Source organism: Micromonospora sp. CNZ280 (assembly GCF_011759515.1).
Map to the genome: position 1 here is coordinate 509,594 of NZ_JAAOYP010000001.1, position 113,139 is coordinate 622,732.

Annotated in this window: 109 protein-coding genes, 3 pseudogenes and 1 riboswitch (2 of these 113 only partly in view); of the genes and pseudogenes, 31 read left to right on the forward strand and 81 right to left on the reverse strand. The window is 73.5% G+C overall.

The window, feature by feature from the left end; all coding sequences use genetic code 11:
- The 22 genes from FHX32_RS02375 to FHX32_RS02480 all read right to left on the reverse strand — a co-directional run.
- Positions 1-2,017: the 5' portion of a lectin gene (locus tag FHX32_RS02375; protein ID WP_167179058.1), read on the reverse strand. It extends 92 nt beyond the left edge of the window; 2,017 of the gene's 2,109 nt are visible here — the first part of the coding sequence; it begins with the start codon at positions 2,015-2,017; its stop codon lies off the left edge, out of view.
- Positions 2,018-2,093: 76 nt separating this feature from the next.
- The gene (locus FHX32_RS02380; RefSeq protein WP_167179060.1) at positions 2,094-4,964 is read right to left on the reverse strand and encodes a PQQ-dependent sugar dehydrogenase; all 2,871 of its coding nucleotides are present in this window, start codon (positions 4,962-4,964) and stop codon (positions 2,094-2,096) included.
- Between the two features lie 325 nt (positions 4,965-5,289).
- On the reverse strand, positions 5,290-6,357 hold the full coding sequence (locus FHX32_RS02385) for a polyprenyl synthetase family protein (protein WP_167179062.1): 1,068 nt from the start codon (positions 6,355-6,357) through the stop codon (positions 5,290-5,292).
- Positions 6,354-7,808: an alkaline phosphatase family protein gene (locus FHX32_RS02390; protein ID WP_486480879.1), complete on the reverse strand. Its 1,455-nt coding sequence runs from the start codon at positions 7,806-7,808 to the stop codon at positions 6,354-6,356. Before FHX32_RS02390 ends, FHX32_RS02385 begins: the two co-directional genes overlap by 4 nt.
- Positions 7,805-9,058 carry a metabolite traffic protein EboE gene (gene eboE, locus FHX32_RS02395; protein ID WP_167179064.1) on the reverse strand — a complete coding sequence of 418 codons (1,254 nt, stop codon included), beginning with the start codon at positions 9,056-9,058 and terminating at the stop codon, positions 7,805-7,807. The genes FHX32_RS02390 and eboE overlap by 4 nt, the downstream gene beginning before the upstream one ends.
- Positions 9,058-9,924 (reverse strand): TatD family hydrolase, encoded by an 867-nt coding sequence (locus FHX32_RS02400; protein WP_167179066.1) that lies wholly within the window; start codon positions 9,922-9,924, stop codon positions 9,058-9,060. Before FHX32_RS02400 ends, eboE begins: the two co-directional genes overlap by 1 nt.
- Positions 9,924-10,544, reverse strand: coding sequence for an EboA domain-containing protein (locus tag FHX32_RS02405; RefSeq protein WP_167179068.1), 621 nt, complete (start codon positions 10,542-10,544; stop codon positions 9,924-9,926). The genes FHX32_RS02400 and FHX32_RS02405 overlap by 1 nt, the downstream gene beginning before the upstream one ends.
- A 121-nt stretch (positions 10,545-10,665) precedes the next feature.
- Positions 10,666-11,673, reverse strand: a complete 1,008-nt coding sequence (locus FHX32_RS02410) for a sugar phosphate isomerase/epimerase family protein (protein ID WP_167179070.1) — start codon at positions 11,671-11,673, stop codon at positions 10,666-10,668.
- On the reverse strand, positions 11,670-12,578 hold the full coding sequence (locus FHX32_RS02415) for an SCO3242 family prenyltransferase (RefSeq protein ID WP_167179072.1): 909 nt from the start codon (positions 12,576-12,578) through the stop codon (positions 11,670-11,672). The genes FHX32_RS02410 and FHX32_RS02415 overlap by 4 nt, the downstream gene beginning before the upstream one ends.
- A complete protein-coding gene (locus FHX32_RS02420) occupies positions 12,562-13,722 on the reverse strand; it encodes an inositol-3-phosphate synthase (RefSeq protein ID WP_167179074.1) in 1,161 nt (386 codons plus the stop codon). The genes FHX32_RS02415 and FHX32_RS02420 overlap by 17 nt, the downstream gene beginning before the upstream one ends.
- 577 nt (positions 13,723-14,299) lie before the next feature.
- Entirely contained in the window at positions 14,300-15,511 is a 1,212-nt protein-coding gene (locus FHX32_RS02425; RefSeq protein WP_486481068.1) for a Gfo/Idh/MocA family protein, read from the reverse strand.
- A 53-nt stretch (positions 15,512-15,564) separates the two neighbouring features.
- Positions 15,565-16,620: a substrate-binding domain-containing protein gene (locus FHX32_RS02430; RefSeq protein WP_167179078.1), complete on the reverse strand. Its 1,056-nt coding sequence runs from the start codon at positions 16,618-16,620 to the stop codon at positions 15,565-15,567.
- A gap of 120 nt (positions 16,621-16,740) precedes the next feature.
- Positions 16,741-17,862 carry an ABC transporter permease gene (locus FHX32_RS02435; RefSeq protein ID WP_167179080.1) on the reverse strand — a complete coding sequence of 374 codons (1,122 nt, stop codon included), beginning with the start codon at positions 17,860-17,862 and terminating at the stop codon, positions 16,741-16,743.
- Positions 17,859-19,448: a sugar ABC transporter ATP-binding protein gene (locus tag FHX32_RS02440; protein ID WP_167179082.1), complete on the reverse strand. Its 1,590-nt coding sequence runs from the start codon at positions 19,446-19,448 to the stop codon at positions 17,859-17,861. The genes FHX32_RS02435 and FHX32_RS02440 overlap by 4 nt, the downstream gene beginning before the upstream one ends.
- Positions 19,445-20,623 (reverse strand): ROK family protein, encoded by a 1,179-nt coding sequence (locus tag FHX32_RS02445; protein WP_167179084.1) that lies wholly within the window; start codon positions 20,621-20,623, stop codon positions 19,445-19,447. The genes FHX32_RS02440 and FHX32_RS02445 overlap by 4 nt, the downstream gene beginning before the upstream one ends.
- Positions 20,624-20,888: 265 nt before the next feature.
- Complete coding sequence (locus tag FHX32_RS02450) at positions 20,889-21,902, reverse strand: YihY/virulence factor BrkB family protein (protein ID WP_167179086.1); 1,014 nt, start codon at positions 21,900-21,902, stop codon at positions 20,889-20,891.
- 224 nt (positions 21,903-22,126) lie between these two features.
- Positions 22,127-22,858 carry an NADPH-dependent F420 reductase gene (locus FHX32_RS02455; RefSeq protein WP_486481069.1) on the reverse strand — a complete coding sequence of 244 codons (732 nt, stop codon included), beginning with the start codon at positions 22,856-22,858 and terminating at the stop codon, positions 22,127-22,129.
- A 27-nt stretch (positions 22,859-22,885) separates the two neighbouring features.
- Positions 22,886-23,917 (reverse strand): LLM class flavin-dependent oxidoreductase, encoded by a 1,032-nt coding sequence (locus FHX32_RS02460; protein ID WP_167179090.1) that lies wholly within the window; start codon positions 23,915-23,917, stop codon positions 22,886-22,888.
- A 187-nt stretch (positions 23,918-24,104) separates the two neighbouring features.
- Positions 24,105-24,914 (reverse strand): ABC transporter permease, encoded by an 810-nt coding sequence (locus tag FHX32_RS02465; RefSeq protein ID WP_167179092.1) that lies wholly within the window; start codon positions 24,912-24,914, stop codon positions 24,105-24,107.
- Between the two features lie 11 nt (positions 24,915-24,925).
- Positions 24,926-25,720 carry an ABC transporter permease gene (locus tag FHX32_RS02470; protein WP_167182107.1) on the reverse strand — a complete coding sequence of 265 codons (795 nt, stop codon included), beginning with the start codon at positions 25,718-25,720 and terminating at the stop codon, positions 24,926-24,928.
- 277 nt (positions 25,721-25,997) lie between these two features.
- Positions 25,998-26,411, reverse strand: coding sequence for an SRPBCC family protein (locus tag FHX32_RS02475; RefSeq protein WP_167179093.1), 414 nt, complete (start codon positions 26,409-26,411; stop codon positions 25,998-26,000).
- The gene (locus FHX32_RS02480) at positions 26,408-26,719 is read right to left on the reverse strand and encodes a metalloregulator ArsR/SmtB family transcription factor (protein ID WP_167179095.1); all 312 of its coding nucleotides are present in this window, start codon (positions 26,717-26,719) and stop codon (positions 26,408-26,410) included. Before FHX32_RS02480 ends, FHX32_RS02475 begins: the two co-directional genes overlap by 4 nt.
- A 259-nt stretch (positions 26,720-26,978) precedes the next feature.
- Here FHX32_RS02480 and FHX32_RS02485 point away from each other — a divergent pair, with 259 nt between their 5' ends.
- A complete protein-coding gene (locus FHX32_RS02485; protein WP_167179097.1) occupies positions 26,979-27,515 on the forward strand; it encodes an RNA polymerase sigma factor in 537 nt (178 codons plus the stop codon).
- Positions 27,502-28,722 carry a hypothetical protein gene (locus FHX32_RS02490; RefSeq protein WP_167179099.1) on the forward strand — a complete coding sequence of 407 codons (1,221 nt, stop codon included), beginning with the start codon at positions 27,502-27,504 and terminating at the stop codon, positions 28,720-28,722. Before FHX32_RS02485 ends, FHX32_RS02490 begins: the two co-directional genes overlap by 14 nt.
- 341 nt (positions 28,723-29,063) lie before the next feature.
- Here the strand turns inward: FHX32_RS02490 and FHX32_RS02500 are convergent, their stop codons facing one another.
- The gene (locus tag FHX32_RS02500) at positions 29,064-29,252 is read right to left on the reverse strand and encodes a DUF397 domain-containing protein (protein WP_167179101.1); all 189 of its coding nucleotides are present in this window, start codon (positions 29,250-29,252) and stop codon (positions 29,064-29,066) included.
- Positions 29,243-30,046 (reverse strand): Scr1 family TA system antitoxin-like transcriptional regulator, encoded by an 804-nt coding sequence (locus tag FHX32_RS02505; protein ID WP_167179103.1) that lies wholly within the window; start codon positions 30,044-30,046, stop codon positions 29,243-29,245. Before FHX32_RS02505 ends, FHX32_RS02500 begins: the two co-directional genes overlap by 10 nt.
- A 431-nt stretch (positions 30,047-30,477) precedes the next feature.
- Between FHX32_RS02505 and FHX32_RS02510 the strand changes: the two genes are divergently transcribed.
- Positions 30,478-30,723 carry a flavin reductase gene (locus FHX32_RS02510; RefSeq protein WP_167179104.1) on the forward strand — a complete coding sequence of 82 codons (246 nt, stop codon included), beginning with the start codon at positions 30,478-30,480 and terminating at the stop codon, positions 30,721-30,723.
- An 83-nt stretch (positions 30,724-30,806) separates the two neighbouring features.
- On the opposite strand, the gene FHX32_RS02515 is transcribed toward FHX32_RS02510, so the two are convergent.
- A complete protein-coding gene (locus FHX32_RS02515) occupies positions 30,807-31,739 on the reverse strand; it encodes an ABC transporter ATP-binding protein (RefSeq protein ID WP_088992467.1) in 933 nt (310 codons plus the stop codon).
- A 260-nt stretch (positions 31,740-31,999) separates the two neighbouring features.
- Here FHX32_RS02515 and FHX32_RS02520 point away from each other — a divergent pair, with 260 nt between their 5' ends.
- Together FHX32_RS02520 and FHX32_RS02525 are read left to right on the forward strand one after the other, a co-directional pair.
- Complete coding sequence (locus FHX32_RS02520) at positions 32,000-34,222, forward strand: TRAP transporter fused permease subunit (RefSeq protein ID WP_167179106.1); 2,223 nt, start codon at positions 32,000-32,002, stop codon at positions 34,220-34,222.
- Positions 34,223-34,224: 2 nt separating this feature from the next.
- The gene (locus FHX32_RS02525) at positions 34,225-35,244 is read left to right on the forward strand and encodes a TAXI family TRAP transporter solute-binding subunit (RefSeq protein ID WP_486480880.1); all 1,020 of its coding nucleotides are present in this window, start codon (positions 34,225-34,227) and stop codon (positions 35,242-35,244) included.
- Positions 35,245-35,367: 123 nt separating this feature from the next.
- On the opposite strand, the gene FHX32_RS02530 is transcribed toward FHX32_RS02525, so the two are convergent.
- The 5 genes from FHX32_RS02530 to FHX32_RS02550 form a co-directional block, all read right to left on the reverse strand.
- A complete protein-coding gene (locus tag FHX32_RS02530; RefSeq protein WP_167179109.1) occupies positions 35,368-35,907 on the reverse strand; it encodes a hypothetical protein in 540 nt (179 codons plus the stop codon).
- Positions 35,907-37,805: a DNA primase gene (dnaG, locus tag FHX32_RS02535; protein WP_167179111.1), complete on the reverse strand. Its 1,899-nt coding sequence runs from the start codon at positions 37,803-37,805 to the stop codon at positions 35,907-35,909. Before dnaG ends, FHX32_RS02530 begins: the two co-directional genes overlap by 1 nt.
- 186 nt (positions 37,806-37,991) lie before the next feature.
- Entirely contained in the window at positions 37,992-38,828 is an 837-nt protein-coding gene (locus tag FHX32_RS02540; RefSeq protein ID WP_167179113.1) for a siderophore-interacting protein, read from the reverse strand.
- A 10-nt stretch (positions 38,829-38,838) separates the two neighbouring features.
- Complete coding sequence (locus tag FHX32_RS02545) at positions 38,839-40,134, reverse strand: deoxyguanosinetriphosphate triphosphohydrolase (protein WP_167179115.1); 1,296 nt, start codon at positions 40,132-40,134, stop codon at positions 38,839-38,841.
- A gap of 67 nt (positions 40,135-40,201) precedes the next feature.
- Positions 40,202-40,555 (reverse strand): VOC family protein, encoded by a 354-nt coding sequence (locus FHX32_RS02550; protein WP_167179117.1) that lies wholly within the window; start codon positions 40,553-40,555, stop codon positions 40,202-40,204.
- 195 nt (positions 40,556-40,750) lie between these two features.
- On the opposite strand from FHX32_RS02550, the gene FHX32_RS02555 reads away from it, so the two are divergent.
- Positions 40,751-41,248 carry a roadblock/LC7 domain-containing protein gene (locus FHX32_RS02555; RefSeq protein ID WP_167179119.1) on the forward strand — a complete coding sequence of 166 codons (498 nt, stop codon included), beginning with the start codon at positions 40,751-40,753 and terminating at the stop codon, positions 41,246-41,248.
- A gap of 99 nt (positions 41,249-41,347) precedes the next feature.
- Here FHX32_RS02555 and ppdK read toward each other — a convergent pair whose 3' ends face one another.
- On the reverse strand, positions 41,348-44,056 hold the full coding sequence (gene ppdK / locus FHX32_RS02560) for a pyruvate, phosphate dikinase (protein ID WP_167179121.1): 2,709 nt from the start codon (positions 44,054-44,056) through the stop codon (positions 41,348-41,350).
- 311 nt (positions 44,057-44,367) lie between these two features.
- Here ppdK and FHX32_RS02565 point away from each other — a divergent pair, with 311 nt between their 5' ends.
- The gene (locus FHX32_RS02565) at positions 44,368-46,107 is read left to right on the forward strand and encodes a beta-N-acetylhexosaminidase (protein WP_486480881.1); all 1,740 of its coding nucleotides are present in this window, start codon (positions 44,368-44,370) and stop codon (positions 46,105-46,107) included.
- Positions 46,108-46,521: 414 nt separating this feature from the next.
- Complete coding sequence (locus FHX32_RS02570; protein WP_167179123.1) at positions 46,522-47,172, forward strand: C39 family peptidase; 651 nt, start codon at positions 46,522-46,524, stop codon at positions 47,170-47,172.
- Positions 47,173-47,300: 128 nt separating this feature from the next.
- Here the strand turns inward: FHX32_RS02570 and dusB are convergent, their stop codons facing one another.
- The 7 genes from dusB to FHX32_RS02605 all read right to left on the reverse strand — a co-directional run bounded on the left by dusB (position 47,301) and on the right by FHX32_RS02605 (position 53,821).
- Positions 47,301-48,473: a tRNA dihydrouridine synthase DusB gene (dusB, locus tag FHX32_RS02575; protein ID WP_167179125.1), complete on the reverse strand. Its 1,173-nt coding sequence runs from the start codon at positions 48,471-48,473 to the stop codon at positions 47,301-47,303.
- A 104-nt stretch (positions 48,474-48,577) separates the two neighbouring features.
- On the reverse strand, positions 48,578-49,372 hold the full coding sequence (locus FHX32_RS02580) for a hypothetical protein (RefSeq protein WP_167179127.1): 795 nt from the start codon (positions 49,370-49,372) through the stop codon (positions 48,578-48,580).
- A gap of 22 nt (positions 49,373-49,394) precedes the next feature.
- Complete coding sequence (locus tag FHX32_RS02585; protein WP_167179129.1) at positions 49,395-50,309, reverse strand: hypothetical protein; 915 nt, start codon at positions 50,307-50,309, stop codon at positions 49,395-49,397.
- Positions 50,310-50,374: 65 nt separating this feature from the next.
- Positions 50,375-51,196 (reverse strand): hypothetical protein, encoded by an 822-nt coding sequence (locus FHX32_RS02590; protein ID WP_167179131.1) that lies wholly within the window; start codon positions 51,194-51,196, stop codon positions 50,375-50,377.
- Positions 51,197-51,385: 189 nt separating this feature from the next.
- Positions 51,386-52,765, reverse strand: coding sequence for a glycine--tRNA ligase (locus FHX32_RS02595; protein ID WP_167179133.1), 1,380 nt, complete (start codon positions 52,763-52,765; stop codon positions 51,386-51,388).
- 114 nt (positions 52,766-52,879) lie between these two features.
- Positions 52,880-53,455 carry an Rv0361 family membrane protein gene (locus FHX32_RS02600; protein ID WP_208417916.1) on the reverse strand — a complete coding sequence of 192 codons (576 nt, stop codon included), beginning with the start codon at positions 53,453-53,455 and terminating at the stop codon, positions 52,880-52,882.
- A 24-nt stretch (positions 53,456-53,479) separates the two neighbouring features.
- Complete coding sequence (locus FHX32_RS02605) at positions 53,480-53,821, reverse strand: antibiotic biosynthesis monooxygenase (RefSeq protein WP_167179135.1); 342 nt, start codon at positions 53,819-53,821, stop codon at positions 53,480-53,482.
- Between the two features lie 27 nt (positions 53,822-53,848).
- On the opposite strand from FHX32_RS02605, the gene FHX32_RS02610 reads away from it, so the two are divergent.
- The 8 genes from FHX32_RS02610 (at position 53,849) to FHX32_RS02645 (ending at position 58,317) form a co-directional block, all read left to right on the forward strand.
- Positions 53,849-54,106, forward strand: a complete 258-nt coding sequence (locus tag FHX32_RS02610; protein WP_167179137.1) for a hypothetical protein — start codon at positions 53,849-53,851, stop codon at positions 54,104-54,106.
- A gap of 54 nt (positions 54,107-54,160) precedes the next feature.
- Entirely contained in the window at positions 54,161-55,111 is a 951-nt protein-coding gene (locus tag FHX32_RS02615) for a metal ABC transporter substrate-binding protein (RefSeq protein ID WP_167179138.1), read from the forward strand.
- Complete coding sequence (locus FHX32_RS02620; protein ID WP_167179140.1) at positions 55,108-55,869, forward strand: metal ABC transporter ATP-binding protein; 762 nt, start codon at positions 55,108-55,110, stop codon at positions 55,867-55,869. Before FHX32_RS02615 ends, FHX32_RS02620 begins: the two co-directional genes overlap by 4 nt.
- Positions 55,870-55,871: 2 nt before the next feature.
- Positions 55,872-56,738 carry a metal ABC transporter permease gene (locus FHX32_RS02625; protein WP_167179142.1) on the forward strand — a complete coding sequence of 289 codons (867 nt, stop codon included), beginning with the start codon at positions 55,872-55,874 and terminating at the stop codon, positions 56,736-56,738.
- Between the two features lie 43 nt (positions 56,739-56,781).
- Entirely contained in the window at positions 56,782-57,081 is a 300-nt protein-coding gene (locus tag FHX32_RS02630) for an ArsR/SmtB family transcription factor (protein ID WP_088992447.1), read from the forward strand.
- Entirely contained in the window at positions 57,078-57,473 is a 396-nt protein-coding gene (locus FHX32_RS02635) for a Fur family transcriptional regulator (protein WP_167179144.1), read from the forward strand. Before FHX32_RS02630 ends, FHX32_RS02635 begins: the two co-directional genes overlap by 4 nt.
- 61 nt (positions 57,474-57,534) lie before the next feature.
- Positions 57,535-58,140, forward strand: a complete 606-nt coding sequence (locus FHX32_RS02640) for a hypothetical protein (protein ID WP_167179146.1) — start codon at positions 57,535-57,537, stop codon at positions 58,138-58,140.
- 9 nt (positions 58,141-58,149) lie between these two features.
- Positions 58,150-58,317 carry a hypothetical protein gene (locus tag FHX32_RS02645; protein WP_167179148.1) on the forward strand — a complete coding sequence of 56 codons (168 nt, stop codon included), beginning with the start codon at positions 58,150-58,152 and terminating at the stop codon, positions 58,315-58,317.
- A gap of 524 nt (positions 58,318-58,841) precedes the next feature.
- Here the strand turns inward: FHX32_RS02645 and FHX32_RS02650 are convergent.
- The 4 genes from FHX32_RS02650 to FHX32_RS02665 all read right to left on the reverse strand — a co-directional run bounded on the left by FHX32_RS02650 (position 58,842) and on the right by FHX32_RS02665 (position 63,254).
- Complete coding sequence (locus FHX32_RS02650) at positions 58,842-60,863, reverse strand: acyl-CoA dehydrogenase family protein (RefSeq protein WP_167179151.1); 2,022 nt, start codon at positions 60,861-60,863, stop codon at positions 58,842-58,844.
- A gap of 115 nt (positions 60,864-60,978) precedes the next feature.
- Positions 60,979-61,482 carry a DUF6328 family protein gene (locus FHX32_RS02655; protein ID WP_167179153.1) on the reverse strand — a complete coding sequence of 168 codons (504 nt, stop codon included), beginning with the start codon at positions 61,480-61,482 and terminating at the stop codon, positions 60,979-60,981.
- A gap of 148 nt (positions 61,483-61,630) precedes the next feature.
- On the reverse strand, positions 61,631-62,380 hold the full coding sequence (locus FHX32_RS02660) for an SIS domain-containing protein (protein ID WP_167179155.1): 750 nt from the start codon (positions 62,378-62,380) through the stop codon (positions 61,631-61,633).
- Positions 62,381-62,420: 40 nt separating this feature from the next.
- Entirely contained in the window at positions 62,421-63,254 is an 834-nt protein-coding gene (locus FHX32_RS02665; protein ID WP_167179157.1) for an alpha/beta fold hydrolase, read from the reverse strand.
- 77 nt (positions 63,255-63,331) lie between these two features.
- Positions 63,332-63,437, forward strand: a riboswitch (TPP riboswitch).
- A 71-nt stretch (positions 63,438-63,508) separates the two neighbouring features.
- On the opposite strand from FHX32_RS02665, the gene FHX32_RS02670 reads away from it, so the two are divergent.
- The 3 genes from FHX32_RS02670 (at position 63,509) to FHX32_RS02680 (ending at position 66,429) form a co-directional block, all read left to right on the forward strand.
- Positions 63,509-64,099 carry an ECF transporter S component gene (locus tag FHX32_RS02670; protein WP_167179159.1) on the forward strand — a complete coding sequence of 197 codons (591 nt, stop codon included), beginning with the start codon at positions 63,509-63,511 and terminating at the stop codon, positions 64,097-64,099.
- A 117-nt stretch (positions 64,100-64,216) separates the two neighbouring features.
- Positions 64,217-65,632, forward strand: a complete 1,416-nt coding sequence (locus FHX32_RS02675; RefSeq protein ID WP_167179161.1) for an ABC transporter ATP-binding protein — start codon at positions 64,217-64,219, stop codon at positions 65,630-65,632.
- Positions 65,629-66,429, forward strand: a complete 801-nt coding sequence (locus FHX32_RS02680; RefSeq protein WP_167179163.1) for a CbiQ family ECF transporter T component — start codon at positions 65,629-65,631, stop codon at positions 66,427-66,429. The genes FHX32_RS02675 and FHX32_RS02680 overlap by 4 nt, the downstream gene beginning before the upstream one ends.
- A gap of 155 nt (positions 66,430-66,584) precedes the next feature.
- Here the strand turns inward: FHX32_RS02680 and FHX32_RS02685 are convergent, their stop codons facing one another.
- Complete coding sequence (locus FHX32_RS02685; protein ID WP_167179165.1) at positions 66,585-66,827, reverse strand: hypothetical protein; 243 nt, start codon at positions 66,825-66,827, stop codon at positions 66,585-66,587.
- Between the two features lie 404 nt (positions 66,828-67,231).
- On the opposite strand from FHX32_RS02685, the gene gndA reads away from it, so the two are divergent.
- Entirely contained in the window at positions 67,232-68,677 is a 1,446-nt protein-coding gene (gndA, locus tag FHX32_RS02690; protein WP_167179167.1) for an NADP-dependent phosphogluconate dehydrogenase, read from the forward strand.
- Positions 68,678-68,728: 51 nt separating this feature from the next.
- Here gndA and FHX32_RS02695 read toward each other — a convergent pair whose 3' ends face one another.
- The 5 genes from FHX32_RS02695 to recO all read right to left on the reverse strand — a co-directional run bounded on the left by FHX32_RS02695 (position 68,729) and on the right by recO (position 71,845).
- On the reverse strand, positions 68,729-69,490 hold the full coding sequence (locus tag FHX32_RS02695; RefSeq protein ID WP_167179169.1) for a pirin family protein: 762 nt from the start codon (positions 69,488-69,490) through the stop codon (positions 68,729-68,731).
- Positions 69,487-69,687, reverse strand: coding sequence for a thioredoxin reductase (locus tag FHX32_RS02700; RefSeq protein ID WP_486480882.1), 201 nt, complete (start codon positions 69,685-69,687; stop codon positions 69,487-69,489). Before FHX32_RS02700 ends, FHX32_RS02695 begins: the two co-directional genes overlap by 4 nt.
- Before the next feature lie 284 nt (positions 69,688-69,971).
- Complete coding sequence (locus tag FHX32_RS02705; protein WP_167179173.1) at positions 69,972-70,157, reverse strand: hypothetical protein; 186 nt, start codon at positions 70,155-70,157, stop codon at positions 69,972-69,974.
- A gap of 69 nt (positions 70,158-70,226) precedes the next feature.
- The gene (locus tag FHX32_RS02710) at positions 70,227-71,027 is read right to left on the reverse strand and encodes an isoprenyl transferase (protein ID WP_167182116.1); all 801 of its coding nucleotides are present in this window, start codon (positions 71,025-71,027) and stop codon (positions 70,227-70,229) included.
- A gap of 8 nt (positions 71,028-71,035) precedes the next feature.
- On the reverse strand, positions 71,036-71,845 hold the full coding sequence (gene recO, locus FHX32_RS02715; protein ID WP_167179175.1) for a DNA repair protein RecO: 810 nt from the start codon (positions 71,843-71,845) through the stop codon (positions 71,036-71,038).
- 101 nt (positions 71,846-71,946) lie between these two features.
- On the opposite strand from recO, the gene FHX32_RS02720 reads away from it, so the two are divergent.
- Positions 71,947-72,723: a DUF4097 family beta strand repeat-containing protein gene (locus FHX32_RS02720; protein ID WP_167179177.1), complete on the forward strand. Its 777-nt coding sequence runs from the start codon at positions 71,947-71,949 to the stop codon at positions 72,721-72,723.
- On the opposite strand, the gene FHX32_RS02725 is transcribed toward FHX32_RS02720, so the two are convergent.
- From FHX32_RS02725 to FHX32_RS02760, 10 genes and pseudogenes are all read right to left on the reverse strand, one after another.
- A complete protein-coding gene (locus tag FHX32_RS02725; RefSeq protein ID WP_167179179.1) occupies positions 72,704-73,909 on the reverse strand; it encodes an acyltransferase family protein in 1,206 nt (401 codons plus the stop codon). The two genes, FHX32_RS02720 and FHX32_RS02725, sit on opposite strands and share 20 nt — an antisense overlap.
- A gap of 206 nt (positions 73,910-74,115) precedes the next feature.
- Positions 74,116-75,012 carry a GTPase Era gene (gene era / locus FHX32_RS02730; protein WP_167179181.1) on the reverse strand — a complete coding sequence of 299 codons (897 nt, stop codon included), beginning with the start codon at positions 75,010-75,012 and terminating at the stop codon, positions 74,116-74,118.
- 67 nt (positions 75,013-75,079) lie between these two features.
- Positions 75,080-75,466, reverse strand: a complete 387-nt coding sequence (locus FHX32_RS02735; RefSeq protein WP_167179183.1) for a cytidine deaminase — start codon at positions 75,464-75,466, stop codon at positions 75,080-75,082.
- A complete protein-coding gene (locus FHX32_RS02740) occupies positions 75,459-76,868 on the reverse strand; it encodes a hemolysin family protein (RefSeq protein WP_167182119.1) in 1,410 nt (469 codons plus the stop codon). Before FHX32_RS02740 ends, FHX32_RS02735 begins: the two co-directional genes overlap by 8 nt.
- Complete coding sequence (gene ybeY, locus FHX32_RS02745) at positions 76,844-77,317, reverse strand: rRNA maturation RNase YbeY (RefSeq protein ID WP_167179185.1); 474 nt, start codon at positions 77,315-77,317, stop codon at positions 76,844-76,846. The genes FHX32_RS02740 and ybeY overlap by 25 nt, the downstream gene beginning before the upstream one ends.
- A 14-nt stretch (positions 77,318-77,331) precedes the next feature.
- Positions 77,332-77,697, reverse strand: a pseudogene (locus FHX32_RS34820) (PhoH family protein); the annotation flags it as partial.
- A gap of 261 nt (positions 77,698-77,958) precedes the next feature.
- Positions 77,959-78,507 (reverse strand): annotated as a pseudogene (locus FHX32_RS34825) (LAGLIDADG family homing endonuclease); the annotation flags it as partial.
- Between the two features lie 207 nt (positions 78,508-78,714).
- Positions 78,715-79,461 (reverse strand): annotated as a pseudogene (locus FHX32_RS34830) (PhoH family protein); the annotation flags it as partial.
- Between the two features lie 131 nt (positions 79,462-79,592).
- On the reverse strand, positions 79,593-80,969 hold the full coding sequence (locus tag FHX32_RS02755; protein WP_167179189.1) for a serine hydrolase domain-containing protein: 1,377 nt from the start codon (positions 80,967-80,969) through the stop codon (positions 79,593-79,595).
- A 45-nt stretch (positions 80,970-81,014) separates the two neighbouring features.
- Positions 81,015-81,365, reverse strand: coding sequence for a histidine triad nucleotide-binding protein (locus FHX32_RS02760; protein ID WP_088992426.1), 351 nt, complete (start codon positions 81,363-81,365; stop codon positions 81,015-81,017).
- A gap of 68 nt (positions 81,366-81,433) precedes the next feature.
- On the opposite strand from FHX32_RS02760, the gene FHX32_RS02765 reads away from it, so the two are divergent.
- Positions 81,434-82,195, forward strand: a complete 762-nt coding sequence (locus FHX32_RS02765; RefSeq protein WP_167179191.1) for an SDR family oxidoreductase — start codon at positions 81,434-81,436, stop codon at positions 82,193-82,195.
- Between the two features lie 71 nt (positions 82,196-82,266).
- Here FHX32_RS02765 and FHX32_RS02770 read toward each other — a convergent pair whose 3' ends face one another.
- The 3 genes from FHX32_RS02770 to hrcA all read right to left on the reverse strand — a co-directional run bounded on the left by FHX32_RS02770 (position 82,267) and on the right by hrcA (position 85,325).
- A complete protein-coding gene (locus FHX32_RS02770) occupies positions 82,267-83,001 on the reverse strand; it encodes a 16S rRNA (uracil(1498)-N(3))-methyltransferase (RefSeq protein ID WP_167179193.1) in 735 nt (244 codons plus the stop codon).
- An 85-nt stretch (positions 83,002-83,086) separates the two neighbouring features.
- Entirely contained in the window at positions 83,087-84,229 is a 1,143-nt protein-coding gene (dnaJ, locus tag FHX32_RS02775) for a molecular chaperone DnaJ (RefSeq protein ID WP_172899279.1), read from the reverse strand.
- Between the two features lie 73 nt (positions 84,230-84,302).
- On the reverse strand, positions 84,303-85,325 hold the full coding sequence (gene hrcA, locus FHX32_RS02780) for a heat-inducible transcriptional repressor HrcA (RefSeq protein WP_167179195.1): 1,023 nt from the start codon (positions 85,323-85,325) through the stop codon (positions 84,303-84,305).
- 215 nt (positions 85,326-85,540) lie between these two features.
- On the opposite strand from hrcA, the gene FHX32_RS02785 reads away from it, so the two are divergent.
- Positions 85,541-86,200 (forward strand): DUF4870 domain-containing protein, encoded by a 660-nt coding sequence (locus FHX32_RS02785; RefSeq protein ID WP_167179196.1) that lies wholly within the window; start codon positions 85,541-85,543, stop codon positions 86,198-86,200.
- Between the two features lie 42 nt (positions 86,201-86,242).
- Here FHX32_RS02785 and hemW read toward each other — a convergent pair whose 3' ends face one another.
- Complete coding sequence (gene hemW, locus FHX32_RS02790) at positions 86,243-87,466, reverse strand: radical SAM family heme chaperone HemW (RefSeq protein ID WP_167179198.1); 1,224 nt, start codon at positions 87,464-87,466, stop codon at positions 86,243-86,245.
- Positions 87,467-87,484: 18 nt separating this feature from the next.
- On the opposite strand from hemW, the gene FHX32_RS02795 reads away from it, so the two are divergent.
- From FHX32_RS02795 to FHX32_RS02805, 3 genes are all read left to right on the forward strand, one after another.
- Positions 87,485-88,291, forward strand: coding sequence for an enoyl-CoA hydratase family protein (locus tag FHX32_RS02795; RefSeq protein ID WP_167179200.1), 807 nt, complete (start codon positions 87,485-87,487; stop codon positions 88,289-88,291).
- A gap of 220 nt (positions 88,292-88,511) precedes the next feature.
- The gene (locus FHX32_RS02800) at positions 88,512-89,375 is read left to right on the forward strand and encodes a hypothetical protein (protein WP_167179202.1); all 864 of its coding nucleotides are present in this window, start codon (positions 88,512-88,514) and stop codon (positions 89,373-89,375) included.
- Between the two features lie 218 nt (positions 89,376-89,593).
- Positions 89,594-90,499 carry a phytanoyl-CoA dioxygenase family protein gene (locus FHX32_RS02805; protein WP_231928516.1) on the forward strand — a complete coding sequence of 302 codons (906 nt, stop codon included), beginning with the start codon at positions 89,594-89,596 and terminating at the stop codon, positions 90,497-90,499.
- Between the two features lie 84 nt (positions 90,500-90,583).
- Here FHX32_RS02805 and FHX32_RS02810 read toward each other — a convergent pair whose 3' ends face one another.
- The 8 genes from FHX32_RS02810 to FHX32_RS02845 form a co-directional block, all read right to left on the reverse strand.
- The gene (locus FHX32_RS02810) at positions 90,584-91,231 is read right to left on the reverse strand and encodes an MOSC domain-containing protein (RefSeq protein ID WP_167179204.1); all 648 of its coding nucleotides are present in this window, start codon (positions 91,229-91,231) and stop codon (positions 90,584-90,586) included.
- A 28-nt stretch (positions 91,232-91,259) separates the two neighbouring features.
- The gene (locus FHX32_RS02815; protein ID WP_167182122.1) at positions 91,260-92,090 is read right to left on the reverse strand and encodes a carbohydrate ABC transporter permease; all 831 of its coding nucleotides are present in this window, start codon (positions 92,088-92,090) and stop codon (positions 91,260-91,262) included.
- A gap of 23 nt (positions 92,091-92,113) precedes the next feature.
- Complete coding sequence (locus FHX32_RS02820) at positions 92,114-93,100, reverse strand: carbohydrate ABC transporter permease (RefSeq protein WP_167179206.1); 987 nt, start codon at positions 93,098-93,100, stop codon at positions 92,114-92,116.
- Positions 93,097-94,386, reverse strand: a complete 1,290-nt coding sequence (locus FHX32_RS02825; RefSeq protein ID WP_167179208.1) for a sugar ABC transporter substrate-binding protein — start codon at positions 94,384-94,386, stop codon at positions 93,097-93,099. The genes FHX32_RS02820 and FHX32_RS02825 overlap by 4 nt, the downstream gene beginning before the upstream one ends.
- A gap of 217 nt (positions 94,387-94,603) precedes the next feature.
- Entirely contained in the window at positions 94,604-94,891 is a 288-nt protein-coding gene (locus tag FHX32_RS02830; RefSeq protein ID WP_167179210.1) for a GlsB/YeaQ/YmgE family stress response membrane protein, read from the reverse strand.
- Between the two features lie 294 nt (positions 94,892-95,185).
- On the reverse strand, positions 95,186-97,063 hold the full coding sequence (gene lepA / locus FHX32_RS02835; protein WP_167179212.1) for a translation elongation factor 4: 1,878 nt from the start codon (positions 97,061-97,063) through the stop codon (positions 95,186-95,188).
- A gap of 159 nt (positions 97,064-97,222) precedes the next feature.
- Positions 97,223-97,759 (reverse strand): DUF4240 domain-containing protein, encoded by a 537-nt coding sequence (locus tag FHX32_RS02840; RefSeq protein ID WP_167179214.1) that lies wholly within the window; start codon positions 97,757-97,759, stop codon positions 97,223-97,225.
- The gene (locus tag FHX32_RS02845) at positions 97,756-98,370 is read right to left on the reverse strand and encodes a DUF4240 domain-containing protein (protein WP_167179216.1); all 615 of its coding nucleotides are present in this window, start codon (positions 98,368-98,370) and stop codon (positions 97,756-97,758) included. Before FHX32_RS02845 ends, FHX32_RS02840 begins: the two co-directional genes overlap by 4 nt.
- A 45-nt stretch (positions 98,371-98,415) precedes the next feature.
- Between FHX32_RS02845 and FHX32_RS02850 the strand changes: the two genes are divergently transcribed.
- Both FHX32_RS02850 and rpsT read left to right on the forward strand, forming a co-directional pair.
- Positions 98,416-99,402: an aminoglycoside phosphotransferase family protein gene (locus FHX32_RS02850; protein ID WP_167179218.1), complete on the forward strand. Its 987-nt coding sequence runs from the start codon at positions 98,416-98,418 to the stop codon at positions 99,400-99,402.
- A 277-nt stretch (positions 99,403-99,679) separates the two neighbouring features.
- Positions 99,680-99,946: a 30S ribosomal protein S20 gene (rpsT, locus tag FHX32_RS02855; RefSeq protein WP_088992408.1), complete on the forward strand. Its 267-nt coding sequence runs from the start codon at positions 99,680-99,682 to the stop codon at positions 99,944-99,946.
- A gap of 99 nt (positions 99,947-100,045) precedes the next feature.
- Here rpsT and FHX32_RS34835 read toward each other — a convergent pair whose 3' ends face one another.
- The 5 genes from FHX32_RS34835 to FHX32_RS02880 all read right to left on the reverse strand — a co-directional run bounded on the left by FHX32_RS34835 (position 100,046) and on the right by FHX32_RS02880 (position 105,494).
- Positions 100,046-100,624, reverse strand: coding sequence for a hypothetical protein (locus FHX32_RS34835; RefSeq protein WP_486480883.1), 579 nt, complete (start codon positions 100,622-100,624; stop codon positions 100,046-100,048).
- Positions 100,621-101,598 (reverse strand): DNA polymerase III subunit delta, encoded by a 978-nt coding sequence (gene holA / locus FHX32_RS02865; RefSeq protein WP_167179221.1) that lies wholly within the window; start codon positions 101,596-101,598, stop codon positions 100,621-100,623. The genes FHX32_RS34835 and holA overlap by 4 nt, the downstream gene beginning before the upstream one ends.
- A gap of 124 nt (positions 101,599-101,722) precedes the next feature.
- Positions 101,723-104,194 (reverse strand): ComEC/Rec2 family competence protein, encoded by a 2,472-nt coding sequence (locus FHX32_RS02870; RefSeq protein WP_486480884.1) that lies wholly within the window; start codon positions 104,192-104,194, stop codon positions 101,723-101,725.
- Positions 104,191-105,177 carry a ComEA family DNA-binding protein gene (locus FHX32_RS02875; RefSeq protein WP_486480885.1) on the reverse strand — a complete coding sequence of 329 codons (987 nt, stop codon included), beginning with the start codon at positions 105,175-105,177 and terminating at the stop codon, positions 104,191-104,193. Before FHX32_RS02875 ends, FHX32_RS02870 begins: the two co-directional genes overlap by 4 nt.
- Before the next feature lie 131 nt (positions 105,178-105,308).
- Entirely contained in the window at positions 105,309-105,494 is a 186-nt protein-coding gene (locus FHX32_RS02880) for a hypothetical protein (protein WP_109899790.1), read from the reverse strand.
- Positions 105,495-105,942: 448 nt separating this feature from the next.
- On the opposite strand from FHX32_RS02880, the gene FHX32_RS02885 reads away from it, so the two are divergent.
- Positions 105,943-106,167: a GntR family transcriptional regulator gene (locus tag FHX32_RS02885; protein WP_109899789.1), complete on the forward strand. Its 225-nt coding sequence runs from the start codon at positions 105,943-105,945 to the stop codon at positions 106,165-106,167.
- A gap of 7 nt (positions 106,168-106,174) precedes the next feature.
- Here the strand turns inward: FHX32_RS02885 and FHX32_RS02890 are convergent, their stop codons facing one another.
- From FHX32_RS02890 to nadD, 5 genes are all read right to left on the reverse strand, one after another.
- Positions 106,175-106,942, reverse strand: coding sequence for an SDR family oxidoreductase (locus FHX32_RS02890; protein ID WP_167179225.1), 768 nt, complete (start codon positions 106,940-106,942; stop codon positions 106,175-106,177).
- 345 nt (positions 106,943-107,287) lie between these two features.
- On the reverse strand, positions 107,288-108,151 hold the full coding sequence (locus FHX32_RS02895) for a DegV family protein (RefSeq protein WP_167179227.1): 864 nt from the start codon (positions 108,149-108,151) through the stop codon (positions 107,288-107,290).
- A 49-nt stretch (positions 108,152-108,200) separates the two neighbouring features.
- Entirely contained in the window at positions 108,201-108,830 is a 630-nt protein-coding gene (locus FHX32_RS02900) for a histidine phosphatase family protein (RefSeq protein ID WP_167179229.1), read from the reverse strand.
- Positions 108,827-109,231 (reverse strand): ribosome silencing factor, encoded by a 405-nt coding sequence (gene rsfS, locus FHX32_RS02905; RefSeq protein WP_167179231.1) that lies wholly within the window; start codon positions 109,229-109,231, stop codon positions 108,827-108,829. Before rsfS ends, FHX32_RS02900 begins: the two co-directional genes overlap by 4 nt.
- A gap of 110 nt (positions 109,232-109,341) precedes the next feature.
- Positions 109,342-109,938, reverse strand: a complete 597-nt coding sequence (gene nadD, locus FHX32_RS02910; protein WP_088992398.1) for a nicotinate-nucleotide adenylyltransferase — start codon at positions 109,936-109,938, stop codon at positions 109,342-109,344.
- Between the two features lie 99 nt (positions 109,939-110,037).
- Between nadD and FHX32_RS02915 the strand changes: the two genes are divergently transcribed.
- Positions 110,038-110,685, forward strand: a complete 648-nt coding sequence (locus tag FHX32_RS02915) for a PadR family transcriptional regulator (RefSeq protein ID WP_167179233.1) — start codon at positions 110,038-110,040, stop codon at positions 110,683-110,685.
- A gap of 152 nt (positions 110,686-110,837) precedes the next feature.
- Positions 110,838-112,043, forward strand: a complete 1,206-nt coding sequence (locus FHX32_RS02920) for an FAD-dependent oxidoreductase (protein ID WP_167179235.1) — start codon at positions 110,838-110,840, stop codon at positions 112,041-112,043.
- 115 nt (positions 112,044-112,158) lie between these two features.
- On the opposite strand, the gene pepN is transcribed toward FHX32_RS02920, so the two are convergent.
- On the reverse strand, positions 112,159-113,139 hold the final stretch of the coding sequence (gene pepN / locus FHX32_RS02925; protein WP_167179237.1) for an aminopeptidase N. It continues 1,536 nt past the right edge of the window; 981 of the gene's 2,517 nt are visible here — the last part of the coding sequence; its start codon lies beyond the right edge, outside the window; the stop codon is at positions 112,159-112,161.

Consider the following 113,139-nt stretch of genomic DNA (forward strand, 5'->3'; position numbering starts at 1 on the left):
GGCACTTGCCCGACTGCGGGTTACGCACCGTCCCGTCCGCCTGCGCCGACCAGTTCTGCGCACCCGTGCCGTTGCACGTCCACAACTGGATCTTCGTACCGTCCGCCGAACCACCACCGGAGACATCCAGACACTTGCCCAACGCCCGGATCGTCGAGTTCGGCGTCACCGTCCACGTCTGCGCCGCCGTGCCGTTGCACGTGTAGAGCTGGATCTGCGTACCGTCGGCGGTGCCCGCGCTGCGCACGTCCAGGCACTTGCCGGCCAGACCCCGGATCGGCCCGGTGCCGGTGCCGCCGCCGGTGGACTTCACCAGCGTGAAGTCGTCCACGTCGAAGAGGCCCGAGCCCGAGCCGGTGAAGGTCAGGTAGAGGTTCTGGGCGCCGGACGGGACGCCGGAGAGGTTCGTGGTGACGTCGGCGAAGGTGGTCCAGCTTCCGGTGTTCGGCACCGCGACCGAGCCGAGCACGGTGCCGGTGGCCGAGCCGGTGCGCACCTGGATGGTGCCGCCCGGCCCGCCGGAGACCACCCGCGCCTTGAACGAGGTCACCCCGGTCAGGTCGATGCCGTTGTACGCGGCCCAGTCGCCCGGGTCGATGTAGCCGAGCGTCTGGCCGCCGTTGGCCCCGGCCTTGCTGAACGGGGTGACCCCGCTGGCCGAGCTGAACGCCTCCGCCTGGATGGTGCCGGTGGGCGGCGGGGTGGTGCCCAGTTCCTTGATCCGGACGTTGCGGAACGAGGCGTCGTCGCCGGTGCCGTGGTTCTGCAACCCGATGTGGCCGGCGAGCGAGCGGGCCGGGTCGGTGTTGGTGAAGTCGTTGATCTTCACCCCGTTCAGGAAGACCTGGAGCCGCTCCCCCTCGACCAGCAGCTCGTAGGTGTTCCACTCCCCCGGCGGGTTCAGCGCCGCGTCCCGGGCCGCGATGTCGGCGGACTTGAAGGTGTAGACCGCGCCGGTGGTCCGGTCGGCCGCGTCGGTGGCGTCGATCTGGATCTCGTAGCCGTTGTTCACCGCCGACCAGGGGTCGCTCGATGGTGGGAAGCCGATGAAGACCCCGGAGTTGTCGTCGCCGGCGAGCCGCCAGTCCAGCTTCAGCGAATAGTTGGTGAACTGCTTCGCGCTGTACCAGTACAGGCCCATCCCGCCGACCGAGGTGAGGGTGGCGTCGGCGTTGCTGAAACTGCCCGGGCCGGCCTGCGACCAGCCGGTGGTGGAGCCGTTGTAGAGGGTGGTGTAGCCGGTCTCCGGCCGGCAGTCGGCCTTGGCCCGGCCGGCCGCGTACCGGATGCCGCCGAGCAGGTGGGCCCGGAACGCCGGTTCGGCGTACGACGCCTGGGTGTGCCCGCCGCCGGTGTAGAAGGCCCGGCCGCCGCTGTAGGTCTTGCACCACGAGTGCGGGTGGTCGGCGCCCATCGAGCCGCCCGAGTACGACGACTCGTCGAGGGTGGCCAGCACCCGGGCCGTGGACCGGGCGTTGGTCTGGTAGTTGTACCACTCGTCGGTGCGGGTCCAGGTCTGCGGCAGGTGCGCGGTGGCCGCGTGCGCCCGGTTCTCCGCCTTGACGTTGGCCTGCTGGATGGCGGGGTGCGAGGCGAAGTACGCCCCGACCAGGTTGCCGTAGAACGACCAGCCGTACTCGGTGTCGGCGGCGGCGTGCACCCCGACGTACCCGCCGCCGGAGCCGATGTACGACTCGAAGGCGCTCTGCTGGCTGGCGTTGAGCACGTCGCCGGTGGTGTTGAGGAAGACCACCGCCTCGTACTGGGCCAGGTTCCCGGTGGTGAACGCGGCGGCGTCCTCGGTGGCGGTGACGGTGAAGCTGTTCGCCGCGCCGAGGTCGCGGATGGCCTGGGTGCCGACCGCGATGGAGTCGTGCCGGAACCCGGCGGTCTTGGAGAAGACCAGCACGTCGTACGGTGCGTCGGCGGCGCTGGCCGGGGTGGCCGGGGTGGTGCAGGCGAGGGTGGCGAGGACGGCGGTGGCCGCGCCGAGGACGGGTCGGAGGAGTCTGCGCATGTCGCTCTCCCAATTCCGGTCAGGAGGGGCCGCCACTGCCGACGGTACGCCGGGACCGGCGGCCCCTCCGGTCAACTCAGGGCAGGGTCCACTTCTGGTTTGCGGCGGCGGTGCAGGTCCACAGGTGCACGGCGGTGCCGTCGGCGGAGTTGTTGCCGGAGACGTCGAGACACTTGCCCGACTGCGGGTTACGCACCGTCCCGTCCGCCTGCGCCGACCAGTTCTGCGCACCCGTGCCGTTGCACGTCCACAACTGGATCTTCGTACCGTCCGCCGAACCACCACCGGAGACATCCAGACACTTGCCCAACGCCCGGATCGTCGAGTTCGGCGTCACCGTCCACGTCTGCGCCGCCGTGCCGTTGCACGTGTAGAGCTGGATCTGCGTACCGTCGGCGGTGCCCGCGCTGCGCACGTCCAGGCACTTGCCGGCCAGACCCCGGATCGGCCCGGTGCCCCCGCTCGCGGTGCCGGTGTTCAGGGTGAAGGCGTCCACGTCGTAGAGCGCCCCGGTGCCCGAGCCGGCGAAGGTCAGGTAGAGCGTGGTCGTGCCGGCCGGCGCGCCGGCCACCGTCCCGCTCACCGTGGTGAAGGCGTCCCAGGCGCCGGTCACCGGCACCGTCGCCGAGCCGAGCACCGTGCCGGTGGCCGAGCCGGCCCGGACCTGCAGCGTGCCGCCCGCGCCCGCCGAGGAGACCCGGGCGGTGAACGAGGTGACGTTGCCCAGCTGGTACGGCTGGAACGCGATCCAGTCACCGTTGTGGATGTCACCGACGGTCTTGCCGCCCTCGGCGGTGGCCTTGTCGAAGGTGTTGATCCCCGACGAGGTCTTGAAGTGCTCGGCCTGCCGGTGCCGGGGCTGGAGGGTGTGCTGGGTGTGCGTGGTCAGCCCGCCGGCGTCGGTGTACTCGGCGTCGAAGATGGCGAAGATGTTCGCCGCCTCGTCATGCTCGCCGTCGACCGGGATGGTGATCGCCCCGGAGCAGCCGTTCTGCGAGGTGATCTGGTGGCCGTGCTGGTCGTGGCCGAGCACGTAGGTCATCTTGACCTTGGTGCAGTCGATCGTGCCGTCCTCCGGGTCGGTGACGGTGATGCTGAACGGCACCGTGTCGCCGTAGGAGAAGAGCCGGCCGTTGCCGGGGTCGTTGATGGTCACCGTCGGTGCGGTGTTGCCGACGGTGATCACCACGCTGGCGCTGCCGGTGGCGCCCTGCGGGTCGCGCACGGTCAGCGTGGCGGTGTACGTCCCGTTGGCGGTGTACGTCTTCGTCGGGTTGGCCGCCGTCGAGCTGGTGCCGTCGCCGAAGTTCCAGGCGTACGTGAGCGCCCCGCCCTCCGGGTCGGACGAGCCGGCCGAGGAGAAGGTGACGGCCAGCGGGGCGGCGCCGGAGGTGCGGTTGGCGCTCGCCGCCGCCGTCGGCGCCCGGTTGCCGCCGCCGATGTGATCGAAGCGGTAGAGTGCGGAGTTGGCGTCGCCGTTGAAGTAGCCGGTGCCGTAGTCGAGCACGTAGTACGAGCCGTCCGGGCCGAACGCCGAGTCCATCACCTGCTTGCCGGTCCACGGGAAGCTGTCGATGGTGCCGGGCGAGCTGTCGGCGTTGACGTGGATCGGCTTGATCCAGCCACGGCCGAACTCGGTGGCGAAGAACTGCCCGTCGAAGGACTGCGGGAACTTGGTGGTCGAGGTCGACGCGGCATCGTACCGGTAGACCGGCCCGCCCATCGGGGACTCGGAGCCGCCGCCGAACTCAGGCGGCGTGCCGGCGTCACCGCCGTACCGGATCCAGGACGGCTTGGCCGCCGGCAGGGTGGGCAGCCCGGTGTTGCGGAACGAGTTGTTGGTCGGGCCGCCGGCGCAGTTGAACTTCGGCCCGGTGGCGTTGGTGGCGAAGTTCCACTCGTTGTACGTCTCGCTGCTGGTGTTCGTCCCGGTGCAGTACGGCCAGCCGTAGTTGCCCGGGCCGGTGACCCGGTTGAACTCGACCTGGCCCGCGGGGCCGCGGGTGGCGCTGGTGGAGCCGGCGTCCGGGCCGTAGTCGCCGACGTAGACGATGCCGGTGGCCTTGTCCACGCTCATCCGGAACGGGTTGCGGAAGCCCATCGCGTAGATCTCCGGCCGGGTCCGCGCGTCGGAGTCGACGAACATGTTGCCGGCCGGGATCGAGTACGTCCCGTTCGCGTTCACCTTGATCCGCAGGATCTTCCCGCGCAGGTCGTTGGTGTTGGCCGCGCTGCGCTGCGCGTCGTAGCCGGGGTTGCGGTTGGTGCGCTCGTCGATCGGCGCGTACCCGGCGGAGTCGAACGGGTTGGTGTCGTCGCCGGTGGACAGGTAGAGGTTGCCCGCGGCGTCGAAGTCGATGTCCCCGCCGACGTGGCAGCAGAGCCCCCGGTCGGCCGGCACGTCCAGCACGTCGACCCGGCTGGCCTGGTTGAGCGTGAAGTCGGCGTTGAGGGTGAACCGGGACAGCCGGTTCACGCCCTGCCAGGCGGAGAAGTCGCTGCCGGTGGCCGGCGCATCCCCGGCGGGGGTGGACAGCGGCGGCGCGTAGTAGAGGAAGATGTGCCGGTTGCTGGCGAAGTTCGGGTCGACCCCGACGCCCTGCAGGCCCTCCTCGTCGTGGGTGTAGACCGGGATCGTGCCGATCACCGTGGTGGTGCCACCCGCGTCGGTGCGGCGCAGCGTGCCATTGCGGGCGGTGTGCAGCACCGAGCGGTCCGGCAGCACGGCCAGCGACATCGGTTCGCCCATCTCGGCCACGCCGCGGGCGAGTTCGACCTGCTGGAAGTCGGTGCCGGTGATCGGGTGGGCCTGGGCCGGCGCGGGGCCGCCGAGTGTGGCCGGGCCGGCGCCGAGGGAGGCCGTGCCGGCCGCGGCGACCAGGAGCAGTGCCGAGCCGGCGGAGAACCATCGTCGGGGTCGGTGGGTGGAGCCGTCCGTGGTGGACATCGTTGAGCTGTCCCTTCCTGACGAGTGAATGCCAGGGCGGGGCGCGCGCCGTCGCGCCGGATGCCGTAGCGGGGGGATGCGGCGGCCCGCCGGGGTGCCGTCCCGGCCGGCCGTGACCACCGGTCGGTGGGGCCACGTCTCGGAGGTCACCAGTCGATGGGTTACCGCGCCGCCGGTTCACCTCGACGAAACAGTGTCGTGTTGGCCACGACATTAAGTTGCGCACGTCGATGTGTCCATACCTTCTGTGGATCCAGAATGGACTTTTGTCGATCTGGGCGAAAGTCGGCGCGTACGTACCCCGCGGGTCGGTGCGGCTCGCGAGTCAGAGCCGGCGGTCGACCGCCTGGCCGGCCAGGCGGATCAGCGCCGCCCGGCTCTCGTCGGCCAGCGGCGCGTGCGCCAGCGCGGCCAGCGCGGCGTCGGTGCGGACCCGGATCATCTGCTCGATCCGCTCGCGGGCGCCGGTGCTCTCGATGATCCCGCGCAGCTCGGCCGCGCCGTCGGCGTCCAGCGCCGGGTTGCCGAACAGGTCCCGCAGCCGGGCCGTCTGGGCCCGGTCGGCGGCGCTGCGGGCCAGCGCCATCATCACCGTCGGCTTGCCTTCGCGCAGGTCGTCCAGGACCGACTTGCCGGTCACCGCCGGGTCGCCGAAGACCCCGAGCACGTCGTCGCGGAGCTGGAACGCGTCGCCGAGCGGGTCGCCGAACTCGGCCAGCGCGGCGAGCAGTTCCGGCCCGCCGCCGGCCAGCGCCGCGCCGATCTGCAACGGCCGGGTGACCGTGTAGCGGGCCGCCTTCATCCGGATCACGGTCAGCGCGCTGGCCACCGAGCCGTCACCCACCCCGGAGACCAGGTCGAGGTACTCGCCGGCGATCACCTCGGTGCGCATCAGCGCGAAGACGGCGTACCCCCGGTGGATCTGCTCGGTGCTCAGGCCGCACTCGTGGAACATCTGGTCCGACCAGGCGGCGCAGAGGTCCCCGCAGAGCAGCGCGGTGTTGCGCCCGTACGCCTCCGGGTCGCCGCGCCAGGCCGACCGGGCGTGCAGGTCGGCGAAGAGCCGGTGCACCGACGGCTCGCCCCGGCGCCGGTCGCTGCCGTCGAGGATGTCGTCGTGGATCAGCGCGAAGGCGTGGAACAGCTCCAACGCGGCGGCGGCGACCACGATCGGCGTGCCGTCCGCGCCCCCGGCACCGCGCCAGCCCCAGTAGCAGAAGAGCGGGCGCAGCCGCTTTCCGCCGGCCAGCACGAAGCGGTGCAGCGCGGTGAACACGCCCCGGGGCGCGCCGTCCGGCCACTCGGGGCCCTGCCGGTCGAGGAACGCGGCCAACTCGGCGTCGAACCGGGCGCGCAGCCCGCTGGCGTCGGTCGGTGCCACGGTCACCGTCACGGCGCCTCTCCCCTCGGCTCGCCGGCCGGCGGGCGCCGACCGGCCGGTGTGCGCTCGCCGGCCGGGCCGGGCGACAGCCCGGCCAGCTCCAGCAGCAGCGCCTTGACCTCGGTGGCGGCGATCCGGTCCCGGGCCGCGGCCGGGTCGGAGCAGAGCAGCACCGGCCCGTCGGCCGGGTCGGCCGGCAGCCGCCCGTGCGAGCCGCGCACCGCCCGGGCGCCGGCGTCCAGCCCGACCACGCTCATCAGGTAGCGCAGCCCGAGCTTCTTGCGGGCCAGCGCGGCCGCGGCGCGCCGCTTCGCCGCACCGGGTGCGGCCGGGTCGAAGAAGAGCTCGGCGGGGTCGTAGCCCGGCTTCCGGTGGATCTCCACCAGCCGGGCGAAGTCCGGCGCCCGCGCGTCGTCGAGCCAGTAGTAGTACGTGAACCAGGCGTCCGGCTCGGCCACCAGCACCAGCTCGCCGGCGCGCGGGTGGTCCAGCCCGTGCGCCGCCTTGCCCTCGGCGTCGAGCACCTCGGCCACCCCGGGCAGCCCGGCGCAGAGCTTCGCCACCGCCGGCACGTCGGCCGGGTCCCGGAGGTAGACGTGCGCGATCTGGTGGTCGGCGACCGCGAACGCCCGCGAGGTCCACGGGTCGAGGTACTCCATGCCGGCCTGGGTGTGTACCCGGAGCAGCCCCTCGGCGCGCAGCAGCCGGTTGACGTCGACAGGGCGGGACACGTCGGTGATGCCGTACTCGGAGAGCACCACCACCGTCGCGTCCCGGGCCGCGGCGGCGTCCAGCAGCGGCCCGAGCACCCCGTCCAGTTCGGCCGCGGCGGCGGCCGCCCGGGGCGAGGAGGCGCCGAAGCGTTGCAGGTCGTAGTCGAGGTGCGGGACGTAGACCAGGGTGAGGTCCGGTGCCTGGTCGGTGAGGATCTGCTCGGCCGCCCGGCAGATCCAGGTCGAGGAGGGGATGCCGGCGCCCGGGCCCCAGTAGGTGAACAGCGGGAAGGTGCCGAGCCGGCCGGTCAGCGCGTCGTGCAGCTCGGGCGGGTCGGTGTAGCAGTCGGGCTCCTTGCGCCCGTCCGCGAAGTAGATCGGCCGGGGGGTGACCGTCCAGTCGACGTCCGCGCCCATCGCGTACCACCAGCAGACGTTGGCCACCGTGTAGCCGGGTTCGGCCCGGCGGGCCGCCTGCCAGAGCTTCTCGCCGCCGACCAGCGCGTTGTGCTGCCGCCAGAGCAGCACCTCGCCCAGCTCCCGGAAGTACCAGCCGTTGCCGACGATGCCGTGCTCGGCCGGGAGCGCCCCGGTCAGGAAGGTCGACTGCACCGAGCAGGTCACCGCGGGCAGCACGGTGCCCAGTTCGGCGCGGAATCCGGCGTCGGCGACCGCGCGCAGCCGGGGCATGTGCGCCAGCAGCCGCGGGGTCAGCCCGACCACGTCCAGCACCACCAGCCGTTTGCTCATGCCGTCACCTCGCTCCGCTCGGCGCCGCCATGAGGCACCCCGGCGCTGTGTCGATGATTCGCTCGCCAAGGCTCGCTCATGCCGGTGAGCGGCGTGAGGCCGAGGGCGGCCAGCTCGTCGCGGGCGAAGGCCAGCTCCGCGGCGATCCCGGCGGCCAGCTCCGCGTCGGTGCGCGGCCGGCGCGCCGCCGGCAGCACCCCCCAGGTGTACGTCTCGACGTCCAGGTGGTCGCAGCCGGCCTCCGGGCCGGTGTAGAGCGCGGCCAGCGCGGCGCGCAGCACCGGGAGGGTGGCGCCCAGCGGCTCCTCGGGCGGGGCGTGCAGCGGCACGTGGTAGTGCACCCGCCAGGGCCCGGGCAGCCGGGCGGCCAGCGCGGCGTCCAGGTCGTCCGCCGCGTACGCCGGGTCGGCCGGGTCCGCCGCGCCCGCGCAGCCGGCGGCGCGGGTCTGGTGCAGGAAGCGCGGCTCCACCCAGCGGCGCAGCGCCTCCGTCGCCCCGGCCGGCGCCTCGATCGCCGCGGAGACCTGCACCTTCACCACCGGCAGCCCGGCGGCCCGCAGCCGGGCCAGCGCTTCGGCCGGCTCCTCCCAGGCGCAGGCGAGGTGCGCCAGGTCGAGGCAGACGCCCAGCCGCTCGGTGTCCATACCGGACAGTACCCCGGCCGCCTGCCCGCTGCTCTCCACCAGGCAGCCGGGTTCCGGCTCGAAGCCGACCCGGATCGGCCGGCCGGTGTCCCGCTCGACGGCGGCGAGCCCGGCCGCGAGCTGGTCCAGCCGGTGGCGGGCAGCGTCGGCCCGGCCGGCGTCCCAGGGGTGCCGCCAGGCCAGCGGGAGGGTGGAGACCGATCCCCGGGCCGCGTCCTCGGGCAGCAGGTCGGCCAGCACCCGGGCCAGGTCGAGGGTGTAGCGCAGCCGCCGTTCGGTGGTCCAGTCCGGGTGGTAGACCTCGCCCTTGACCACCGGGGCCTGGAACGCCGCGTACGGGAAGCCGTTGAGGGTGACCACCTCCAGCCCCCGCGCGGCCAGTTCGGCGCGCAGCCGGCGGCGGGCCACCGGGTCGGCGGCCAGCTCGGCGGCGACCGGGGCGGCCAGCCACAGCCCGAGGCCGAGCAGGTCGACGTCGAGATGGCGGCGCACCGGCAGGGCGTAGTCGTCCAGTTGGGCGAGGACGCCGGCGAGGTCCTCGGCGGGGTGCACGTTCGTGCAGTAGCCGAGGTGGACGGTGCCGCCGCCGGCGTGCCGCAGCCGCATCAGCTCCCCCCGCGCAGGATCGAGTTGCCAGCGTAGGTGCCGGCGGGCGGGTCGACGTCGGCCAGGTCGAGGTCGGTCAGGTCGAGCCGGCCGGACTGGCCGTAGAACTCGACCGGGTTGCGCCACAGCACCTGGTCGACGTCGTCGGCGGTGAACCCGGCGAGCAGCATCGCCTCGCCGGTGGCCCGGGTGAGCAGCGGGTCCGAGCGCCCCCAGTCGGCCGCCGAGTTGACCAGCATCCGCTCCGTCCCGTACGCCCGCAGCAGCTCCACCATCCGGGGCGGCGACATCTTGGTGTCCGGGTAGATGGAGAAGCCGAGCCAGCAGCCGGTGTCCCGGGCCAGCTTCACGGTCACCTCGTTGAGGTGGTCGAGCACCACCCGGCCCGGCTCGATGCCGCTCTCGCGGACCACCGCGAGGCTGCGCTCCACGCCCCGGGCCTTGTCCCGGTGCGGGGTGTGCACCAGCGCCGGCAGGTCGTGCGCGACGGCGAGGGCGAGCTGGGCGGCGAACGCCGCGTCCTCCTCCGGGGTCATCGAGTCATAGCCGATCTCGCCGACCGCCACCACGCCGTCCTTCTCCAGGTAGCGGGGCAGCAGGTCGAGCACCGGACGGCAGCGCGGGTCGTTGGCCTCCTTCGGGTTGAGCGCGATGGTGGCGTGGTGCCGGACGCCGAACTGGCCGGCCCGGAACGGCTCCCAGCCGATCAGCGAGTCGAAGTAGTCGGCGAACGAGTCGGCGCTGGTGCGGGGCTGGCCCAGCCAGAACGCCGGCTCCACCACCGCGCGTACCCCGGCGGCGGCCATCCGTTCGTAGTCGTCGGTGGTACGCGAGGTCATGTGGATGTGCGGGTCGAAGATGCGCATCACGCCTCCCTGGCGGTGGGCCGGCCGGAGCCGGCGGTGAGCCGGTCGAGCAGGTCGGTGGCGTCGGCCGGCATGCGCCGGCCGGCGGCGTGCCGTTCGGCCGCCAGCGCGCCCAGCATCGCGGCCAGCTCGGCGTCGGCACGCGTGTCGAGGTCGGCCACCGCGGCCAACGGCACCCCGGTGAAGACGCACTTGAGCACCGCCTGCCGCCAGGCCGCCGGGTCCAGGTGCCGGGCGTACGGGCCGAGGGCGGCGGCGACCAGTCGGGTGTCGTTGGTGCGGATCGCGTCGTGCAGCAGCGGCACCCCGGCCGAGCCGATCGGCAGCAGCGGCAGCGCCTTCAGCACGGCCCGCTTCTCGGCGGCGTCGCCGTGCCGGTAGAGGGCGTCGGCGCGCTCGGCGTGCCGGGTGGGCAGGCTGGCCAGCAGCAGCGCCCGGGCCGCCTCGTCGGCCGTCCAGCCGGGCACGCCGGCCAGCTCGTGGCGCCCGCAGCGCCGGCCGGCGGCCGGGAACCAGCGGGCGATGCTGTCCGGTTCGGCGGCCACCCGGCGCACGGCCTCGGCCAGCCAGTCGGGATCGGACACCTCCCGCAGCGCGGCCCGCAGCTGATCGGCTTTCATCGTGCCTCCCCTCGGCGCCGCCTCCCGACCGGGAGCCGGCGCGGTCTAGTGGTGCCCCGGGGCGGCCCGGCCGCCCGCCACCGGCACCGGCCGGTGGGCACCCTCGGCCCCTCGCTCGCACCTACATACGCACCGCGGCCTTCCGGTCCGGGGTGTCGGTGGGCGCGGAGCGGGGGGCCGCGGCGCGAGCCGGCCGGGCCGGCGCCCCGGCAGGCCCGGGCGCCTCGACGTGGGCCGACGCCTCGACGTGGGCGGACGCCTCGGCGTGGGCGGCGGCGGCGCGCAGGAAGTCGATCGAGCGGGCGGCGACGGCCGGCGCGGCGTGCGAGTGCCGGGGCAGTTCGACGGCGACCAGGCCGCGGTAGCCGGCCTCGGCCAGGGCGCGCAGCACCGGCGGGAAGTCGATCTCGCCGGTGCCGAACTCCAGGTGCTCGTGCACCCCCCGGCGCATGTCGTCGATCTGGACGTTGACCAGGTGCTCGGCCACGTCGAGCACACACGCCGGCACCGGCTGAGGCTCCAGGCAGCGACAGTGCCCGATGTCGAGGGTGATGCCGAAGACGCCCGGGTCACCGAGCGCGGCGCGCAGCCGGCGCCAACCGGCGACGTCCTCGACCAGCATGCCCGGCTCGGGCTCGAAGCCGAGCGGCACCCCGGCCACGTCGGCGGCGTCCACCACCGCCGCGCAGCCGGCGACCAGCCGGTCCCAGGCGGCGGCCGGGGCGACCGCCTCGGGGCGTACGCCGGCCCAGAACGAGACCGCCTCGGCGCCCAGGTCGGCGCCGATCCGGACGGCGCGGCGGAGGAACTCCACCCGCCGGGTCGGGTCGTCGTGCAGCAGCGTCGGCGCGTGCTTGTGCCAGGGGTCGAGCAGGTACCGCGCCCCGGTCTCGATCACCACGGCGAGGCCGAGGTCGGCCAGCCGGCGGCGGACGGCGGCCACCCGCCGGACCAGCGCCGGTGCGAACGGGTCGAGGTGGTCGTGGTCCAGGGTGAGCGCGACGCCGGTGTAGCCGAGGTCGGCGATCACCGCGAGCGCGTCGTCCAGCCGGTGGTTGGCGAACCCGTTGGTGCCGTAGCCGAACCGCAGGTCGGTGGGGCGCGGCGCCGGAGCGGGGTGGGCGGTCATGTCGGGGACACCTTCCGGGCCAGCCGGCGGCCCAGCGGCGCCGCCGCCGCCACCGCCAGCCCGAGCAGGCCGGCGCCGGAGCGCGCGGTGAGCGCGCCCTGCAACGCGGGCAATCCGGTGATCCCGGCGCCCACCGCGGCGCGTACCCGGCCGGCCGAGGGCTCGGCCACCACCCGCGCCTGCGCCCCGCCGTACCGGGCGGCGTACCAGCCGGCGAGCACGGCCGGCAGGGCCGCCGCGACCCGGGCCAGCCGGACCGGGGCCCGCGTCGGGTCGCCGGCGGACCGGGTGCGGGCGGCGGCCGGGGGCGTCGCGGCGGCGGCCGCGACCAGGGCGGTGCCGGCCAGGGTGCGCAGCGGCAGGCCGGCCTCGGCGCCGCTGACCTCGCGGCGGGACAGCGCGGTGACCGTCCAGGTGTGCGCGGCCACGGTGACCGCCGCCGGCACCGCCCGGCGCAGCCGGCCACCGGACGCGCCGAGCAGCACGTCCAGCCCCCGGCAGGCGGCCATCACGGCCGGCCCGGCGGCGGTGTTCTTGGCCGCCAGGTCGTACCCCCACACGGTGGCCGCGAGCGGCAGGGCGACCGCGGCGGCCCGCCGGCCGCCGGCGGCGGTGGCCAGCGCGAGCCCGGCGGCGGTGAGCCCGGCGGCCAGGCCGAACGCGGCGGGCGGGCTGACCCGGCCGCTGGGGATCGGCCGCTCCGGCCGCTCGACGGCGTCCAGCCCCCGGTCGGCCCAGTCGTTGGCGGCCATGCCGGCCCAGTAGAGCAGCACCGAGGCGCCGGCCAGGGCGGGCGTACGCGGGCCCAGCGTGCCGGCCGCCGCGGCGCCGGCGAACACGTCCCCGGGGACCGAGAGCGCGGCCGGCGCGCGGACCAGCTCGGCCAGGTCAGCCGGGCTGGGCATCGCTGCCTCCGGAGTGCAGCCGGCGGGTGAACTCGCACAGCCGGGTCCACTGCTCGGCCAGCGCGTGGGTGGGCGCGGCGAGCGGGTCCTTGAAGAAGAAGGCGAGGTCGGCCAGGGGCCCGCGGTGCCCGGCGGCGTGCGCGGCGGCGGTGAGCCGGGCCAGGTCGAGCACCAGCGGCGCGGCCAGCGCGGAGTCGCAGCCGTGCCAGGTGAACTCCAGCCGCATCCCGGTGCCCAGGAACCCGGCGAAGGTGACCAGGTCCCACGCGGTCTTGAAGTCGCCGAGGTTCTCGACGTAGTCGATCCGGGTGCCGCCCTGCGGCTGGTAGCCGAGGGTTTCGCCGAGCACCCGCTGCTTGCTCTCCACCTTGGCCGCGTTGGCGGCCGGGTCGGCCAACGTGGCGCCGTCGCCGCCGCCGAGCAGGTTCACCCCGGACCAGGAGCGCACCGCCAGGTGCCGCATCGCGAACATCGGGGCGAGCACCGACTTGACCAGGGTCTCCCCGGTCTTGCCGTCGTGCCCGGCGTACGGCAGGCCGCGCTCGTCGGCCAGCGCCCGCAGCGCCGGCAGCCGCAGCCCGGTGGACGGGGTGAAGTCGACGTACGGGCAGCCGGCGGTGACCGCCGCGTACGCGTAGAGCGAGCTGGCCGGCAGCACCTCCTCGGCGCCGGCGAGCGCGGCCCGCAGCGCGGCCGGGTCGGCGTGCGCCGGATGCGGCCGGGCGACCGGTTCGGTGGCCGAGACGTTGACCACCACCATCCGCTCCAGCTCGTTGCGGCGGCGGAAGTCGTCGAGGTCGCGGACGGTGGCGGCGGCCCGGTCGGCCTGGCTGCCCCCGGCCGGCGCGGGGCGCAGTTCCCGCTCGACCGCTGCCAGTTCGTCGGCCAGCGCGGCGACCAGCCGCCCGGGCACCACGCCGGCGTCGGCGAGCGCCTCGGCCCGCTTGACCAGTGGGGTGGCGACCACGTCGTGGCCGCCGAAGACCAGGTCGGCGAAGGACGGCAGAGCTGGCCCGCGCAGTTCGGCCAGCTCGGTGACGCAGCCGGTGGGGCCGGCCAGCCCCGCCCGCAGAGCGAGCGCTCCCACGATGCTGGTGGTCGCGACCGAGCCGCGCGCCCCCACCAGCCAGACACCCGTACGCATGGTGCTCCTTCCCAGATCAGGAGGAACCGGCCGTAAATAGAATTATATACATATTTCTTTGCGTTGGGGAAGATCTTCCGGCGGAGCGGATGGCCCCGTCCGGCCGTCCACCTCGGGTGGAGCTGACCGGCCGGCGTCGAAGTCGGCGGCGACGGCGCCGGACCGGTTCCCGGTGCGGGCCGGACGGACGGGGCTGGTAGGCAGGGTCGGTCGGCGTCTCGACCCTGCCTCCCCCGCATCCGGCCGGTCGGGGCGTCGGCGCGCCCCGGCCGGACGTCTCAGCCGGCGCCGTCCGCCGGTACGGTCGATGCCCGGGGTGCGGAGCACCCGCGGGGGTGGGAGCGGGCGACGAAGTGGACGCGAGCGGTTGGGAGTGCCATCTGGTCCTCCGGATCGCCGGGTTGGTGGCGGCCCTCCGGTGCGGCCGGGGAATCCCGGTCCGGCCGCACCGGACGACCGTCCTGCTCGTGCGCCACCGGGCCGTACGGCCCGGCTGCACGTCCTCCGGAACCGGCCTCGTCCCCGCCGCGGGGCGCAAACCGCGGCCGGGCCCTCGCCGGTCGGTCCCGGAGGTGGCTCAGGCGGCCACCGGGGCCAGCGCCGGCTCCACGTCGGTCCACGAGGAACCGAGCTCCGCCGACCGGGTCACCGCGTCCAGCACCAACTGGACCTGCAACGCGTCGGCGAAGGAGGGGGCCGGGTCGGCGCCGGTGGCGATCGCCTCGATGAAGTCCCGCATCTGGTGGGTGAACGAGTGCTCGTAGCCGATGATGTGGCCGGGCGGCCACCAGGCCGACATGTACGGGTGCTCGCCCTCGGTCACCAGGATGCGGCTGAAGCCCTGCTCGGCGCTGGGTCGGGTGGCGTCGTAGAACTCCAGCTCGTTGAGGCGTTCCAGGTCGAAGACCACGGTCCCGAGGGAGCCGTTGATCTCCACCCGGAGGGCGTTCTTGCGACCGGTGGCGAACCGGCTCGCCTCGTACGTGGCCAGCGCGCCGCCGTCGAGCCGGGCCACGAAGACCGCGGCGTCGTCGACGGTGACCGGGCCGGTGGCCGGGGCGTGCCCGTCGGCGGAACCATGCCCGTCGACCGGGCCCGCACCGTCCACGGTGGCCGCCAGCCCGCTCGACCCGGCGGGCAGCGGCCGTTCCTTGACGAACGTCTCGGTCACCGCGCTGACCCCGGTGATCCGCCGTCCGGTGACGAACTGGGTCAGGTCGATGATGTGCGCGCCGATGTCGCCGAGCGCACCGGAGCCCGCCCTGTCCTTCTGCAGCCGCCAGACCAGCGGGAACTGCGGGTCCACGATCCAGTCCTGCAGGTACGTCGCCCGGACGTGCCGGATGACTCCGAGCCGTCCGTCGGCGACCAGCTGCCGCATCATCGTGACCGCGGGCACCCGGCGGTAGTTGAATCCGCACATCGACCGCACGCCGGCGGCCTGGGCGGTGGCCGCCGCGGCGGCCATCGCCCGGGCCTCGGAGACCGTGTTGGCCAGCGGCTTCTCGCACAGCACGTGCTTGCCGGCGGCCAGCGCGGCGAGTGCGATCTCGGCATGGCTGTCGCCGGGCGTGCAGACGTCCACCACGTCGATGTCGTCCCGGCTGACCAGGTCACGCCAGTCCGTGGTGTACGCCTCCCAGCCGAGCCGGTCGGCGGCGTCGGCCACCTTCCCGGCGTCCCGGCCGCAGATCAACGCCATCCGGGCCCGCGCCGGCAGGTCGTACACCCGGTTCACGGTGCGCCACGCCTGCGAGTGCGCGGCGCCCATGAACGCGTAGCCGACCATGCCGACCCGCAGTTGCTTGTTCGTCGTGGACAAGGTGGGTCTCCCCCCGTGTGTCAGAACCCGAGCTTGAGGTAGTTGCTCGCGTTCTCCTTGGTGATCGTCTCGGAGGCGAGGATGATTTCCTTGGGCACCTGGAGTTCCACCAGGTCGGACATGCCCCGGCCCTGGGCGATCAGCCGGGCCAGCGAGATGGCCGACGAGGCCATCGACGGGCTGTAGGTGACCGTCGCCTTGAGCGGGGTGTTGTCCGCCTGGATGTCCTCCATCGCCTTCTTCGAGCCGGCGCCACCGACCATGAAGAACTCCTTGCGGTTGGCCTGGTTGATCGCGGCCAGCACGCCGATGCCCTGGTCGTCGTCGTGGTTCCAGAGCGCGTCCATCTTCGGCAGCGCCTGGAGCAGCTGCGCCGCCTCCCGCTGGCCCGAGTCGGCGGTGAACTCCGCCGCCCGGCGGTTGGCGACCCGGAAGCCGGCCGCGGTGAGCGTGTCGGCGAAGCCCTTCGACCGCTCCTGGGTCAGCTCCAGCGAGTCGATGCCGGCGATCTCACCGATCACCGGGTTGGTCAGGCCCTTCGCCTTGAACTGCGCGATCATGTAGGTGGCGGCGGCCACCCCCATGCCGTAGTTGTCGCCCTTGATCTGCAGCCGGTAGGCCCGCGCGTCCGGGAACGCCCGGTCCAGGTTGACCACCGGGATGCCGGCGTTCATCGCCTCCAGGCCGAAGGCGTTGAGCTCCTTGCCGTCGTGCGGCAGCAGTACGATCACGTCCGGCTTCTGCGAGATCAGGGTGGACAGCGCCGCCCGCTGGGCCGCCGCGTCGGCGCCGGCCTCGACCGTCTTGAACTCCACGTCGGAGTACGTCCCGGCCTGCGCCTTGGCGTTGTTGGTGATGGCGGCGATCCAGCCGTGGTCCGCGGCCGGCGCGGAGAAGCCGACCGTCACCCGCTTGCCGGGCTCGCTGTTGCCGCCGGGCGCGCCGGCCGCCTTGGTCTGCGCCTCGGTCGGCTCCTGCTCGTTGCTGGTGCACCCGGCGAGGAGCACACCGGCGCCCACGGCGGCCCCGCCGAAGAGCAGTCTGCGGCGCGACAGGTCGCGACTGTGCTGGGTCATGACGACCTCCTGTTTCGCGGTGGTGGAGAGAAGGGGTTCGCGGTGCTCGGAAAAGGGTGTGCGGGGCCCGGCCACCGTCGCGTGCTCCGGTGGCCCGGGTGGTGCGTGGTCGGGATCGGGTCAGGTGGTGGTGAGCCGGTTGCGGCCCAGGAACTGGGTGAGGCTGCGGAACTTGACCTGCTGGACCAGGACGGCCGCGACGATGATGCCGCCCTTGACCATGTTCTGGGCCTCGGTGGAAAGGCCGTTGATGGCGAAGAGGTTGGTGATGGTGGCGAAGATGACCACCCCGAGCAGGGAGCCGATGATGGTCCCCCGCCCGCCGCTGAGCAGCGTGCCGCCGATGATCGCGGCGGCGATCGCGTCCAGCTCGTAGAGGTTCGCCATCGCCGCCTGGGCCGAGTTGGCCTGGGCGGTGAGCATGATGGCGGCGATGCCGCAGCACAGCCCGGAGAGCGCGTAGAGCAGCAGGGTGTGCCGCTTGACGTTGATGCCGGCCAGCCGGGCCGCCTCCGGGTTGCCGCCGACGGCCACCGTTCGCCGGCCGAAGGTGGTGCGGTTGAGCAGCACCCAGCCGGCCGCCACCACCGCGGCGAGGATGTAGACCAGCAGCGGGATGCCGAGCAGGTCGTTGCTGGCCAGTCCGTTGATCACGGAGTTGTTCGACACCTGGGTCTGCTTGTCGGAGATCTCCGCGGCCAGGCCGCGGGCGGCCACCAGCATGGCCAGCGTGGCGATGAACGGCACCAGCCGGCCGTACGAGATGAGCAACCCGTTGACCAGGCCGACGGCGAGCCCGACGGTGAGTGCGCTGAAGATCATGCCGCCGGCGCCGTAGCTCTGGGTGGCCACCGTGGTGCACCAGACCCCGGCGAGCGCGACGATCGCGCCGACCGAGAGGTCGATGCCACCCCCGATGATCACGAAGGTCATCCCGACCGTGACCACGCCGACCACCGAGGCCAGCTTGAGGATGCTCAGCACGTTGTCCCAGACCCAGTCCGGGTTGGAGTAGAGGTCCGAGCGGGTGACCGCGCCGATCACGATCAGCACCAGCAGCACCCCGATCAACGCGAGGTTGCGGCGGGCGCCCTCGCCGCCGTCGCCCCGCCACCAGGAGAGCCGACCGGCGACCGCCGCCGGCCCGACGGCCGCGGCCGTCTCCGCCGGGTCCACCGGCGGGGACTGCGCCGGCAGCTGCGCCGCCCGCTCCGCGGTGGGTGTGGGAGGTACATCGCTCATGCCGGTGCGCCTTCCATCAGGGACCCCGCCATGACGAGGTCGAGCACGGTGTTCTCGTCCAGTTCGCCGGCCGGGGCTTCGCGGACGACCCGCCCCTCCCGCATCACCAGCACCCGGTCGGCCAGACCGAGCACCTCGGGCACCTCGCTGGAGACCAGCAGCACCCCGACGCCGCGGGCCGCCAGGGCCCGGATGACCTGGTACAGCTCGGACCGGGCGCCGACGTCCACGCCCCGGGTCGGCTCGTCGAGCAGCAGCAGCCGGGTGTCGCCGAGCAGCCACCGCCCGACCACCACCTTCTGCTGGTTGCCGCCGGAGAGGGTGCGCACCGGCCGGCGGACGTCACGGGGGCGCAGCTCCAGGCTCTCGGCGATCCGGTCCGCCTCGGCCCGCTCCCGGCCGACGTCGGTGAAGCCGAGCCGCGCGTACCGGCCGAAGGTGGCCAGCGTGACGTTGCGGTAGATCGGCTCGCCGAGCAGCAGGGCCTGGCTCTTGCGCTCCTCCGGGGCCATCCCCATGCCGGCCCGTACCGCCGCGCCGACGCTGCCCGGACGCAGCGTCCGGCCGGCCATGGTGACCGTGCCGGCCTCGGCCCGGCGGGCGCCGTAGATGGTCTCCAGCAGCTCGGAGCGGCCCGAGCCGACCAGCCCGGCGATGCCCACGATCTCCCCGGCCCGGACGCTGAGCGAGACGTCGGCGAACTCCCCCGACCGGGTCAGCCCGTCGACCCGCAGCAGCTCGTCGCCGCCGGCGCCTGCGGTGGGGCGGTCCGGGAAGACGTACTCGATGGTGCGGCCGGTCATCCGGCTGACCAGGTCGCGGGTCGGGGTTTCGCGGGCCGGCAGGTTCGCCGCGGTGGTCCGGCCGTCCTTGAGTACGGTGACCCGGTCGCCGATCTCGCGGATCTCCTCCAGCCGGTGCGAGATGTAGATGACGGCGATCCCCTGGGCGGTCAGCTCGCGGATGATCCGGAACAGGTTGCCGACCTCGTCGTGTGCCAGCACCGCGCTCGGCTCGTCCATGATGATCAGTCGCGCCTCGTGGGAGAGCGCGCGGGCCATGCTGACCACCTGCTTGCCGGCCGCCGGCAGGGCGCGGACCATCCGCCCGGGCGCGATCTCCGCGTGGCCGAGCCGGCCGAGGATCTGCCGGGTACGCCGGGCCATGTGCCCGCGCCGGACGAAGCCGAACCGGCGCGGCTCGTGGCCGAGGAAGGTGTTCTCCGCCACCGAGAGGTCCTCGACCAGGTCGAGTTCCTGGTAGATGGTGGCGATGCCGGCGCGCATGGCGGCCTGCGGGTTGGCGAAGCTGACCGGCTCGCCGCGCCACTCGACCTGCCCGGAGTCGGGCCGGTGCACCCCGGCGAGCACCTTGATCAGGGTGGACTTGCCGGCGCCGTTCTGCCCCAGCAGGCAGTGCACCTCGCCGGCGCGCACCTCCAACTGCACCCCGTCCAGGGCCCGTACGCCCGGGAAGGTCTTGACCACGTCGGTGAGGCGCAGCACCACCTCGCCCGCGACGGCGTCGGCGGGCGCCTCGACCAGCGGAGCATCTGTCACGACGGCCTCCTCGGGTTGCTCGGTCATGACGCCTCCCCGAAGGCCACGTCGCTGGCGAGGACGGCGGCGCCGGCCACCCCGGCGCGCGGCCCCAGCTCGGACAGGACGACCGGGAGGTTGCCGGTGGCCAGCGGCAGCGACCGGCGGTAGACCACGCTGCGGATCTCGGCGAGCAGGATGTGACCGAGCTGGGCGAGGCCGCCGCCGATCACGATCATCGACGGGTTGGTGAAGCTCACCAGCCCGGCCAGTACGCCGCCGACCCGCCGCCCCCCGTCGCGGATCAGTTGGATGCAGGTGACGTCGCCCTCGACGGCGCCCTCGGCGACGTCCAGCGCGGTCACCTCGCCCCGGGCGGCGAGCCGCTCGACCAGCGCCGGGGAGGCGCCGCTGCGCGCGGCGGCGGTCGCGTCCTTGGCCAGCGCGGCGCCGCTGAACAGCGCCTCCAGGCAGCCGACGTTGCCGCAGGAGCACATCGGACCGTGCGAGTCGACCTGGATGTGGCCGATGTCCCCGGCGCAGCCGTCGGTGCCCCGGTAGACCTCGCCGCTGAGGTAGATGCCGCAGCCGATACCGGTGCCGATCTTGACGAAGAGGAAGTCGTCCACCGAGTGCGCCACCCCGCCGTGCCGCTCCCCGATCGCCATGATGTTGACGTCGTTGTCGACCACGGCCGGGCAGCCGTGCTCCCGGGTGAGCAGCTCGCGCACCGGGAAGCGGTCCCACCCGGGCATGATCGGCGGAGAGACCGGGACGCCGTCGCGGAAGCTGACCGGGCCGGGCACGCCGATGCCGACCGCGTCGAGGCGCTCGTAGGCGCCGTCCACCTTGGCCTTGTGCAGCAGCTCGTTGACCCGCTGGAGGATCAGCTTCGGGCCGGAGCGGATGTCGGCCGGTTCGGCGTACGCGGCCACCGGCTCCAGCCGGCCGTTGACCACCTCGACGTCGATCGAGCTGGCGCCCAGGTCGACCGCGGCGAACCGCAGGTGCGGGCTGAGCTCGACCAGGGTGGAGCGGCGACCGCCGCGGGAGGCGGCCAGCCCGGCCTCGGCGACGTAGCCGAGGCCCACCAGCCGTTCCAGCTCGGCGAGCAGGCGGGGGCGGGGCATCTGCAACCGGTCGGCCAGCTCGGCGCGGGACACCGCTCCCTCGTCGCGGAGCAACCGCAACAGCCGTACGTGCAACGGGTCCACGGTCCGCACCGGGCTCACCTCTTCAGGGGCTCGTCCACGTCGGCGTGACGCCGAAGTGTTGTGCCCGACACAGTAGGAGCGTTCCGTGCCGCATGTCCAGAGCTTCGGCCAATCTGACGCCAACTTTTGTCTGTCCGAGCAAAAGCTAATAGTGGATCAAGAAAAGAGCCCCGCTCGCCACCCCGCGCGATCTTGCACTTTGCGCCCCCGCAAATGCCCCGATTCGGGACATAGGGCGGGCTGAAAGTGCAAGATCGCCGGGAGGGGTAGGGGGTTAGCGGCGGCGGGCGTTGCGCTTCTTGCGGAGCTTGCGGTCGTCGCGCAGCTCGACGTACGGCTCCTCGTCGGCCGCGTGCCCGGCCGAGAAGGCGCGGCTGCGCTCCAGTTCGGCGTCGAACTCGGCGCCGAGCAGGATCGCGATGTTGCTGAGCCAGAGCCAGACCAGGAAGATGATCACGCCGGCCAGCGCCCCGTACGTCTTGTTGTACGAGCCGAAGTTGCTCACGTAGAGCGCGAACAGGCCGGAGACGACCAGCCAGATCACCACGGCCAGGACGCCGCCGGGGCTGACCCAGCGGAAGCCGCCGTGCCGCGCGTTCGGCGAGGCCCAGTAGAGGATCGCGAACATCAGGCTCACCAGGACCAGCAGCACCGGCCACTTGGCGATGTTCCAGACCGTCACCACGGTGGAGCCGACCCCGATCGCCTCGCCGACCTGCTCGGCCAGGCCGCCGGTGAAGACCACGATCACCGCGGAGGCCAGCAGCATCACCCCGATCACCGCGGTGACCCCGATCCGGATCGGCAGGGTCTTCCAGATCGGCCGACCCTCGGGCACGTCGTAGATGGTGTTCGAGGCGCGCATGAACGCCGCGATGTAGCCGGACGCGGACCAGAAGGCGGCCAGCAGACCGAGGATCGCGGCCAGGCTCGCCAGCCCGCCACTCTGTTGCGCCTGGCCGATCGCGGTGTCGATGATCTCCCGGATGTTCTCCTGCGGCACCGCGTCGTTGACGGTGTCCTTGACGCCCTGGGTGGCCCGCGGCCCGAGCAGGCCGAGGATGGAAATCAGCACCAGCAGACCCGGGAAGATGGAGAGCACGCCGTAGTAGGTCAGCGCCGCCGCCCAGTCGGTCAGGCTGTCGTCCTGGAACTCGCGGACGGTGCGCCGCAGCGCCGCCTTCCACCCGGTGCCCGGCAGCTGGGCCGGGCTCTCCGGCCCCCCGTCGGGCCCGGCCGGCCCGGCAGGGTCCCGCCCCTCGCGGGCGGAGGAATTGTCGGCGGCCATCGCCCCTCCCTCGTCGTCGGCGTCAACCCCCGACATGCCCGAGGCAGGGGCCGGCTAACCACCCGGTCGGGGCGCAACCTGCCCGTCCGGCGCCGGCGTCCGGCGTCCGCGTAGGCCTCGGCGTGGGAGTCGGAGGCGGCGTCGGTCGCCCCCGGCGGGCCGGTGGCATCGGGCAACGGGGACCGGCCGGACGCCGCCCCGCCGCGCCTGCCCCGGGTGCCGGCTCAGGCTCGCGCGCGGGCGATGAGTTGCCCGCGCGCCGACTGCGGGAACCGGTCGAGCCGGGCACGAACCTCGTCGGCGTCGACGTTGGCGCCGAAGAGCTCGGTGCCCGGTTCGAGACGGACGCCGGCCGCGAGGGGGCCGGCGACGACCGGATCGAAGCCGAGCGCGTCGACCAGCGCGGCGACCGTGTCGAGATCGGCGGGGTCGTCGCCGGCGATGGCCAGGGCCTTGCGGCCGGCGTCGCCCGCGGGCCGGGCCCCGTCCTCAAGGTCGTGGTAGCCCATGTGGTTGAACGCCTTGACCACCCGGGAGCCGGGGAGGAAGGCCTGGACGGTCTCGCTGGACGAGGTGCGCGGGTCGGTGAGGTCGTCGCGGATGCCGTCGACCTCCCACCAGTAGTTCATGGCGTCGACGACCAGCTTGCCGCGCAGCGCGTCCGCCGGGATGGTGCGGTACCTGCCCAGCGGAAGGGCGAGGATGACGAGGTCCGCCCGGGCCGCGGCCTCGGTGGCGGTGACGGCGACCGCCCCGGGCGTGAGCACGTCGACGGTGAGGGCGATCTTCGCCGGGTCGCCGGAGCCCGCGATGAGCACCTGGTAGCCGGCGGCCAGGGCGAGCCGGGCCAGCACCGTGCCCACCTTGCCGGCACCGAGGATGCCGAGGGTCTGCGGGCCCTGCCGGACGACGTCGTTCATGTCCTTCTCCCAGGTTGTCTCGCCACTGCCGGGGATGGCGGATTGCGCCGCCTCGAACGCGGGTCAGCCGGCGAGGATGTCGCGGACCATCGGGACCACCTTGGTGCCGTAGAGCTCGACGGCCCGCAGCCGCGCGCTGATCGGCTGGGCGCCAGCGGTGTAGATGAGGTCGAACCGGCCGACGCCGAGGGTGCCGACCGCGCGGGCGATCTTGCCGGCGACGGTTTCCGGTGCACCGATGTAGAGGGACCCCTGCTCGACCTCGGCGTCGAACTCCGCACGCCGGATGGGCGGCCAACCGCGGAGCGCGCCGATCCGATCGCGCATGACCCGGTAGTGCGGCCAGTAGATCTCCTTGGCTTCCTCGTCGGTGTCGGCGATGAAGCCCGGCGAGTGCATGCCGACCGGGTACGCGGTCGTGCCGAACTGCGCGGACGCCCGGCGGTACAGGTCGATGTAGGGCGCGAAGCGGCCCGGCTGGCCACCGATGATGGCGAGCATGAGCGGCAGGCCGTATCGGGCGGTGCGGACCACCGACTGCGGTGAGCCACCGACGCCCACCCAGGTGGTGAGGCGGCCCGATTCGGTCTTCGGGAAGACGTCGGCGTTGTCGAGCGGGGCACGCTTGGTGCCGCTCCAGGTGACCGGCTTCTCGTCGAGCAGCTTGACGAACAGCTCGATCTTCTCCTCGAACAGCACGTCGTAGTCGCTCAGGTCGTAGCCGAACAGCGGAAAGGACTCGGTGAACGAGCCACGGCCGAGGATGACCTCGGCACGGCCGTTCGACATCGCGTCCACGGTGGCGAAGCGCTGGAACACCCGGACCGGATCGTCCGAACTCAGCACCGTCACGCCGGAGGCGAGCCGGATCCGTGAGGTGCGGGTGGCGATGCCGGCGAGGACGGTCTCCGGGGTCGAGATGGAGTACTCGGGCCGGTGGTGCTCGCCGAGGGCGATGACGTCGACGCCGACCTGCTCGGCCAGCACCGCCTCGTCGACGACCTGCCGGATCGCGGCGGCGTAGGAGACCAGCGCACCGGAGTCGTCCGCTGGGACGTCGCCGAAGGTGTCGAGTCCGAACTCCAGCTCAGGCATGGGTGGCCTCCAGGGCGCGGGACAGACAATTGACCGGTCAAGTATGTGCATTGCTTGACCGGTCAAGCAAAGGGCGCCGGCGTGACGGTCGACACACCACGGCGGGCGGATCAGCATCCGGCGCGCGGAGGGCACCACCACCGACAGCCGGGGCGGAGACCAGACCCTCGGACGTCGGCGCGATCACCTACTTGTAGAGCAATCTGCCCATCCGGCGCGACGCCACCAGCAACCCGACGGCCAGCACGGCCAGCAGGTAGAGCACGTCGGGCAGCCACGACCAGCCGTCGCCGCCGACGGTGACGCCCCGGATCAGGTGCACCGCCCGGTAGAGCGGGGTCACCTCGACCAGCCAGCGCAGCACCGACGGGTACGCCTCGGCCGGCACGAACGTGCCGGAGAAGAGGAAGAGGGTGAACTGGGCCGACCCCATCAGGTCGAAATCCTGCCAGCTGCGCATGAGGGTGGAGACGGCCATGCCGATCGCCCCGAAGGCGAAGCCGACCAGCACCGCGGCCGGGAAGGCGACCAGCGCCCGCGCGGCGGTGGTGAGGTCCATCGCCACCATCACGGCGAGGAAGGCCGCCGAGTAGGCGCTGCCCCGCAGCATCGCCCAGCCCAGCTCGCCGAGGGCGATCTCGAACGGCTGCACCGGGGTGGCGATCACCCCGTCGTACAGCTTCATGTACTTCATCTTCCCGAAGAAGTTGAAGGTGGTCTCGGCCAGCGCGCCGGTCATCGCCGACGAGGCGAGCATCGCCGGGGCCACGAACGCCGCGTACGTGACGATCTGGCCGCCGGGCAGGGTGAGGTCGCCGACCAGGGCGCCCACCCCGACGCCGATGGAGAGCAGGTAGAGCAGCGGCTCCACGAAGCCGGAGAGGAGCAGCAGCCAGTAGACCGACTTCAGGGCCGCGACGTTGCGCTCGGCGACCGACACCGACCGTCGGCCCGCGGCGGAGACGTCGACCAGCCGGGGCAGCACGAGAGTGACCACGACAGCCTTCCTCAGACGACCAGCTTGCGGCGGAACGCCCGGTGGGCCAGCAGCCAGCCGCCGAGCGCCCAGGCCGCGAGGTAGAGCAGGTGGCCGGCGACCGACCACTGCGGATCGACGCCCAGGGTGGCCGCCCGGCACAGGTCGACGCCGTGCCAGAGCGGCGTCGCGTACGCCACCCAGCGCAGCCCGACCGGCAGCGACTCGACCGGGAAGAACACCCCGGCGAAGAGCGTCATCGGGATGACCGCGAAGCGGAACAGCATGGCCAGCCAACTGTCGCTGTCGACCGCCGACGCGTACGCGAAGGTGGGCGCCGCCACGGCCAGCCCGAGCAGCGCCACCACCGCCGGCACCACCAGCGCCCAGGGCGAACGCAGCGCCCCGAACAGGGCGGTCACCACCAGGAACGCGGCGATCGTGGTGAGCACCCGGAACAGCACGAAGGCCAGGTGACCGGTGAGGATGTCGGCCACCCGCAGCGGCGCGGCGCTCTGCGCGAAGTAGGTCTTGATCCACTGGAAGTTGCTGAACACCGGCCAGGTCGACTCGCCGATGGCCACCTGCAACGCGGTCGAGGCGATCAGCCCCGGCACCAGCCAGTCGAGGTAGCGCACCCCGCCGACGCCCTGGTCGATGTAGGCCCCCACGCCCAGCCCGAAGCCGACCACGGTCAGCACCGGCAGCAGGAACGAGGAGAAGACCCCGGCCCGCCAGGTGCGCCGGTAGCCGACCAGGTAGTGCGCCAGCACCGCGAGCGCCGGCACCCGGGGCAGCGGCGGCCGCGCCCGCGCCTGTTGCGTCACACTCACCCGATCGCCCCCGTCGCCGCCGTCCATCACGGCCTTCCTACCCCGGGGGTACGACAGGCCGTGGCCACCCTACGACCGACGCCCGAACCTGTCGTGGCAGTTTCCGCAGCGGGCGGGGCTACCGAGCATGTCGACCGTCGCGGCCGCCGGTGGCGGATGCACCAGCTCACCGCCGATGGCGCGGTGGCCGCCCGGGTCCGCGCCCAGGTCGCCGCCCGGGCGGCGATCCGGAGGCGTGACGGCCGTCGCGCGGGGCAGCCGGGCGTGAATGTCAGCCGGTGAGCTGGCTGGCGGTCTGGACGAGTTGCGGCAGCACCTTGTCTCGCCATCCGGGTCCCATGCGGTTGAAGGCGTCACGGTCGGACTTCAGGTCGAAGTCGAATCCGCTGTGCTCGAAGAACAGGCGAGTGCCGCTGCCTTCCGCGACGAGACGCCAGGCCAGCGTCCAGGTCTCGTTGAAGGTGTAGACGAGCTTCTGTTCGGGGACGACTTCGAGCACTTCGCAGGGCACCGATCCCCAGCCGGGCATCTGCAGGTGGAAGCGGTGACCGACGGTTGCGGCGATGTCGCCGGGGACCCACCAGCGGGCGTGCAGTTCGGGCTCGGTGAGCGTGCGCCAGACCTTGCTCGGTGGGGCGTCGACGAACTGGTCGATGGCGATCGTGTCGGTGTTGGTTGTGGTCATTGGTCCTCCTCGGCGACATCGGCGAGCGAGCGCAGCCGCTGGCGCCAGAATCGTTCGAACGGATGGAGCCAGTCGCCGACCTGGGCGAGAGGCTCCGCGGTGAGGTGGTAGTGCCGTTGGCGGCCCCTGGGTTCATCGCACACCAGCGCGGCGCGCCGGAGCACCTGCAGGTGTTCGGCGACCGCGGGCCGGCTCAACTCGAACTGGTCGGCGAGGTCGCCAGCCGTTCGAGGTCCCTCCGCGAGCAACTGCAGCAGCCTGCGGCGAATCGGGTTCGCCAGCGCGAGGAACACGTCGTCTTCGGGCACCGTCCCAAGATATGTCGGAGGTTGCCGACATGTCAATGATTTCCGACGCGTTGGCCGCGTCCTCGGTTCAGCTGCTCGGTGGCGCCGGTGGTGCGCTCGGCGTCGGCCCTGTCATCGGGGCTCGGCCCGGAGCTTTTCCGACGTCCACCGCGCCGAGCAGCCTTCGCGCTCGCGTTCGCGGTGGCTGACATCTTCTGGCCGGTCGCCCGGAACCTTTCTCTCCGCCCGCGAGTGGAACAGGTGGAGAGGGGAGGTGACGGTGTCCGACGAACTGATCTCCGAGGTATACGCGGCCTGCTACCGCCGGCTGGTCGTCCAGTTGTACGCGGTGACCGGCGACCTGAACGAGGCGCAGGAGGCGGTCCAGGAGGCGTTCACCCGGGCGCTGATGGCGCCGCGCAGCTTCGCCGCGTTGGAGAACCCGCAGGCGTGGTTGCGCCGGGTGGCGGTGAACGTCGCGCGTAGCCGGCATCGGCGCCGGCGGGTGCTGGACAGGTTGCTGCGCCGCATCGGACCGCCGCCCGAGGTCGCGGACCGGTCACCCGAACACCTCGCCCTCCTCGCCGCGCTGCGCGACCTGCCCGAGGGGCAGCGACACGCGTTGGCCCTGCACTACCTGGTCGACCTGCCGGTGGACGAGGTCGCGGCGACGCTCGGCGTATCGGCCGGCACTGTCAAGTCCCGGCTCTCCCGTGGCCGGCAGGCTCTCGCCCGGCTGCTCACCGAGGTTGACCCGGCCGATGCCGGCTCCGACGTCACCGTCACCACTATCGGGAGGACCGATGTCCGATCGTGAACTGCCCGGCTTCGATGTCGCCACGCTCAGCCGGGCCGTCCGGCAGCCGCCGCTCGACGAGCTCCGCGCGGTTGCCAGCGTGCGCGGCCAGACCCGGCGCAGGCGGCGCGGCGGGCTACTGCTGGCCGTCGTGGCCGCGCTCGCCGGCACGGCGTTGACCCCGGTCGCCGGGGGCCTGGGCGGCGCCGGCAACCCCACTGCCGACCCGACCGCGGTCCCGGCACCACCCGCCGGAGCCGAGCTTTTCCTCCTCAGTGACCGGTCGGTGGTCGGCGTCCGGGTCACCAACGTCAACTGCGCGCTGGACTTCACCAGCACCAGGGACTTCGGGCGTACCTGGTCGCCGTACCGCCCGGCGCGATACGACGGGCCCTGCCGGATCGAGAACGGGATAGGCAAGTCGGACGTCCGATACTTCCCGCTCAGTGCGCGGACCTACCTGGTGAGCGTCGACGGGCGGTCCTACCTGTCCACCGACGAGGGGCGGACCTGGCGGGACGGGGCGAGCGCCATCGTCACCGTGGACGCCTTCCCGCCGAAGGCCCGACTGGTCTCCTCTGGACTGGCGTGGTGGGGGCTGCGCGAACCGATGGCCGTCGACCCCGACACGGGCACCGCCTACCGGCTACGGGCGGGGGTGCCGACGTCGTACCCGATGAACAGCCTGTACGCGAGCCCGGACGGGGTGCTCTGGGCCGCCTTCCGGCCGGGCGATGTGCACCAGCCCTCGGTGCTGGCGCGCAGCGCCGACCGGGGCGCGACCTGGGAGACCGTGCTGGCCCCGAACGGTGGCGCGGTGACGTCCGTGGCGGCGGAGAGCGGGCAGGTGGCGTACCTGCTGGCGGAGCCCTACTCACCGATGGGCGGCGGTCCGCCGCCGGCCGGCAGCCTTGCCACGATCATGCGGACCGGCGACGGCGGCCGGACCTGGCAGCGGGTCGAGACCGACCTGCCGGCCGGGCTGCGCGGCGACCGGCAACTGGTGGTGGGCGCGGATGGCAGCCTCCTGATCGGGGACACGGACGACAACGGTTACGGGTTCCTGTGGGTGAGTCACGACCGCGGCCGGCACTTCACGAAGAACCTGGTGACCCGGGGCGGTCTGGTGCTCAGCTGGGCACCGGGACAGGTCCTGCTCGCCGGAGCCGATGGGGTCCGGTTGACCACCGACGGGCGGACGGCCACCCGGTTGCCGGGGCTGGAGTGACCACCGGTTTGGGGCGGGACGCCCGTGCGTCCCGCCCCAAACCGGATCAGGCGGGGCCGACCCGGACCGCGTGGGCGGAGGCGGAGCCAGGTGTCCGGGTTCGGGCCGGAACCACACCCCGCGTCGACGACTCGGCGGCCCGAGACATCGCCGGCGAGGCGAAGCATCGCGGGTCGCTCGTGGTAGGCGTGAAGAGGCCGGACTCGTCCCCGCCGCGTAGGCGTCCGCAAAGCTGTCGTAGTCGGTCGCTGTCACCGTGACCCCATTCCCCGTGGGAGGCAAGGGTGCGTTCCTGCCAAGCCCGCGTGGCTGCGACAGCCCGGCTCGTGCGGGTGGGCCAACTACCGCCGGGCGACGCGCCAGACGAACGCCCGCCAAGCGGCGGGATCGAAGGCCAACACCGGGCCGGCCGGGTCCTTGGAATCGCGTACGGCCACCACGCCGGGCAGGTTGTCGGCCACCTCCACGCAGTTGCCGCCGCTGCCGTTGCTGCGGGTGCTCTTGCGCCACCGGGCGCCGGTCAGGTCCATGTCTCCGCCACTTCCGCTATCAGGTCGAGGGACTGCTGCTGCGATAGTGCCTCACCGCGGATCGACTCCCACACCTCGACCATCTGTCGCACGTACTCGGCCCGGTCGACCACCTGCCCGTGGCGCTGCCCGTCCAGGTAGACGACGTCGTCGCCGGTGGGCGAGGTAGCGATCACGAAGGGGCCGTCGAGCCCAGCGTACGCCCCGGCGGAGAGCGGCACGACCTGGATCCGGACCCGGGGCAGCGCCTCACCCAGCTTCACCAGATGCCGCAGTTGCTCACGCATCACCTCCGGCCCGCCGATTCGCCGGCGCAGCACGTACTCGTCGATGACCACGCTGAGCAGCGGCGGCCGGTCGCGAGTGAGCACCGCCTGACGGTCCAGCCGGGTCGCCACCTGCCGCTCGATCTCGTCCGCTACGAACAGGCCGGCACCGATGAGGATGGCGCGCGCATACCCCTCGGTCTGCAACAGGCCCGGGACGTAGAGCGGCTCGAACGTGCGTAGCGCCGTGGCCTCCTGCTCGATGCCGGCCCAGTCGCGGAACCAGGGCACCACGGTTTCCCGGCTGATCCGGCGCTGGATGCGTTCGAAGCGGCCGTCCGCCCCGAACACCGCGTCGCAGCGGCGGGCGAAGTCGAGGCTCGGCCGGCGCTCGCACGTCTCCACCTTGGCGACCAGGGCGCCCGAGTAGCTCAGCGCCTCGGCCAGCGCGCTCTGCGACATGCCGCTGGTGGCTCGGGCCAGCCGCAACTCCTCCGCGAAGTGGTCCAGCATGGACGAGCGTTCCACGGACAGCCTCCGTACATCCTCGTACCGCCAGGGACCGACCGCCATACGCCCTGGTCGTCGGCGCGCGGGACCTCCCACCGTAGTCGGGTCCTCACCAGACTGTCACGCAGCGGAACCGCTCACGGGATCAGACGGCGGGCGGAACCAGGCCGGGGGCGCCCGACGACAGCGAGGTCCCGGGCGCCCCCTTCCCAGCTCGACGGAGGCTCACCCATGCGACTCAGGTTCTGGCGCTGCCGGCGTCCGGCGCCACCCGCCACGCTCCCCCGCCGTACGCCCAACACCCGGCCGGCGTGGGCGACCGCGCCGACGGAGGTGTTCCCCACCGACGGCCCGGGACGCCCGGGGCGGCTGACCAGGGCGCAGGAATGGCGGGCGAACGGTGGCCACTGGCTGCCGTCGCCGCGCCGGAGCGAGGATGGCCGGCGCTGATGCCGCGTTACCGCCCGCACGTCGCGGCGCGCCCGTCCTGGCGCTGCCGGGTGTGCGGCGCCGCCTGGCCGTGCTCCCCGGCCCGGCTGGCGCTGCTCGGCGAGTACCGGGAGAACCGGACGGGCCTGCTGATCTACCTCGGCACCCTGATGCACGAGGCCATGACCGACCTCGCCGCGCTGAACGGGCAGGCCGCGCCGGAGGGGATGACCGACCGCTTCCTCACCTGGGCCAGGGCCCGTTGAGTCGGGCACGATCTTTGGCAGCTCAGGAACTCGACACGCCGAGAAAGGTTCACCCGGTGCGTCAACGATCGGCGCGCGGCGCCTCAGTCGACCAGGGTGCGCCCGGTCAGGTGCAGGAAGACGTCCTCCAGGCTGCTGCGCCGGACCAGCACGTTGGCCGGGGTGAGCCCGAGGGCGTTGACCTCGGCCACCGCCGCGTCGCCGTCGGGGACGTAGAGCAGGATGCGGTCGGGCAGCACCTCGACCCGCTCGGCCAGCCCGTCGACCTTGCCGGCGAACGCCTCCTGCGACTCGGCGGCGAAGCGCAGCTCGACCACCTCGCGGGTGGAGTGCTGCTCGATCAGCGCCCGCGGTGAGCCCTCGGCGACGATCCGCCCACCGTCCATCACCACCAGCCGGTCGCAGAGCTGCTCGGCCTCGTCCATGTAGTGCGTGGTGAGCACCAGCGTGACGCCCTGCTGCTTGAGCCGGAACAGCCGCTCCCAGACCAGGTGCCGGGCCTGCGGGTCGAGGCCGGTGGTCGGCTCGTCGAGCAGCACGATCTCCGGCTCGTTGACCAGGGCGCGGGCGATGGTGAGCCGACGCTTCATGCCGCCGGAGAGCGGCTCGACCTTGCTGTCGGCGCGCTCGCTGAGCTGGACGAAATCGAGCAGCTCGGCGGCGCGGGCCCGGGCCACCCGGCGGGGAATGCCGAAGTAGCGGGCGTAGGTCGTCAGATTCTCCCGGACGGTCAGCTCGGGATCGAGGTTGTCGAGCTGCGGGCAGACGCCGAGGCGGGCCCGGATCGCCGGGCCGTCGCGGACCGGATCCATGCCGAGGATGCGCAGCTCACCACCGCTGGGCGGGGAGATGCAGCCGACCATCCGCATGGTCGAGGACTTGCCCGCGCCGTTCGGCCCGAGGAAGCCGAACGCCTCGCCGGAGCGCACCTCGACGTCGATGCCGTCGACGGCGGTGAAGTCGCCGAACCGCTTCACCAGCCCCCGGGCCTGGATGAGTGGTTGAGCCGTGGTCACCGCCCGACCCTAGCCGCCGGGTCCGACAGCTCCACCCGATTTACCCGCGCACCCGCAACCCACCGGCACGACACGGGGCAGACGGGTGTCGATACCCCGCTCACCGGTTGATCGACGTGTATCGTCCCTCCGTGTCGCCCACCCGCTCACCCGACGGCTCACCGCCACCCGGTCGCCCGGCCGACGCACCGCAGGCCGCGCCCGGTCCACCCGGAGCCGGGGCACCGCCCCGCCCGGCGGAACCTCCCGCCCAGGAGACGATGCCGGCGGACTCCCCCGCCGCATCGCCCGACGCCGGACGCCCGAGCAGCGACGCCGAACGCCCGGGCAGCGACGCCGACGGCCCCGAGCCCGCCAGCCCGGACGGCGGCACCACCGCCACCGACCCGACCAGCCCCGACCTGGCCGCCCGGTTCGAGGACGAGAAGCCCGGCCGGACCCTCACCGGTGCAATCGGTCTGCTGCTCGCCGGCGTGGCGCTCGCAGTCGCCGCGCTCGCCCTCTGGCAGGTGTTCCGCCCGCTGCCGCAGGGCAGCAAGTACTACCTGATCATCTTCCTGGCGGGCGTACTGCCGCTGGTCTTCCTGGCCTACCCGGCCGACCTGCCCCTGCCGGCCCGGCTCCGGCGCGCGATCCGGCCCGGCCGGACCGCCCCGGACCGACCGGGCAGAGTGGACGGACCGCTCCGGCCGGCGGGCGGCGCGCGGCCGACCCTGCCGGACTGGGCGCTGGCCGCCCTGGCCCTGGTCGCCTGCCTCTACCCCGTGCTGCCGGTCCGCCTCGGCTCCGGCGGCGGCGGGTACAACGCCTTCCTCGACCGGCAGGGCCTGCTCGTGCCGCTGGACCTGGTGATGGGCACGGTGCTGCTCCTGCTGTTGCTGGAGGCGTGCCGCCGCACCACCGGCTGGATCCTGCCCGCCGTCTGCCTGCTGTTCCTCGGCTACGGCTACTACGGCGGGCTGCTGCCGCAGTCCTGGCCGGTCGCCCACGCCGGGCTCGACTTCAGCCAACTGGTCGACGCCTTCTACAACTCCGACAGCGGCTTCTACGGCACCCCGCTCGACGTCGCGGCCTCGTACATCGTGCTCTTCACCATCTACGGCGCGGTGCTCGACCTCTCCGGCGCCGGGCGGTTCTTCGTGGGCCTGTCCACCGCCGCGTTCCGCCGGTCGCGGACAGCCGCCGGGCGCACCGCCGTCGCGTCCGGCTTCCTGCTCGGCACCGTCTCCGGCTCCGGCGCCGCGACCACGGTCAGCATCGGCGCGGTGACCTGGCCGATCCTGCGCCGGGCCGGCTACCCGCCGGAGCGGGCCGGCGGCATGCTCGCGGCGGCCGGGGTGGGCGCCATCCTCTCGCCGCCGACGCTGGGCGCGGCGGCGTTCATCATCGCCGAGTACCTGGGCGTGTCGTACCTGCGGGTGCTCGGCTGGGCGACGGTGCCGACCGTCCTGTACTACCTCGGCATCCTGCTGGCCGTGGAGATCGACGCCCGGCGCTCCGGGGTCCGCCCGGTGCTGATCGACGCCGCCTCGCCGTGGCGGCTGCTCGCCCGGTTCGGCTACCACTTCGCCTCGCTGGTCGCCATCGTCGTGCTGCTCGCCGTCGGCTTCTCCGCCACCCGCGCGGTGGTGCTCGCCACCGTCCTGGCCGCCGCACTGTCCTTCCTGGACCGGGCCCACCGGCTCACCCCGGCCCGGCTCGCCGCCGCCGGAGTCGCCGGCGTACGCGGGGTGCTCGCGGTGACCGCCGTCTGCGCCGCCGCCGGCATCATCACCGCGACCACCACGAAGACCGGCCTCGGGCCGCAGGCGGCCGCGCTGCTGGTGGGCGGCGCGCAGGCGGTCGCCTCGGACCCGACCCTGGTGCTGGCGCTCACCGCGCTGCTCGCCGCCGTCGCGCTCAGCCTGCTCGGCCTGGCCGTGCCGGTCACCGCCTCGTTCGTCATCGGCTGGGTGATCATCGGTCCGGCGCTGCTCGACCTCGGCGTGTCGACGCCGGCGGTGGCGATGTTCGTCTTCTACTTCGCGGTGCTGTCCGAGGTCTCCCCGCCGACCGCGCTGGCCGCCGTCGCGGCCGCGGCGGTCACCGGCGGCCGGCTGGTGCCGACCATGTGGCAGACCCTGCGGTACGCCCTGCCCGCCTACCTGACGCCGATCGCCTTCGTGCTCACCCCGGCCGGCCTCGGGTTGCTCGGCATCGGCGGCGCGCGACGGGTCGCGGTCGCCGCCGTGGTGGTCGCGCTCAGCGTCGCCGTGCTGGCCGTGGCGGCCGGCGGCTGGCTGCCCGGCGTCGGGCCGGCCGGCGTGCCGGAGCGCGTCCTCGGCGCGCTGGCCGGCGTGACCCTGCTCTGGCTCGAACCGGTGCCGGTAGCGGTCGGTGTCGCGCTGGCCGCCGTGGCCGCCACCGGAGTGCTCGTACGACGCGGATCCGCCGGCCGGGCCGCCGGGCCGCGCGCCGGATCACCGGAGGTCAGGGAGGTATGACAGTGAGCGGGACCAGGATTCGGCTGCTGGCGGGGGTGGGCGTGCTCGCCCTCGCCGCGGCGGGCGTCGCGGGCTGCGGCGGCCGGCAGGGCGGCGCGGCGAAGGACGACACCGCCAGCGCGGTCACCTGCGAGGTGACCGCGGACACCCGGGTCGGCATCGCGACCGGCAACGCGACCGGCGTCTACTACGTGGTCGGCAACGCCCTGGCCGGCCAGCTCTCCGGCGCCACCGGCGGCAAGCTGACCGGCACCGCCGCCGAGACCGGCGCGTCGGTGCAGAACATCGAACAACTGGTCGCCGGCCAGTACGACGTCGCCTTCTCGCTCTTCGACACCGCCGTCAACGCGGTGCAGGGCAAGGGCAGCTTCACCGCCGCGCAGCCGGTCGAGGCGCTCGCCCGGATCTACGACAACTACACGCAGGTCGTGGTGCGGGCCGACGCGGGCATCACCTCGGTGGCGGACATGCGCGGCAAGCGGATCTCCACCGGCTCCCCCAAGTCGGGCACCGAGGTGATCGCCAACCGGCTGCTCGAGGCCGCCGGCCTGGATCCGGCCAAGGACGTCCAGGCGCAGCGGCTCGACCTCGCCAAGACGGTGCAGGGCGTCAAGGACGGCAGCATCGACGGCTTCTTCTGGTCCGGCGGGGTGCCCACCGGCGGGCTGACCGACCTCTTCACCACCGCCCGGGACCAGGTGAAGTTCATCGACATCACGCCGCTGCTGCCGAAGCTGGCCGACATCAACCCGGCCTACCAGGCCGGCACGATCGGCAAGGACGCGTACGGCCTGGCGGCCGACACGCCGACCATCGTGGTGCCGAACGTGCTGCTGGTCCGCAAGGACCTGGACGCGAACGTGGCCTGCGCCATCACCCGGACGGTGTTCGAGCGCAAGGACGCGCTGACCCAGGCCAGCCCGGCCGCGAAGGGCATCAGCCTGGAGACCGCCCGCCGGACCGACCCCGTACCGCTGCACCGCGGCGCGGACAAGGCGCTGCGCGACCTGGGCGCCAACTGACCCCGGCCGGGCCCGGCGCGGACACCGCGCCCGCCGGGCCCGGTTCGGACATTGCTCCCGCCCGGGCCCATTCGGGGACGCTGCTTACCGCCCGACCCAGCGGCTTCGCCGGCCCGGGCGCGGTCAGGCGTCGGTGGGTGCGGTGGCGGCGCGGGCCGCGGCGACCAGCCGGTCGGTCTCGGCGAGCACTTCGTCGTCGTCGGCCGGGGTGCCGGGGTCCAGCCGGACCGTCCAGGTCAGGCCGTCCACGCCGGGCACCCGGCGGGCGGCCACCCGGCCGGCGCCGCCGGGCAGCGGGTGGTGCTGGGTGTACGCCACCGAGCGGGTCACCCGGGCCCGCACCTGGTGCGGCAGTTCCCCCGGATCGAGCAGCAGGTACGTCTCGGCCGGGCAGTCGGCGACCACCGAGTAGCCGTCCCGCTCGGCGACCCGCTCGGCCGGCGTGACGGTCAGCTCGCGGCCGGACCAGACCGCCTTGAGGACGTCGTGCCAACCCAGCCGGTGCCCCCGGCCGGGCAGCCAGAGCCCGAGGTTGCTGGCCACCACCACCCCGTCACCCTCGCCGTTGCCGGCGGCGGCGGCCCAGGCCAGCACCCGCTCCTCGGCGGCCAGCGGCGGGCGGGCGGGCGCCGGCAGCTTCGGCTTACGGTTGAACAGTCCCATCACAGCCCTCCCGCGGCCTGCTCGCGCAGCGCCCGGGCGTGCTGCTCCAGCGAGAGCAGCTCGCCGAAGAGCGCGAAGTACTCGTCCTTGTTGCTGACCGGGTTGATCCGCTGGATCCGCGACTTGAGTTCCTTGATCCGGCTGGTCACCGAGCCCCACTGCAACCGGGCCATGGTGACCGAGACATAGCGCGGATCGGGTTCGCCGTCGATCCGCAGCGGCTCCACGGCCAGTTCGCCGACGAGCGCCTGGGCGGCGAGGTCCTCGCAGGCGTCGCGGACCGACTCGATCCAGACCGCGCCGCCGGTTGCGGCCGACGCCCCGCCGACCGCCGCCACGGCGGCGCGCACCGCGGCGTGCACCGGGTGGCGGTACTCCACCGCCTCGACCGCGTCGAACATCGGCCCGGCCAGCACCGGCTCCTGGAGGGCGAGCTTGAGCGCCTCGCGCTCGACCATCGACTGCGGGCTGTCCGCGCTCGGCTCGGGCCGGGCGGGCCGGGACGGCGCGGGGCCGGCCTCGCGGCCGGGCTGGCCGGAGGCGGCGGCCAGCACCGCCCGCTGCACCGGCTCGATCTCCATGCCGAGGTCGCCGGCGAGCTTGCGGACGTACTCCGGGCGCTTCTCCCGGTCCTTGAGCTTGGCGACCAGGGGCGCGGCCCGGCGCATCGCCTCCACCCGCCCGTCGACGGTGTCCAGGTCGTACCGGCTGATCACGTGGCGCAGCGCGAAGTCGACCAGCGGCTCGCGGCGGGCGACCAGGTCGCGCACCGCCAGGTCGCCCTTGGCCAGCCGCAGCTCGCACGGGTCCATGTTGTCGGGGCTGACCGCGATGAACGTACGCCCGACGAAGCGCTGGTCGTCCTCGAACGCCCGCAGCGCGGCCTTCTGCCCGGCGGCGTCCCCGTCGAAGGTGAAGATGATCTCGCCGGCTCGTTCGTCGCTGTCGAAGAGCACCCGGCGCAGCACGGCGATGTGGTCGGCGCCGAACGCGGTGCCGCAGGTCGCCACCGCCGTCGGCACGTCGGCCAGGTGGCAGGCCATCACGTCGGTGTAGCCCTCGACCACGACCACCTTGCCCTGCTTGGCGATCTCGCGCTTGGCCTGGTCGATGCCGTAGAGGACGTGCGACTTCTTGTAGATCGGCGTCTCGGGGGTGTTCAGGTACTTCGGGCCGTCGTCGTCGTCGAAGAGCTTCCGGGCGCCGAAACCGATCACGTCACCGGTGATGTCCCGGATCGGCCACATCAACCGGCGGCGGAACCGGTCGATCAGCGAGCCGGAGCGGGCCGGCCGGGACAGCCCGGCGGTGACCAGTTCGTCGTGCGTGAAGCCCTGCTGGCGCAGGTGCTTGGTGAGCAGGTCCCAGCCGTCCGGGGCGAACCCGCACCCGTAGCGCTCGGCGGCGGCCTTGTCGAAGCCGCGGCGGGCGAGGAACTCCCGGGCCGGCCGGGCCCCGGCAGTGCCGAGCTGAGCCTGGTAGAACTCGACGGCGACGGCGTGCGCGGCGACCAGGCGCTGCTTCTGCCCGTGCTGCGGCCGGGCGGCGCGCGGGGCGGCCTGGTCGCCCTCGACGTAGCGCAGCTGGATGCCGGCCCGGGCGGCGAGCCGCTCGACCGCCTCGACGAAGCTCAGGTGCTCGGCGTCCATCAGGAACTTGATCGCGTCGCCACCGGCGCCACAGCCGAAGCAGTACCAGACGTTGCGGGCCGGCGAGACGTTGAACGAGGGGCTCTTCTCGTCGTGGAACGGGCACAGGCCCTTGAGGTTGCCGCCGCCGGCGGACTTCAGGGTCACCGTCTCGGAGATCACGTCCGCGATCGAGGTGCGCTCGCGGACCAGCGCGATGTCCTCGTCCCGGATCCGCCCAGCCATGCTCGCCACCCCCTCGGCGTACATCCTGCCCTGCCGGACCGACGCTCCGCCGCCGGGGGACGCCCCGGTGTGGCGCCGACCGCCACGCCGGCCCGACGGGGAAGGACGCGTCCGGCCGATCGGCACGCGGACGCGTCCGGAGCTACTCCCCGGCCGGGGTCCACGTGGCGACCGTCACCGTCGCCGGTGCCGTCGCCCCCGGGTGGCGGGTCAGGTGGCGAGGGCGGTGGACTCCTCCGCCTCGACCTGGCGGTTCCACTCGGGCTTGGTCGAGCGCCAGCCCTCGTCGTCCATGCCGCGCCGCCAGTAGCCGGAGATGGAGAGCCGCTCCCGGGCCACGCCCCACTCCACCCGGAGCAGCCGGCGCAGCTCCTTGACCCACGTCGCCTCGCCGTGCACGAAGGCGTGCACGTCACCGGGCGGAAACTCCAGCTCGCGGACCGCGGCCAGCAGCGCCTCGCCGACCGGCCGGTCGCCGCGGTGCAGCCAGGACAGCCGTACCGCGCCGGGGCTGAGCAGCGGCTGCTCGTCGGCCGGGTCGCCGATCTCGACCAGCGCGACGGCCGGGGCGCCGACGGGCAGCCGCTCCAGGGCGGCGGCGATCGCCGGCAGCGCGCTCTCGTCGCCGATCAGCAGGTGCCAGTCGGCGGTCGGGTCGGGGGTGTACGCCCCGCCGGGGCCGACGAAGCGCACCGGGTCGCCCGGGCGCAGCGCGGCCGCCCACGGGCCGGCCAGCCCCTCGTCGCCGTGGTGCACCACGTCGACGGTCAGCTCACCGGCCAGCGGGTCCCAGGCCCGCACCGTGTACGCGCGCAGCCGGGGCCACTGCTCGCGGGGCAGGTCACGACGGATCGCGGCCAGGTCCACCGGGTCGGGGTGGTCGACCCCGGGCGCCGGGAAGAGGATCTTGATGTAGTGGTCGGTGAACTCGCCCACCGGCAGGCCGGCCAGTTCCTCACCACCGAGCACCAGGCGGATCAGGTGCGGGGTGGGCCGCGAGGTACGCAGCACCCGGGCGGTGGTGACCTTCTTGGCGCGCTCCGTCATGCCAGTTAGGTTAGCCTAACTTCGGCGCGTCACCGACCGGGGTACCGCCCACCAGCCGCGTGTGCCAGGCGACCGCCGCCGGGTCGGTGAGCGAGGCCACCTGGTCGACCACCACCCGCAGCCGGGCGGCGTCGTCCGGGGCGGCCCGCCACAGCGGCGCGAAGACCGGGTCGAGCGCGGCCGGCGCCCGGTCGGCCAGCACCGCTACCAGGTCGGCGATCACCTCCCGCTGCCGCTCGTACCGGCCCCGCGCACCCGGCCGGCGCAGCACGTACCGCAGCGCGATGCCCTTCAGCAGCGCGCACCGGGCCCGGATCGACCGCGGCACCACCAGGTCGGCGGCGTACCGGCGGTGCGGGCCGGCGCCGAAGCGCTCCTGCGTGGCGGCCACCGCGGCGGAGACGAAGCGGCCGGTCAACACGCTGGTGGTGGCCTTCAGCGCGGCCTGGGCGCGGTGGCTGCCGTCGTAGCCGGCGAGCGGGGCGAGCACCGGGTCGGCGAGCAGGTCGACCAGCACCTCGCCCAGGTCGGCCGGGGACTCGCCGGAGTAGGTGGCGGCGACGTCGGCGCAGAGGGCGGCCCGCTCGTCCGGGTCGGTCAGCAGCGGGTGCAGCGTGACGTAGCCGCCGTGGATGCCGTCCTCCACGTCGTGCACCGAATAGGCCACGTCGTCGGCCCAGTCCATCACCTGCGCCTCCAGGCAGCACCGGTCACCGCCCGGGCCGCCGGCGCGCAGCCAGTCGAAGACCGGCCGGTCGTCGGCGTACACGCCGAACTTGCGCTGCCCCGGGCGGCGCGGCCAGGGGTACTTGGCGACCGCGTCGAGCGAGGCCCGGGTCAGGTTCAACCCGGCGGAGGACCCGTCCGGGGCCAGCACCTTGGCCTCCAGCCGGGTCAGCACCCGCAGCGTCTGCGCGTTGCCCTCGAACCCGCCGCAGGCCGCGGCGAGCTGGTCCAGCGCGGCCTCGCCGTTGTGCCCGAACGGCGGGTGGCCGAGGTCGTGGGCCAGCCCGGCGGTGTCCACCACGTCGGGGTCGCAGCCCAGCCGCGCGCCCATCTCACGGGCGATCTGGGCGACCTCCAGCGAGTGGGTCAGCCGGGTACGCAGGAAGTCGTCAGTGCCGGCCGTGTGCACCTGCGTCTTCGTGGCGAGCCGGCGGAACGCCGCCGAGTGCAGCACCCGGGCGCGGTCCCGCTCGTACGGCGACCGGCCGTAGCCGGAGTCCTTCGGGGGCTCCTCGACCCGGCGGCGGGCGTCGGCCGGGTTGTCCGCCCCGGGCCGGCCGGGCTCGGGCTGGACAGTCAACCGGCCACCGGCCTAGTCACGCTGCCGGGATGCCCCTGTTCGCGACTGCGGGGCTCGCAAGACCGGCTCACTCCTCGCGCTCACGCAGCACGCAGAACTCGTTGCCCTCCGGGTCGGCGAGCACCGTCCACCCGACGTCGCCCTGCCCGACGTCCACGTGCCGGGCGCCCATGTCCACCAGCCGCTCGACCTCGGCCTCCTGGTCGCTGGGACGCAGGTCGAGGTGCGGCCGGTTCTTGCCGTCCTTGCCGTCGGGCACCGGCACGAACACGATGCCGGGCAGCCGGTCGGCCGACTGGCGGATCTCCACCTCGTCCGGCTTCTCGGTGACCACCTGATAGCCCAGCGCCTCGGCCCACCAGCGGGCGAGTCGGGCCGGGTCCCGGGCATCGACGGTCAGGCTCTCCCAGGCGCTGCTCATGTCGATCAGCGTACGCCCGGACGGCCGCGACGGCGCGCCCGCGACGTCCGGTCCGGCGGCCCGCAACCCCCGATCAGACGAGAGTTGTCAACCGATCGCCGACCGTCACGGGATCGCGGGATCACGGCGGCCACCGGTAGCGTCTCCGATGCGGTACGTGACCAACCGACCGGAGACACGACGGGGGAGACGCGCGTGGACGAGGACCTGGTGGGAACGGAGTTGCGGGGGCTGCGCCGGCGCCACCCGGAGGTCGCCGGCACAGTGCTCGCCGGCACCGACGGCCTGCTCATCTCCAGCGACCTGCCCTCGACGGACGCCACCCACCTGGCGGCGCTGGCCGCGGCCAGCTTCGGCCTGGGCAGCCGGGTGGCCGACACGGCACGCCGGGGCGAGTTCCGCGAGTCCGTGGTACACACCTCGGCCGGCTGCGTGGTGACCTATCCGGCCGGCCCCGACGCGCTGCTGACCCTGGTCACCGAGGCCACCGGCGACCTCACCGCGCTGCACGTCGACGCCCGCGCGGTCGCCCACCGGGCCGGTGCCGCGCTGGAGCACCGGCGTCCGCTCGGCGCCACCGCGCTGCCGACCACCCACGGCCCGCGCGCCACCCGCACCCCCACCCGGACCACGCTGCCGACCCGGCGGGTCGCCCGGCACCCGCACGCCAGCTGGCGCCGCCCACCCGTCTGAGCCGGCCGCGCCGCCGGTCCACGACGATCGCCGGCCCCGAGACGCGACCGGCGGCGGGCCCGTGGACCGGGTCCGCCGCCGGGCGTACGGATCAGCTGGTCAGCGGCTGTCCGAGCCGGTCGTCTCGATGGCGGCCCGACCGGCCTCCAGCCGGGCGACCGGCACCCGGAACGGCGAGCAGGAGACGTAGTCCAGCCCGACCTCGTGGAAGAAGTGCACCGACTCGGGGTCGCCGCCGTGCTCGCCGCAGACGCCGAGCTTCAGCTCCGGACGGGCCGCCCGGCCCTCCTCGGCGGCGATCCGGACCAGCCGGCCCACGCCCTCCCGGTCGATCGACTCGAACGGAGAGATGCCGAAGATGCCCAGCTCCAGGTATCGCCAGAAGAACGCGCCCTCGACGTCGTCCCGGGAGAAGCCCCAGCCCATCTGGGTCAGGTCGTTGGTGCCGAAGGAGAAGAACTGCGCCGCCTCGGCGATCTGCCCGGCGGTCAGCGCCGCCCGGGGCACCTCGATCATCGTACCGATCAGCACCTCGACGCCGCTGTCCCCGACCACCTCGGCGATGATCTTCTCGGCCTCGGCGCGTACCGTCTCCAGCTCCTGGACCGCGCCGACCAGCGGGACCATGATCTCCGGGCAGGCCGACCCGCCGGAGCGGGTGACCGCGACGGCGGCCTCGGCGATGGCGCGGACCTGCATGGCGAACAGGCCGGGGATGACCAGGCCGAGCCGGACCCCGCGCAGGCCGAGCATCGGGTTCTCCTCGTGCATCCGCCGGACGGCGGCGAGCAGGGCCTCCTCCTTGGCGACGTCCTCGCCGCGCTCCTGGGCGACCGCCACGTTGACCGCGAGCTGCTCCAGCGGGGGCAGGAACTCGTGCAGCGGCGGGTCGATCAGCCGGACGGTGACCGGCAGGCCGTCCATCTCGCGGAAGATCTCGATGAAGTCCTCGCGCTGCAACGGCAGCAGCGCGGCGAGCGCGTCCTCCCGCTCGGCATCGGTGGCGGCGAGGATCAGCCGCTCGACCAGCTCCCGGCGGTCGCCGAGGAACATGTGCTCGGTGCGGCACAGACCGATGCCCTGGGCGCCGAAACGCCGCGCCCGCGCCGCGTCCGCGCCGGTGTCGGCGTTCGTCCGCACCGCCAGCCGCCGCCGGGCGTCGGCATGGGTCATGATCCGGTGTACGGCCTGCACCAGCGCGTCGTCGATCCGCTCCGGGTCGAGGGTGCCCTCGAAGTACTGCACCACCTCCGACGGCATGACCGGCACCTCGCCGAGGTAGACCTTGCCGGTGGTGCCGTCGATGGAGACCACATCACCCTCGGTCACCGTCTGCCCGGCCACGGTGAACTTCCGCTGCGGGATGTTGATGTCCAGCTCGTCGGCGCCGGAGACGCAGGTCTTGCCCATCCCCCGGGCCACCACGGCGGCGTGGCTGGTCTTGCCGCCGCGCGAGGTGAGGATGCCCTTGGCGGCGATCATGCCGTTGAGATCGTCGGGGTTGGTCTCCCGGCGGACCAGGATCACCGACTCACCCTCGGCGGCCAGTTCGACCGCGCGGGCCGAGGTGAAGACCACCTTGCCGACGGCCGCGCCCGGCGACGCCCCGATGCCCTTGGCCACCGGCTGGAACTCGTGGTCGAGTTTGAAGCGGGGAAACATGAGCTGGGCCAGCTGCGCGCCGTTGACCCGGTGCAGCGCCTCGTCCAGGTCGATCAGGCCCTCGTCCACCAACTGCCCGGCGATGACGAAGGCGGCCGCGGCGGTGCGCTTGCCGACCCGGGTCTGCAGCATCCAGAGCTTGCCGCGCTCGATGGTGAACTCGATGTCGCAGAGGTCCTTGTAGTGCCCCTCCAGCCGAGCCATGTAGTCGAGCAACTCGTCGTAGGACTTCTTGTCGATCCGCTCCAGCTCCTGCAGCGGCACGGTGTTGCGGATGCCGGCGACCACGTCCTCGCCCTGCGCGTTGGCCAGGTAGTCGCCGTAGATGCCCTGCGCACCGCTGGCCGGGTCCCGGGTGAACGCGACGCCGGTGCCGGAGTCGGCGCCCAGGTTGCCGAAGACCATCGCCACCACGTTGACAGCGGTGCCGAGGTCGGCCGGGATGCGCTCCTGCCGGCGGTAGATCACCGCGCGTTCGGCGTTCCAGGACTCGAACACCGCGCGGATGGCCAGGTCGAGCTGCTCGCGCGGCTCCTGCGGGAACTCCCGCCCGGTGTGCTTGCTGAAGATCTTCTTGTACGCGTCGACCAGGCCGCGCAGGTCGTCCGCGTCGAGGTCCAGGTCGTTGGTGGTGCCCTTGGCCCGCTTGACGTCGTCGAGCGCGTGCTCGAACTCCTCGCCCGGCACGTCGCAGACGGTCTTGCCGAACATCTGGATCAGGCGGCGGTAGGAGTCCCAGGCGAACCTGTCGTTCCCGCCGGCCTGCGCGCTCAGCCCGACCACGCTGCGGTCGTTGAGGCCGACGTTGAGGACGGTCTCCATCATGCCGGGCATCGAGAACTTGGCGCCGGAGCGGACCGAGACCAGCAGCGGGTCCTCCGGATCGCCGAGGCGCCGGCCCATCTCCCGCTCCAGCGCCGCCAGGTGCGCGGCGATCTGCTCGGCCAGCCCGGCCGGCTCCGATCCGGTGGCGAGGTAGGCCTTGCACGCCTCGGTGGTGATGGTGAAACCGGGCGGGACCGGCAGGCCGAGGTTGGTCATCTCGGCCAGGTTGGCCCCCTTGCCGCCGAGCAGGTCCTTGAGGTCCTTGTTGCCCTCGGCGAAGTCGTAGACGTACTTGTGTTCCGCCGTCTCTTGCGCTGCCACCAGAGCCTCCCACGCGCGCCGGTCCGACACTTAACGAAGGTTTAGTTGCTCCCATACCCCGTGGCCAGGCGCCGGTAATCCCGATGCCCCGCCAGTCGGTGGGCGAAGGCTAAGCGAACAACGGGTGGGCTGGGACCGTTCGGTGACAATAGGCACAGCCATCACGACTATCCGCGTTCGTGCCGGTTTCTGGGAACGCTTCCACGCGCACGATCACGCAATCCCGGCCTCCCTCGTACCCTTGACGGAACGCGTTTCGGTGAACTTCACCTTTGCCATAACCGCCGCGAATACACCCGGGAGCCGCTGCCGTGTCCACCCTCCCCTCCGCCGCCGACCAGGACGGGCCGACGCTGAGCCAGCAGTCCGCCGCCGACCAGGACCGCCTGCCGCTGCGCGAGCCGGCCGCCGCCGACCTGGCGCGCACCGCCGCCCGCGCCGCCGGCGACCTGCTCGCCCCGCCCGCCCCGGCCCGCCTCGGCGACGTGGTGCCGGCCCCCGAGCAGGTCCGGCCCGACCCCGGCGCCGACTACCTGCTGGCCCCCGACGCGGTGATCCGGGTCAGCACCGGGCCGGCGGCGCTGGCCGTCGCCGAACAACTGGCCGCGCTGCTCCGCCCGGCCACCGGCTATCCGCTGCCGGTCACCGACGCCGCCCGGCCCGAGCCGGCCGGCGGCATCGCGCTGGTGCTGGTCGACGACGAGACCCTCGGCCCGGAGGGCTACCGGCTGGACATCACCCCCACAGGCGTACGCATCGCGGCGGCCGGACCGGCCGGACTGCTGCACGGCGTGCAGACGCTGCGCCAGCTGCTGCCGGCAGCGGTCGAGAGCCGCACCCCGGTCGCCGAGCGCTGGGCGCTGCCCGGCGGGTCGATCACCGACCGGCCGCGGTTCGCGTACCGGGGCGCGATGCTCGACGTGGCCCGGCACTTCTTCGGCGTCGAGGACGTGCTGCGGGTGGTCGACCACCTGTCCCGGTACAAGCTCAACCACCTGCACCTGCACCTCACCGACGACCAGGGCTGGCGGATCGCGGTCGACTCCTGGCCGCGGCTGGCCGCCGTCGGCGGGGTCGGCGAGGTGGGCGACGGCCCCGGCGGGCACTACACGAAGGCCGACTACCAGCGGATCGTCGCGTACGCGGCCGAGCGGCACATCACGGTGGTGCCCGAGATCGACCTGCCCGGGCACACCAACGCCGCGCTGGTCGCGTACCCCGAACTGGCCGCGGCGGGGACCCTGCCGACGCCGTACACCGGCACCGAGGTCGGCTTCAGCTACGTCGACCCGGCCAGCGAGCGCACGTACGACTTCGTCACCGACGTGCTCGCCGAGGTGGCCGCGATGACGCCGGGCCCGTGGCTGCACGTCGGCGGGGACGAGGCGTTCAAGGTGAAGGGGGAGGCGTACACCGGCTTCGTCGAGCGGGTGCAGCGGATCGTCGCCGGCCTCGGCAAGACCGTGGTCGGCTGGCACCAGCTCGCGCCGGCCGGGCACGTCGACGGCCGGGTGCTCCAGTGGTGGGGCACCGACGCCGACGACCCGACCACCGCCGAGGCGGTACGCCGGGGCGCCCGGCTGCTCCTCTCCCCCGGCAACCACGCCTACCTGGACATGAAGTACGCCCCCGACACCCCGATCGGGCACGACTGGGCCGGCCTGATCGACCTGCGGCGGTCGTACGAGTGGGATCCGGGCGCGCACGTGGCGGGCGTGCCGGAGGCGGCGGTGCTGGGCGTCGAGGCGCCGCTCTGGACCGAGTCGGTGACCTCGCTGCCCGAGATCGAGTTCATGCTCTTCCCCCGGCTCCCCGCCCTCGCCGAGCTGGCCTGGTCGCCGCGCGCCACGCACGACTGGGACCGGTTCCGCGACCGGCTGGCCGGGCACGGCCCTCGCTGGACCACCGCCGGCATCACCTTCCACCGCTCGCCCGAGGTTTCCTGGCCGACGGAGGCCCCGGTGGCGGCTCCGATGCCTGCGGGTTCGCGGCCCGCGATCCCGACCCAGCCCGGCCCCGACGACGCACCGGCCACCGCCCCGTCCGTCTGATTCCCGGCCGGCATCGAACCAGCCGCCGACCTCACCGCGGCAGCCGGCTCGGGCGTGTCGTGGCCGGAGCGGGCAGTTCCGCACCGGCGTGATACCTCAGAGTCATAAAAATGCCGGTGAGTCATCACGCTTGTCGGGCGATTGGTCGGCGCTGGCATCCCGCGACGCCCTGGCACCCCTGCGCATTGACCCACGGGTGTCCGGTGACGCGCCGGGTGCGGGGTTTCGGGGGGTTGGTGTGGGGTGGGCGGGGCCACGCTGGGGGTGGAATCGGTGGCGGGCCGGGGTCGTTGAACATGGCATACCCGGCCGCCGGGAGCGACGAATCCCTCTTGCCCGACCTTTCCCTGATCCGCGGCCCACCGCACCCCTGGTGCGTACCGCGTCCCCCGATCGAAAGGGCTTGTGATCATCATGCGTACCGACATGCTGCGTAAGACCGCTCTGACCGCTGCTGGCCTCGCCTTCGCGGGCGGCGCCATCGCCGGCCCGATCACCGCCGCCTACGCCATCGCCGAGCAGCAGCCCTCGACGTCGGTGACCACCGACCGCAAGCACGGCGAGCGGGAACTGGGCGTGCGCTACGAGGCCCAGCCGAACTTCTACTACTGCGGTCCCGCCGCTGCCCGCAACGCGCTGAGCGTGCAGGGCAAGGAGATCGACATGGACGCCGTGGCCGAGGAGATGGGCACCACCGAGGCCGGCACCGACTCCATCAACGACATCACCCCGGTGCTGAACAAGGAGACCGGTAAGGACGTCTACCGCAGCGTCGAGATCCCCGGCGGCCTGGCTGATGAGAAGCAGACCGACAAGCTGCGCGCCGACATCGTCAAGGCCGTCGACGAGGGCCGCGCCGTGGTCGCCAACATCGCCGGCACCGCCACCGACACCGACGGCGGCGTGCACTCCTTCGAGGGCGGGCACTACATCAGCGTCGTCGGGTACCGCGACGGCGGTGAGACGGTGAAGATCGCCGACTCGGCCAACCCGGACACCGCCTCCTACTGGATCACCACCGAGGCGCTGGCCGACTGGATCGCCACCCGCGGCTACACCGCCTGACCCAACCGAACAACGATCGAAGGGCCGACCCCCACCCGGGGGCGGCCCTTCGTCGTATCCGAGGGCCGGGCGCAGCAGCCCGCGCCAGCGCGCGGGAGGGACGGGCCCAGCGCGCGGAGCGCGTCGGCTCAGCCGCCGGAGTCGTCCAGCTCGGCCCCCTCGGGGACGGTGTCGTCGTCCCGACTGGCCAGCCACCCGTCGGGCAGGAACACCTTGCCGGGCGAGTTGGTCCGACCGCGCGGCTGGCCCAGCGTGGCGACCGGGAACGGCTCGGTCGGGTCCAGCTTGCCCAGCAGGTCGTCGAGCTGGGCCAGGCTGTCGATCATCGCGAGTTCCCGGCGCAGCTCGCTGCCGACCGGGAAGCCCTTGAGGTACCAGGCGACATGCTTGCGGAAGTCGGTGCAGCCGTCCCGCTCGCCCCGCGCCGGCGTACGCGCCCCGGCGCTGAACTGCTCGACCAGCAGCTCGGCGTGCCGGCGCATGGTCGCGGCCACCTCGCCGAGGGTGGGCAGCCGCCGCTCGGGCCGGCCGTCGAACGCGGCCTCCAGGTCGGCGAAGAGCCACGGCCGGCCCAGGCAGCCCCGGCCGATCACCACCCCGTCCACGCCGGTGTGCGCCACCATCCGCAGCGCGTCGTCGGCCTCCCAGATGTCGCCGTTGCCGAGCACCGGCACGTCCAGCGCCTGCTTCAAGGTGGCGATGGCGTCCCAGTCGGCGGTGCCCGAGTAGCGCTGCGCGGCCGTACGCCCGTGCAGGGCCACCGCGGCCACGCCGGCGTCCTGGGCGGCCAGCCCCGCCTCGACGTACGTCAGGTGGTCGTCGTCGATGCCCTTGCGCATCTTGACCGTGACCGGCACCCCGGCGGGTGACGCGGCGTCCACCGCGGCCCGCACCAGCCGGGCGAAGAGCCGGCGCCGCCAGGGCAGCGCGGCGCCCCCGCCCTTGCGGGTGACCTTCGGTACCGGGCAGCCGAAGTTCAGGTCGATGTGGTCCGCGAGGTCCTTCTCGACCACGATCCGCACCGCGGCGGCGGTGGTCTCCGGGTCGGTGCCGTAGAGCTGGAGGCTGCGCGGCCGCTCGTCCGGGCCGAAGGCGATCATCCGCAGCGTCTTCGGGTTCCGCTCCACCAGCGCGACGGTGGTGATCATCTCGCAGACGTAGATGCCGCCGCCCTGCTCCCGGCAGAGCTGGCGGAAGCCGACATTCGTGATGCCGGCCATCGGGGCGAGCACCACCGGCGGCCACACCTGGTGCCGCCCGAGGGTGAGCGGGCGGAGTGCGGGTACGGCGGGACTGGTCACGTACCCAAGAATCCCACGCCGGCCGGGGCGGCCCGGCGCCGGTGGCCGGTCGCCGCCGCGATGGTGAGCGAACTCGCACCGCGGCGGCGACCGGAACCGGTCGGTCAGTATCGGCCCGGGGCTGCCAGCGTCAGCCCGGAGACGTCCACGATCACCGAGGCCGGGCTGTTGACGTAGATCGCGAAGCTGAACGGGTTGCCGTTGTAGCTGCCGAGCTGCACCTCGACCAGATTGGAGAGGATCTGGTTCGGCCCCCACCAGTTCAGCGACGAAGTCTCCGGGATCGTGTTCAGCCCCGAGCTGTACGCGGCGAGGAAGCCCCCCGCGACGGTGCCGGCCACGGTGATGTTGATGTACGCGGAGACAGCCTTCTCCCCCGCCACCGGCGACACGTTCTTCAGCGTCAGGTGCATGAAGGTCTTCGCCTTCAACTTCCCGGACTCGACGTTGGCGGCACCGTGGAGCAGGTTCCCGGAGTAGGTGCTCAGGTATCGGGTGTCCATGATCCGCTGGGGCGGAACGGCCATCGTCCGGTTCGCCCACCGGGTGGTGTTGACGTACGCCCGGGTGCCGCCGCGGCCGCCGATCACCAGGTCGGCGACGGGGGTGACGGCGAGCGACCCGGTGGGCAGCTGCTGGGGGATGTTCGCCTCCGGCGTCGGGGCCAACACCAGCTTCGGCGAGGTGCCCTGCACCGTCAGGGTCGGGTTGGCCGACGAGCCGCCGACGAGCACCGTCTCGGCCGCTCCGGCGTCGTTGACCTGGCCGAGGATGACCGGATCGCCGGGCGCCGCGCTGGCCGGGGAGGCGACGACGGCCGCCGCGCCGACGCCGGCACCCGCGGCGACGCCGGCCCTGATGATCCGGCGGCGGGTGGTCGAGTTCTCGTCGGTGGTCATGCTGCTCTCCTGGGTTCCGTGGTCACGCACCGGTGTGCACCGCCCGGTCACCGCGCTCGGCGGCCTCCTTGATCGCCTGTGCCCGCACGCCCCGGTTACCGTCGCCGGCGATCCGCGCCCCGGCCGTCTTGGGGCTGTTGATGACCGCCGAGTCGGGGTGGAAGACCAGCAGCCCGGTCACGTCGAGGATCAGCGCGGTGGCGCTCGCCTTCGGCACGTAGATGCCGACGACGTCCGGGTAGTAGTCACCGTTGGCGGTCTCGTACGCGCCGAGCTGGGTGATCACGCCGTTGGAGAGCAACTGCCCGGCGCTCCACCAGTTGATGGTGGAGGCGTTCGGGCGGTCGCCCCGGCCGTAGACGGTGACGAAGCCGGCCTTCTCGGTCTTGGCGACGGTGATGTTGCCCAGCATCCCGTCGGCGTACTCGGCGATGCCCTGCAGGTGCACGACCAGGAAGCTGTCGGCGACCGCCCGGCCCTGCGCGTCGATCCGGCCCGCGCCCTCGACCAGTCGGGCCCGGCCGGCGGCGCTGCGGGTGTCCAGGATGCGGGTGGGCGGCACCGGCACCAGCATTGTCGCGTTGGCCGTGCTGAACGCGGAGTAGGCGCCGTTGCCGTTGGAGACGCCCAGCGCCGTCCCTTCGGCGAAGAGGGCGCCGGTGGGCGCCGGTGACGTGTAGCTGGAGCCCTTCTCGATGTGGAGGGTCGCGCCGGTGGCGTTCTGCAGCGCCAGGGTCGCACCCCCGGCCGGAGCGGCGCTCGTCACCGTGGTCGGGCCACCCGAGTTGGGCAGGCCGATGACGACGGGGTCACCGGGGGCGGCGGAGGCCGGGGCGGCGGTCACCGCGGTCGCGGCGACCGCGGCGCCACCGGTGACGGCCGCGCGGCGCAGCAGCGTGCGCCGTGACGCGGAACGGTCGGGTTCGGTCGAGGACATCTCGTTCCCCCGTGGGTCGGTCGGACGGTGAAGATCGGAAACTGGACGGGTGACCGGCCGGTCGACTACGCCTGGGGCGCCAGGACCTGGCTCGGGTGGCCGACCAGCAGGCTGGTCAGGTCGACGATCACGTGCGTCGGCGACGCGGCCGCCTGGATGGTGATGACACTGCGGTAGGCCCCGGTGGCACCCAACTCGGTGAAGAGGAAATTGGACAGGATGGTGCCGGCGGCCGACCAGTTCACGGTGGAGGTGGCCGGTTTGGCGCCAGCCCCCCAGACGGTGAGGAAGCCGGCGCCCGTCATCCCGACCACGGTGACGTTTCCCTTGAGGGCGTAGCCGTCGCGGACGTAGGAGTCGAGGGCGAGGACGATCGGTACGCCGGGCTGGACCCGCCCGAGCGAGTCCAGCGAGCCGGAGACGATGTTGCGGCGGAGGTTGACGTCGCGGGTGTCGAGCACCCGGGTCGGCCGCACCGCGACGGACGTCGTGGCCCACTCGGTGGTCCAGGCCCAGCCGTTCGTCTCCTGACCCACGGTACCGGCCCGGACGAACAGGTCGCCCTGGTTGTCGACCGCCAGGGTGCCGACGGGAGCGTCCAGCACCTGCGGGTAGATGGCGTCGCCGGGCACCAGCCGCAGCGGCGCGCCGGCGCTGTTCTTCAGCGTCAACGTCGGGTAGGCGCCGTTCAGCGTGGTGGTGGCCGGGCCGGCGTCGTTCGTCGTACCCATGACGAGGTTGTCGCCCGGGGCGGCCTGGGCCGTGCCGGGCAGGCCGACCGCGGCGGCGACACCCGCGCCGGCCGTGGTGGCGGCGACCGTGGCCGCCCGGCGCAGCAGCCGCCGGCGGTTCGGGTCGTGGTTGTGGTCCTGCGACGCGCGCGTCATGCACACCCCCGTGACGAGATTCAACGCGGGGAATGCTCGCACGAGATCATGAGCCGCTCAACCACCAGGTGGCCGCTGACTCGGCCGATCAGGCGATTGGTCCGTATCACCCGGAAAGTGCTCGCGGACGGGGCGAAGAACGCGGACGGCCCCGCCCCGGAATCGGGGCGGGGCCGGCGCGGTCGTGGCTCAGCAGCCGGGCAGGCGCTCGATCAGGTAGCGCTCGACCTGGTCCAGCGAGATCCGCTCCTGGGCCATGGTGTCCCGGTTGCGCACGGTCACCGCGTTGTCGTCGAGGGTGTCGAAGTCGACGGTCACGCAGAACGGAGTGCCGATCTCGTCCTGCCGGCGGTAGCGGCGGCCGATCGCCTGCGAGTCGTCGAACTCCACCACCCAGCGCTTGCGCAGCGTGGCGGCCAGCTCCTTGGCCTTCGGCGAGAGCGCCTCGTTGCGAGACAGCGGCAGCACCGCCACCTTGACCGGGGCCAGCCGCGGGTCGAACCGCATCACGGTCCGCTTGTCCACGCCGCCCTTGGTGTTCGGTGCCTCGTCCTCGTCGTACGCCTCCAGCAGGAAGGCCAGCACCGCCCGGGTGAGGCCGGCGGCCGGCTCGATGACGTACGGCACCCAGCGCTCGCCCTTGGTCTGGTCGAAGTAGGACAGGTCGACGCCGGAGTGCTTGCTGTGCGTGGAGAGGTCGAAGTCGGTGCGGTTGGCGATGCCCTCCAGCTCGGCGAACTCGGTGCCGCCGAACTGGAAGCGGTACTCGATGTCCACCGTCCGCTTCGAGTAGTGCGAGAGCTTCTCCTTCGGGTGCTCGTAGAAGCGCAGGTTGTTCTCCGACAGGCCGAGGTCGAGGTACCAGTTCCAGCGCTCCCGCAGCCAGTACTCGTGCCACTGCTCGTCGGTGCCCGGCTCGACGAAGAACTCCATCTCCATCTGCTCGAACTCGCGGGTGCGGAAGATGAAGTTGCCAGGGGTGATCTCGTTGCGGAACGACTTGCCGGTCTGCGCGATGCCGAACGGCGGCTTCTTGCGGGCCACCGTCTCGACGTTCTTGTAGTTGACGAAGATGCCCTGGGCGGTCTCCGGGCGCAGGTAGTGCAGCCCTTCGTCGCTCTCCACCGGGCCCAGGAAGGTCTTCATCAGACCGTTGAACATCTTCGGCTCGGTGAAGGTGCCCTTGTTGCCGCAGTTGGGGCAGTTCAGCTCGGCCAGTGACGCCAGCGGCTTGCCGTGCTTCTCGGCGTACGCCTCCTCGAGGTGGTCGGCCCGGAACCGCTTGTGGCAGAACTGGCACTCGGTCAGCGGGTCGACGAAGGCGTCCAGGTGGCCGGAGGCGGCCCAGACGTCGCGGGCCAGGATCACCGCGGAGTCCAGGCCGACCACGTCGTCGCGCTGCTGGACCATGGTCTTCCACCACTGCCGGCGGACGTTCTCCTTGAGTTCGACGCCGAGCGGACCGTAGTCCCAGGCCGACCGGGTGCCTCCGTAGATCTCGCTGGAGGGGAAGACGAAGCCCCGGCGCTTGGCGAGGCTGACGACGGCGTCGATACGGTCGGCTGGCATGTTTCCTCCTACGCCGGCTGGCGGTCGGCGGGGACGTGATGTGGACGGAACGAACAGTTCGGGACAACGGTACGGCCAGCAGGGTCCCGAGCCCAGCAGAATACCGGGCGCGGGTCAGTTGACCCCGCAGACCTCCAGGCCACCGGTCTGCCGGTCCTGCCCGAGGATCACCTGCTGGCGTTCCTGCCGACCGCCGGTGAAGGTCACGTCGACCGGCACGGTCAGGCTGGTGGTGTCGACCTCGCCGACCCGGTACGCGGCGACCTGCGGCTCGGCGGCCACCCGCCGCTCGAACTCCCGCCGCGACTCGCGCCGCTGGGCGTCGTCGCAGAGCTGGTCGTACGCCTGGCCGAACTTCCGCTCCACCAGCGCCTGGTAGTAGTCGCCGGAGACGGTGCGGCCCTGCTCCTCGATCGCCTGCACCCCGCTGACCGCCAGCCCGACAACCGCCGCGCCACCACCGCCGCAGCAGATCAGCACCGCCAGCGCCCCGGCGCCGAGGCCGAGCCAGAGCCGGGTGCGCCGACCCTCGGTCGGCGGCGCGGCGAACGGCGGGGCCACCCCGGGCCCCTGCGGTGGCGTGGGCGCGCCCGGCTCCGCCGGCGGCCCGGGCACCGCGGGCGGCCGAGCACCCTCGTGGCCGGGCAGCTGGGGGTACGGCGAGGCGGCTGCCGGTCCGGGAGCGGTCATAGGAGCAGGGTAGTGCCCGCCGGCTCAGCGGTAAGGACCAGCGGCCCGATCGCTCGCCGCGACCACCACCTCGCCACCGGGGGCGGCGGTGGCCAGCGCCTCGTACGCGGACGGCTCGTCCAGGCTCTCGGCGAGCAGCGGGACGGCGGTGACCTTGACGTCGAAGCCGCCCAGGGCGCGCCGGTAGGTGCCCACCGACTCCCACTCGGTCACCAGGCACCAGTGCCGCGGGTCGTCCAGCGCCCGGACCAACTGGCCGCGCAGGTAGCCGGGTCGGGCGGCGAGCGCCGCGAGGGCGGCGTGCGCCCGCTCGGTGAACTCCTCCGCGACATCGACCTCGACCACGAACCGGTTGGTCACCAGCACCGGCCACCTCCTCGTAGAGTCTGTGGGATGCAGCGTACGCAGAGCTCCCTGCCGGGCCGGCTGGCCCGGGCGAACCCGACGACGGTGTTCCTGGTCACGCTGGTGCTGGTGCTGGTGGCCTTCTTCACCCCGGGTGTGGCGGGCGGGCTGCTCACCCTGCTGCTGGCCGCCGGCGTGGCCGCGCTGCTGGTCACCACCTGGCCGGTGCAGACCCCGCAGACCCGGGTGATCCGGCTGCTGGTGCTCACCCTGCTGATCTCCGCGGGGCTGGTGAAGCTGCTCTGACATGCAATCATGCGTTTTTGACAATCATTATCGTTCGCGCGGACAGTTGACGTCATGAACCTCCGCACCGCTCCACGCTCCCTGGCCACGGCCACCGCCGCCCTGCTCGCCCTCGGCGGCGTGGCCGCCTGCTCCGACGACGGCGCGACCGGCGCCGACCCGCAGCGGGTCGACGTGGTGGCCGCCTTCTACCCGATGCAGTTCGTCGCCGAGCGAGTGGGCGGAGACGCGGTCGCGGTCAGCAACCTGGTCAAACCGGGCGCCGAGCCGCACGACCTGGAACTCAACCCGCGCCAGGTGGGCCAGGTCACCGAGGCGGAGCTGGTGGTCTACCTCAAGGGCTTCCAGCCGGCCGTGGACGAGGCGGTCGCGCAGAACGCCGCCGACCGCTCCTTCGACGTGGCCACCGTGCAGCCGCTGCTCGACGCCAGCGCCGGCGGGCACGAGCACGAGGGTGAGGAGGCCGGGCACGCCGACGAGGCCGGTGGCAAGGACCCGCACCTCTGGCTCGACCCGACCCGGCTGGCCGCCGTGGCCGACCGGCTCGCCGAGCGGTTCGGCCAGGCCGACCCGGACCGGGCCGCCGACTACACCGCCCGGGCCGCGACGCTCCGCGCCGAGCTGAAGAAGCTGGACGCCGAGTACACCGAGGGGCTGAAGACCTGCCAGCGCCGGGAGATCGTGGTCAGCCACACCGCCTTCGGCTACCTGGCCGAGCGCTACAAGCTGGAGCAGATCGGCCTCACCGGGCTCAGCCCGGAGGTCGAGCCCGCCCCGCAGCGGCTGGCCGAGGTCGCCGAGGAGGCCCGCGAGCACGGCGCCACCACCATCTTCTTCGAGACGCTGGTCAGCCCGAAGGTGGCCGAGACCATCGCCGCCGAGGTCGGCGCCCGCACCGCCGTGCTGGACCCGCTGGAAGGCCTGTCGGCCGACAACGGCGGGGACTACCTTTCGGTGATGCGTACCAACCTGGAGACCCTCCGGACGGCGTTGAGCTGCTCGTGAGCGCACCTGTCATCTCCGTCACGCACGGGGCGGTCGGCTACGACGGCCGCCCCGTGCTGCGGGACGTCTCGCTGACCGTGGCCGCCGGCGAGGTGGTCGCCGTGCTGGGTTCCAACGGCTCCGGCAAGTCCACGCTGATCCGCGCCGTGCTCGGGCTGGTCCCGCTCAGCGCCGGGTCGGTCACCCTCTTCGGCCGCCCGCTGCGGCGGTTCCGGCAGTGGCACCGGATCGGGTACGTCCCGCAGCGCCTCGGCGCCGGCGGCGGCGTACCGGCCACGGTGCGCGAGGTGGTGGCCTCAGGCCGGCTCGCCCGGCGCGGGGTGCTGCGCCCGCCGGGCGCGGCCGACCGGGCCGCCGTCGACGCGGCGCTGGCCGCCGTCGGGCTCGCCGACCGGGCCAGGGACCCGGTCGCCACCCTCTCCGGCGGGCAGCAGCAGCGCACCCTCATCGCCCGGGCGCTGGCCGGCCGCCCCGAGCTGCTGGTGCTCGACGAGCCCACCGCCGGGGTGGACGCGCACAGCCAGGAGGCGTTCGCCGCGGCGCTGCGCGACTTCGTCGCCGGCGGCGGGACGGTGCTGCTGGTGGCGCACGAACTCGGCCCGCTGCGCCCGTTGATCAGTCGCGCGGTGGTCGTGCACGAGGGCGGCATCTGCCACGACGGGGCGGTGCCCGAGCCGGCCGGCCACCACGCCGAGCCCGACCACGACCACGTGCATCCGCACGGTCCCGACGAGCCCGCCGGGCTCTGGAGCAGCTGACCATGGAACTCTTCCAGTACCCCTACATGCAGCGCGCCCTGATCGGCGCGCTGATCATCGGGCTGGCCGCCCCGGCGCTCGGCATCTACCTGGTGCAGCGCCGGCTGGCGCTGATCGGCGACGGGGTGGGCCACGTGGCGCTCACCGGCGTCGGCGCCGGCCTGCTGCTCAATCGCTCCCCGGTGCTCGTCGCGGTGATCGCGGCGACCATCGGCGCGATCACCATCGAGGTGGTCCGCTCCCGCGGGCGCACCTCCGGCGACCTTGCCCTGGCGCTGCTCTTCTACGGCGGCATCGCCGGCGGCGTGATGCTGGTCGGCCTCTCCGACAGCACCAGCGCCAACCTCAACGCCTACCTGTTCGGCTCGCTGACCACCATCTCCCCGGCCGACCTCACCACCATCGCCGTGCTGGGGGTCGCGATCCTGGTCACCATGCTGGCGCTGCGCCCGGCACTCTTCGCGGTCAGTCACGACGAGGAGTACGCCCGGGTCTCCGGCCTGCCCGTCCGCACCCTCAACCTGCTCATCGCGGTCACCACCGCGGTGACCGTGACCATCGCCATGCGGGCGGTCGGCGTACTGCTGATCAGCGCGTTGATGGTCGTGCCGGTGGCCACGGCGCAGCAGGTCACCAAGGGCTTCCGCAGCACCATGACGGCGGCGATGGCGCTCGGCCTGTTCGCCGCCGGCGCGGGCGTCTGGGTGGCGGCCACCGCCGACACCGCTCCCGGCGCCTCGGTGGTGCTGCTGGCGATCGCCTCGTTCGGCGTGGTCGCCGTGGTCGGGGCCGCCTGGCGCGCGCTGCGCCGGCGGCGCACGCCGGCGCCCGAGCCGGTGCCCGAGCCGCACGAGGTGGTGCTCCACTGAGCCGGTGCAGCGCCAGGTCGGCGCGATTGGTTACCGTTATCCGGTGAGCAGCGGGTCAGGCTACGACGCCTACGAGGGCGCGAGTGAACTGCTGCGCGCCCTGTCGGCGCCGATCCGGCTGGCCATCGTCAGCGAGCTCGCCGCGGGCGAGCGCTGCGTGCACGAGCTGGTCGAGAAGCTCGGCGTCGCGCAGCCGCTGGTCTCCCAGCACCTGCGGGTGCTGCGCGGCGCGGGCGTGGTGCGCGGCTCCCGGCGCGGCCGGGAGATCGCGTACACGCTGGTCGACGAGCATGTGGCGCACATCGTGGCGGACGCGGTCAGCCATGCCGGGGAGGGATCATGAGCAGCGGCGCGGCGGTCCGCAACACCCGCCAACGCTCCGCGGTCAGCGCCCTGCTGGCCGAGGTGGAGGGCTTCCACAGCGCGCAGGACCTGCACGCCATGCTGCGCCAGCGCGGCGAGCGGGTCGGGCTGACCACGGTCTACCGGACGTTGCAGGGGCTGGCCGACGCGGGCGAGATCGACGTGATGCGGCCGCCCGGCGGCGAGCACCTCTACCGCCGGTGCAGCGAGGGGCACCACCACCATCTGGTCTGCCGGGCCTGCGGCCGGACGGTCGAGGTGGCCGGCCCGGCGGTGGAGAGCTGGGCCGAGCGGGTGGCCGCCCAGCACGGCTACGCCGACGTCAGCCACACCCTGGAGATCTTCGGCACCTGCCCGGCCTGCGCCGGCTGAGCGCTGTCCGGGCCGCGCCGGCGGGATGCCGCCGAGGGCCGGCCGTGGCACGCTGTCCGGCGTGAAGATCTACGCTGATCGCTTCCCCGTCGCCGTCCGTCAGCTGATCACCGACCTGCTCGTCGTCGTCTGGGTGTACGCCGCGGTGCGCGGCGCGCTGTGGCTGCACGATTTGGTGCAGAAGCTCGCCGTACCCGGGCAGAAGCTGGAAGGGGCCGGCGGCGGGCTGGCCGACAACCTGGCCGAGGCGGGCGGCAAGGTCGGCCGGGTGCCGCTGGTCGGCGACGAGCTGACCGCGCCGTTCGAGCGGGCCGCCGGTGCCGCCCGGTCACTGGCCGAGGCCGGCCGGGACCAGCAGGAGCTGGTCGACCAGCTGGCCCTGGCCCTCGCCGTCGCGGTGCTCGTCTTCCCGCTCGGTCTGGTGCTCTTCGGCTGGCTGCCGCTGCGGGTGCGCTGGATGCGCCGCGCCGGGTCCGCCGCGAAGCTGGCCGCCGCCCCCGCCGGCCGGGACCTGCTGGCCCTGCGCGCGCTGGCCACCCAACCGCTGGGCCGGCTGACCCGGATCGCGCCGGACGTGGCCGAGGCGTGGCGGCGCGGCGACGACGCCACGGTCGACGCGCTGGCCGCACTGGAGCTGCGCCAACTCGGCCTGCGCGGGGGCCGCTAAGGTCATCGGGTGTTCTACTTCCTGGTCGTCATCGCCGTCCTGCTGCTCGCGTACGCCGCCGTCCTGGTCAACTTCGTCCGCAAGGGTCGCAAGATCCCGCCCGCGGCGTACCTGGGCCTGGCCGTGCTGAACGGGCTGATCCTCGCGGCGATCCTGGCCTGGGCCGTCGCCCGCTGACCCCGGTCCCGACCGCCGCCCCCGATCGCGCCGCCCGGCCCGATCCGGCCGACGCCTCCCAGCTCCTACCCGCCGGCCTTCCGCCCGGCACCGGCCATCTGCCCGCGCTTCCCGGCCCACGGCCCCGGCCCGCGCCTCCCGGCCCACGGTCCCGGGCGCACGAGGACCCCTCGGCCCCTGGCCTTCGGTATCCCGGCGCTCGCTGCCCGGCCCCTCGGCCGCAGTCGGAGCCGTCGGTCACGATCGAATAGCACCAGCCGGCGGCTGGAAGCCGCGGCACCAGCCAGTGGCCGGGCACCATCGCGACGAAGCTTGATACCTCTGAGTCATCAAAATGACTCAGAGGTATCAAGCTTCGTGCTGGTACTGCCTGGCAGTGGCGACACGCCCGAGGCGTCGTCGCCGCCTGCATGTCCGCCTCGGCCGGCCGAGGCGGCGCCAGCAGGCGACGGAGCGAACGACCGAGGGCGCGCGCCCCGACGCGGACGGTCGGGGCGCGGGCCGGGTGGGACGGTCCGCCGGCCTCAGCGCGGCGGCGGTACCCGGCGGCGGACGTCGGTGGCGGTGGACGGGCCGGGCGACCAGCGGGCCACCCAGGGCAGGTCGTCGGCCGGGGTGATGACACCGGACTCCAGGTCGGCGTAGCGGCCGTCGAGGATCCGCTTCACCGCGGCGGCGTCGACCGAGTCGGTGTTGTCCCACAGCGCGGTGAAGAGCGCGTCGACCCGGACCCGGGCCTGCCGGCAGAACAGGTCGGCCAGCTCCACGTTCTCCGGCCGGGCGTCCCGCTCGGCGTACGCCCGGACGCAGACCGCGGACATCGCGAACAGTTCGGCGCCGATGTCCACCACCCGGCCGAGGAACGCCTGCTTGCGTTCCATCCGGCCCTGCCAGCGGGACATCGCGTAGAACGTCGAGCGGGCCAGCTTGCGGGAGTAGCGCTCCACGTGCCGCAGGTGCTTGGCGAGCAGCCCGAACTCGGCGTACGCCCCGGGGGTCTGGCCCCGACCGACGGCGAGGGTGGGCAGCCACCTCGCGTAGAAGGCCCCGGCCCGGGCGCCCGCCCGCGCCTTGCGGCCGAGCCCGGCGTCCGGGTCGATGATGTCCCCGGCGACGGAGAGGTGGGCGTCGACCGCCTCCCGGGCGATCAGCAGGTGCATGATCTCGGTGGAGCCCTCGAAGATCCGGTTGATCCGCAGGTCACGCAGCAGCTGCTCGACAGCGGCCGGCCGCTCGCCCCGGGCGGCCAGCGACTCGGCCGTCTCGTAGCCGCGGCCACCCCGGATCTGGATCAGGTCGTCGGCGATCCGCCAGGCCATCTCGCTGGCGTAGAGCTTGACCAGCGCCGCCTCGATCCGGATGTCGTTGCGGTCGTCGTCGGCCAGCAGGCAGCACAGGTCGAGCATGGTCTCCATGCCGTACGTGGTGGCGGCCATGAAGGAGAGCTTCTGCGCGACCGCCTCGTGCTCGCCGACCGGCCGGCCCCACTGCACCCGCTCGGCGGCCCAGCCGCGGGCCACGTGCAGCGCCCACTTGCCGGCGCCGACGCACATCGCGGGCAGCGACAGCCGACCGGTGTTCAGGGTGGTCAGGGCGATCTTCAACCCCTTGCCCTCGCCACCGATCACGTTCTCCTTCGGCACGAAGACGTCGTGGAACCGGGTGACGCTGTTCTCCAGGCCGCGCAGGCCGAGGAAGGCGTTGCGCCGTTCGATGGTGATGCCCTCGGTGTCCCCCTCGACCACGAACGCGGTGATGCCGCCGCGCCGCCCCTCGGCGGCCGGTACCCGGGCCATCACCACGAGCAGGGTGGCTACCGTGCCGTTGGTGGCCCACAGCTTCACGCCGTTGAGCCGGTAGCCGGTGCCGTCCTCGGTGGGCTCGGCGGTGGTGGCCAGCCGGGCCGGATCGGAGCCGACGTCCGGCTCGGTGAGCAGGAACGCGGAGACCTCGCCGGCGGCGAGCCGGGGCAGGAAGCGCTGCTTCTGCTCGGCGGTGCCGAACATCTTCAGCGGCTGCGGCACCCCGATCGACTGGTGCGCCGAGAGCAGCGCCCCGATCGCCGGGCTCACGGAGCCGGCCAGCATCAGGGCGCGGCAGTAGTGCAGGTTGCTCAGCCCCAGCCCGCCGTACGAACGGTCGATCTTCATGCCGAAGGCGCCCAGTCGGGCCAGCCCGTGGAAGACCCCGTCCGGGATGGACGCGTCACGCTCGATCGCGGCGCCGTCCACCTCGGTGGTGAGGAACTCGCGGAGCTGGCCGAGGAACTCGTCGGCCCGCGCGGAGTCCGCCGGATCCGTACGCGGCCAGGGATTGATCAGGTCCAGCCGGAACCGGCCGAGGAAGAGTTCCTTGCCGAAGCTGGGACGGTCCCAGGTGGACTCCCGGGCGGCCTCGGCGACCTGGCGCGCCTCCTTTTCGGAGACCTGGCCCGCCTCGGTCGGCAGCGGCCCGGCGACACCGGGCGTGGTCACGCCGTCGGCGGGGGTGGGCTGGTCGGGGCCGGCCCCGTCGGGCGCGGGTCGGCTGTTCTGCGTCGTGGTCACGGTTGCCCCCTCGAACCTCGGTCCGGCTGCGTCAACGTGCTCGACACACGCAACGCTACCCCCGGGTGTTACCCAGGGGTAGCGTTCCGTGAAGATCGAGTTTTCTCGACGCGGCTCAGTCGCCGGGGATGCTCCGCGGGTCGTCGTCCTCGTCGTCGATGTCGTCCTCGCCCCAGTTGCGCCGGGCGAACGGCAGGATCACCCAGAAGGTCAGGAACCACAGGCCGGCGACACCGCTGAGCAGCAGGGCGACGGCCCGGTCCAGCACGAAGTCGGTGATCAGCAGCACCGCGCTGACCATCGAGATCAGCATGAAGGCGAGGCCGGCGCTGGCCATCTTGTGGGCGAAGCGGACCAGCTCCGGCTTGCGCCCCTGGCGGAACAGCGCCCGGTGGAACGCCACCGGCGAGATGATCATCGCGGTGGCGGCGGCCGCCGCCAGCAACGCGACGATGTAGACGTCCTTCTGGAAGCCGCTGGTACGGGTGAACCCGTTGCTGAACGGCAGGGTGAGCAGGAAGGCGAAGAGGATCTGCACACCGGTCTGGGCGACCCGCAACTCCTGGAGCAGGTCGGCGAAGTTGCGCTGCCAGCGCTGCCGCTCGGTTTCCTTCGACACGGGAGCCACCTCCGGTGAGCCGCTACTGCCGGCGGGTCCAGCCCGCCGGCAGCAACGCTGATGCCCCACCGCACGCGTCACGAAACCGGCTCACCACCGGGGCCGCGCGGCACCGGCCCGGGCGCCTCGCGGCCAGGAAATCCCCGGTTCAGGCCCCGCGGCGGATCCGGCCGGCGTACCGGGCCTCCAGCTCGTGGTTGTGCTCGTCCCCGCCGGCGATGTTGGCCGACAGGTAGACCGGCGGGCGCTCCCCCGCCGCCAGCAGCCGGGCCACCACCTCGACCGTGATCTGCTGGGCCAGCAGCGCCGCGGTGATCGACGAGACCGCGCCGACCGCGCCGCCGCCGGGCAGCGGCAGGGTGGCGTCGCCGTACGGGGCGCCGTTGTCCAGCACCACGTCGGCGAAGTCGGCGAGCTTGCGACCCGACGGGTGACGCGAGGTCATCCGGGCCGAGTGCTGGGCCGAGGTGATCGCCACCAGGGCGTGCCCCTTCTCCTTCACCAGGGACGCGAACTCCACCATGGCGCCGTTGACCCCGGAGTTGGAGGCCAGCACGAAGACGTCCCCGGGGCGGACCGGGGCGAGGTCGTAGAGCTTGTGCGCCACCGACGGGTCCCGCTCCAGGGTCGGGCCGAGCAGGTCGACCGGCTCGCCGCCGAGCAGCACCAGGTCCCGCAGGGCGATCCGGTTGGTCGGCACCAGCCCGCCGGCCCGGCCGGCGATCTCCATCGCCAGCGCCTCCGAGTGCCCGGTGCCGAAGGCGTGCACCACGCCGTCCGTCCGTACCGCGTCGGCGATCAGGTCGGCCGCCCGCCCGACCGCCTCGCGCTGGCTGGCGGCGACCCGGCCCATCGTCTCGGTCACCACTGCCAGGTAGTCCTCGGCACTCACCGTCATGCTTCCTCCGTCCATCGCTGCCTGCACCTCGCGTCGGCCGTCAGGCCAGTCCGCGTACCCGGGCCAGGATCGCCTCGGCCAGCGGCGCCGGCGCCTCGTCCGGGATCCAGTGGCTCACCCCGGCCAGCTCCACGAAGCGGTAGTCCCCGGTCACCCGCGCGGCGCACGCCTCGGCGGCGGTCCGGCCGATCGCCACGTCCTGGTCGCTCCAGACGAACGTGGTCGGCACGGTCACCGGGCCGGTGGCGGCCAGCTCCGTCCGCGACGGCATCGCCCGGTACCAGTTCAGTGCGGCGGTCAGCGCGCCCGGCTCGCGCATCGGCTCGGCGTACGCCGCCACCCGGTCGGCGTCGCCGACCCCGCCGAGCAGCCGGCGCAGCGCCGTGGCGTTCAACCCCAGCAGCACCTTCTCCGCCTTGCCGGGCTGCCGGAACAGCACGATGTACGCCGAGCGCACCTTCTGCTGCGGGTCGTTGGCCAGCGCGTACGCCATGGCGGCCGGGTGCGGCACGGAGACCGCGGTCAGCGTGCGCACCCGCTCCGGGTGCCGGACGGCCAACTCCCAGCCCACCAGCGCGCCCCAGTCGTGGCCGACCACGTGCGCGGTGGGCGCGCCGAGGGCGTCCAGCACGGCCAGCGCGTCGGCGACCAGCTCGTCCATCCGGTAAGCCTCGACCGCCTCGGGCCGCGCGCCGGGCGAGTAGCCGCGCTGGTCCGGCGCGTACGTGCGCAGTCCCGCGGCGTGCAACGCCGGGACCACGTCGTCCCACTCGCCGCCGTGCTGCGGGAAGCCGTGCAGCAGGAGCACGGGGTCGCCGCCCTCCGGGCCGCCGACGCGTACCTCGAACCGCAACCCTCGGGCGTCGATGCGCATGATCGGCAGCCTACCCAGCCGGCGCGGGCGGCTCGTCCCGGCGCTGCCGGCGGTGCTAGCGTCTGCCGGGACAACTTCACATCCGACAGGGGAGCGCACAGCGCTGAGAGTGCGGGCACCACCCGCAGACCCTCGAACCTGATCTGGGTAATGCCAGCGCAGGGAGTTCGGTCGACCTCCAGCCGCGCCGCCGTCCGGGACACCGGGCGCGGCGTGCGTCCTCTCCTGGTTCGCACTCAGGACTGGGAGCACTCATGACTCACCCCACCAACAACCGGTGGCGCACCATCGACATCGTCGTGGCCGCGGTGATCGCGGTGGCCTTCGGCGTCATCTTCTGGGCCTGGGGCCTGCTGTGGCGGGCCGTCGACCCGGCGTTCGCGTTCTTCCCGGCCGCCCAGGCGGTCATGTACGGCGTCTGGCTGGTGCCGGCGGTGCTCGGCGGCCTGGTCATCCGCAAGCCCGGCGCGGCGCTGTTCTGCGAGGCGGTCGCCGCGACGATCTCCGCGCTGCTCGGCTCCGAATGGGGCGGGATCACCATCGTCCAGGGCCTGATCCAGGGTCTCGGCGCCGAGTTGGCCTTCGCCGCCTTCCGGTACCGCTCGTTCCGGCTGCCGACCGCGTTGCTCGCCGGCGCGCTGACCGGCCTCGGCGCGGCGCTGTTCGACTTCTTCGTCTGGAACGTCGACTACGCGCTGGGCAGCTACCGGATCCCGTACGCGCTGCTGACCGTGGTCAGCGCCGCGATCATCGCCGGCGTCGGCGGCTGGTACCTGACCCGGGCCCTGGCCGGCACCGGCGCCCTGGACCGCTTTCCCGCCGCCCGCGACCGCACCCTGGTCTGACCCGCCCATGCCACACCGCCCCCGCCCCACCTCGTCGATCATGAGGTTGTTGCCCTCCGCACCGGCGTGTCGCGGCAACAACCTCATGATCGACCCTGCCTCGGCGGGGGTGGGAGGGTGAGTTCCGTGCTGGTGCGGGGGTTCGGGTGGCGGCACGCGGGGCGGCGGGCGTGGGCGGTGCGGGGAGTCGACCTGCGGGTGGAGAGCGGGGAGCGGGTGCTGCTGCTCGGCCCCTCGGGCGCCGGCAAGAGCACGCTGCTCGCCGCGCTGGCCGGCCTGCTGCCGGAGGACTCCGGTGAGCAGGAGGGCACCGTCGAGATCGACGGGCTCGACCCGCGCAAGGGCCGGGAACGGGTCGGCATCGTCTTCCAGGACCCGGAGAGCCAACTGGTGATGGCCCGCAGCGGCGACGACGTCGCGTTCGGGCTGGAGAACCGGGGGGTGCCCGCCGGGGACATCTGGGCCCGGGTGGACGAGGCGCTGCGCCGGGTCGGCTTCCCGTACCACCGGGACCGGCCCACCGCCGCGCTCTCCGGCGGCGAGCAGCAGCGGCTCGCCCTGGCCGGGGTGCTCGCCCTGCGCCCCGGCCTGCTGCTGCTCGACGAACCCACCGCCAATCTCGACCCGGCCGGCGCCGCGCTGGTCCGGGAGGCGGTCGCCGGGGCGCTGGACGCCGACACCACGCTGATCCTGGTGGAACACCGGGTCGCCGACGCGCTGCCGCTGGTCGACCGGGTGGTGGTGCTGGAGGCGGGCGGCGGCGTGCGCGCCGACGGCACCCCGGAGGCGGTGTTCGGCGCGCACGGCGACGCGCTCGCCGCCGAGGGGGTCTGGGTGCCGGGCCGTCCGGTGCCGCCGCGCCGGGCCGTCGCCCCGGCCGGCGACCGGCTGCTCGCCGCCGACCGGCTCGGCCTGCCGCCCCGGCTGGCCCCCACCGACCTGGCGGTACGCGCCGGCGAGGCGCTCGCCGTGCTGGGCCCGAACGGGGCCGGCAAGTCGACCCTGGCCCTGCTGCTCGGCGGGCTGCTCCGGCCCGGTACCGGCACGGTGACCGCGAGCCCGGCGCTGGCCGGCGCGGACGCCCGCACTCCCCCGCACCGGTGGCGCGCCCCGGGCCTGGCCCGCCGGATCGGCTCGGTCTTCCAGGATCCCGAGCACCAGTTCGTCACCGGCACCGTCTTCGACGAGCTGGCGCTGGGGCCGCGCCGCACCGGATCGTCCGAGCCGGCGGTACGCGCCACCGTGGACGCGCTGCTCGCCCGGCTCCGGCTGGAGCGGCTGGCCGCCGCCAACCCGTACACCCTCTCCGGCGGCGAGGCGCGGCGGCTGAGCGTGGCGACCGCGCTGGCCACCGCGCCCCGGCTGCTGATCTGCGACGAACCCACCTTCGGCCAGGACCGGCGGACCTGGCTGGAGCTGGTGGACCTCTTCGCCGAGCTGCGCGACGCCGGGCACGGCGTGGTCACCGTGACCCACGACCCGGAGTTCGTCGCCGCGCTGGCCGACCGGACCATCACCCTGAGCCGGCCGTGATCACGCTCGAACCGGTCGCCGCGCCGGACGCCCCGCTGGCCCGGCGCAACCCGGTGGCCAAGCTGGCCGCGGCCCTGGTCTTCTCGTTCATCATGATCGCCACCCTGGACCCGGTGGCACCGGCGATCGCGGTCGCCGCCGAACTGGCCGTGCTGCCGCTGTTCGGGGTCCGGTTCCGGGTGCTCGCCCGGCGCGCCTGGCCGCTGCTGCTGGGCGCGGTCGGCATCCTGGTCACCCTGGTGCTCTTCGCCGCCGAGCGGTCCGGCCGGGTGCTGGTGGAGGCCGGTCCGGTGATGGTCACCTCCGGCGTGCTGCTCACCGCGTCGGGCCTGGTGCTGCGGATGTTCGCGGTGGCACTGCCGGGCGTGATCGTCTTCGCCACCACCGACCCGACCGACCTGGCCGACGCGCTGATCCAGAACGCGAAGGCGCCGGCCCGGTTCGCCATCGGGGCGCTGGCCGCGTTCCGGCTGGTGCCGCTGCTCGGTCAGGAGTGGCAGATGATCACGCTGGCCCGCCGGGCGCGCGGGGTGGACGCCGGGCGGAACCCGCTGGCGAAGCTGCGGCTCTTCGTCTCGACCGCGTTCGCGCTGCTGGTCGGGGCGATCCGGCGGGGCACCCGGCTGGCGGTGGCGATGGACGCCCGGGGCTTCGACGCGGGCACCCCGCGCACGGTCGCCCGCCGGCAGCGGTTCGCCGCCGCCGACGCCCTGCTGGTCGCCGGGGCGGCGGCGCTGGCCGGCGCGGCCCTGACGGTCAGCGTGCTGCTCGGCACCTTCCGCCCGCTGATCGGCTGAGCGCCGCCGGCCGGCGAGGGCCCACCGGCGGAGGTGCGGAGGGCCATCGGCCAGGAGGCCGCCGGGCAGCGCAACCACCGAGCGGAGAGCCGCTGGATGGCTACCGGGCGGAGGGCCGCCGCTGGTGAACGGCGGCACCTCCACCCCGGGGCCGGTCAGCTGCGCCGGAAGGCGTACCGGCGGGCCTGCCCGGCCCGCTGGGTACGGCCGGCGGCCTTGCCGCCGCCGGAGGCCGGCGGACCGGCCTTCGGGGCGGTGGGCCGGCCGGCCGGGAACACCGGACCGGCCGGCGACACCGGCGCGACCGCCACCTGGTCGAGGTTGACCGGCGTCAGGTCGGCGACCGACGGCGTGGGCAGGTTGCTGCGGGACTTCTTCGGATTGCGCTTGGCGGGCATCCGGTGCCTCCTTGTCTACGGACCGTTCCGGCCGGCGCTGGGCGCGGGCGACCGGACGGTCCGGCTCGTCAGGTGACCGTCGGGCGACGGCCGTACGGATTCGGGACTGCTCGCCGGAACCGACCACGGAGGACACCACCGCCGCTGCGGCAGGTGGGGAATGCGGACGCCCGGGAGCACGCGGACCCACGGCAAGGGCGGCGGGCCGGCTCGGAGGTGGGGCGTCACTTGCGCATGGCCACACGGTACCGCCCCACCCGGACCCGCGCAGCCGAATTACCGACGAGGGCCGGACCGACGCGCCGCGACGCCGCGGTCACCTGCTGTCGATGTCCGGCGTGCCGGTGGTCCCGGCCGCGATACGGTCGCAGCGGCAGGTGTCGACGGCGGAAGGTGGCGGACGGATGGCCGAACAGGCGACGGCACAGATCGGGGTGACCGGGCTGGCGGTGATGGGCCGGAACCTGGCCCGCAACCTGGCCCGCAACGGCTTCACCGTGGCGCTGCACAACCGCTCGCCGGAGCGCACCCGCAGCCTGGTCGCGGAACACGGCGACGAGGGCACGTTCGTGCCGGCCGAGTCGATGGCCGACTTCGTCGCCGCGCTGGAGCGCCCCCGGGCGGTGATCGTCATGGTCAAGGCCGGCGGCCCCACCGACGCCGTGATCGACGAGTTGGTACCGCTGCTGGACGCCGGCGACATCGTGGTGGACTGCGGCAACGCGCACTTCGCCGACACCCGGCGCCGGGAGGAGGCGTTGCGCGGCCACGGGCTGCACTTCGTCGGCACCGGTGTCTCCGGCGGCGAGGAGGGCGCGCTGCGCGGACCGAGCATCATGCCCGGCGGCTCCGCCGAGTCCTACCGCAAGCTCGGGCCGATCTTCGAGAAGATCGCGGCCCAGGTGGACGGGGTGCCGTGCTGCCGGCACATCGGCCCGGACGGCGCCGGGCACTTCGTGAAGATGGTGCACAACGGCATCGAGTACGCCGACATGCAGCTCATCGCCGAGGCGTACGACCTGCTGCGGGCCGGGCTGGGCGCGGAGCCGGCGGAGCTCGCGGAGATCTTCCGCGAGTGGAACGCCGGCGAGCTGGAGTCCTTCCTCATCGAGATCACCGCCGACGTGCTGGGGCACCGAGACGCGGCCACCGGGCGGGCGTTCGTCGACGTCGTGCTGGACCGGGCCGAGCAGAAGGGCACCGGCCGGTGGACCGTGCAGAGCGCCCTCGACCTGGGCATCCCGATCACCGGCATCGCCGAGGCGACCTTCGCCCGCTCGCTGTCCGGACACGCCGACCAGCGGGCGGCGGCCCGCCGGGCGTTCCCGGACGCCGGCGAGAAGAAGTGGCAGGTCGCCGGCCGGGACGCGTTCGTCGAGGACGTCCGGCGGGCGCTGCTGGCCAGCAAGATCGTCGCGTACGCCCAGGGCTTCGACCAGATCCGCGCCGGCAGCCGGGAGTACGACTGGGGCATCGACCTGGGCGGCACCGCGACCATCTGGCGGGGCGGCTGCATCATCCGGGCCCGCTTCCTGGACCGCATCCGGCAGGCGTACGACGAGCAGCCCGATCTGCCCACGCTGCTGGTCGCGCCCTGGTTCGCGGACACCGTCAACGCCGGCGTGCCGAGCTGGCGGCGGGTGGTGGCCGAGGCGGCCCGGGCCGGGGTGCCGGCGCCGGCGTTCGCCTCCTCGCTGGCGTACTTCGACGCGCTGCGCGCCGAGCGGCTACCCGCCGCCCTCATCCAGGGCCTGCGCGACAACTTCGGCGCGCACACCTACCACCGCGTCGACCGCGACGGCACCTTCCACACCCGCTGGGCCGGCGACCGCTCCGAACTGGAGGCCTGACCGCCCCACCCCGCGCCGCGTGGGCGGCGGCCTCGTGGTCGGGGTCGCGGGTCAGGCGATGGTGGCGTGCATCTCCCAGACCAGGATCTCGGCGGGGTCGGTGGCGGTGACCCGCTGGCCGCCGGTGCCGGTGAGCCGGGCGGCGTCGCCGGTGTCGAGCGGGCCGCTGCCCTCCAGGGTCACCGCGCCGGCCGGCACGTAGAGGTGCACGAAGGGCGCGTCCGGCAGGATCACCTCGTCGCCCGGCTGGAGCCGGGCGGCGTGCAGGGTGGCGTACCGGTTGCGGATCCGGATCGCCGACGCCCCGTCGTACCGGTCCATGCCGGAGGCCACCGGCACCAGGCCGCCGCGCAGCAACTGGTCGTCGATCTCCAGCTGCTCGTAGCCGGGGTCGACGCCCTCGGTGTCGGGCAGCACCCACATCTGTACGAAGTGGACCGGATCGGTGTGCGGGTCGCGGCCGTCGAGCCGCCAGGAGTCGTTCTTCTCCGAGTGCAGGATCCCGGTGCCGGCGCTCATCCGCTGGGCCAGCCCGGGATAGATCACCCCGGAGTGCCCGGTGGAGTCCTGATGCACCAGTGACCCGCGGAGCACCCAGGTGACGATCTCCATGTCCTGGTGCGGGTGGGTCTCGAAGCCGGTGCCCGGCCGGACCACGTCGTCGTTGTTGACCAGCAGCAGGCCGTGGTGGGTGTTGGCCGGGTCGTAGTGCCGGGAGAACGAGAAGGAGTGCTTCGAGTCGAGCCAGGAGATTTGGGTGGCGAAGCGGCCGTCGGCCCGCCGTACGTCCACCCCCGGAACGGGCAGCGTCACCAGGCACGCTGCCCGGTGTCGCTGGGCGCGGGGGCCCAGGTCAGGGCCGGTTCCCCGGTGGCCAGCTCGGCGATCTCGCCCGAGCGCAGCCGGGGCGTGTGGCCGAACTCGGCGCAGTGCTGCTCGGCGATCTCGGCGCAGATCTCGGCCACCTGTTCGCAGATCGGGTCGCCGAGGTCGGCGGCGTTCAGCGCCATGATCATTTTGTAGCGGAGATCCCGCATCCCCACCCCCGAGGCTCGACGCGGTCCGGGGCGTACCCCCGACTCCGATCCTAGGCACTGCCACCCCCACCCACCCCGGAAACCACCAACCCCGGCCCGGGGTCGACCGGGCGGTTCCGGTGGGCGGTCCACCCGGACGGGTGACTGTCGCCGAACACCAGGAACCCCCGGTCGGCCACCGGGCCGGGGCGGGGGCGGCGCCGCGGGGAGGCGGCGCCGAGCGGGGCCGACGCCATCGGACGCGGCCCCGGAACGGTTCAGAAGAAGCGCCGACGCTTGGGCTCTTGCGGGCGGATCAGGTCGGCGCCCTTGGTGAGCAGGCGGGTGACCCCGGACGGGCCGCGCCGGGCCTCCAGCGTGTGGCTCAGCCGGCGCACGCCGGCCGCCGCCAGCGGCACCGCGATCGCCATCACCGCCCACTGGGCAATGCGCTTCTGGATCATGTGGGTTCACCTCCGTCAGTGACTGCTGACCGGATTGATACCCAGCGTGACGGACGGGTAAGCGTGCCCTCAGGTGGTCGGGGCGACCGGGTTGGGCAGCGCGCCGCCGAAGCGCCGGTCCCGCTGCGCGTACAGCTCGCAGGCGTACCACAGGTGCCGGCGGTCGAAGTCCGGCCAGAGCGTGTCGAGGAAGACCAGCTCGGCGTACGCGGTCTGCCAGAGCAGGTAGTTGGAGATCCGCTGCTCGCCGGAGGGGCGGAGGAAGAGGTCCACCTCGGGGACCTCCGGGTGGTAGAGGTACTTCGCCACCGTCTTCTCGGTGACCTTCGCCGGATCGAGCCGGCCCGCGGCGGCGTCCCGGGCGATCGCGGCGGCCGCGTCGGCGATCTCGGCCTGCCCGCCGTAGTTGACGCAGAACTGCAGGGTCAGCGTGGAGTTGCCGCGGGACATCTCCTCGGCGGTCTGCAACTCGGAGATCACGCTCTTCCACAGCCGGCCGGCCCGGCCGGACCAGACCACCCGGACGCCCAGGTCGACCAGCTGGTCGCGGCGGCGGCGGATGACGTCCCGGTTGAAGCCCATCAGGAAGCGGACCTCCTCCGGCGAGCGCCGCCAGTTCTCGGTGGAGAAGGCGTACGCCGACAGGTAGGGGATGCCCAGCTCGATGGCGCCCTCGATGGTGTCGAAGAGGGAGTACTCGCCGGCCTCGTGACCCTTGGTGCGGGGCAGCCCGCGCTCCTTGGCCCACCGGCCGTTGCCGTCCATCACCACGGCGACGTGCCGGGGCACCGCCTCCGGGGGCAGCGCCGGCGGCCGGGCGCCGGACGGGTGCGTTGTCGGCGGCACCGGCTCGCGCCGGCCGGCCCTCATGGATCGGATCACTCGCTCTTCTCCCTGCTCGCGCCTTCCGCGCCGGGCGCCGGGGCACCTCGGTCGACCAGCGGCAGCGAGCGTAGCGCGCGTTCCAGGTGCCACTGCAGGTGCGCCGCGACCAGGCCGCTGCACTCCCGGCGTACGCCCGCCTCGGTGGCGTCGGCGACCCGCCAGTCGCCGCTGGTCAACGCGGACATCAGGTCGATGGTGGCCGGGGCGGGGTGGGCCGCGCCCGGCGGGCGGCAGTCCGGGCAGACCGCTCCCCCGGCCGGTACGGAGAAGGCCCGGTGCCGCCCCGGGGTGCCGCAGACCGCGCAGGCGGTCAGCGCCGGCGCCCAGCCGGCCAGCGCCATCCCGCGCAGCAGGTAGGCGTCGAGCACCAGGGTGGTGGCGTGGCTGCCGCCGGCCAGCGCGCGCAGCGCACCGAGGGTGAGCTGGAACAGCCGCAGCGAGGGCTCCCGCTCCACCGGGGTGAGCCGCTCGGCCGTCTCGGCGATCGCGCTGGCCGCGGTGTAGCGCGGGTAGTCACCCAGGAACCGCTTGCCGTAGAGGTCGATCCCCTCGACCTGGCTCACCGTGTGCAGCGAGCTGCCCTGGTTGCCCTTCGGGTCGCCAGCGAGCTGGAGGTCGACGTGCCCGAACGGTTCCAGCCGGGCGCCGAACTTGCTGGTGGTGCGCCGGATGCCGCGGGCGACCGCGCGCAACCGACCGTGTCGGCGGGTGAGCAGGGTGATGATCCGGTCGGACTCGCCGAGCTTCTGTACGCGCAGGACCACCGCGTCGTCGCGGTAGAGCTGTCGGCGGTACCCGGCCATCGGGTCATTCTCCCTCGGGGTGCGAAATCAGGGTCGGTTCGGGGTGCGCGGCCGGCTGTCCCCGATGTGTGGCGCCCGGGATCCGCCGTAGCGTGCTCGCCATGGCACTGCACCGAACCACCGCCGCCGTCGCCGCGGCCGCCACCCTCATCGTCCTCGCCGGGTGCGACAACCTCTCCTTCCGGCGCCTCGACTACGACAACACCGAGGCGGCGCCGATCACCACTATCCGGGTGCTGCCCGGCTCCGGCGACGTGGTGGTCCGGGCCAGCGGCCCGGCCGGCGAGGTACGGATCAAGCGGGTGGTGCGCTACCAGGGCGGCCAGCCCGACGCCCGGTACGAGATCGAGGGCGCCGAGCTGGTGCTGGACGCCGACTGCGGCAACCGGTGCAGCGTCTCCTACGAGATCACCGCCCCGGAGGGGGTCTCGGTCCAGGGCGAGACCGGCTCCGGCGACGTCGACCTGAGCCGGGTCGGCCCGGTGGAGTTCCGGCTCGGCTCGGGCAACATCCGGGTCAGCGGCGCCAGCGGGCCGGTACGCGCCGAGACCGGCTCCGGCAACATCGACGTCGACGACGTGGCCGCCCCGGTCACCCTGCGCGCCTCCTCGGGCGACATCACCGCCCGCCGGCTCGGCGGCGAGGTGGACGCCGAGGCCAGCTCCGGCAACGTCACCCTGGAGCTGAGCACCGCCGCCTCGGCCCGCGCGCACGCCTCCAGCGGCGACGTCACGCTGCTCGTGCCCCCTGGCCCCTACCGGGTCCGTTCCGGGGCCGGCTCGGGCGACGTGCACGTCGCCGTGCCCGACGACCCGACCGCGCGGCTGGTGATCGACGTGGGCACCGGCAGCGGCAACATCACGGTCGCCCAGCGCTGAGTTCCACGGTCTCCGGCTCTCCGGCATCGCGTGGCGCCGGCACCACGGCCCGACCGCTGGCCGGCACGCCCGGCGCGGGCAGGTGCGCGGCCCCGGCGGGCGGCGGGCTGGACGGCACCGGCTCGCCGGCCGCCGGCCCGCCGCCCCGACCGGAGCGGGCCGGGGCCGGCCGGGCCGCGATGGGCCGCCGGCCTCCGGGGACCAGTTCCGGCGGGCGGTTGGCCGCCACGTCCTCGACCCAGCCGAGCAGCGCGGTCACCACCGCGACCAGGGCGAAGACCAGGGCAACCCGGATGGCCAGGCCGACCGGGTCCCGGTGCGACCAGCCGACCACGTCGACCAGCGGGGTGAGCGCGACCACGAACGGCATGTGCCAGAGGTACACGGTCAGCGCCCGCCGGTTGAACACGGTCACCAGCCGGTCGAACCGGGGGAACCGGCCCAGCCAGGCCGCGCCGGACGGCGCCCGGCCCAGCAGGACGAGCACGAAGGCGGCCGACCAGAGGGCGTTGCCGAGGTGGTTGTCGTTGAGGTCGAAGCCGCGCGGACCCGGGTGGGTGACGATCCACGCGCCGCCGGCCGCGGCGAGGACCAGGGCGACCGGCAACAGCACCCGGTTGGCCAGCCGGCGCAGCATCCCGGCCTGGTGGGCGAAGCCGAGCAGCCAGGCGCCGAAGTAGAGGCCGAACTCGCGCAGCACCACCGGCGCCGCCGGGTAGAGCCCGAACTCCACCGCGGCGAGCAGGGCGTACGGGGCGAGCAGGGTGGGTACCGGGGCGCGCCGGAACAGCCAGAGCGCGATCGGCGAGGCGAGCACGAACCAGAGGTAGTCGCGCAGGTACCAGATCACGCTCAGCGCCAGGGCGCCCCAGTCGTTGGCCGGCGGGTCGGCGATCGGGAAGAGCCAGAGCAGCACCTTCGGGCTCAGCGGCATCCCGGTGAGCAGCATCGCCGGTACGAAGACCGCGGCGACCACCCAGAGCGACGGCAGCAGGCGACGCAGCCGCCGGACGACGGCGGTCGGACCCCAGCGGTGCAGCGAGGCTGCCATCAGCGAGCCGGCGAGCGCGAACATCACCGACATCGCCGGGAAGACCAGGGTCAGGGTGGCCCACCCGGTGACGTGGTAGACGACGACTCGAACGATGGCCAGGAAGCGGAGCAGGTCCAGGTATCGGTTTCGCATCAGCCTGCAGGGGTCCGGGGACACGGGGATCTACCTCCCCTACCCTGTGCCGCCGGCCCGCCAAACGACAGCGGCCCCGATCGAACGTGAACATCCCCATATGCCCGACCGATACCGATCATTCCGACCGGTCCCGTGAGCGAGGGTGCCAGCACGTCCGCCGCGGCGGCGGTCCGTTCAGGCCGCCGCCGTCCGCCTCCGGGGCGTCAGAAGCCGAGCTTGCGCAGCTGCTTCGGGTCCCGCTGCCAGTCCTTGGCCACCCGTACGTGCAGGTCGAGGTAGACCCGGGTGCCGAGCAGCTCCTCGATCTGCCGGCGGGCGGTAATGCCGACCTCCTTGAGCCGGCTGGCCCGGTGGCCGATCACGATCGCCTTCTGGCTGGGCCGCTCCACGTAGACGTCGGCGTAGATCCTGGTCAGCTGCCCCTCGGGGATCATCTCCTCGACCACCACCGCGATGGAGTGCGGCAGCTCGTCGCGGACGCCCTCCAGGGCGGCCTCCCGGATCAGCTCGGCGACCAGCACCTGCTCCGGGTCGTCGGTGAGCATGTCGTCCGGGTAGAGCTGGGGCGACTCGGGCAGATAGCGGGTCATCACGTCGACCAGCGTGTCCACCTGGTGCCCGGAGACCGCGCTGACCGGCACCACCTCGGCGAACTCGCCCAGCTCGCTGACCGCGAGCAGTTGCTCGGCGAGCCGCTTGCGGTCCACCAGGTCGGTCTTGGTCACCACGGCCAGCACGGTCGCCTTCAGCCCGGCCAGCTCGCCGGTGATGAACCGGTCGCCCCGGCCGATCGGCTCGTCGGCCGGGATGCACAGCCCGATCACGTCGACCTCGCTCCAGGTCTGCCGGACCAGGTCGTTGAGGCGCTCGCCGAGCAGCGTACGAGGGCGGTGCAGGCCGGGGGTGTCGACCAGGACGAGCTGCGAGTCGGGCCGGTGCAGCACGGCCCGGATGACGTGCCGGGTGGTCTGCGGCTTGTTCGAGGTGATCGCGATCTTCTGCCCGACGATCGCGTTGGTCAGCGTCGACTTGCCGGCGTTCGGCCGGCCGACGAAGCAGGCGAACCCGGCCCGGTACGGCCGCTGTGCCAGGTCGCTCACGCCGCCGCCCCACTCGGTGCGGCAGCGGCGCGCGGAGCCCCGCCGTGGGGCCGGACGGTCCGCCGGGTCACGCGGTCACCGTGCCGAGGACGCTGCCGTCCGGGGCGGCCACGTGGACCGGCGCGTCGGCGGAGAGGTCACGCACCGCCGCGTGCCCGGCGCCGTCGAGCGTCGACGCCTCGGTGACCACCACGGCCGCCTCCAGCCGGGTGGCACCGGCCGCGGCCGCCGAGGCGACCGCCAGCTGGAGCGCGGTGATCGTCAGCGAGGGCAGCGAGACGCTGGCCGCCGCGTACGTCCGGCCGTCCTGGTCGCGGACCGCCGCGCCCTCCACGGCGCCCACCCGGCCCCGCGCGCCCCGGGCCAGCACGACCAGCTTGGCGTCCTCGGAGCTCAGCTCGACCGGCTCGGACGGGGTGGGCCGGGCGGCCGGCGCGGCGGATGGCTCAAGCATCGGCAGGTTGCCTCTCCTCGGATCGGTTGTGGTTGCCCCGGGACTCGGGGTGCTCGCCCCGGCCGTCCGGTTCGTCGGTCGGCTCCACCCGGCACACCAGCACCGTGTCGATCCGGTTGCGCCGGCCGGTGGTGCCCTCGGCGACCAGCCGGAGACCGGCCACCTCGGCCTGCGCGCCGGGGATCGGGACCCGGCCCAGCGACTGGGCGAGCAACCCGCCGACCGTCTCCACCTCGTCGGCGGGCAGTTCGGTGTCGAACAGCTCGCCCAGGTCCTCCACCGGGAGCCGGGCGGTGACCCGCACCGCCCCGTCCTCCAGGCGTTCGACCGGCGGGCGTTCGACATCGTACTCGTCGGTGATCTCGCCGACGATCTCCTCCAGGATGTCCTCGATGGTGACCAACCCGCCGGTGCCGCCGTACTCGTCGACGACGATCACCAGGTGGTTGCGGGCGGCCTGCATCTCGGATAGCAGGTCGTCGACCGGCTTGGACTCGGGCACGAAGGTGGCCGGGCGCATCAGCTCGGCCACCGGCAGCCGCCGGTCCTCCGGCGCCCCGCCCTGGGTGCGCCGGATCAGGTCCTTGAGGTAGATCACGCCGAGCACGTCGTCGACGCTCTCGCCGATGACCGGGATCCGGGAGAACCCGGAGCGCAGGAAGAGCGCCAGCGCCTGGGAGAGGGTCTTGGTCCCCTCGATCCAGACCATCTCCGTACGCGGCACCATCACCTCGCGGGCGATGGTGTCGCCGAGCGCGAAGACGGAGTGGATCATCTGGCGTTCGCCGTGCTCCACCACGCCGCGCTGCTCGGCCAGGTCGACCAGCTCACGCAGCTCCACCTGGGTGGCGAACGGCCCCTCCCGGAAGCCGCGCCCCGGGGTCACCGCGTTGCCGATCAGGATCAGCAGCGAGGCGAGCGGATTGAGCGCCCGGCCGAGCCAGCGCACCAGCGGTGCGACCGCCCGGCCGACCGCGTACGCGTGCTGCCGGCCGAGGGTGCGCGGGCCGACGCCGACCACCACGAAACTGACCACGGTCATCGCCCCGGCGGTGATCAGCGCGGCCCGCCAGCCCGCGCCGAAGGTGTCCACCGCGACCAGGGCCACCAGGGTGGTGGCGGTCAGCTCGGCGAGCAGCCGCAGCAGCAGGAGCAGGTTGAGGTGGCGGACCACGTCGCCGGCGACGACCTGGAGGGTGCGCGCGCCGCGCGCGCCGTCCCGGGCCAGCTCGGCGGCCCGGGCCGGGGAGACCGCGGCCAGCGCGGCCTCGGTCATCGCGATCAGGCCGGCGAGCACCACCAGCCCGGCCGCGAAGACGATCAGTTGCGCGTCGGGCAGGCCGGCGGTCGCGCCGGCCGCCAGTAGCGGTGTGGACATCACCGGGACCGGGTCGACCGCCAGCTCGCCAGCAGGCGGGCCTGGAGCTCGAACATCTCCCGCTCCTCCTCCGGCTCGGCGTGGTCGTAGCCGAGCAGGTGCAGCACGCCGTGCACGGTGAGCAGGTGCAGCTCGTCGGCGGTGGAGTGCCCGGCGGTGGCCGCCTGCTTGGCCGCCACCTCGGGGCAGAGCACGATGTCACCGAGCAGGGCCGGCTCACCGCCCGCGGCGGTGGCCTCCCCCGGCCCGTGGTCGACGCTGCCCTCGTCCATGGGGAAGGCGAGCACGTCGGTCGGCCCGTCGCCACCCATCCAGCGGTGGTTGAGCTCGGTCATGTAGTCGACGTCGACCAGCAGCACGGAGAGCTCGGCGAGGGGGTTGACTCCCATCTCGTCGAGGGCGTGCCGGGCGACGGCGAGCACGGCGTCGGTGTCGACGTCGACACCGGACTCGTTGGCGATCTCGATGGACAACTGTCTTCCTCTGTCTAGCGGCGCCGGCCGGCCCGGCCGCCCTGGGCGGTCCGCCCCGGCACGGCGCGCACACTCTGCGCCTGCTGGTTCTCCCGCTCGGCGTCCCAGCGGGCGTACGCGTCGACGATCTCCCCGACCAGCCGGTGCCGGACCACGTCCGAACTGGAGAGCTGGGCGAAGTGCACGTCCTCCACGTTGGCGAGGATCTCGCGGACCACCCGCAGGCCGCTGGTGGTGCCGCCGGGGAGGTCCACCTGGGTCACGTCGCCGGTGACGACGATCTTGGAGTTGAAGCCCAGCCGGGTGAGGAACATCTTCATCTGCTCGGGCGTGGTGTTCTGCGCCTCGTCGAGGATGATGAACGCGTCGTTGAGGGTGTTGTGCGTGACCAGAAATTCGTCGGTGACGTACAGCGAGTCCGCCGCCGCCACCTGGATGCACATCGTCTCCTGCACCCCGGCCGGGAGAATTGAGTCGATGAAACGCGTCGGCCGGCCGCCCCCGTGCTCGTCGTACACGCGGCGCTTGCGCGCCAGGCGGAACGGCGCGACGCCGGCCGGCAGCCTGATCTCCACCACGTAAGCGTCGGAGCGGTACGGAACCGGACGTCCGTTCGCCAGGCCTGGCTTGCGTCCGGCTGCCTCGCGTACCCGCCAGGTCGCGGTGCCCCCGAGCGACTGGACCAGGTACACCACGTCGTCCCGGAGCCGGGCGGAGGTCGTCGTGTACTGCACCCGACAGGTGCGCCCGGCCTGGACGACGGGGCCACCATCCGTGTCGAGCAAGCCCTGCAGCACGGCCAGGCGGACGTCGAGGCTGTTGGACTTGTACGCCTCGGGCACGAACTTGGTGGCCGACGTCGTGCCGGCCAGGCTCAGCTCCCGCAACGCGGCCGTCACCGGGTTGGCCACGATGACGCCACCCCGATGCCCGTTCACGTGGCGTAGGACGTAGTCGTAGTCGCCCTTTCGGACCAGCTCGATCTCCGGGAGCGCCTCCGCCATCGCCACGACGAGTTCCGGATCCGCGGTGGAGAACGTCGGCGTCGTGCGGCACGAGATGGAGCCGTCCCCGAGCAACAGGCCGAGCGCGTACGGGTCGAGCGGAACGTCCCTCGGTTCCAGGTGCACGGGGGCCACGACCGGCAGTTCGTAACGGCGGGTGTGCCCTCGCCATTCCGTGCCGATCATGTCGCGCGTCTCGAGAGTCCGCCGACGCCCGCGGCGCTTGTCGTCCGGGGTGGCGACGGTCCAGAGATGCTCGCCGCAGCAGAGGGTGGAGGCGCCATCCTGCGTGGTGACCCGGTAGACCTGCTTCGGCCCTTGCGGGTAGATGCCGATCACCGGCGTGGGCTTCCCGTCCGAACCGATCACCAGGTCACCCACCCGAAGCGACCCGAACGGCTTGAACCCCTCCGGGGTCAGCACCCGCGCATCGTACGGCTGCGCACGCCCCCGCATGTACGCCAGCGGCGCGACCTCGATCGTGCCCGCCGCCATCAGCTTCGGGATCGAGTCCGGGTCGAGCATGTCGTGCAGCGCGTCGTAGAGCGGGCGCAGGTAGGGGTCGATCTTCTCGTTCAGCGTGCCGGGCAGGAAGCCGAGCCGCTCCCCCGCCTCGACCGCCGGCCGGGTGAGGATGATCCGGTTGACCTGCTTGGCCTGCAGTGCCTGGACGGCCTTCGCCATGGCCAGGTAGGTCTTGCCGGTACCGGCCGGGCCGATGCCGAAGACGATGGTGTGCGCGTCGATCGCGTCGACGTAGCGCTTCTGCCCCAGCGTCTTGGGACGGATGGTGCGGCCACGCCGGGAGAGGATGTTGAGCGTCAGGACCTCGGCGGGCCGCTCGGCGCTGCCCTGCTCGAGCATGCCGACGGTACGCCGGACGGCGTCTGTGGTCAGGGTCTCGCCTTTCTCGATGAGTTCGAGCAGCTCGCTGAAGAGCCGCTCGGCGAGGGCATTGTCCGCGGGGGCACCACTGATCGTGATCTCGTTGCCCCGGACGTGCACGTCGCTGTTCACCGAGCGCTCGACCAGTCGCAGGATCTCGTCACCCGCGCCGAGCAGGTTGACCATGATCTTGGAATCGGGGACCGTGATCCTGGTCTGCACCCGAGGCGGGCCGGGAGGTGGGGTGCCGGTCATAGGTCGGGCCGAGGGGCCCTGCGCCACCTGCTCTCGAATCAGCGCCGGCCCTGCTGGCGCGGCGTGCGGACGTTACACCCATCGTATCGGTTCAACACGGGTGGCACCTCGCCCATTTCCGCCGCCCCGGGTCAGCTTCCGGCGCGGAAGTCGTACCGATCGAAGGTCTCCTGGGTGCGGGTGAACCGGTACGTCGCCCAGTGCATCCGGACCACCGTGCCACGCTCGTCCCGGGTCAGCCGGAGCAGCTCACCAGCCTCCCGGCCGGACACCGTGCGGTAGACGTCCGGCTGGTCCGGCAGCGGCTCGAAGACCGCCGGCGGCTTCCCCGCCGGGTCGTCGGCGCCCCGCGCCCGCAGCGCCCCGTCGTGCCAGGAGAAGACGTACTCGAAGCCCTCGCCCCACCAGCGGCCGAGCAGCCCGCGTACCGCCTCGGGGGCCGGCGGGCCCGGCCGCCACGGCTCGATCTCGGCGGGGTCGTGCTCCACCGCAGCGTTGAGCAGCCGGTGGGTCAGCTCGAACAGCTCCGCCGCGGTGCCGGACGAGCCGAGCACCGCCGCGCCCATCGCACCGGCGGTGCCCTCACCGCCCCGCCGGCCGTAGACGGCGGCCAGGAAGCCGGGCATCGCGCCGTCGTGCCCGACGTGCATGATCCGCCGGCCCTGCGGGACCAGGATCAGCCCGAGCCCGAAGCCGCCGGACCAGAGCGTCTCGTCGGTCATCGTCACCGGCCAGCACATCTCGTCCAGGGTCGACGGGGCGAGCACCCGGCCGGCCGCGTCGAGCGCCGCGGGGTCGGCCAGGAAGGCGGCCCACCGCGCCATGTCGCCGGCGGTGCTCCAGAGCTGGGCGGCCGGGCCGACCGCGCCGAAGTCGGTCGGCGGCTCCGGGTGCGCCTCGTCGGAGTACGCGTCGACCAGGAAGCCCGTCGCGGCCCGCCGGCCCGGCGTCACCGTGGTGCGGGTCAGTCCCAGCGGGGTCAACACCCGCTCGGCCAGCACCTCGGCCCAGGTGCCGCCGCGCAGCTCGCCGACCATCCGGCCGAGCAGCGCCATGCCGAGGTTGGAGTAGTGGTAGCGGCGGCCCGGCGGCAGCACCCGCTCGGCGCGGGCCAGGTCGGCGAGGAGCGCGTCGGCGTCCGGGGCGCGCAGCGTGTCCCAGACGTCGCCGTACGGCTCCCGCTGCAGACCGGCGGTGTGCGACAGCAGCCGGCGCACGGTCAGCTCGCCGTGCGCCGGCAGGTCGAGGTGCCGGCCGATCGGGTCGTCGAGGTCGAGCAGGCCGTCGTCGCGGCACTGCAGGGTCAGCACGGCGGTGAAGGTCTTGGTGACCGAGCCGATCCGGAACCGGGTCTCCGGGTCGAGCGCGGTGTCGTTGCCGGTCCAGCCGACCGCGCACTGCCACAGCGGCCGGTCGGCCCGGTGCAGCGCCGCCGACACCGCCGGCACCCGCGCCTGCGCCTGCACCCGCCGCACCATCCGCCCGAGGCGGTCACCCACATCCGTCACCCGGGCAGTGTAAGGAGGAGCGGCGGGTCGGGGGGCGGCGACGGGTCAGCGGCAGAGCATCGGGCCGAGCGGCGCGCCGCCGAGCAGGTGCGCGTGCGCGTGGAAGACCTCCTGGCCGCCGTACGTTCCGGTGTTGAACATCAGCCGGAAGCCGTCGCCGAGCAGCCCCTCGTCCTCAGCCACCGCGGCGGCCGTGGCGAGCACCGCACCGGCCAGCGCGGGGTCGCCCTGGCCGAGGGTGGCCACGTCGGCGTAGTGCTCCTTGGGGATCACCAGCACGTGCACCGGCGCCTTCGGGTCGATGTCGCGGAAGGCGAGGGTGGTGTCCGTTTCCCGGACGATGGTGGCCGGGATCTCCCCGGCGACGATGCGGCAGAACAGGCAGTCGGCTCCCATCCGGGCATGTTATGCGCTGCGCCGGGGGGCGGTGGGCAGGGCCGGACCGCTCCGGCATGATGGCCGGCGTGACTTCACGGGCGGTACTGGTGACGGGGGGCTCGCGCGGCATCGGGCGGGCGGTGGTCAGGGCCTTCGCGGCCGGCGGCGACCGGGTGGCGATCCACCACCGGGACTCGGCGGAGCTGGCCGAGGAGTTGCGGGCGCAACTACCGGGCGACGGGCACGTCGTGGTCCGCGCCGACCTCGCCGACCCGGACGCGGTCCGGGCGATGGTGGACGAGGCCGCCGAGCGGCTCGGCGGGCTGGACGTGCTGGTGAACAACGCGGGCGTGTATGGGCCCGCCGACCCGCCGCACCCGGTCTTCGAGAGCAGCTACGAGCAGTGGCGGCAGCGCTGGCGCGAGGTGCTGGACACCAACCTGTTCGGCGCGGCCAACGCCACCTGGTGCGCCGCCCAGCACATGCGCGGGCGCGGCGGGCGGATCGTCAACGTCTCCTCGCGCGGCGCCTTCCGCGGCGAGCCGGGCAACCCGGCGTACGGGGCGAGCAAGGCGGGGTTGAACGCGATGGGCCAGTCGCTGGCGGTGGCGCTGGCCCCGTACGGGATCGCGGTGGCCACCGTCGCGCCCGGTTTCGTGGCCACCGACATGACCAACGAGCACCTGAAGGCGGAGCGCGGCGCGGCGGTACGGGCGCAGAGCCCGTTCAACCGGGTCGCCCGCCCGGAGGAGATCGCCGCCGCGGTGCACTGGCTCGCCTCCGCCGAGGCCGAGTGGGCCTCCGGCACCATCGTCGACCTCAACGGCGCCTCCTACCTACGCAGCTGACCGGCCGACACCCTCCCGCCCGCTGCTCGGCTTCACCGGGCGCAACGGCCGGCGGGCCCCGGACGGGACGGCTACCAGCGGTGTAGGCGGGTGGCGAGGACGGCGAGGGCGGCGACGCCGGCGGTCGAGGTGCGCAGCACGGACGGGCCGAGCCGCACCGGGCGGGCGCCGGCCGCGGTGAACGCGTCCAGCTCGGCCGGGGCGATGCCGCCCTCGGGGCCGACCACCAGCACGATCTCGCCGGAGTCGGGCAGCTCGGCGGTGGTCAGCCGGTGGTCGGCCTCCTCGTGCAGCACGAACGCGGCGGCCGCCCCGGCGATCCGGCGGGCCACCGTGCCGGTGGACTCGTCGGGCGCTCCGGCGACCACCGGCAGCCAGGCCCGGCGGGCCTGCTTGGCGGCCTCCCGGGCGGTCGCCGCCCACTTCTCCCGGGCCCGTACGCCCCGGTCGCCGCGCCACTGGGTGACCGAGCGGGCCGCCGCCCAGGGCACGATCTCGTCCACCCCGACCTCGGTCATCGCCTGCACGGCCAGCTCACCCCGGTCGCCCTTGGCGATGCCCTGCACCACCACCAGCCGCGGCACGGACGCGTCGACGTACCCCCGGGAGCGCACGTCCAGCTCCAGGCTGCCCCGGCCGACGGCGGTGACCACGGCGGTGGCCGTGCCCCCGTGCCCGTCGGCGAGCAGCAGCTCCTCGCCGACCCGCAGGCGCTGCACCGTGGCGGCGTGGTGGCCCTCCGGGCCGTCGAGGGTCAGCGAGTCGGCGGTCGGCAGTGACTCGACCAGGAACAGCGGCGCGGACACCGGATCAGGCTATCGGCCGCGCCGGTAGCCGGGGCGGTGAGGCGGGCCGCGCCGTACCCGGGGTGCGGCGCGGCGTGCCGATGCGTCAGGCGTGACCGTTGAAGGCGTCGCGCATCCGGGAGAAGAAGCCGCCCTGCTTGGTCAGCTCGGCGACCTCCTCGCCCCGGGTCTTGGCGAACTCGCGCAGCATCCGCTCCTGCTCGGCGTCGAGCTTGGTGGGGGTGCGCACGTCGAGGTGGACGTAGAGGTCGCCGCGGCCGGTGCCGCGCAGGTGCGGCACGCCCCGGGCGCGCAGCCGCAGCGTGCTGCCCGGCTGGGTGCCCGGCTTGACGTCGACGGTTTCCTCGCTGTCCAGCGTCTTGATGGTCAGCCGGGTGCCGAGCGCGGCGGCGGTCATCGGCACGGTGACCCGGCAGTGCAGGTCGTCGCCCTTGCGGGAGTAGACGTCGTGCGGCCGCTCGTGGATCTCCACGTAGAGGTCGCCGGCGGTGCCGCCGCCGGGACCGACCTCGCCCTGCTGGGCCAGCCGGATCCGCATGCCGTCCTCGACGCCGGCCGGGATCTTCACGGTCAGTGACCGGCGGGTGCGCACCCGGCCGTCACCGGCACAGGTCGGGCAGGGGTGCGGGATGGTGGTGCCGTAGCCCTGGCAGACGGTGCACGGGCGGGCCGAGACCACCTGGCCGAGGAAGGTGCGCTGCACCGACTGCACCTCGCCCCGGCCGCCGCACGCCTCACAGGTGGCCAGGTGGGTGCCGGCGGCCGTGCCGGCACCGGAGCAGGTGGTGCAGAGCACGGCGGTGTCGACGGTGATCGGGGCCTCCACGCCGAACGCCGTCTCGTGCAGGTCCAGTTCCAGCCGCAGGATCGCGTCCGCGCCGGGCCGGGTACGCGGCCGCGGCCCGCGGGAGCCGCCCGCGCCACCGAAGAACGCGTCCATGATGTCCTGGAAGCCGACGAACGGCCCGGCGCCGCCGGGGCCCCCGGGGCCGCCCGCGCCCCCGCCGCCCGGGGCGAGCGGGTCGCCGCCCAGGTCGACGATCTGCCGTTTCCGGTCGTCCGAGAGGACCTCGTACGCGGCGTTGATGTCCTTGAACTTCTCCTGGGCCTCCGGATCCGGATTGACATCCGGGTGGTACTGCCGCGCCAGCTTGCGGTAGGCGCGCTTGATCTCGTCGTCGGAGGCGTCCCGGCTCACGCCGAGAATGCCGTAGTAGTCCCTGGCCACTGCGTTCCGTGTCCTCATGTTCGTCTCGCGTTGCGCCGGCCGCCGGCCGGAACCGGCCGTCGGTACTGCCTGGTCAGTTCTGGGCCAGCAGGTCGCCCACGTAGCGTGCCACGGCCCTCACCGTGGCGATGGTGCCGGGGTAGTCCATCCGGGTCGGCCCCAGCACGCCGAGACCACCGACGATGGTCGAACCGGGGCCGTAGCCGGTGCTGACCACCGAGGCGGCGCGCAGGTTGTCGATCTCGTTCTCGTCGCCGATCCGGACCCGTAGCGTGCTCGGCTCGACCTCGCCGATCAGCTTGAGCAGCACGACCTCCTCCTCGAGCGCCTCGAGGATGGGCCGCAGCGAGCCCTGGAAGTCGAGCAGCCCGCCGCGGGTCAGGTTGGCCGTGCCGGCCAGCGCGATCCGCTCCTCGTGCCGCTCGACCAGCGTCTCGAGCAGCACGGTGGAGAGGGTGGCCATCGCCGGCCGCAGGTCGGGGCTGGCCTCGTCGACCAGCGCCTGCACCAGCGGCGGGGTCTCCGACAGCCGGGTGCCGACCAGCTTCTCGTTGACCAGCCGGCGCAGGTCGAGGACGTCGTCGGCCGGGATCGGGCCGGGCATCTCGACCAGCCGCTGCTCGACCCGGCCGGTGTCGGCGATCATCACGAGCATCAGCCGGGTGGTGGAGATCGGCACCAACTCCAGGTGACGCACCGAGGAGCGGGCCAGGCTCGGGTACTGCACGACGGCGACCTGCCGGGTCAGCTGCGCCAGCAGCCGCACCGTACGGTGCACCACGTCGTCGAGGTCGACCGCGCCGACCAGGAAACGCTCGATCGCCCGGCGCTCGGCCGGGCTGAGCGGCTTGACCCGGGACAGCCGGTCCACGAAGAGCCGGTAGCCGCGGTCGGTGGGCACCCGACCGGCGCTGGTGTGCGGCTGCCGGATGTAGCCCTCCTCCTCCAGCACGGCCATGTCGTTGCGCACCGTGGCCGGGGAGACCCCGAGCTGGTGCCGCTCGACCAGCGCCTTGCTGCCGACCGGCTCCTGCGTGGCGACGTAGTCCTCGACGATCGCGCGCAGCACCGCGAGCTTGCGGTCGTCGAGACCCATCTCCCCACCTCCTGTCGCACGTCGGCCGGCGGCGCGCTGCCGGCCGCGCGGCGCATCCTGGCACTCGACTGTAGCGAGTGCCAGTCTACGTCGGCGGGCCCGCCGACGCGATGATCAAGACGGACCACCGGTGCGCCCGCGCCGGCCGATCATCCGGACAAGCCGGTCGATGTCGCTCTGGTGCGTCCTTGCCGGCTGCCCCTACCGTGACGTGCATGACTGAACCGCCTCGCCCCCCGGGAGCCGACGGCCCCGGCGCTCCGCCGCCGGACCCGACCGCTCCGTCGGCCGTTCCCGGCCCGCCGGCCGGTGACGAACCCACCGCACCACTGTCCGGGGCCCCTGCCCCGGGCGGCTATCCCCCGCCCGGTGGCTATCCGCCACCCACCGGTGACCAACCGCCGTCGGGTGGCTACCCTCCGCCGGCCGGCGCTCCCCCGTCCGGCGGCTACCCGCCGCCCGGTGGCTACCCCCCGGGAGCCGGCTACCCGGCCGGTGGCGGCTACGGCCCGCCCGCCGGCTACGCCAACAACGAGGACAAGACCTGGGCCCTGATCGCCCACTTCGGCGGCGCGGCCGGCGTGATCGTCGGCGGCGGCCTGCTCGGCTGGCTGGCGCCGCTCATCGCGATGATGGTCCGCGGGCAGCAGTCGCCGACCGTCCGGGCGCACGCCGTCGCGGCGCTGAACTTCCAGCTCACCTGGACGATCGTCAGCGTGCTGAGCTGGGTGGTCACGCTGATCACCTGCGGGATCCTGTTCTTCGTCCCGATGCTCGTCTGGCTGGTGCCGCTGATCTTCGGGATCATCGGTGGGTTCAAGGCCAACGAGGGCGTGCTCTACCGCTACCCGATGACCTACAGCTTCACCAGGTGACCCGGGCCGGCCGCTCCCCCGGCCGGCTCCGGGCAGCCCGGGTCAGGGCAGCAGGTCGCGCACCACGGCGTCGGCGAGCAACCGCCCGCGCAGGGTGAGCACGGCCCGACCGGCCGCGTACTCGGGCGCGGTGAGCAGCCCGTCGGCCAGCGCCCGCTCGGCGCCGGCCCGGCCGGCCGCGTCCAGGCCGACCAGCGGCAGCCCGTCGGCGAGCCGCAGCCGGAGCATGACGTCCTCGGTGTGCGCCTCGTCGGAGGTGAGCACCTCCCGGGCCAGGCCGGGCGACCGGCCGGCGGCGAGCCGCTGGGCGTACGCGGTGGGGTGCTTGACATTCCACCAGCGCACCCCGCCGACGTGGCTGTGCGCCCCCGGGCCGAGGCCCCACCAGTCGGCGCCGGTCCAGTAGAGCAGGTTGTGCCGGCACCGGCCGGCCGGCGTGCGGGCCCAGTTGGAGACCTCGTACCAGGAGAAGCCGGCGGCGGAGAGCGCCGCCTCCGCGGCCAGGTAGCGGTCCGCCGCGACGTCGTCGCTGGGGTACGGCAGCTCGCCCCGGCGCATCCGGGCGGCCAGCCGGGTGCCGTCCTCCACGATCAGGGCGTACGCGCTGACGTGGTCGACCCCGGCCGCCACCACCTGCGCCAGCGAGGCGGCGAAGTCCTCAGCGCTCTCCCCCGGCGTGCCGTAGATGAGGTCCAGGTTGACGTGGTCGAACCCGGCGTCGCGCGCCTCGGCCGCGGCGGCGGTGGCCCGGCCGGCGCTGTGCGTACGGTCCAGGATCGCCAGCACCCCCGGCGACGCGGACTGCATGCCCAGCGAGATCCGGGTGTAGCCGGCCGCACGCAGCGTCTTGAGTGACTCCGGGGTGACCGACTCGGGGTTGGCCTCGGTGGTCACCTCGGCGTCGGCGGCCAGCCCCCAGGTGCGGTCGATGCCGTCCAGGATCCGGGCCAGGTCGTCGGCGGGGAGCAGGGTCGGGGTGCCGCCGCCGACGAAGACGGTGTCCACCCGCGGCGGCGGGGCGTCGCCGAGCACCCGGGCGGCCAGCGCCAGCTCGGCCAGCACGGTGTCGGCGTAGCTCTCCCGGCTCGCGCCGCCGCCCAGCTCCGCCGCCGTGTACGTGTTGAAGTCGCAGTAGCCGCAGCGGCTGGCGCAGAACGGCACGTGCACGTACACGCCGAAGCCGCGCGTGCCGACCGCGCGGGTGGCGGTGGCGGGCAGCGAACCGTCGGCCGGGACGGGTTCGCCTTCTGGAAGGACGCCGGGCATGGCCACTAGTGTGCCCGCATGACCTCTCCCGACGCGCTGGTGCGGGTCGCCACGGCCCGTGGGGTGACCACCCTCACCCTGGACAGCCCGCACAACCGCAATGCGCTCTCCACTCCGCTGATGACCGAGCTGCTCGCCGGCCTGGCCGCCGCGGTCGCCGACGACGCGGTCCGGGTGATCGTGCTCGACCACACCGGCCCGGTCTTCTGCTCCGGCGCCGACCTGAAGGAGACCGCGGCCGCGTACGCCAGCGGAACGGTGCCGGCGGGCATGCTCGGCGACGTGCTGGCCGCCGTCTGGGAGTGCCCGAAGCCGGTGCTGGCCCGGGTCGCCGGGCCGGCCCGGGCCGGCGGCCTCGGCCTGATCGCGGCGGCCGACCTGGCCGTCTGCGCCGAGGAGGCCACCTTCGCCTTCACCGAGGTGCGGATCGGGGTGATCCCGGCGGTGATCTCGGCAACCGTGCTGCCCCGGCTGCACCCGCGCGCGGCGGCGGAGCTGTACCTGACCGGGGACACCTTCGACGGCCGCCGGGCCGCCGAGATCGGCCTGGTCACCGCCGCGGTGCCGGCCGACGGGCTGGACGCGGCGGTGGCCCGGTACTGCGACTCGCTGGTCCGTGGCGCGCCGGCCGCGCTCGCCGGGGCGAAGCGGCTGCTGCGCCGGCCGCCCACCACCGACCTGCGCGCCGAGATCGCCGACCTGGCCGGCCTCTCCACCGGCTTCTTCCTCTCCGAGGACGGCCGCGAGGGCGTCCTGGCGTTCCGGGAGAAGCGCCCGCCGCGCTGGGTGGCCGAGCTGGACGAGGCGGCGGAGGTCTCCGGCTGAGCGACGCTCGGGCGGTCCGCCCACCGCCGCCGGGCCGCGGTCCGCCGACCGCCTCCGGGACGGTCGGGCGGGCCGGTTGACCAGGTGAGGCACCGGCCGGAACGGGAACCTTCCGGTCACCCGTCGGCCGGGGGCGCATCCGGCGGGGCGGGCCCGATCCGGTCGGACGACCCGGAGGGGCCGTCCGGGGACGTACGCTTGTCGGGCTGTCGAACAGGGGGTGTGGGTGCGAACTCGGGCAGTCGTGGCGGGCGGGGTCGTCCTCGTGCTCGTCGCCGTTATCGGGGTCCTGTACGTCGTGCGGCAGTTCGGCGAAGGGCTGCGGCTGCCGCTGGCCAGCCGCACCTGCACGGTGCGGGCCGACGGCGAGGTGGCGCTGGACGGCGACCAGATGGCCAACGCGGCGACCATCGCGGCGATCGGGATCCAGCGGGAGATGCCGGAGCGGGCGGTGGTGGTGGCGCTGGCCACCGCGTACCAGGAGTCCGGCCTGCGCAACCTCGACGGCGGCGACCGCGACTCGATCGGGCTGTTCCAGCAGCGGCCGAGCCAGGGCTGGGGCACGCCGACGCAGATCAGCGACCCCCGGTACGCGGCGAACCGGTTCTACGCGGCGCTGAAGAAGGTGCGCGGCTGGGAGCGGATGCGGGTCACCGACGCGGCGCAGAAGGTGCAGCGGTCGGCCTTCCCGGAGGCGTACCAGAAGTGGGCGGACGAGTCCCAGGTGCTCACCCGGGCGCTGCTCGGGCACGCCACCGGCGCGGTCGCCTGCACGGTGAGCCGGAATCCGGCGATGCGCGGCACGGCCGCGACGGAGGCGCTGACCCGCGGCCTGACCCTCGACTGGGGGCTGGCCGCGTCGGCCGCCGCCACCGACCTGACCGGCCTCAGCGTGCCCGCGACGGATCAGCGCGGCGGCTGGCGGTACGCGCACTGGCTGGTTTCCCACGCCGGCGACCACGGGGTGAAGCGGGTGCGCTTCGGCGACCTGGAGTGGACCGCCCGGGGCGGCACCTGGAACCGGGTGACCGACGGCTCGCCCCAGGTGTCCCGGGTGGTCGCCGAGGTCTTCGCCGAGGGGTGAAAGCCCCCGATCCCTTTACCGGCAGTCACCGCACAAACCGGCAATTCCGACGATAGCCCCGGCATGGTCGCCCGGGGTATACGCACCGCATTCGCACCACTGCCCATGGTCCGGCCACCGCCCCCGCGGCGAGTCGGGCATTCCCGCCCGCCCTTGCAGCGCGTTACGATCGGCGGCCTGTGCCAGCAATGGTTTCGCCTCATGGGGAGGGGTACGACGTGGCGTTCGACTACGGCGACCGGACCGGTTACGAACCGATCAGCGACACTGACCGTAAGGAGTTCCACGAGCAGGGCTTCATGCTGCTGCGGAACGTCCTGACGGAGGACCACCGGGCGGCGCTGGAGGCGGCGGTGGACCGCGTCTACGCCGAGGAGAAGGCCAAGGGCAACACCACCAAGGACGGCACCCTGCACCTGCTGGGCTTCCTGAACCGGGACGAGCTCTTCGGCGACCTGCTCACCCACCCGATCGCCTTCCCGTACATGTGGGGGCTGGCCGGGTGGAACATCTACAGCCACCACAACCACCTGGACGTGACCCCGCCGGCGCTGGAGCCGGAGAAGCCGTACTGGGGCTGGCACCAGGACGGGTACCGGCAGAACTCCGACCCGGAGACCATGGACCCGAACCTCCCCCGGCCGATGTTCTCGCTGAAGGTCGCCTACGTGCTCTCCGACCTGTCGGAGACCGGGCGCGGCGCCACCAAGGTCATCCCGGGCAGCCACCTGTGGAACTCGCTGCCCCGCCCGGCGGACACCACCGTGCACAACCCGGACCCGGAGGGCACGGTGGAGATCACCGCCAACCCGGGTGACGCGTTCATCTTCGACCGCCGCCAGTGGCACTCCCGGTCGACCAACCTGTCGACCATCACCCGCAAGATGCTCTTCGTCGGCTACACCTACCGGTGGATCCGCCCGCTGGACGAGCTGCACATCGACAAGGACGGCGAGTGGTGGGCCAACCGCACCCCGGTGCAGCGCCAGCTCTGCGGTGAGGGCACGCACACCGCGAACTACTGGGGCATCAACTGGGACGGCTACATCGACGACGAGATCCCGCTGCGCAAGGAGCTCAAGGAGCGCGGTCTGCTCGACCGCAGCATTCCCTGGCTGCGCTGACCCGACGCCGAACGGGCCCCTCCCCTCGCGGGACGGGGCCCGTTCCGCTTTCTCACGGCCCCCGCTCGCCCGGCGCGCGGCCGCTCAGCGGGGCGCGCGGCCGGCGAGCCGGCGGCGCGCCTTCTCCCGGATCGACCCGGGCAGGTCCGGGGCGTCCAGCAGCCGGGGCAGCAGCTCCGGCTCCAGGTTCAGCGCCCGGAACACCTCGCCGATGGTCACCCCATGCGCCGGACGCTCGACCACCTCGACCGGGGCGCCTGCGCCGACCTCGCCCTCCCGCAGCACCCGCAGGTACGCCCCGGGCAGCGCGCGCACGGTGAACCGCTTGATCAGGTCGGGCACGCCCCAGAAGCCGGCGAAGGTGGTGCACGGGGTGCGCGGCTTGGTCACTTGGAGCAGCGCCGACCCGATCGCCCACTGCTCGCCGATCACCGCCCCGGTCACGTCGACCGCGGCGGTGGTCAGGTTCTCGCCGAAGCCGCCCGGGCGGATCGCCCGGCCCAGTTCGGCGGCCCACCAGCCGGCGTCCTCCTCGGCGTAGGCGTAGACGGCCTGGTCCGGCCCGCCGTGGTGGGCCCGCTCGCCGATGAAGTCGCCGGCCACGCCCTCGGTACGGATCAGCACCGGGCCGTCCACCGGCCGCTTGTCGATGCCGCTGCGGCCGCTCGGATCGCCCGCCCACTCCGCCTCGGTGACGATCCCGAGGTTCACCGCCGCCAGCCTGCCCGTCATGGTGATCAGCCTAGTCAGGCCCCGGCGCTCAGCCCTTTACGGCTCCGGCGACCAGGCCGGAGACCATCCGGCGCTGCACCAACAGGAAGAAGATGATCACCGGGAGGGTGAACAGCGTGGAGGCGGCCATCACCGGCCCCCAGGCGGTGTCGTCGCGACCGAAGAAGAAGGTCATCGCCACCGGCAGGGTGTAGCGGTCCTGGTCGTTGATGAAGGTCAACGCGAAGATCAGCTCGTTCCAGGCGGTGATGAAGGAGAAGATGCTGGTCGCCACCAGGCCGGGGGCCACCAGCGGGAAGAGGATCCGGCGGAAGATCTGGGCCCGGCTGGCCCCGTCGATCGCGGCCGCCTCCTCCAGTTCCTTGGGCACCGCGGCGACGAACCCGCGCAGCATCCAGACCGCGAACGGCAACGAGAAGCCGAGGTAGGTGAGGATCAGGCTGGGCAGGGTGTTGTAGAGCCCGAGCCGCTGGATCATCAGGAACAGCGGGATGACCAGCGCCTCCAGCGGGATCATCTGCACCACCAGCAGCATGATCAGGAAGCTGGTCCGCAGCTTGAACCGGAACCGGGCCACCGCGGTGGCGGCGAGCAGCGCGACCAGGCCGCTGAGCAGCACGGTGGTGACCGCTACCAGGGCGCTGTTGAGGAAGAAGTCGGCGAAGGTCACGCCGGGGATCAGGTTGCCGGTGAGGATCTCCCGGTAGTGCGCCAGGGTCGGCTCGCTCGGCACCGGCCGGGGCGTGCTGGAGAAGATCTCCGAACTCGGCTTCAGCGAGGTGGCGATCATCCAGTAGACCGGGAAGGCCGCGAAGAGCGCCACCAGCAGGCCCGCACCGTTGAGGGCGATCCGCTTCACGCCTGCACCGCCCGCGCGTCGCGTCACGCGTCCTCCTCCTGCTTGAGCACCATGCGGACGTAGAAGCCGGTCACCACGAGCAGGATCAGGGTGAGGATCACCGCGATCGCCGCGCCGAGGCCGTACTTGGGTGGCGGCGAGAACGCCTCGGCGTACGAGTAGATGGAGAGCATGAACGTCGGCCGGTCCTGGGTACCGCCGGCGAGCACGAACTGCTGGGTGAAGACCTTGAAGTCCCAGATCGTCGAGAGCACGATCAGGATCCCGAAGACCGGCCGCAGCAGCGGGAAGGTGATCCGCCAGAACACCTTCCACGGGCCGGCCCCGTCCACCCGGGCCGCCTCGTGCAGCTCACTCGGCACGCTCTTCAGCCCGGCCAGCACGCTCACCGCGATGAACGGGAACGAGTGCCAGACCACCACCAGGGTCAGGATCGAGAAGAAGAGCAGGGGCGAGTTGAACCAGCCGTAGCCGGTCCAGTCGCTGCGGCCGAACAGGCTGGTGGAGAGCCCGTCGGGCAGGGCGTTGAACAGCCAGGTGACCAGGCCGCTGGTGTCGTCGAAGATCCACTTCCAGACGATCGTGCCGGTCAGCGCCGGGGTGGCCCAGGCCAGCATCACGCAGCTGGCCACGAACGCGGCCATCTTCCGGCCCAGCCGGTTGAGCAGCAGCCCGACCAGGGTGCCGAGGATCATCGTCAGCACGACGTTGGCCACCGCGAAGAGCACCGTGTTGCGCAGCACGGTGAGGAAGAACGGGTCGCCGAGGATCTCGGCGTAGTTCCCGAAGCCCACCCACGGCCACTCCCGGTCACCGCGCAGCTGGCGGACGTTGTTGAGCCGGAAGAAGGACATCGCGATGACCTGGCCGAGCGGCCAGAGCAGCAGCACGGCGATGATCACCAGGCAGGGCAGGAGCAGCAGGTACGGGAGGCGGTCCATCCGGCGACGCCGCCGCGCGGGGGTCTCCCGCGCGGCGGACGCCTCCGGCGCCTCGGTCAGCGTGGTCACTTGGCGTTGAGGATGCTTTCCATCTCCGCGGCCGCGTCGGCGGTGGCCTTCTCGACCGTCTTCTGACCCTTGATGACCGAGCTGTTCATCGCCTGGGTCACCGTCTTGGTCCGGCTGACCTCCACCCACTTCGGAGTGAGCGGCGTGAGCTTGGTGTTCTGCATTGCCGTGGCGAACGGCGCCATGATCTTGTCGCTGCTGTACTTGTCCCCACCGACCAGGTCCTTGTAAACCGGGAAGAAGCCCAGGCTCTCGGCGAACGCCGCGTCGTTCTTCTTGCTCAGCAGCACGGTCAGGTAGTCCCAGGCCAGATCCTGCCGCTCGCTGTCCTGCCAGACGGCGAGGTCCGAGCCACCGGCGAAGGCGGGCGCGGGCTGGCCGTCGGGGCCGGGGATCGGGAACGTCCCCCAGACCTTCTCGATCTCCGGGTTGTCCTTCTTGATGGCGCCCTGCTGCCAGCTGCCGCCGAACGCCATGGCCGCCTTGCCGGTGGCGAACTGGGTCCGCGCGTCGATCTCGTTCCAGCCGGCGGCGGCCGGCGGGGCGACCTTGTGCACAGTCACCAGGTCGGTCCAGAACTTGACCGCCTTCTGCGCCTCCGGCGTGTTGTAGCCGGACTTCCAGGAGTCACCCTGCTTGGTGGCGATCTCCGCGCCGGCACCCCACAGGAACGAGTAGAACGGCAGCTCGGAGTTGCCGGGCAGGGCGATGCCGTAGGTGCCCGGCTTCTTCGCCTGTACGGCCTTGGCCGCGGCGACCAGGTCGTCCCAGGTCTTCGGCACCTGCACGCCGGCCTCGGCGAACCAGTCGGTGCGGTAGTAGATGCCACGCACGCCCGCGTACCACGGCACGCCGTACTGCTTGCCGTCGAGCTGTGCGTTCTGCACAAGGTCGGGGAGGATGTCCTTGCCCTCGGCCCAGCCGCCGAACTTGCCCGTCAGGTCGGCCAGTGCCTCCTGCGCGGCCCAGCCCTGGGTCTCGGTGTTGCCCAGCTCGGTGACGTCCGGGCCCTCACCGCCGGCGAGCGCCGCCTGGAACTTCTTCGGCGCTTCCAGCCAGGGGATGTACTGGACCACCACGTCGGTGTCCGGGTGCTTCTGCCGGAACTCGGTCTCGACGCCGTCGAGGAACTTGGTCTGCGCCTCGCTGCCCTCGCCCATCATCCAGACCGTCAGCTTGCTGTTGTCGGCCGCCGCGTCGTCGTCCGAGCCGCCGCAGCCAGCCAGCACCATCGCGGCCGAGGCCACGACGGCGGTGACCGGAGCCAGCCGCTTCCACCTGTTCACGCCATATCTCCCTCGCGCCGTCTGGCATTAACCTTCTCCGCCGCACCTTAGTAGGAAAAATTCCTTTACGACAGTGGGCGCTCCGGCGGAAGCGAGGCGACCGTATCGCAGCCCCGCCGCGAGGGACAGCCGGGCAACGGGGCGAATCAGGCCGTACGCAGACGAACGGGCGCCCGACCTGCCGGTCAGGCGCCCGTCGTGTTCAGGCTGTGCGGATTTACCGGTGGGTGACGCCTCGGCGCCGGCCCGCCCCGGCCACCAGGGCCACCGCGATGGCGGCCAGTACGACCTGGACGAGCAGCTCGCCCCAGTCGATGCCGGCGGTCTCGGTGGCGATGCCCATGGCCCGGGCGAGCACCGTGCCGAGCAGCGCGGCGCCCACGCCGATCAGCATGTGCAGCCAGATCGGCATGTTCTGCCGGCCCGGCACGACCAGCCGGCCCAGAGCGCCGACGATGAGACCGACAACGAGCGCGGTGATGATGCCCCAAACGGTGAGCTCCACGGTCGCCCTCCTTCAGCAGAATGTCTGTCACACGGTGTGTGCTTCCTGTCGTGACCGCCAAGTTCCCGACCGGCAGAATCGCCAAACCGGTCCGACCACCGCCGACCTCGTCCGCGGTCGATGCGCGGCTGCATCCCGATCCCCCACCGGGCAGGGTTTGCGCAGGTCGCGACGGCTCTCGGAGCGCTGATCCCGGCCGATGCCCGACACCGGAAATTCCTTCATCGGCCACCGCCGGACCGGCAAGACGCCCCGCCGACACGACGACGGCCGCCGGTCGGACCGGCGGCGGCCTCACTTCTTGCCGGGAGCCTTGCCGTCCCCGGAGTCGGAGGAGAGCGCGGCGATGAAGGCCTCCTGGGGGACCTCCACCCGGCCCACCATCTTCATCCGCTTCTTGCCTTCCTTCTGCTTCTCCAGCAGCTTGCGCTTCCGGCTGATGTCACCGCCGTAGCACTTCGCGAGCACGTCCTTGCGGATCGCGCGGATGGTCTCCCGGGCGATCACCCGGCTGCCGATCGCCGCCTGGATCGGCACCTCGAACTGCTGGCGCGGGATCAGGTTGCGCAGCTTCGCCGCGATCGAGGTGCCGTAGTTGTACGCCTTGTCCTTGTGCACGATCGCGCTGAACGCGTCGACCGGCTCGCCGTGCAGCAGGATGTCCACCTTCACCAGGTCGGAGGACTGCTCGCCGGAGGGCTCGTAGTCCAGCGAGGCGTACCCCTTGGTGCGGCTCTTCAGCTGGTCGAAGAAGTCGAAGATGATCTCGGCCAGCGGCAGCGTGTAGCGCAGCTCCACCCGGTCGGCGGAGAGGTAGTCCATGCCGAGCAGGTTGCCCCGGCGGCCCTGGCAGAGCTCCATCACCGCGCCGACGTAGTCGTTCGGGGTGAGCACGGTGGCCCGCACGGTGGGCTCGTACACCTCGGCGATCTTGCCGGTCGGGTATTCGCTCGGGTTGGTGACCACGACCTCCTCGCCGTCCTCCTGGACGGCCCGGTAGACCACGTTCGGCGCGGTGGAGATCAGGTCGAGGTTGAATTCGCGCTCCAGCCGCTCCCGGATGATCTCCAGGTGCAGCAGGCCGAGGAAACCGCAGCGGAAGCCGAAGCCGAGCGCCCCGGACGTCTCCGGCTCGTAGGTGAGCGCGGCGTCGTTCAGCTTGAGCTTGTCGAGCGCGTCCCGCAGGTTGGGGTAGTCCGAGCCGTCGATCGGGTAGAGGCCGGAGTAGACCATCGGCTTCGGGTCCTTGTAGCCGCCGAGCGCCTCGGTGGCCGGCCGGGAGTTGATGGTGACGGTGTCACCGACCCGGGACTGGCGGACGTCCTTCACGCCGGTGATCAGGTAGCCCACCTCGCCGACGCCGAGCGCGTCGGCCTTCTGCATCTCCGGCGAGATGACCCCGATCTCCAGCAGTTCGTGCGCGGCGCCGGTGGACATCATCTTGATCCGGTCCCGGGCGTTGATGTGCCCGTCGATCACCCGGACGTAGGTGACCACGCCCCGGTACACGTCGTACACCGAGTCGAAGATCATCGCGCGGGCCGGCGCGTCGGCGTCGCCGACCGGCGGCTGGAACTGCCGGACGATCTCGTCGAGCAGGTGCGGCACGCCCTCGCCGGTCTTGCCGGAGACCTTGATGCAGTCGGCCGGGTCGCCGCCGATCAGGTGGGCCAACTCCTCGGCGTACTTCTCCGGCTGGGCGGCCGGCAGGTCGATCTTGTTGAGCACCGGGATGATGTGCAGGTCGTTCTCGAGCGCCAGGTAGAGGTTGGCCAGCGTCTGCGCCTCGATGCCCTGCGCGGCGTCGACCAGCAGGATGGCCCCCTCGCAGGCGGCCAGCGAGCGGGACACCTCGTAGGTGAAGTCGACGTGGCCCGGGGTGTCGATCATGTTGAGCACGGCCTGCTCGCCGGCCCGCTCGCCCTCCCGGATGGTCCACGGCATCCGGACGGCCTGGCTCTTGATGGTGATGCCGCGCTCGCGCTCGATGTCCATCCGGTCGAGGTACTGGGCACGCATCTGCCGCGGGTCGACCACGCCGGTGAGCTGCAACATCCGGTCGGCCAGGGTCGACTTCCCGTGGTCGATGTGGGCGATGATGCAGAAGTTCCTGATGCGCGCCGGGTCGGTGGCACCAGGAGCGTTCGCGCCGGAATCGAGCGTCGGAGGCACAGCTGTCCGTTCTGGTCGGCTGACGTTGAGCAGGCCGGCGCGACGCCGGCCCCCTCTATGCTCCCACGTCGCCGACGCGCTCCCGCTGCGCGGGCGATCCCCGGCCCTGACCTCCTGCCGTCACCCGTGCGGGGCGTCGACCGGCGCGGCCGCCCGGCGTCACTCGGCGGGCGGCTCGACGAAGAGCGCGGCGAGCTTCGGCAGCCGGCGGCGGGCCTCCTCCTCGTGGTCGAAGTCCCAGAAGTCGTTGAGATCCGGCACCGGGACCGGGTCCCGATCGGCCGGCAGGTCGGTCGCGGTCGCCCTGCGGTACGCGTCCCACGGCACCGAGAGCATCTCCTCGCACTCGAACTCCTCGCCGCTGAGCGAGGCAGCCCGCACCTGCGGCAGCTCGGCCAGCGAGTCCGGGTCGGCCACCGCCCGGGCGAAGACCTCCCGGCCCTGGGTCATCAGCCAGCCCCGGAAGTACTCGAAGCCGTCGTCCGAGGCGCCCCCGTTGATCAGGTAGGCCGCACCCCAGAGGTCCACCCGGTAGGACGCGGCGAGGACCCGCTGCTGGTGGCGGGCGTAGCCGACGATGTCGGCCGGCTCGCGCTCGGCGAGCAGCGCCACCGCCCGCGCGGCGACCGCGCCGGACTCGCCCCCGCCGCCGGACCGGGCCCGGTCGATCAACTGCCAGAAATCGTCGGTCCTCATGGCCTGGCAGTCTCCCAGACCGACCACGGCCGCCGGTCGGGCAGCGGGAAGAGCTCGGCGAGCCGGGGAAACCGCAGGGCGAACTCGGCCGGATCCTCCAGCGCCCACTCCTCGTCCTGCGGGTCGGGCGACATGCTCACGTCCCGACCGCGCGCCGCCAGCGCCCGCTCCAGGCCGTCCTCGTCGCCGGTGATCCGCTGGTACGCCCGCTCGGCGACGTAGTCGAGCGCCTCCCAGTCCGGCCACTCGTGATCGGCCCAGTCCCGGTTCGACCGGCCGGCCAGCCGACGGACCTGCGGCACGTCGGCCAGCGCGTCCGGGTCGGCGACCACCCGGTCGAACGTCTCCCGGCCCAGCCCCACCAGCCAGGCCTGGAAGTAGTGGAAGCCGTCGTCGGAGCAGAGCCCGCCGCAGACGCGCAGCGCGGCACCCCACGGCGACCAGGTGTCGGCCCGGGCGCGGGCCTCGTCGAGCCGGAGCGCGAAGTCGACCACGTCGTCGGTGGGGCGCTCGGCCAGGCGGTCGGTGAGCCAGGCCAGCCGGGCGTCCGGGTCGTCGGTGGCGGCGGCGGACGCCTCGATCAGCGCCCAGAAGTCGTCGGTGGCGATCACCGGCGCAGTATCGCGGGGCGGTACGACAACCGGCAGCATGGAGACGTGCCCCCGCCGTCGCTGCCCCCGGTGCCGTACGACGCCACGGCGCTGCGGCCGGACTGGGCCGACCTGCCGGTCGAGCTGCGGGCGGCGCTGGCCGACCGGTTGGGCGCCCCGGTGGTCGCGGTCCGGGTCGCCGGCGCCGGCTTCACCCGCGGCTTCGCCGGCCTGCTCCGCACCGCCGACGGCGGCCGGGTCTTCGTCAAGGCCGCGCCCGCCGCCGGGCAACCGCACCTGGTCGACTGGTACGCCCGGGAGGCGGCCATCCTCGACCGGCTGCCCGCCGGCCTGCCGGCGCCCCGCCCGCGCTGGACGGTGCGTGCCGAAGGCTGGTTCGCGGTCGGCCAGGAGGCGATCGACGGCCGTACCCCCGGACTGCCCTGGCGACCGGCCGAGCTGGCCGCCACCCTGACCGGGTACGCCCGGCTCGCCGCCGCGCTGGCCGACCCGTCGGCCGAACTGGTCGCCCTGGGGCTGCCCCAGCTCGCGGACCTGGCCCGGGAGGACATCCTGTGGTGGGGTGAGGTCGCGGCCGGCCGCCGGCCACCGCCGCCGCTGCCCGGCCCGGTCCGGGACCGGCTGCCCGAGCTGGTCGCCCTGGAGTCCCGCCTGCCCGGTTACGCCGCCGGCGCGCCCGGGTTGATCCACGGCGACCTGCGGCTGGACAACGTGCTCGTCGACCCCGCCGGCCGGGCCTGGTTCTGCGACTGGACCTGGCTCTGCCACGGGCCGGCCTGGTTCGACCTGGTCACCCTGCTGATCACCGGACATGCCAGCGGGCTGGACGCGGACGCGCTCTTCGCCGGCCACCCGGCCGCCGCCGGCGCCGCGCCGGACGTGCTGGATGTCACCCTGGCCGCGCTGGCCGGCTACTTCCTCACCTCCGCGGCCTCGGCCCCACCGACCGCCTCGGCACACCTGCGGGCCCATCAGCGCTGGAGTGGCGAGCAGGCGCTCGACTGGCTCGCCCACCGCCAGGGCTGGACGTGACCCCACCGCCTACGCCGTCCGCCACGGGCTGGCGTTGACCGGCGCTCCGCCACGAGCCGGCGTCCCCGCCGGTCCGCCCCGGGCTGGCGCTGGCTGGCACGGCGGTGGCGTGGGCATGATGGGTCGGTCGTCGCTCGCCGCCCGTTCCGGGCACCGCGGACCCGGCCGTTTTGGCTCGTCCCGGGCGACCTGGTAACCTGGCTCTTCGCGCAGCGGTGACGCATGCTCGTCGCGCGCACAAGCAGACCAACCCGAGCTATCAAGACGAGGCTGTCGCGTGGCGAACATCAAGTCCCAGATCAAGCGCAACCGGCAGAACGAGAAGCGCCGGCTGCGTAACAAGTCGGTCAAGTCGTCGCTGAAGACCGCCATCCGGAAGTTCCACGAGGCCGCCGAGGCCGGCGACGTGGAGAAGGCCACCGTCCTCATGCGCGACGCTGCTCGCAAGCTGGACAAGGCCGCCAGCAAGGGCGTGATCCACACCAACCAGGCCGCGAACCGCAAGTCCGCGATCGCCAAGCGCGTGGTGTCGCTCTCCGCCTGATCCGGCGGACCCAGACCTGACCGGATGCCCCGGGCGCTGCCCGGGGCATCCGTCTGTGTGTCCCCTAGCCTGATCGGGCTCGCCGACGTCCGCCCGGGGTCAGGCCAGCGGGTCGGGACGGTCACCGGAGGGGTCGGAGCCGATCTCAGATCGGCCCGGCGCGGGTTGCTCCGACCCGGGATCGGCCACCGGGCCGGATCCGCCCGGCGCCCCAGGGGCCGACTCGGCACCACCCGACCGGGCCGAGCCACCCGACCCGTTCCGGGCGGGCGGAGCAGGCGTCGTGCGCACCGACTCGGACGTGATGACCACACCCGGCACGCTGTGCGTGATCCACTCCACCTGGGCCCGGCCGACGACCGGCTCCATCTGCCGCCGGAAACGCTCCCGCTCCTGCTCGGGCACCGCCGCCGCGGACCGGACGACCAGCGCCGCCACCACGTCGTTGAGCTTCACCATCACCGCCACCGCGGCCGGCAGGACCAGCACCGCCCACCAGGTCACCAGCTCGGCGAGGGCGAGCAGCGCGGCGAGCGCGACGACGCCCTCGAAGAAGAGGAAGCAGAGCACTCCGCCGGGATTGACGAAGCGCAGGCCGAGGATCCGGGCGTAGAGCGGCCGGTACCGCTCCTCGTCGGCCGGGATCGTCGCCCACGAGCCGTGGCTCGCTCTGCTCACCGGGCGCCACCCTGCCGGGCGGCCGCGACCGAGAAGACCGCCCGCTCCAGGGCATACGCCCGGTCGTCCGCGCCACCCTTGACGGCGGCGTTGCACTCGGCGGCGGCCTGCATGGCCTGCACCAGCCCCTCGGGCGTCCAACCGCGGGCCCGCTGCTGGGCGCCGCGGATCTTCCAGGCCGGCATGCCGAGGGCGCTCGCCAACTGGTACGGGTCACCCCGCCCGGCCGCCGCGACCCGGGCCACGGTCCGCACGCCGTCGGCGATCGCGTCGGCGATCGGCACCGGGTCGACCCCCACGTGCAGCGCCCAGCGCAACGCCTCCAGCGCCCCCGGCAGGTCGCCCACCATCGCGGCGTCGGCCACGGTGAAGCCGGTCACCTCGACCCGGCCCCGGTAGTAGCGCGCCACGGTGTCGGCGCCGATCCGGCCGTCGGTGTCGGCCATCAGCTGGGAGCAGGCGGCGGCCAGCTCGCGCAGGTCGTTGCCGACCGCCGCGATGAGCGCCTCGGCGGCGTCCTCGGTGCACTTGCCGCCGGCTCGGCGGATCTCGTCGCGGACGAAGGCCACCCGGTCGCGGTGGCCCTTGAGCTTGGCCGCCGGCACGACCGTGGCGCCGGCCGCCTTGAGCCCGTCCGCGAACGCCTTGCCCTTGGCACCGCCGAGGTGCAGCACGACGAGCTGGACCTCCGGGTCGGGGGTCTTCGCGTACGCCAGCAGGGCGGTGACCAGGTCCTTGCGGGCGTCCTGACCGGACCGGAGGATCAGCACCCGCCGGCCGCCGAACAGGGACGGGCTGAGCATCTCGGCGATCTCGCCGACGGTCAGCGAGCCGGCCTGGTACTCCCGGACGTCCACGTCGGGGTCCACACTGCGGGCCCGGGCGACGGCTTCGGACACCGCCCGCGTGGCGAGCAGCTCTTCGTCGCCGAGGACGAGCAGAATGGGCGGGAGGCTGGCGGTCACGCCGCCCATATTCGCACGCCGCGCTGCCGGAACCAGCCTGGTCATCGGTACTCCGCTCGCGGAGCCCGCACTCAGCGCAAATCCAGACATCTACGTTGATTCAGGCCTTATCGCTGGAATCACCGTCGATCCGTCAGCGCTGCCGGCCCGGGTCGACGCCCCGACTCACTACCGCCAGGCCGGACCGCCCGACCACCGCCGCCACGTCGCCGTCGGTGTCGGTGCGCAGCACCCGCGCCCCGCCCCGGGCCAGCCGGGCCAACAGCGCCGGGTGCGGGTGCCCGTAGGTGTTGCCGGCACCGACCGGCACCAGGGCGACCGCCGGGCGGACCGCGTCGAGAAACGCCGGGTCCTGATAGGCCGAACCGTGGTGCGGCACCTTCAACACCTCCGCCCGCAGCTCACCCGCCGGTACGCCGGCCAGCAGCGCCCGCTGCTGCTCGGTCTCCGCGTCGCCGGTGAGCAGGATCCGCACCCCGGACACCACGGCACGCAGCACTATCGAGTTGTTGTTCGGGTCGGACCGGGTGCCGCGCAACGGGGCCGCCCAGCCGAGGGCGGCCAACTCGACCCCACCCGCCCGCCAGCGCCAGCCGGGCGGCGCGGTCAGCAGCTCGACGGCCCGCGCCGCCGCCTCGCCCCGGACCAGGTCGCGCCCGTGCTCCGGTTCCGGCCACGGTGGAGCGAGCACGGCGGTGACCCGGCGTCCCCGGAACACCCCGGCGACGCCACCGGCATGGTCGACGTGGAAGTGGCTGATCACCAGCAGCGGCACCTCCCGTACGCCGAGCCGACGCAGGCAGGCGTCCACCACCGCCGGCTCGGGGCCGGCGTCGACCACCACGGCCCGCCCGGCGCTCACCGGCAGCACGATCGCGTCGCCCTGGCCGACGGCGCAGGCGGCCACCACCCAGCCCGCCGGCGGCCAGCCGTCGGCCACCAGCCGGACCGGCAGCGTGCCGAGCATCACGGCGACTGCCACCACCGCGACCAGGCGGCGTACCAGCGGCCGTCGGGTGGCCACCAGCAGCGCCCCGGTCAGGCCGGCCAGCAGCAGCGCTCCCGGTACGCCGCCCGGCCACGGCAGGGTGCCGGCGGGGAGTTGCGCACCGTACCGGGCGACGGTGACCAGCCACCACGCCGGCCAGCTCGCCAGCCAGGCGGCGAACTCGGCCCCGGCCGGCCAGACCGGTGACACCGCCGCGGCGAGCACGCCGAGCACGGTGGCCGGCGCGATCGCCGGTACCGCCAGCAGGTTGGCCGGCACCGCGACCAGGCTGACCGTGCCGGAGATCCCGGCGACCACGGGAGCGCAGGCGAGCTGCGCGGCGGCCGGCACCGCCAGGGCCTCGGCCAGGCCGGCCGGCACGCCGCGGCGACGCAGCCCGTCCCGCCACCGTGGCGCGAGCAGCAACAGGCCACCGGTGGCCAGGACGGAGAGCGCAAAGCCGGGGTCGCCGGCCAGCTCCGGGTCGAGCAGCACCAGCACCGTGACCGCCGCGGCCAGGGCCGGCAGCGCGGCTCGGGGCCGGCCGGTGGCCAGCGCGACCAGCCCGATCGCGCCCATGGTGGCGGCCCGCACCACGCTCGGCGACGGGCGGACCAGGATGACGAAGCCCACCAGCGCCACGGCGCACAGCCCCGCCGCCAGCCACGGGCCGGCCCGCGCCCAGCGGGCCAGCAGCAGCACCGCGCCGACGACGATCGCCACGTTGGAACCGGAGACGGCATTCAGGTGGGTCATGCCGGTGGCCAGGAAGTCCTCCTCCACCATGGCCGGCAACCGGCTGGTGTCCCCCACCACCAGGCCGGGAAGCAGTCCGCCCTGCTCGTCCGGCAGCGGCTCGCAGGCGCGTTGCAGGCCGGCCCGGAGCTGGCCGGCGGCCCGCTGGGACGTCGGCGCGGGCCCGTGCGGCTCGGGCGGACCGGTGGCGCGCAGCACGGCGGCGGTGAGGTCACCGCCACGTGGGGCGGCCAACCGCCCCTCGGCGGTCAACCGCTGCCCGGGCAGCAGTCCCCGCCAACCCGGGTCGGTGGCCAGCACGAGCACGCGCACCGGCGCGGCCACCCGCCGGCCGTCCGGGCCGGTGACGCCGACCAGCTCGGCCGCCACCAGCAGCATCGCCGGACGGCCGGTGGCACCACCGCGGACCGGCCGGGGATCGTCGCGCACGACCAGCTCGGCGGTGACGCTGGCCCGCTCGTCGACCAGGGCGCGGACCGGCCCGGCGTCCCGGACGGCCAGCCGGGCGGCGGTCGCGCTGGCGCCGCAGACCACCCCGATCAGCACCGCGACGGCGATCCAGCCGTACCGTCGCAGGCGCGCCGACGGTCGGCCGAGAAGGCCCAGCAGACGCAGCGCGCCGAGGACCGCCAGCGCTGCCGCCCCCGCCGCGAGCAGCAGCGTGCCGGCGGCGGTGAGGTGCAGCCCGGCCAGCGCGGCGAGCCATGCCGCCACGGCCAGCCCGGCCAGCCGCAGGTCCGGCCCCGCTGCCCGGTCTCCGCCGGTCACCCCGTCCGGATCCGTCGCCCGGCTCAGCCGGGGTACGGCAGCCGGGGTGCCGGCTCGTCCGGTGGCGGCAGCGGGCGGTTGGCTGCCGCTCACACCGTCACCAGGTCCTTGAGCTGCTCGTACCGGGCGTCGCCGATGCCGTCCACCTGGCGCAGGTCGCCGACGGACCGGAACCCGCCGTGCTGCTCGCGGTGGTCGAGGATACGTTGGGCGAGCACCGGCCCGACCCCGGGCAGCGAGTCGAGCTGTGCCAGCGTCGCGGTGTTCAGGTTGACCCGACCGCCGGGTGCCGCGCCGGGCTCCCCCGCGCCCGGCGCCGCAGGTGCGCGGGCCAGGTTCGGCGGCGCCGGTACGCCGACCAGGATCAGCTCGCCGTCGGTGACCTTCCGGGCCGGGTTGAGCAGGGCCACGTCCACGCCGGGCAACGCCCCACCGGCCGCCTCGACGGCGTCGGCGACCCGGGCACCGGCCGGCACCCGGACCAGCCCCGGTCGGCGTACCTTGCCGGCCACGGCCACCACCAGCTCGCCGGCCGGCGACGCCACCGGATCGGCGAACGACGAGCTGAGCGGCCCGGCCGGCACCGCGGTGGCCAGCGGGGCGACCGGCTCGGCGCGAGGGCGGGACCGCCAGGCCCAGAATCCGGCACCGAGCACCACCAGCACGGCGACCACAGCCAGCGCCCGCACCCCCCGCCGCCCCGGGTCGAAGACCCCGGGGCCGGGCAGGCGGGACGTCGGCGCATCCTCCCCCGCGCCGCCCACCAGCACCGGCTCGGGATCGGGCACCGACGAGGCAGAGCGCGACGGCAGCGCGGCCCGGATCGGCACGTGTCCGAGCCCGGACAGCGGACCGTCGTCGACAGCGGGAGGACGTCCGCCCGCCCGGTCCGGTCCCACTCCCGGCGACGCGCCGGCGAACGGCCACGGCGCGGCGAGGGTGTGCGACAGGCCGGGCGGGTCGGCCGCGACCCCGGCCGCGGCCCGCCCGGCAGGGGGCGCAGCCGTCTCGGCAGCCGTGGCGGGCAGCAGGCGCCGAAGGCGCTGCCGCACCACCGCCTCCTCGTCATTCGACACGGCGCGAGGCTAGGTCGTCTCCGGCGCCCCGGCCGCTACCGTGGGTCCGGCTGTGGACAGGAACGTCTCCTGTGGACAGGCGCCTGATCATGCGGAGGTGTGCTAGCGGGCAGTCGCTCGGTGGCGGCGAGTCATCCAAGCAGCTGGTTGCGTACATCGGCCAGGACGGTCTGGGCCCATTCGAGCTGTGGGCACCCGTCCTCGGTGCACTGCCAGCAGCCCCCGGGTTGCCAGGGATTCGGCGATCGGGTCCAGTGCATGTCCATTGTCCGGTTGGCGGCCCAGATCAGCTCGGCCAGCGTCACCGGCTCATCCATCGGCACGGTCTCGCCCCAATCGCTGGAACCGATCGAAGGCGGTCGAGTAGTAGATGCCCGGGGTTCGTTCGTTCCGGGAGGATCGCGTGACCGAGATCGGATGCAGATTCGGGCAGGACGAGAAGTACGGCCATCCGCACGAACACCTGGGTTCGCTCCAGGGTCTCCAGAATCTCCGCTTCGGCAGATGTCGCCGATGGTTGCTCATCGTCGGGCCTTCCGCGAAATCGGCAGTTGGCCCGCTGTGGAGCGGCGACGGGACACCGCTCCACAGCGGATGACGGAACACGCGGATTGCTGAAGCCCAGGTGTCCGTTCACTGTCTCACTGTAGTCACTGTCTCAGTGTAGTCAACTCTTCACCGTGTTCACTTGCTCGGCCTGCTGGCTTGTCCGCTCACGCCCGGACCTGGAAGCATGATCTCCGCTGAAGTCCAGGAGAGCCGAGCATGCCAACCAGACCACCGCACTATCGGCGGGTAGCCGACGACATCGAGCAGAAGATCCGGTCTGGCGAGTACTCGCCGGGCCAGCAACTGCCGTCGGTGACGGAGATCGGCGAGCTCTACAACGTCGCACGCTCCACCGCCTACCGGGCGGTCAAGGAACTCCACGCCCGAAACCTCATCTACGGCCAGCAGGGACAGGGCGTGTTCGTCGCCGAGACCGAATGAGCAGGGTTCACCGCGCCTCGGGGTCGAGGCCGAGCACCGAGCGGCCGCCGTCGACCGGCAGGGTCACCCCGTTGACGAAGCCCGCCGCCGGCGACAGCAGGTAGGCGACCGCTTCCGCCACCTCCTCGACCCGGCCGATCCGCCCCACCGGGTGCAGCCGGGCCAGCTCCGCGTCGATCCACTCCGCCTCGGCCGGTTCCCGCTCGGCGAGGAAGGCGGCGTGCCGCTCGGTGGCGATCGAGCCGAGCGCGACCGCGTTGGTGCGGATGCCATGCGGGCCGTACTCGACGGCCAGCGCCCGGGTCAGCCCCTCGACCGCCGCCTTCGCGGTCGCGTACGGCAGGCAGCCGCGCACCGGCCGGCCGGCCTGGTGGGACGAGACGTTGACGATGGCGCCGGCGGTGCCGGCGGCGAGGTACCGGCGGACCGCCGTGGTCGCGCCGACAACGGTTGGCCGCAGGTTGAGCCCGATCAGGTCGAGGACCTCGGCCGCGGGCGTGGAGTGCACCGAGGCGTCCCGGAACACCGCCGCGTTGTTCACCCACCCGGTCAGCGGCCCGGCGCGTTCGGCCAGGTCGGCGGCGCGCGTGACGACCTCCTCATCGCCGGCGTCCCCCACCACCGCGACCAGCCGGTCCGGGGTCGCCACCTGGCGCAACCAGTCGAGCGCGTCCCGGTCGTACTCGATCACCACCACCGTGTCACCGGAGGCCGCGAGCCGTTCCGCGACGGCCCGGCCCACGCCCCGCCCGCCGCCGGTCACCACGATGGACATCGCCGCTCCTCTCCCCGCCATCACCCCGGGCCAGCACGCCCACCGGCGGTCGGCACTCCTGACCAGCGTGCCCGACGGCCCCGCTGCCCCATCCATGAGGGCAGCTCGACAGGGCGTTCACACCGACCTGCCCGGCCGGGCACCACAGCAGCAGGGCCCACCCACTGCCCGGCCGGGCACCACAGCAGCAGGGCCCCCCACTGCCCGGTCAGGGCATCCGGCGACACCGGCCGCCGGCCACCCACCCAGGCGCGCACACAGCCACGCCAGACCAACCCTGCCAGCTCGACCGGACCGACACCGTCCGAACAGGTCACCCGGGCGGGACCGGCGCGGACCGGCCGGTCAGCCGCCGTCGGAGGTCGGCCGGCGATGCACCACCACGCACGCCAGGCCCGGGCCGGCGTGCGCGGCCACCACCGCGCCGGCCTCCGAGACGTACGCGTCGTGCAGCCGGTCGCCGAGCCGCTCGCGCAACGCCGTCAGCAGCGCCTCGGCCCGCTGCGGGGCGGCGAGGTGGTGCACGGCGAGGTCCACCTCGGCGTCACCGGCCGCCTCGACGGCCAGGTCGACCAGCCGGGCCACGCCCCGGCTCGCGGTGCGCACCTTGTCCTTGAGCACGATCGCGCCGTCCGGCATGTGCATGATCGGCTTGACCGACAGCGCGGTGCCGAACAGCGCCTCGGCGGCGCCGATCCGGCCGCCCCGGCGGAGGAACTCCAGCGTGTCGACGTAGAACCAGATGGTGGTGCGGGCGACGGTGGCCAGCGCGGCGTCGCGTACCGCCGCCAGGTCGGCGCCCCGGTCGGCGGCCGCGGCGGCCGCGACGACCGGAAAACCCAGGCCCATGCCGCAGGAGCGGCTGTCCACCACGGCGACCCGGTCACCGAACTCGGCGGCGGCCAGCCGGGCCGCCTCGACGGTGCCGGAGAGTTCGGCGGAGATGTGCACCGAGACGATCCCGTCCGCGCCGTCGTCCAGCAACCGGCGGTACGTCCGCGCGAACTGCTCCGGGGCGGGCCGGGAGGTGCTCACCGAGACCCGCCGGCCGCCGAGGGCCCGGGTCGCGTCGGCCGGGAACGTCTCGACGCCCTCCAGCCCTTCGGCGCCGTTGAGCACGACGGTCAGCGGCACCACGGTCAGCCGGTGGGCGGCGAGCAGTTCGGCGGGCAGGTAGGCGGTGGAGTCGGTGACGACCGCGACGGGCATGCCCGGCACGCTAGCCGATGCCGCCCCGGTACGCCGAGGGCCGTGCCCCTCAGACCGGCTCGGCCGGGGCCGGCGCGCTGATCACCCCGACGTTGTGGGCGCGCAGGTGCCAGCCTCGCACCTCGTCGTGGCGCAGCTCGGTCCAGTGGCAGTTCTGCAGTGACCCGATGGTGCGCAGCACCTGGTGCTCCCAGCCGAGCAGCTGGCCGCAGCCCTGCCGGGCCCCGCCGCCGTGGGTGGCGACCACGACGGTCCCGCCGGCCACCGCGTCTGCGGCGTCCTGCAGGGCCGCGCCGACCCGCTTGCCGAGGTCGTCGAGGGTCTCGATGCCGGCGCCCGGGTCGGGGTGGCCGGCCCGCCAACGGGCGTACTCGCTCGGGTAGCGGCGGGCCGCCTCGGCCAGTTCCAGGCCCTGCCACTGCCCGAAGTGCCGCTCGCGCAGCCGGGCGTCGGTGCGTACCGGAAGCCCGGTGACCGCGGCCAGCGCGGCGGCGGTGTCCGCCGCGCGGCGCAGGTCGCTGGCCACGATGGCGTCCGGGCGCAGCCCGGCGAGCAGCGGGGCGGCGGCCCGGGCCTGCTCGCGGCCGAGGTCGTTGAGGGGTACGTCGGTCTGCCCCTGGACCCGGCCGGCGGCGTTCCAGTCGGTGTTGCCGTGCCGCCAGATGATCAGGCGGGTCATTCCGCGGCGGCGGTGCCGGACTCGGCGTCGACCAGGTCCCGGTCGACGAACGGGATGGTCGGGCAGTCCTTCCAGAGCCGGTCGAGGGCGTAGAACTCGCGCTCCTCGGTGTGCTGGACGTGCACCACGATGTCGACGTAGTCGAGCAGCACCCAGCGACCGCCGCGCTCGCCCTCGCGGCGCACCGGCTTGGCCTTCTCGGGCAGCTGGAGCAGTCGCTCCTCGATGGCGTCGACGATGGCCAGCACCTGGCGCTCGTTGGGGGCCGCGGCGAGCAGGAACGCGTCGGTGATGGCGAGCTGGTCGCCCACGTCGATGATGACGATGTCCTGCGCCTTCTTGTCGGCGGCGGCCTGTGCGGCGGCGATCGCCAGCTCGTGAGCGCGTTCGGAAACTGTCACCGTTCTCCTTCGATCAACCGTGCGATCCTCCAAGCGTCTCACACACGGCGGAATCCCGACTTGTCAGTTCTGGTCGATTACCCGCCCGATCTGGTCGGTACCGGACGAAATCACTGCTGATAGAGGCGCCGTTTGGCGATGTACTGCACCACACCGTCGGGTACCAGGTACCAGACCGGCTCGCCGCGGGCGACCCGCGCCCGGCAGTCGGTCGACGAGATGGCCATCGCGGGCACCTGGATCAGGCTGACCGTGTCGGCCGGCAGGTGCGCGTCGGAAAGTTCGAACCCGGGCCGGGTCACCCCGATGAAGTGGGCCAGCTCGAAGATCTCGTCGAGGTCCTTCCAGCTGAGGATCTTCGCCAGCGCGTCGGCGCCGGTGATGAAGTAGAGCTGCACCTTCGGGCCGTACTCGGCGTGCAGGTCGCGCAGCGTGTCAACGGTGTAGGTGGGGCCACCGCGGTCGATGTCGACCCGGCTGACCTGGAAGCGGGGGTTGGAGGCGGTGGCGATCACCGTCATCAGGTAGCGGTCCTCGGCCGGGCTGACCGGCTCGTCCGCCTTCTGCCAGGGCTGGCCGGTCGGTACGAAGACCACCTCGTCCAATCCGAACCGGTCGGCCACCTCGCTGGCCGCCACGAGGTGCCCGTGGTGGATGGGGTCGAAGGTGCCACCCATGATCCCGATCCGCCGGATGTCTTCCTCCACCCCGTGATCCTATGCCGGGCGAGGGGTCGCGCAGCCGGCGCGGGCGCGCCTATACTCGTGTACGAGTAATCGTGGACGAGCAGTGGCGAGGAGGTGGCCGTGCCCAAGCGACGCAAGGTCGGCAACCTGCTGGCATTGGCCGTGCTCTCCGCCCTCGTCCAGCGGCCCATGCACCCGTACGAGATCGCCACCGCGCTGCGGGCCTGGGGCAAGGACCAGGACATGGAGATCAAGTGGGGGTCGTTCTACACGGTCATCCGCAACCTCGACCGGCACGGGCTGATCGCGGCGGTGGAGAGCGTCCGGGCCGGCCGGCGCCCCGAGCGCACGGTCTACCGGATCACCGACGCCGGCCGGGCCGAGCTGGTCGACTGGGCGCGGGAGCTGGTCGCCACGCCGGAGCCGGAGCAGTCCCGGTTCCGGGCCGGCCTGTCCGTGCTCGCCGCGCTGCACCCCGACGAGGCGACGGCGCTGCTGCGGCGTCGACTGGAACTGCTCGACGAGCTGATCCGGGCCGGCCGGGCGGCGCTCGCCGAGCACCTGCGGCAGGTGCCGCGACTGTTCCTGGTCGAGTCCGAGTACGACCTGGCGGTCCAGGAGGCGGAGGCGGCCTGGGTCCGCGACCTGCTGGCCGCCTTCGCCTCGGGTGACTTCCCCGGGCTCGACCGGTGGCGGGCCTTCCACGAGACCGGTGAGCTGCCGGCCGAGCTGACCGACGACGCGGAGAGGAGTCGCCGCACCGAGTGACGGACGGCCCCGGCGCGGTGCGCCAACACCACACCGGGGCCCTTACCCCGAACCACACCTGGGTAGGTGCCCGGCCCGAAGCGGCAACCAGAGGATAACCGGGCTCCCACCCAGGGCGGTTTCGCACGCGATCGAACCCCTGGAGAGGACCCATGACCCGAGTGAGGACAGCCCTCGTCGTCGGCGGCGGCATCGCCGGCCCGGTGACCGCGCTGGCGCTGCACCGCGCCGGCATCGCCGCCACCGTCCACGAGGCGTACCCGAGCACCGCCGACGGCATCGGCGGGACCCTGGCGCTCGCCCCGAACGGCGTCGCCGCCCTGCGTACCGTCGACGCGTCCGACGCGGTGACCGCCATCGCCACCCCGATCCGCCGGACGGTGATGGCCGTCGGCCGCAAGCGCCTCGACCTGCCCGGCCTGACCGACGTACCGCCGCTGCGGGTGGTGCACCGCAACGAACTGCACCGGGTGCTGCACGAGCGGGCCCGCGCCGAGGGTGTACCGATCGAGCACGGAAAGCGCCTGGTCGAGGCGCGGGAGACCACCGGCGGGGTCACCGCGATCTTCGACGACGGCAGCACCGCCACCGCCGACGTGCTGATCGGCGCCGACGGCATCCGGTCGACCGTGCGCACCCTCATCGACCCGGCGGCGCCCGGCCCGCGGTTCACCGGGCTGCTCGGCTTCGAGGCGGTCGCCCGGCACGAGGTGGACGTCGAACCCGGCACCATGACCTTCGCCTTCGGCCGGCGCGGCTACTACCTCTACTGGCCCGAGCCGGGCGGCGGCACCCGGTGGGGGGTCAACCTGCCGGGGCAACCGCCGATGAGCCTGGTCGAGGCCCGCGCGGTCGCACCGCAGGAGTGGCTGCGCACCCTGCGGGCCGCGTACGCCGACGACGACCCGGGTCGCGACCTGCTGCGCACCAGCGACCCGGCCGGCCTGCAGGTGGTGGGCGCGCTGCACATCATGCCGCCGGTGCCCCGCTGGCACCGGGGGCGGATGGTGCTGGTCGGCGACTCGGCGCACGCGCCCTCGAACAGTTCGGGGCAGGGCGCGTCGCTGGCCATCGAGAGCGCCGTGCAACTCGCCCGTAGCCTGCGGGACCTGCCCGACGTCGGCACCGCGTTCGCCACCTTCGAGCGGCTGCGGCGCGCCCGGGTGGAGCGGATCGCGGCCCGGGCGGCCCGGATCAACCAGGCCAAGGCGCCGGGCCCGGTGGCCCGCGCGCTGATGCCGCTGCTGATGCCGTTGCTGGTGAAGACCGCGATGAACCCGGAGAAGACGGTCGGCCCCGAACAGCGCTACGTCATCGACTGGGACGCCCCCGTCACGTCGGAGCTGGTGTCCCGCTGACCTGCCCCGTGGGGTGGCACACCGGTCGGTGTGCCACCCCATGGAACGGCGGGCCTCCGCCGATGGGCCGCGTCGTCCAGCGAGGTCAGTCCGGCCGGGCGCACCCGGCCATGGGTCAGGCCGCGGCGGCGGCGACCGCGGTGCGGGCGACCAGGGCCCGGCGCAGGTCGTCGTCGGCGTCGGTCACCACCCGGCGCAGACCCGGGGTGAGGTCGTCGCGGGCCAGCAGCGCCGCGGCCGCCTCCCGGGTCGGCTGCGCCACGGCGTAGCGGGGGAAGGCCAGGCCGGCCACCCGGTCCGCCGTCCACGGCGTACGCAGCCGCGCCGCGGCCGGCATGTCGGCGAAGTACCGCTCGACGTACCCGGCCGTCAACTCGGCCTGCTCGGGCTGCCAGAAGCCCTCCGCGGTCGCCTCGACCAGGCGGTTGGACAACTCCGCGTTGGACACGACGATCTCCCACGCCGCCCGCTTCGCCGCCGGGTCGGGCAGCGCGCCCCGGCACCGGGCGGCCCGCTCGGCGCCGGTGGCGCTCGGGTCGGCGGCCGCCTCGGCGGCGATCTCCGCCTCGCCGGCGGCGCCGAGCACCACCAGCCGGTAGAGCACCGCCCAGCGCAGCTCCGCGTCGACGGCCAGCCCGGCCGGTACGGCGCGGCCGGCGAGCCAGCCGGTGAGCAGGTCGGCGTCGGTGGTGGCGGCGATCCAGGCGCGGGCCGCGGCCAGTTGCAACGACTGCCCGCCCGGGGCGCCGTCGAGCAGTTGCCGGCAGGCGCCGGCGACCCGGGCCAGCGCGGCCGTCCGGGCCGCCGGCTCCAGGTAGCGGTCGATCAGCGAGCGGCTCAGCGTGAGCACGTCCTCGGCGACGATCACCTCGGTCTCGGCGGGCAGCGCGGCGGCGATCAGCTCGACCAGCCCGGCGACCGGCCGCTCCCCGTCGATGGCGGCGTCCAGCGCCTCGCGCCAGAGCAGCGCCCGGGCCAGCGGGTCGGCCAGGCCGGGCAGCACCAGCGGCACGGCGTCGGCCGAGGCCGGGTCGAGGCGTACCTTGGCGAAGGTCAGGTCGCCGTCGTTGGGCAGCAGCAGCCGGGCCACCGGCTG

What these genes read in the sequence shown, in the direction of transcription:
- FHX32_RS02380 (WP_167179060.1), bottom strand. Translation starts at nt 4,964, where the DNA reads ATGTCCACCACGGACGGCTCCACCCACCGACCCCGACGATGGTTCTCC.
- FHX32_RS02390 (WP_486480879.1), bottom strand. Translation starts at nt 7,808, where the DNA reads ATGAGCAAACGGCTGGTGGTGCTGGACGTGGTCGGGCTGACCCCGCGG.
- eboE (WP_167179064.1), bottom strand. Translation starts at nt 9,058, where the DNA reads ATGCGGCTGCGGCACGCCGGCGGCGGCACCGTCCACCTCGGCTACTGC.
- FHX32_RS02400 (WP_167179066.1), bottom strand. Translation starts at nt 9,924, where the DNA reads ATGCGCATCTTCGACCCGCACATCCACATGACCTCGCGTACCACCGAC.
- FHX32_RS02405 (WP_167179068.1), bottom strand. Translation starts at nt 10,544, where the DNA reads ATGAAAGCCGATCAGCTGCGGGCCGCGCTGCGGGAGGTGTCCGATCCC.
- FHX32_RS02410 (WP_167179070.1), bottom strand. Translation starts at nt 11,673, where the DNA reads ATGACCGCCCACCCCGCTCCGGCGCCGCGCCCCACCGACCTGCGGTTC.
- FHX32_RS02415 (WP_167179072.1), bottom strand. Translation starts at nt 12,578, where the DNA reads ATGCCCAGCCCGGCTGACCTGGCCGAGCTGGTCCGCGCGCCGGCCGCG.
- FHX32_RS02420 (WP_167179074.1), bottom strand. Translation starts at nt 13,722, where the DNA reads ATGCGTACGGGTGTCTGGCTGGTGGGGGCGCGCGGCTCGGTCGCGACC.
- FHX32_RS02425 (WP_486481068.1), bottom strand. Translation starts at nt 15,511, where the DNA reads ATGGTCGGCTACGCGTTCATGGGCGCCGCGCACTCGCAGGCGTGGCGC.
- FHX32_RS02430 (WP_167179078.1), bottom strand. Translation starts at nt 16,620, where the DNA reads ATGACCCAGCACAGTCGCGACCTGTCGCGCCGCAGACTGCTCTTCGGC.
- FHX32_RS02435 (WP_167179080.1), bottom strand. Translation starts at nt 17,862, where the DNA reads ATGAGCGATGTACCTCCCACACCCACCGCGGAGCGGGCGGCGCAGCTG.
- FHX32_RS02440 (WP_167179082.1), bottom strand. Translation starts at nt 19,448, where the DNA reads ATGACCGAGCAACCCGAGGAGGCCGTCGTGACAGATGCTCCGCTGGTC.
- FHX32_RS02450 (WP_167179086.1), bottom strand. Translation starts at nt 21,902, where the DNA reads ATGGCCGCCGACAATTCCTCCGCCCGCGAGGGGCGGGACCCTGCCGGG.
- FHX32_RS02460 (WP_167179090.1), bottom strand. Translation starts at nt 23,917, where the DNA reads ATGCCTGAGCTGGAGTTCGGACTCGACACCTTCGGCGACGTCCCAGCG.
- FHX32_RS02475 (WP_167179093.1), bottom strand. Translation starts at nt 26,411, where the DNA reads ATGACCACAACCAACACCGACACGATCGCCATCGACCAGTTCGTCGAC.
- FHX32_RS02490 (WP_167179099.1), top strand. Translation starts at nt 27,502, where the DNA reads ATGTCCGATCGTGAACTGCCCGGCTTCGATGTCGCCACGCTCAGCCGG.
- FHX32_RS02500 (WP_167179101.1), bottom strand. Translation starts at nt 29,252, where the DNA reads ATGGACCTGACCGGCGCCCGGTGGCGCAAGAGCACCCGCAGCAACGGC.
- FHX32_RS02510 (WP_167179104.1), top strand. Translation starts at nt 30,478, where the DNA reads ATGCCGCGTTACCGCCCGCACGTCGCGGCGCGCCCGTCCTGGCGCTGC.
- FHX32_RS02520 (WP_167179106.1), top strand. Translation starts at nt 32,000, where the DNA reads ATGCCGGCGGACTCCCCCGCCGCATCGCCCGACGCCGGACGCCCGAGC.
- FHX32_RS02530 (WP_167179109.1), bottom strand. Translation starts at nt 35,907, where the DNA reads ATGGGACTGTTCAACCGTAAGCCGAAGCTGCCGGCGCCCGCCCGCCCG.
- dnaG (WP_167179111.1), bottom strand. Translation starts at nt 37,805, where the DNA reads ATGTACGCCGAGGGGGTGGCGAGCATGGCTGGGCGGATCCGGGACGAG.
- FHX32_RS02540 (WP_167179113.1), bottom strand. Translation starts at nt 38,828, where the DNA reads ATGACGGAGCGCGCCAAGAAGGTCACCACCGCCCGGGTGCTGCGTACC.
- FHX32_RS02550 (WP_167179117.1), bottom strand. Translation starts at nt 40,555, where the DNA reads ATGAGCAGCGCCTGGGAGAGCCTGACCGTCGATGCCCGGGACCCGGCC.
- FHX32_RS02570 (WP_167179123.1), top strand. Translation starts at nt 46,522, where the DNA reads ATGCGTACCGACATGCTGCGTAAGACCGCTCTGACCGCTGCTGGCCTC.
- FHX32_RS02580 (WP_167179127.1), bottom strand. Translation starts at nt 49,372, where the DNA reads ATGACCACCGACGAGAACTCGACCACCCGCCGCCGGATCATCAGGGCC.
- FHX32_RS02585 (WP_167179129.1), bottom strand. Translation starts at nt 50,309, where the DNA reads ATGTCCTCGACCGAACCCGACCGTTCCGCGTCACGGCGCACGCTGCTG.
- FHX32_RS02590 (WP_167179131.1), bottom strand. Translation starts at nt 51,196, where the DNA reads ATGACGCGCGCGTCGCAGGACCACAACCACGACCCGAACCGCCGGCGG.
- FHX32_RS02595 (WP_167179133.1), bottom strand. Translation starts at nt 52,765, where the DNA reads ATGCCAGCCGACCGTATCGACGCCGTCGTCAGCCTCGCCAAGCGCCGG.
- FHX32_RS02600 (WP_208417916.1), bottom strand. Translation starts at nt 53,455, where the DNA reads ATGACCGCTCCCGGACCGGCAGCCGCCTCGCCGTACCCCCAGCTGCCC.
- FHX32_RS02610 (WP_167179137.1), top strand. Translation starts at nt 53,849, where the DNA reads ATGCAGCGTACGCAGAGCTCCCTGCCGGGCCGGCTGGCCCGGGCGAAC.
- FHX32_RS02615 (WP_167179138.1), top strand. Translation starts at nt 54,161, where the DNA reads ATGAACCTCCGCACCGCTCCACGCTCCCTGGCCACGGCCACCGCCGCC.
- FHX32_RS02625 (WP_167179142.1), top strand. Translation starts at nt 55,872, where the DNA reads ATGGAACTCTTCCAGTACCCCTACATGCAGCGCGCCCTGATCGGCGCG.
- FHX32_RS02635 (WP_167179144.1), top strand. Translation starts at nt 57,078, where the DNA reads ATGAGCAGCGGCGCGGCGGTCCGCAACACCCGCCAACGCTCCGCGGTC.
- FHX32_RS02660 (WP_167179155.1), bottom strand. Translation starts at nt 62,380, where the DNA reads ATGACGGTGAGTGCCGAGGACTACCTGGCAGTGGTGACCGAGACGATG.
- FHX32_RS02665 (WP_167179157.1), bottom strand. Translation starts at nt 63,254, where the DNA reads ATGCGCATCGACGCCCGAGGGTTGCGGTTCGAGGTACGCGTCGGCGGC.
- FHX32_RS02670 (WP_167179159.1), top strand. Translation starts at nt 63,509, where the DNA reads ATGACTCACCCCACCAACAACCGGTGGCGCACCATCGACATCGTCGTG.
- FHX32_RS02685 (WP_167179165.1), bottom strand. Translation starts at nt 66,827, where the DNA reads ATGCCCGCCAAGCGCAATCCGAAGAAGTCCCGCAGCAACCTGCCCACG.
- gndA (WP_167179167.1), top strand. Translation starts at nt 67,232, where the DNA reads ATGGCCGAACAGGCGACGGCACAGATCGGGGTGACCGGGCTGGCGGTG.
- FHX32_RS02700 (WP_486480882.1), bottom strand. Translation starts at nt 69,687, where the DNA reads ATGGCGCTGAACGCCGCCGACCTCGGCGACCCGATCTGCGAACAGGTG.
- FHX32_RS02705 (WP_167179173.1), bottom strand. Translation starts at nt 70,157, where the DNA reads ATGATCCAGAAGCGCATTGCCCAGTGGGCGGTGATGGCGATCGCGGTG.
- FHX32_RS02710 (WP_167182116.1), bottom strand. Translation starts at nt 71,027, where the DNA reads ATGAGGGCCGGCCGGCGCGAGCCGGTGCCGCCGACAACGCACCCGTCC.
- recO (WP_167179175.1), bottom strand. Translation starts at nt 71,845, where the DNA reads ATGGCCGGGTACCGCCGACAGCTCTACCGCGACGACGCGGTGGTCCTG.
- FHX32_RS02720 (WP_167179177.1), top strand. Translation starts at nt 71,947, where the DNA reads ATGGCACTGCACCGAACCACCGCCGCCGTCGCCGCGGCCGCCACCCTC.
- FHX32_RS02725 (WP_167179179.1), bottom strand. Translation starts at nt 73,909, where the DNA reads ATGCGAAACCGATACCTGGACCTGCTCCGCTTCCTGGCCATCGTTCGA.
- FHX32_RS02735 (WP_167179183.1), bottom strand. Translation starts at nt 75,466, where the DNA reads ATGCTTGAGCCATCCGCCGCGCCGGCCGCCCGGCCCACCCCGTCCGAG.
- FHX32_RS02760 (WP_088992426.1), bottom strand. Translation starts at nt 81,365, where the DNA reads ATGGGAGCCGACTGCCTGTTCTGCCGCATCGTCGCCGGGGAGATCCCG.
- hrcA (WP_167179195.1), bottom strand. Translation starts at nt 85,325, where the DNA reads ATGGGTCTCGACGACCGCAAGCTCGCGGTGCTGCGCGCGATCGTCGAG.
- FHX32_RS02785 (WP_167179196.1), top strand. Translation starts at nt 85,541, where the DNA reads ATGACTGAACCGCCTCGCCCCCCGGGAGCCGACGGCCCCGGCGCTCCG.
- hemW (WP_167179198.1), bottom strand. Translation starts at nt 87,466, where the DNA reads ATGCCCGGCGTCCTTCCAGAAGGCGAACCCGTCCCGGCCGACGGTTCG.
- FHX32_RS02795 (WP_167179200.1), top strand. Translation starts at nt 87,485, where the DNA reads ATGACCTCTCCCGACGCGCTGGTGCGGGTCGCCACGGCCCGTGGGGTG.
- FHX32_RS02810 (WP_167179204.1), bottom strand. Translation starts at nt 91,231, where the DNA reads ATGACGGGCAGGCTGGCGGCGGTGAACCTCGGGATCGTCACCGAGGCG.
- FHX32_RS02840 (WP_167179214.1), bottom strand. Translation starts at nt 97,759, where the DNA reads ATGAGGACCGACGATTTCTGGCAGTTGATCGACCGGGCCCGGTCCGGC.
- holA (WP_167179221.1), bottom strand. Translation starts at nt 101,598, where the DNA reads ATGGGCGGCGTGACCGCCAGCCTCCCGCCCATTCTGCTCGTCCTCGGC.
- FHX32_RS02880 (WP_109899790.1), bottom strand. Translation starts at nt 105,494, where the DNA reads ATGGATGAGCCGGTGACGCTGGCCGAGCTGATCTGGGCCGCCAACCGG.
- FHX32_RS02885 (WP_109899789.1), top strand. Translation starts at nt 105,943, where the DNA reads ATGCCAACCAGACCACCGCACTATCGGCGGGTAGCCGACGACATCGAG.
- FHX32_RS02890 (WP_167179225.1), bottom strand. Translation starts at nt 106,942, where the DNA reads ATGTCCATCGTGGTGACCGGCGGCGGGCGGGGCGTGGGCCGGGCCGTC.
- FHX32_RS02895 (WP_167179227.1), bottom strand. Translation starts at nt 108,151, where the DNA reads ATGCCCGTCGCGGTCGTCACCGACTCCACCGCCTACCTGCCCGCCGAA.
- FHX32_RS02900 (WP_167179229.1), bottom strand. Translation starts at nt 108,830, where the DNA reads ATGACCCGCCTGATCATCTGGCGGCACGGCAACACCGACTGGAACGCC.
- FHX32_RS02920 (WP_167179235.1), top strand. Translation starts at nt 110,838, where the DNA reads ATGACCCGAGTGAGGACAGCCCTCGTCGTCGGCGGCGGCATCGCCGGC.